Here is a 115,343-nt window from a genome sequence, read left to right as displayed (position 1 = left end):
GTTATTTTAGAGGGCAAAGCCAAGGCAATAATGGTTGCACGCCACGATACATTATTTGAGCTTGAGTTTGATCATAGCCAAAACGTGCTAGATATACTTAATGATATTGGTCATATGCCACTGCCTCCTTATATTGACCGACCTGATACCGAAGCTGATCGCGAGCGTTATCAAACTGTTTATGGAGAAAAGCCAGGTGCAGTTGCTGCGCCAACAGCGGGCTTACATTTTGACGATAAGTTAATGACGGCACTAAAAGATAAAGGTGTAAACATGGCTTTTGTTACTTTGCACGTTGGCGCCGGTACTTTTCAGCCAGTACGAGTGGATAGTGTTGATGAGCATGTAATGCACTCCGAGTATATTGAAGTACCCGATGATGTAGTTGCTGCTGTTGCACAAACCAAAGCAAGTGGCGGGCGCGTAATTGCGGTTGGCACAACATCAGTACGTTCATTAGAGTCGGCAGCTAAAGTTCACGGCGGCAAATTAGATACGTATTTTGGTGATACCGATATATTTATTTTTCCGGGTTACCAATTTAATGTTGTTGATGCCATGGTCACAAATTTTCACTTACCAGAATCAACGCTTATAATGCTAGTCAGCGCTTTTAGCGGACAAGACAATATTATGGGTGCATACAATACGGCAATTGAACAAAAATACCGATTTTTTAGTTACGGTGATGCGATGTTTTTAACACGTAAGTAACCATTTATTATTTAATACTCAGTAAAAAACACTAAAAACCCCAGCAACGAAGCTGGGGTTTTTGTTTAGCATAATAAGCAAAACTGAATTTATCGCAGCTAATAGTATTAATGAGGCAAAAAGGGTAGAATCGAGCGGTTAAATTATAGCTTGTTGGACTGTTTTTCTGACATTGAGGATGATATGAAATTTGAATTAGATTGTACTGACGGAAAAGCGCGCCGCGGCCGCTTAATTTTTGACCGTGGTGTAATAGAAACACCTGCATTTATGCCTGTTGGTACTTACGGTACTGTAAAAGGTATGACGCCAGATGAAGTAAAAGCCACTGGTGCGCAAATATGTTTAGGTAATACCTTTCATTTAATGCTTCGTCCAGGTACTGAAATCATTAAGCAACATGGTGATTTACACGACTTTATGAATTGGGATTTCCCAATTTTAACTGACTCAGGCGGTTTTCAAGTATTTAGCTTAGGCGCAATGCGTAAAATCACTGAAGAAGGCGTGTTGTTTCAATCTCCAGTAAATGGTGATGAAATTATGATGTCGCCTGAAAAGTCGATGGAAGTACAGCGCGACTTAGGCTCAGACATCGTTATGATTTTTGACGAGTGTACGCCATATCCAGCAACTGAAAAAGAAGCTAAAGATTCTATGGAGTTATCTCTTCGTTGGGCTAAGCGCTCAAAAGAAGGGCATGGCGACAATCCATCTGCTTTGTTTGGTATTATTCAAGGTGGTATGTACCCAGAATTACGTGCACAATCGCAAGCAGGCTTAGAAGAAATTGGCTTTGATGGCTATGCATTAGGTGGTCTATCAGTAGGCGAGCCTAAAAACGAAATGATGAATATTCTTGATCATTGTGCGTTTAAAATGCCAGAAGACAAACCACGCTACCTTATGGGTGTAGGCAAGCCAGAGGATTTAGTTGAGTCTGTTCGCCGTGGTATTGATATGTTTGACTGTGTTATGCCAACACGTAATGCGCGTAACGGCCATTTATTCATTACCACGGGTGTAGTAAAAATACGTAACGCAGTACATAAAACAGACACAGGGCCACTTGACCCTGAGTGTGATTGCCATACGTGTGGAAACTATTCACGAGCTTATTTGCATCACCTTGATAAATGTAACGAAATTTTAGGTGCGCGACTAAACACAATTCATAACTTACGTTACTATCAACGTGTTATGGAAGGTTTACGTAATGCAATTAGCGAAGGTAAATTAGAAGAATTTGTACAAGATTTTTATGCTCGCCGAGGCCAAGACGTGCCAGAGCTAGTAGATATAAAAAATTAAACTTTAAAATTAAAGAGGAAGTATCATGAGTTTATTTATTTCAAATGCACACGCAGCAGCTGGTCAACCTGCGGCAAGCGGTGGTTGGGAAATGCTAATAATGTTAGCTATTTTCGGTTTGGTTTTTTACTTTTTAATCTACCGCCCGCAAGCTAAGCGCGTTAAAGAGCACAAAAGCTTAATGAGTATGATGGCTAAAGGCGATGAAGTACTTACCCAAGGCGGTTTAGTGGGTAAAATTGTGAAGATTTCTGAAGAGAAAGATTTCATCGTTATCTCTTTAAACGAGCAGGCAGAAGTAACAGTACAAAAATCTGCAGTATCTGCAGTATTGCCAAAAGGCACAATGAAGTCGCTATAAAAATAATAAGGACGACCCCGTGTTAAACAAGTTTCCAGTTTGGAAGTATTTACTTGTTTTAGCTGTGGTAGCCATTGGCCTTTTATATGCCTCTCCAAACTTGTATGGTCGCGATCCGGCTATACAAGTTTCAGGTGCTAAAGGCGCTGATGTCGATCTCAGTGTTGTAGACAAAGTAAACGCAATCCTTGAAAAAAATAATGTAACCGCTAAATCGACAATACTTGAAGATGGGCAAATTTTAGTTCGTTTAAAAAATGTTGAAGAACAGCTTAAAGCGCATGACTTACTTCGTGATTCGCTGAGCGACGATTACATTTCTGCTATTAATATGGCACCTGCTCAACCAGCTTGGTTAAAAGCAGTTGGTGGTAACCCTATGAAGCTAGGTCTTGATTTAAGTGGTGGCGTACATTTCACCATGGAAATCGACATGGCAACAGCGGTTGATAACCAGCTTGAGCAAATGGAGCAAGATTTTCGTAGCGACCTGCGCGAAGAAAAACTACGTTACCGTAGTGTTCGCCGCGTAGCAGGCTCCGATCGTATGCGTGTAGAAATGCGTACTGAAGAAGACAAAAATGCAGCAGAGAGCTTCTTAGAAACTCGCTACCCGCTAAATGTCTACATTGATGACAGCAGTAACGATAAAGCATTTTTTGCGACAATGAGTGAGCAAAAACTCAAAGAAATTCGTGACTACGCTATCAAGCAAAATGAAACGATTATTCGTAACCGTATCAACCAAATTGGTGTTGCAGAACCTAACGTACAACGCCAAGGCGCTGAGCGTATTATTGTTCAACTACCTGGTATTCAAGACACAGCTCGCGCTAAAGAAATTTTAGGCGCGACAGCAACACTTGAATTTCGTGAAGTAGACGAAAATGCTGATATTAGCGCTGCTGCTCAAGGTCGTATCCCTGCGGGTACTGAAATGATCATGAGTCGCGACGGTTACCCTGTTGTACTTAAAAAGCGTATTATTCTAGAAGGTAGCCATATAACTGGCGCGCAATCTGGCGCTGATGAATACCAACGCCCGCAAGTGAGTATTACGCTAGATAGCAAAGGTGGGGCAAAAATGAATGCCTTTACCAAACGTGCTATTGGTAAGCGTATGGCAACGGTATTTATTGAGTACAAGCCATCAGGTAAAAAAGATGCAGACGGTAAGGCGCTTCCGCCTATTAAGGTTGAAGAAGTTATTAACGTAGCAACAATTCAAGCACGTCTTGATCGCTCGTTCCGTATTACAGGTATCGATAACCCAGCTGAAGCACATAACTTAAGTTTGCTACTTCGTGCAGGTGCGCTTGTAGCACCAATTCAAATTGTTGAAGAGCGCACTGTAGGTCCAAGTTTAGGTCAAGAGAATATTGAAGCGGGTATGACTGCGGTTGCACTTGGTTTTGCGTTTGTACTTGTGTTTATGCTTGTGTACTACAAAGGCTTTGGTATGGTTGCAAACCTTGCGCTTGCGGCTAACTTAGTACTGATTGTTGGTGTTATGTCTTTAATTCCAGGCGCGACACTTACGCTACCTGGTATTGCAGGTATTGTATTAACCGTAGGTATGGCAGTTGATGCTAACGTACTTATTTTTGAACGTATTCGTGAAGAGCTGGCCGATGGCCGCAGCCCTCAACAAGCGATTCATTTCGGTTACGATAGCGCATTTAGCACTATATTTGATGCTAACATCACCACGTTAATCGCTGCCATTATACTGTTTGCAGTAGGCACAGGTCCGATTGCGGGCTTTGCAGTGACACTTGCGATTGGTATTTTAACTTCAATGTTTACAGCCATTGTTGGTACCCGTGCGGTAATCAACTTATTTGTTGGTGGTAAACGTATTGATAAACTTTCGATTTAAGGAGCTGACATGCAAATTTTAAGTTTGGGTAGTAGAACCCTTCGTTTCATGTCTCTTCGTAAAGTGGCTATGGGTTTTTCGACGTTATTAATTTTAGCGTCGTTTGCATCAGTTTTTGTTAAAGGTCTAAATTTTGGTTTAGATTTTACCGGCGGTACTGCGGTAGAAGTTGGTTTTTCACAGCCAGCAGACCTTAAAAAAGTACGTGCTGCGCTAGCTGATAATGGTTTTGCTGATGCATCAGTACAACTATTTGGTTCAAGCCAAGAGATTTTAGTTCGTTTAGCACCGCGCGGTAGTGATGTTAAAGCTGAAGTAATTGGTAACCAAGTAATCGATGCGCTTAAAAAAGCTGATGACAGCGTAGTAATGCGCCGTATTGAGTTTGTGGGCCCAAGTGTAGGTGAAGACTTAAAAGAGCAGGGTGGCCTTGCCATGTTAACTGCACTTATTTGTATCTTAATCTACGTTGCATTTCGTTTTGAATGGCGCTTTGCTGTGGGTGCGGTAGGTGCACTACTACACGATGTTATTATTACTGTGGGTTTATTTTCGATATTAGGTTTAGAGTTTGATTTAACTATATTAGCGGCAATTCTTGCGGTAATAGGTTATTCACTTAACGATACGATTGTTGTATCTGACCGTATTCGTGAAAACTTCCGTAAAGTGCGCATTGACGATACTGTAGAAATTATTGATATTTCACTTACGCAAACACTTAACCGTACACTTGTAACTTCAATCACCACTATTTTAGTATTGATTGCTTTGTTTGCATGGGGCGGACAAACCATTCATGGCTTTGCAACTGCATTGCTGTTTGGTGTGTTTATTGGTACTTATTCTTCGATTTATGTTGCGAGCTCTGTTGCTATAGCAATGGGCGTAAGCAAAGAAGACTTAATACCAGAAGTAATTGAAAAAGAAGGTGCAGACCTAGACGCAATGCCGTAGTAGAGTCTCATTAAATAAAAACCGCTCCTATGAGCGGTTTTTTTATACCTGCAATTTACGAATTTCTCAGGCGTCTAAGTTTTCATTAGCGGATGTAACAGTGCAAGCTTACGAAAACAGTGCTAACTTTGTAGTGTGAATTGGTAGGGCCTTTTTGCAATAATATATAAATCGCCACAGGTTAAGGCACCGGCCACTGAGGCTAAAATAAGCCAAGTGTTATCGCTCTAGTTATCTATTTATTCATGTGCTCAAGGGATGCTTTAGAAGTGTTTAGCCTTTCAGCCAATAATAGGTAATTTAAACAAAGCAGGTAATTATTATGTTACCAATAAAAGTTTCTATCAGTGTATTTAGTTTGTTTGTAAGTTTTTCACTCATGGCGCAAGAGCAAATAATTAATGTTGCTCAAAAGCAAGATACCCAAAACGCACGAGAAGAGTACCTCAATGAGTTATTAGTACGTGCACTTGAAAGTGTTAACTACCCCGGTGTTATCCGAATGGCCCCCATATCAGAACTGCAAAAGCGTAAGTTAATAAACCTAGATGATAACGAATTAGATATGTATTGGAGTATGAGCAGTCCAGAGCGAGAGGCGCTTGCTTTGGCGATAAAAATACCACTATTTAAAGGCTATATAGGTAAGCGAGCTTTATTAACTAATAAGCAAAACTTGGCGCGCTTTAAAAAGGTAAAAAATATTGAGCAGCTAGCTACGTTTTCGGCTGTACAAGGGCACAACTGGCCAGATACAAGAGTAATGTCCTATAACGGATTACATGTAAGGCCGCTTACTAACTACCAAGCCATGTTCACTTTAACGAGCCGTGGTCGAATAGATTACTTTCCTCGCTCGTTTATTGAGGTTAACTCTGAACTTATTGAAAACAAACAAAGTAATTTAGTAATCGTGCCTAATTTATACATAAGTTATCCAACCGGTATTTATTACTTTGTGACTAAGAGTAAACCTGAATTAGCAAAGGCTGTTGAAGAGGGATTAATAATGATGCAGGAAAGCGGTGAGTTTGACGCATTATTTAATGAATACTTCGCAAAGGATTTAAATACACTACCTTATACAAAAGGCAAAACGATAGAGATTAAGCTCGATAACCCTTATTTTTAGGCACAAAAAAAGGAGCCTGAGCTCCTTTTTAGCATACTATTAATAGCATCAAATTAGCGAAGTAACGACTCAGTTAGTACTGGACGAATTTCACGAATAATTGCTTGAGTCAATTTTGGTGAACCACAGATAATATTGCCGCTGTGGTTATAGTTATTACCACCAGCGAAATCTACAACCATACCGCCCGCTTCTTTAACCATAAGTTCGCCTGCAGCAGAGTTCCAAGGTTTTAAACCAATTTCAAAAAATCCATCAACACGGCCAGCTGCAACGTATGCCATATCTAAAGCAGAACAACCTGCGCGGCGAATGTCTGCAGTGTGTACAAACAATGCTTTAAACGCTTCAGTGTATGCATCCATGTGGTTTTTGTTTTTGAAAGGGAAACCAGTAGCAAGTACAGTGCCTGCAAGAACCGTAGTTTTGCTAACACGTAGACGTTTGCTGTTTAACTGAGTGCCTTGACCGCGAGATGCAGTGAAAAGCTCACCACGAATTGGATCATAAATAACAGCTTGGTCTAAACGACCTTTAACTTTAAGTGCGATAGAAACCGCGTAATGAGGGATACCTTTGATGAAGTTAGTTGTTCCATCGATAGGATCTACAATCCATTGGTAATCATCATCCTTGCCTTTATGCTCACCTAATTCTTCACCAACAATAGAGTGAGTAGGGTAAGACTGTAAAATAGTGTCACGAATTACGGCTTCGGCTTCTTTATCAATGTTAGTTACTAAGTCGTTAGCGCCTTTTTGTTGCACTTCAACTTTTGATAAATCTTCACTTGCGCGAAGTAAAATTTTGCCTGCGTTGCGCGCAGCGCGAACCGCAATGTTTAACATTGGATGCATGGTATTACCTTTGGGTTGTAAAAGAACGTTTATATATTTCAGCAGGCGTATTTTAGCGACTTTTGACATAAAGTAAACAATAAACCCCAAATACTTATGTTTGTTTTTTATACAAGATTGAAAAGTGTCTATATTTTTTAAAAAATAATAATGAGCAATTAATAAGTCATTATGTTCCTTTGTGTGTTAATTAAATTGAATTAATTTTAAATAACGCTTTACCTAAAGTTAGCTTGAGGTTTTATCGTGCCCCTAACTTAATTGATAGGACAACATTATGTATTTAGAGCACGTAAACTTAGTCGCGAGTGATATAGATAGTATGCTTAAATTTTATCGCGCTGTATTTCCACATTGGTCGATTAGAAGTGAGGGCAGAGGCGATTGGCATGGAAAACCAAGACGCTGGGTACACTTTGGAGATGACACGCATTACATTGCGATAAGCGATCATGGTGAGGGTGAAAACAGAAACTTATCGGGCCATCAAATTGGTTTTGCACACTTTGCTTATGTAACTAATAATTTAAGCGCAGTAGTAATGCGCTTAAATAAAGTGGGTTTTACTCTAAGCAAGCAAGGTAGCGAGAATCCTTTCAGAAAGAATGTCTACTTTATTGATCCCGCCGGGTTTGAGGTGGAATTTGTAGAGTATTTAAGTGATGTACCAAGCGAGCGAAATAACGATTTATAATAAAATACTAAGCAGCACGCTAAAGTGCTGCTACTCAATTATAGTGAGCGGTTATTATTACCGGTGCCAAACTGGGTTTTTAGCTCATTTGCAAAGCTCATAAATTTTTCTTTAATTGTGCGCTTTATTTTTACTTCAACCGATCCCATAACTGCCTTTCCTTCAATATGAATAGTAGGACCTTGGCGTTTGTTAAGCGACACAGATTTATTTTCAAGACTACTTAAAATACAAAACATTTTAGACACTACATTTACATGCTCTGGTACGTAAATCTCATCGCTACCAAAAATACAGTTAACGTGAATAGTTACATTTTGATGCGCAAAAATGGCATCAGTAAAATCAAGTACCACCGATCCCATAAAGTTACTTAAATATATATTTTTTGGCACGACCCACTGACCGCTTCGTTCGTTAGAGCCTAAAATACTACGTAATGTAAAATCATCATCACTGTTTTGCTGTGCACTATAATGTGGTTTAAATTGCGATTGTTTTTCTGCTTTATATTGCTGATCGGTATTAAGTGTTAAGTCTTCTACTAAGGCTAAAAGAGCGTCGTTATTAGGTGCATCCATCGCGCTATCGAGTCGTCTCTCAAATGCATCAACAGAAATAACCCCATGACTGTAATTATAAATTAATTGGTCAATTACTTGTTCGCGTACTTGCTCTATTGGGCGGTCTTCAACTTTTACAGACATGGGGCATTCCTTATTATATTTACTATTGATACTGCTCTTGATGTTTATATGCAAAGCACGCACCAAATATAATCACCATAATTATCAGTAGGTTAATTTATAATGATGTTTTTTATTTTGTTATATTAACGATAGATTAACCAAAAATGCAATTATCTAGCTATTTTCACTATTTGAGAAAGTTTTACCGAGTAGCCTGTAAATAGTTACACAACTATAGATAATGCCTCACTCCAAAATAAACTCAACCTATTGAAATCTAAGTATAAATAAAGTTGGCCCAAAGCTCGCATTAGTTAAGGTGTCTTTAATCAAAAGGAGAAAGATTATGAAAACATTTAACAAGTCTATTATCGCAGCTCTAGTTCTTGGTACTACGGCTATGGGTGCCCAAGCAAACAGCTGGGAAAACGAAAGTAAAGATGCTTGGATTGATGGTAAGGCAGAAACAGTTCTACTTATGAACACTAATCTAAACAACTTTGACATTAACACTGATGTAAAAAATGGCAAAGTAGTACTTACAGGTAAAGTTAATAGCGAGCTTGATAAAGAGCTAGCAGAAGAACTTGTACTTAGCCTAGATGGTGTATCTGATGTTGATAACAGCCTTACTGTTGTTAAAAGCATGGATACCAAAGATAAAAGCAATGACATGATGGACGATGATGATAACGACCTAACGGACGCTAAAATCACCACTGTAATCACAACTCGCTTCCTGTTTGACTCAGAAGTTGGTGGTACAGACATCGATGTTGATACCGACAATGGTATTGTAACTCTGAACGGTTCAGTAGAGTCTGAAGCTGAAAAACAACTAGCAGTTAAAATTGCTAAAAATGCTGAAGATGTTCGTGACGTAGTTGATAAACTAGCTATTGTTGCTGAATAATACAGTATAGTTAAGGCCCACTAACACTGGGCTTTACGCCTTTTTAATGCTTAATTTAAATGGAGTTTAGTCATGGATATTATTCGTATAATACTTTCGGTTTTATTACCGCCATTAGGTGTGTTTTTGCAAGTTGGCTTAGGTATGCATTTTTGGTTAAATATTTTATTAACACTGCTAGGTTATTTCCCAGGTTTAATACATGCAATCTACATTATTGCGAAAAAATAATGACAGATTATATATTGTGTAAGCCGACTACTGAGGCCTAATGATACAATTGCCACAGTACTGTTCGGCTCACAATATTAGTTTTTAAATTAAATATTTTTATCAAAATCTAATTTTTAATTTACTCAAACTAAGTGATTATTTCTTGTAACTCACTCCCAAAATTCCCTCAGCCAAACCATTGCTTACTTCAATTAAGCTTTCTAACTAACTGCAGTGTTCTGATTCTGTATTGATGCCAGTTAGGAAATCTTTAACATTAGTTTGTTTATATATCTACAATACGCGATTAATTACTCTATTATTTAGTGACAATATTACCATCACTTCTAGTGTTATCATTAAACCAAGCTTTTACGCATATTGAGGTAGCTAATTGAATATTCGACTTATACTGTCAGGCGTTGTGTCATTCGTTTTTTATTTTAGCTGGGCCTACTGGGCGAACAGTTCGGCAGATATTGCTAAATCGGTCACGCTTCAAGCTGCATTAGTACAAGGTTTGTATAGTGGATTTGTAACGCTGTTTTTTACTTTTATTTTAGAAAAGGTCGTCAACAAGTATAAGTCTAGTTATGTAACGCTTGCGTTTGTAACTCCAATTATTTGTATGTTTCATTCTAAAACACCACAAAACGTAGCAATACGACAAAGCTTCAATAATGCAATTAACTCTAGCGCCTCGTATTTAGGTAACAAAAAAATAGCAGGTGTACTTTTTGCGCCTATTATTCCGATTACTATTCAATCGAGCTTAGTGATTATGGTGAATGTAATTAATCAGACACCTAATTTGGCACTTACAGTAGCCCCAAGCATATTTTTTACAGCCTTGTATGCCTACACATATATGTTAGCTTTACTTAAAAAGTAGAGCGTTAAATATAAAAGACTACATGTGGGAGGAGGGTTTTATAATTTAATGCAGAGAATATCATGGGAAATATCTTGTATTTTATGCTTATACCCACCTAAAAGATTACTATTTAAGCAGTTAGCTTACTGATTGTTAAAATAAAGGTGTTTGGTAGTGACAAGCACCTAAAAAGTTTTTATACTGCAACCCGCTTTAGTCGCTCTGTGACTGAACGCTTCAAAAATTAACTGCCTAGCAGTTATATAAAAGTTGGCCCCTTAGCTCAGTTGGTTAGAGCACACGACTCATAATCGTTAGGTCCCCAGTTCGAGTCTGGGAGGGGCCACCACTTTCACAAACTTTCCAAAAAATATCTACTCAAATTATTTAATGCTATATGAATTTAATATCGTGTAATTTATTATTCTTTATCTACCCCTAATAATAAGTATAATTTAAATAAAGTTAATCCATAGATTAAGCTAAGCTTTCTTAAATTTGAAAGAGTGCGAATGCACTATTAAATTCCAGCGTTAGATCGGACGCTATTCATGCTCTGTCTTGTAAATAATAATGAGCTGCATCTGATTTCAGAATACAAAAAAAGCCCCTATTGGGGCTTTTTACTTGCTAGTGTTTACTTCTATTGCTCAAAACTACAAGAGTTAACTAATTTTTACGGTATATCTCATGCTCAATATCGTAAATATTTACGCTTAAACTGTCTGATGCTCTGCAGTATGTTTTTAAGCATGAAAGTAATAGTTCGCTTAACATTTGTTTTTGCTCAATTGAGCGTCCCGCTAAAATATGTACCGCGATATGTATAAACCCTGATTTTCCTGCGCCAAGTTGATATTGCTGATAAGCAATGGCGCGTGTTTTGATGGTTTCTAATTCAAATAAGTTACTTTCGAAAGCGGTAGTATGAATTTTTTCTACCAGTACTTGTGGTAAAACAGGGAGGTCTTCTGAGTGTTCAATAATAATGTGCGGCATTTAGGCGTTTCCTATTATGAGTTACTGCATGAGCGAGAGTTAATTGTATCAAATACAACAGGGTTCGCTAAACCCTGAGCTATCTAAAATCTTTACTTTAAACTAATTTAGTCGTATTTATTTTTGATGTTAGTATAAAAACAAACAGGTGAACCTTCGCTTAGTAACGTAGGTGTTAAGTTACTTATATATTAATTAAGGATAAGTATGAAATTACCACAAAAATTTAGACGTTTAGCTTTACTTACAGGTGCAGTTGTTACATTAAGTGCTTGCTCTGACGATGTTGCATCGGTAAGTCTGGGATTATTTACAACTAAAGATGTTGTGGTTAATTCGCAGCAAGATCCAATCCTTAAAGGTGTTACTTGTCATATTAGTCATATAGAGGCTAATTTGGACTTTTCTGATCCCTCTGATATGTCTATAGCATGTCGTCAAACGGGTCCTATTACAGCGCAGCAGCTACAAAAAATAGACCGCAGTAAATCAGGTGAAGTGATATTCAAATCATCTAAAAGTATATTATTTAAATCACTAAAAGTGCGCCGTATTTACGATGCTGAGAATCGTACTTTATTGTACTTATCGTATTCAACTAAAGAATCCAGTGGTAGCCACCACCATGCACTATCAACAGTGCCGCTATACAATACTCAAGCGTGGGATTGGGCACTTACACAAAAAAACTAAACTAGCACTAAAACTTATAAGAGCACCTTATGTTAGCTTTATTTAAATCGGCACCTTTATTGGAAGATCAAGAGCAGCAATGGCTTATTGATACATTTATTTGGGCTGTAGAAAATTTTGATGCAGAGTTTTTTACAAAGCACACTCAAATAATACTGCCAACGGCCACTTTTTTCCCTGATTCGGTATCGAGCATTGAGGAAATGGCGAGTAATGTTTTTACCCGGGTTACTAATTACGCGGGTATGAATGCATGGCCTATTCAATTAGTCGCACCTCAGCAGTTACAACCGCAAGTTTTTCCGCACTTTGAATTTAGTGATGGAATACGTGGCGAAGGCAGCCATCTAATTGTGCCGCCAAGCCATAAGGTCAGTATCTCTTTTAATCCTAATCAGATTAATCAGCCACAAGATTTAGTGGCAAGTTATGCGGGTACTCTGGCCACCATACTTATTCATCACGTTGGGGTGCTACCGCCAGGAGGTAGGGAGTATTTACCACAAGCTGCCGATGCACTTGCCTGTTTTTTAGGATTTGGTGTGATGATGAGCAACACGGTGTATCAGTTTAAAGGCGGTTGTGGCTCTTGTTATAATCCATACGCTAACCGTGAAGCTAAGTTAAGTGAAACACATACGGTATTTATGCATGCCCTGATTAGCTACTTTAAAAACGATAAAGTGTCTAAAAAGCATTTAAAGCCGCATTTACGTGGTCAGTTTAAAAAAGCGCAAAAAGAAATTAAAGCATTGGTAAATAACTCGGCTAACCCGCTGTTATTAGCTTATTCGCCAAACTAGCAAGGATCTGCGTGGAATACTTAGATGAATTTTTACTGATTGTTATTGCTCATTTTTTTGCAGTAGCAAGCCCAGGGCCCGACTTTGCCGTAGTACTTAAGCAAAGTGTGCAACAAGGAAGGCGCAATGCATTGTGGACAAGCGCCGGTGTTGGCGCTGCTATTTTACTGCACGTTGCCTATTGCGTTTTAGGTGTTGCGCTTATTTTAACGCAATCGCCTAGTTTATTTATGGCGCTTAAGTATCTTGCCGGTGCATATTTAGCTTATTTAGGCGTACAAGCACTCAGAGCTGCAAAACCTCCAGCAAGTAATGAAGGCGAGGCTGCAAAAGATGTTGAAAAAAAAACCGTCCAAGAAGAATCCGTTTGGCTTGCTTTTAGGCGCGGCTTTTTCACAAATGCATTAAACCCAAAAGCCACGTTATTTTTTATGTCATTATTTACACTCGTGATTAGCCCAACAACACCGACTAGCGTACAGGTCGGTTACGGTGTGTACATGGCATTGGCTACTTGGGCGTGGTTTTCAATGCTTTCAATAATACTTTCTAGAAATAATGTAAGGGGTTTTTTCCAACAACGCGGTTATTGGTTTGACCGTGGAATTGGCGTTATTTTAATTGCTCTTGCAGTACGTGTTGTTATTTAACTTATTTAAAAAGTACAGGAGATAAAATGCCGTTATATAATTTTTCGTTTGGCTCCAATATGTCATCTAATCGTTTGTTAGCGCGCTTACCTAATGTAAAGCGTGTAGGAACAGCGGTACTTAAAGGTTACGAGCTAACTTTTGATATGCTATTTAAAGATGGCTCTGGCAAATGCAGTATTTGCCCAAGCGATAAAGAAGGCGCGCTGGTTTACGGCGTTATTTATGAGCTTAATGAAGATGAAAAAGTTATTTTAGATGGTATTGAGGGCGTAGGTTACGACTGCGTAGATATAGCCCCAACGCTTTTAACGGGTGAGACTGTAACTGCACATTGTTATATAGCTAATACCCATGACAGCGATGTACTCCCATACGATTGGTACATAAAACACGTTCATCGCGGATCACTTGAAGCGGGCGTACCAAAAGAATACAGTGATGCGATATTAAATCGCGCACAAAAAAGCGATACCAATCAAGAGCGCGCAGCAATTGAATTTGCAGTTCATCAAAAATAATAAAATAGGATTGATATGAAATTAACCAAACTTGCCGCAATTGCACTACTAGCAGGCACTTCGTTTAGTAGCTGGGCACAAGTTGATACCAACAAAATTGACGACGTTATTAAAGCGTCAATGGCGCGTTTTGACGTACCCGGTATGGCAGTCGCCATTGTTGAAAACGATAAAGTAATATTTGCTAAAGGCTTTGGTGTAACTAATCTCGATACCAACAAAAAAGTAAACAAAGACACCTTGTTTGGTATTGCTTCAAACACGAAAGCGTTTACAACAGCAGCGCTTGCCAAGTTGGTTGATGAGGGGAAGTTAAGCTGGGATGACCGCGTAATTGATCATTTACCAGAGTTTAGATTATACGACTCATACGTAACACGCGAAATGCGTATTCGTGATTTATTAAGTCACCGCAGTGGGCTGGGGCTAGGGCAGGGCGATTTAATGATTTGGCCAAGTACCGATAAGTCAGTTGATGAAATTTTAGCGGGATTACAGTATTTAAAACCAGTGAGCAGTTTTCGTAGTAAATACGCTTATAACAACTTGATGTTTGTTACCGCTGGTGAGGTGGTTGCACGTGTGTCGGGTATCAGCTGGAACGATTACATCGAAAAAAATATATTACAGCCGCTGCACATGGATAACTCACGCGCGGGATTTTCACGTATTCCAAAAAGTAATAAAAACTGGGCGACAGGTCATATTCCTATGGATGGCACGCTTCATCCATTTTTTGTGAATTACTTAGAAGATTTTAGAGGTGCAGGTGCCATTGCTTCAAGTGTAAGCGATATGAGCCAATGGCTTCGTACGCAATTAGCAGGCGGTAAAATGCCAAGTGGCGAGCAGCTGTTTAGCGAAAAGCAACAAGCGCAAATGTGGCACCCACATATTACGTCTATGGCGTCTAAAAGTGCGTTTGAATCGTATCATCAGCAGTTTAGGGGTTATGGGTTAGGTTGGAGTATTGAAGACTACCACGGCTTTAAAAAGCTAGGTCATGGCGGTGGTATTTTAGGGATGGTATCGCAAGTTACTTTATTGCCTGAGAAAAAACTCGGTATTGTTATTTTATCTAATCAACAAGCTTTCGGTGCACTTTCGGCAGTAACCCATGAAGTACTTGAAGATGCGCTTGAGCTTGAAGATAAAGACTGGGTAGAGGATTTAGCTAAAAGTCATTTTGAAGGTAAACAACAGGCGTACGCTAATGCAAAACCAGAAGCCCCCGCTGACTACCAACCACAATTACCAAACATTAATTACACCGGTACATTACACGATGATTGGTATGGCGATGTAATTATTGAACAACTTGATAGTAAATTGCATATTGATTTTACGCATACTAAGCGCTTAAAGGGGACACTTGAGCATTACACTGGAAATACATTTATAGTTAAGTGGGATGAAAAGCTACTTGAGGCGGATGCGTTTATTCGTTTTGAAATGAGCTCACAAAACCGTGTAAACAGCGCTAAAATGCGTGCAGTATCAACACAAGTTACCGACTTTAGCTTTGATTTTAGAAACCTACATTTAAAAGCAAAATAGCTAATAACATTGATATTCAAGGTATCGATATTTAAAGTGTCGATATTTAAAGTGTCGATATACACCAAAGTCGCAAAGCCACCATTAGGTGGCTTTGTTATATTAAACACTCAATTTACTTTGGCTAGGAGCATTTTATGCGTACTGCAGTTATTTCACACCCTCATTGCCGTAAACATAAAATGATAGACGACCATCCTGAGTGCCCAGAGCGCTTAGATGCAATTACCGACAGGTTATTAGCCAGCGGTGTAGATGTTGGCTTAACACACCTGCAGGCACCTAAGGCCGAGCGTGAGCATTATTTACTTGCTCACGATGAGGCTTTAGTTAAACACGTAGAAACTACACTACCAACCGAAGGACTCGCTAATTTAGATGGCGATACGTGGTTGTGCCCCGATTCGTTTAAAGCGATTGAGCGGGCAGTAGGTGCCGGGTTGTTAGCTGTTGATGAAATACTTGCCGATAAACTCGATGCTGCTTTTTGCTCAGTACGCCCGCCAGGGCATCATGCTAATAAAGATTCATCATCTGGGTTTTGTGTGTTTAATAACTTAGCTATTGCCGTTAAGTACGCACAAAGCAAAGGGATTAAGCGGATTGCGATTGCTGACTTTGATGTACACCATGGTAATGGCACACAAGACATTTTTATTGATGACGAAAACGTACTGCTTTGTTCGTTATTTCAGTATCCGTTTTACCCAAATACAGCGGTTAAAAATAATAGCCATATAGTTAATTCTCCTTTGCCAATTGCCAGCAATGGCGATGACCTAAAAGAGGTATTTACTGGGCAATGGTTACCAAAATTAAAAGCGTTTAAGCCTGAATTACTTTTTATAAGCGCAGGGTTTGATGCACACCTAGAAGATGATATGGCGAGCTTAAAGTTTGTAGAGGATGACTACATTTGGCTTACCGAGCAACTATGTGGTGTTGCTAAAGAGGGCGGCTGCAAAGGTGTTATTTCGTATTTAGAAGGTGGCTATGCGCTATCAGCTTTAGGTCGCAGTGCTGTAGCGCATATAAAAGTGCTTACTGATATCTAAATAAAGAGAGTGTTTATAGCCCTAATAAATCAAACGCCTGCGCTGTGCTTAGGGTTTTGATTTTACCAAGGCAGCATTGTCCTTCATTTAATAAGTAAGCTGTAACAAGCTGTGCTAGTTGCTCGCCATTCAATTCAGGGCAAGCAGTGCCTTGTAAATTAAGGTAGTCACCTTGCTTATTAAGTACTCGCACATCGCTTAGTTCACTTTGCATAACGCTGTGTAAGCACTCTTGTTGCTCTTGTTGGTTATGGGCTATCTCAAGCTCATTATAAATAACCAATAACTGTGGGTAGCTGTTTAACATAGCCCGTTAGCCTACGGTTACTTCATAAGACGTAAATTTACGAATATTAATAACGCCTTTTTCAAAAATTAAGTATTGGCCTTTAATACCTTGTAAAACACCACTTACAACAGGGTCTTTATCAAAGTTAAATGAGCTGATTTTTGTTGGGTATTCGGTTACTGGAAAGTTTAAATTAACCACATCTTCATCAAGTTGTTCTATTGCTGTTGCGCCAAATAATTCACTGAGCTCGTTTAGCTTTTCACTAATTTGTGGGATCAGCTCGGCTGCAGCTGCTTTTAAGTCAATTGCTTCGTTTTGACCTTTTAGCATATTGCGCCAATTCGTTTTATCGGCAATAAATTCAGCCAATGCAACTTCCACTAAACCTGATTGCAGGCGAGTTTGCACTTTAAAAATAGGTAATGCCTGAGTCGCGCCTTGATCAACCCAACGAGTCGGTATTTGTGTGTGGCGGGTAATACCTACTTTTAACCCAGAGGTGTTAGCGAGATATACATAGTGCGGGATCATGCAGTTTTCTTCGCCCCACTGTGGCTCTCGGCAAGTACCTTGATCGTAGTGGCAGGTTTCTGGTTTCATAATACACATATCGCAACTAGCGAGCTTGCGCATGCATACAAAACAGTGACCTTGAGAATAGCTTTTTTTGGTTTTTTTACCGCAGTTAGAACATAAAATAGTGCCACTAAAGGTAAGCGTAAGCTCCTTACCTATAAATGCATTTAAGTCTACTAGGTGTTCACCTACAGGTAAGTGATATTGTACTGGTTCGGTTAAGCTCGATTTTAATTTACGCAGTGTGCCTTGCATCTTTACTTGGCCCCTAAAGATGTTAAAAAGAGGAGTCTAACATTTTTAAGCTATATTGGCTTTTTAAGAAGTGTAAATAGTCGGTGTAAGGCAGTGCTTTTGCGTATAAATAACCTTGGGCGTAGTCAGCGTTCATATCTTTGAGTAAGTGATGGATTTCTTGGGTTTCTACCCCCTCAATTGTTATTGATAAATTGAGGTTATGCGCCATATCAATGGCTGTTTGTACAATAACTTGGTGAGTAGGGTTATTAGGTAAATCAAAAACAAATGACTTATCTATTTTAAGTTCACTAAAGTGATAATTGACTAAGTAGCTAAGTGACGCATAGCCTGTCCCAAAGTCATCCAGTACTACTTTAATACCTAATGCGGTTAGCTCATCAACTAACTTTATAAGTGCATCCTGGCTATCTACGAAGGCCGATTCGGTTAGTTCAAATTTAAGTAACTGTGCCGGCACTTGGTATTTAATTAAAATATTTTCTACTTTTTCGGCTAAATTATTTATAGTTAAGTTTTTAGCGCTTAAATTTACGCTAATTGTGTGCTCGTTATAGCCATTTTTTGTAAGCTTGACTATGTCTTTACAGGCTTGCTCTATTACCCACAGTGTTAGCTCGTTAATAATGCCTGTGTGCTCAGCAAGTATTATTAGTTCTTCAATTGATAAGTTGCTGTAAGTTGGGTCGGGCCAACGTAATAAAGCTTCAGCACCACTTACGTGGTTACTTAATAAGTTTATTTGAGGTTGGTAATAAAGTGCCAGTTGATTTGTTTTGATTGCTTGTTGCAGCTTAGCGGCTAGAGCAACGTCCATCATTAGATTATTACCGTTTGACGATGACCCAACTTGATTAACGCTACCTTTTGCTTTTTTAAGCGCTAAATAACCACGCTTTAACCAATATTCAAAGTCGTTACTCTTACCTGCACTACTAATACCTATACTGTAACTAAGCTGCAGGTTTAGCCCTTTAATTTCATATTGTTTTGGTAGGCTGCTAATTATTTTAGTCAGTAGTGCTTCTAGCATTTCTTGGTTTTGTGTTTTAGTAGAAATACAGGCAAATACGCCACTGCTTAAATCGGCTAAGCGTGGGCTGGTGTTTAAATCTGTTTCGAGGTTTGTAAATTCGCGTTCATGGCTGAGTTCTAATTCAAGCTCTTTGGCTACATGCTTTATAAGTGTGTAGCCCTGAGAAGAGGTAATAATTGTATTGAGCGAATTAAAGTGACGTATTTTTATTAAACATAAAGTTGTTGAGCGGTTTTGGCTTTGTAGCGCCATAAATGCTTGTTTTAGCTTGGAGCTATTAAGTAACTTTGTTTGTTGTGTGTGCGTGGCATGGTAAAGCGCACGTTCGCGCTGATACCTTACTCGGTCAGCTAACGCCATTGCCATTAAAATAACTTCGCACAAAATAGCCATTAAAAAGGCATGGCGGGAGGTAAAGCTATAAGCCAAAAAGCCGGTCAGCTCCATAGGCTGTATTACCGCACCAAATATCAGCGGTATCCACGAAAGTACATAAAACTTAGCCCACCTAAAGCCGCTACGTAGCTTGTTATAAATTAAAATAATACAAACAACGTATAAAAGTGCCATTACACAAAAAAACAACGGGGCTGCAATGTACTCAGGAATAAATAGACTAGCTATAGCCATTACTGACATAAACAAAAGCAGTTTTACGCTCATTTTGTATCGCCAGCAATTGTCCTTGTGATAGCGTAAAAACATAGTACAAAAGGCGAGAGTGAAAAATGATATTGCGTAGTTAAAAAATATGACTTTTTCGTGAATATATAACTGCCATTGCACTGGCCATAAATAAAATCCAAAACCAAGCACTGCACCCAATAAGGTTAACGCACTAATGATATAGCCAATATAAATTAAATAAACACGGTCTTTTATGCCAAAATAAAGCACCAAGTTATAAAGCGCAGCCATCAATAGCACGCCTACAAAAATACCCCAGATCCCAGTTTGAGAGCGCACTAAGTCAATAAACTCTTTATCACGATATAAGTTTACAGGTGTTTTACTTATGCCGACTGTGTCTATTTTCATTACTAGGCGCTGTGACGATTTTCTTTCTACTAAAAAACGAATATGCGGTACGCTGTATTCAAACAAAGAGAGGGCTTCTTCTTTATCGCCGAGTTTGTATGTTTCAATTAGTTTGTTGTTTTTATCGAGGCGATAAACCGTAAGGTGATCGACCATAGGGTTGTCAAAATGTGCCACAACATTTTGCTTGTTAAGGCTTTTATTTTCTAAATCAAGAAACAACCAATAGTTTTGCTGGCTAAAACTCCATGGAACATCTGAAAATGGTTGATGAGTAAGTAATTCAGGTTGGTTAATGATGGTATCGAATGTTTTAGTTTTGGTTTCGTCAATATAGTAGGCGTAATCGAGGTACATTGGAGCCGTTTTATCAATTGTATATCGTGTAGGCACGACAAGGTTTGATGCCAATGTACTGATTATAAAAAATATAAATATCAGTATGGCAACAGCAATTGCATGGTAACGTAAAGTTCTTAGTTCCAACGTTAATTTACTTTTAAAAAACCTTTTAATTAGTGTAGCACTAAAAAAGCGCAGATAAACTGCGCTTTTGTAGTTAAATTAACTGGTTATACCAATGAATAGGTATTACAGGCTATTGCTCGCGTGCAATAGCACGGTAAGCTATATCAGTACGATATTCCATACCATCCCAGCTAATTTGTTTAACAAGCTCATAGGCGCGCTGCTGCGCTTGCGTAACGGTGTTACCAAGTGCTGTTGCGCATAATACGCGACCGCCTGCGGTTACAACGTCATTGCCACTTTGCTTAGTACCCGCATGAAACACTTTTTCACCCGCAGGGTAATCAACTTTTAGCCCCGAAATTGCATCATCTTTAGGGTAATCACCAGGGTAACCTTTAGCTGCAAGTACAACACCAACGGCTGCGCGTGGGTCAAACTTAATCGTTGTTTTATCAAGTTCTACACGGTTAGCAGCTTCAATCAATTCAACTAGGTCTGATTGTAAACGTAGCATCATTGGTTGAGTTTCAGGGTCGCCAAAGCGACAGTTGTACTCAATTACTTTAGGAGTACCTGTTTCGTCAATCATCAAACCTGCGTATAAAAAGCCGGTGTACGGATGGCCTTCGCTTGCCATGCCTTCTACCGTAGGGTAGATCACTTCGTTCATAATACGCTGGTGGATTTCATCCGTAACAACTGGCGCAGGGGAGTATGCACCCATGCCACCCGTGTTAGGACCGGCATCGCCATTGTAAGCGCGTTTATGGTCCTGACTGGTAGCAAATGGTAATACGTTTTTGCCATCAACCATTACAATGAAAGACGCTTCTTCACCGTCTAAAAACTCTTCGATAACAACACGACTTCCCGCATCGCCAAAAGCATTACCCGCAAGCATATCGCGAATAGCATCTTCGGCATCGGCTTCCGTCATTGCTACAATTACGCCTTTACCCGCAGCCAAACCATCTGCTTTTACAACAATTGGCGCGCCTTTTTCTTTTAAATAAGCAAGGGCTGGGTCAATTTGTTCAAACGTTTGATAATCGCCTGATGGGATATTGTGGCGCGCTAAAAAATCTTTAGTAAACGATTTAGAGCCTTCAAGCTGGGCTGCGCCTGCCGTTGGGCCAAAAATAGCCATGTTATGTTCACGAAACTTATCAACAACACCCAGTACTAACGGTATTTCTGGACCTACAATAGTAAGCTCTACCTTGTTTTGCTGTGCAAAACTAAGTAAACCCTCTAAGTCGTCAACGTTTATTGCTACGTTTTCAAGTTTTGGTTCAAGTGCAGTACCTGCATTACCAGGGGCTACAAATACAGTATTTACTTTGGTGTTTTGAGCGGCTTTAAACGCAAGTGCGTGTTCGCGGCCGCCGCTGCCAATGACTAAAACATTCATGGCGAAAATTCCTATTTAAAGCGGTTTCTTAAATTTCAGCGTCATGCGGTCGCTTTCACCAATGGCTTTATATTTGTCAGCATCTTGTTCGCCGAGTCTTAAGCTTGGTGGTAGCGTCCATACACCTTTAGGGTGATCGGCCGTATCTTTTGGATTTGCATTTATTTCACTGCTTGCTACTAATTCAAACCCAGCTTGTTTAGCAAGGTCTACTACGTAGCTCTGCTTCATATAACCTGATGTTTTTTGATCTTCGTCAGCACGCTCTTCAGCTAAACGGTGTTCAACTAAACCTAATGTACCACCTGGTTTAAGGGCTTTATAAAAAGCTTGGAATGCACTTAATGCACCGCTTTTATCTTTGCCCATATACCAGTTATGCACATTACGGAAAGTTAAAACCATATCGGCACTGCCAGCTGGCGCAATATCTAAATGTGTTACAGGTGCAAACTCAGTAATTTTAACGCTACTAAAGCGCTCATCTTCAGCTACTTTTTGTTTAAAGCCCGCAAGAGAGCGTTGGTAGTAGCCAACTGATGAATCAGCAGGAAAGTGCGCGGCATAATAAGTACCTTGCTCTTTTAGTGCTGGCGCTAAAATTTCACTATACCAACCACCGCCTGGCGCAATTTCAACAACTGTCATAGTTGGTTTAAAGCCAAAAAATGCAAGTGTTTGAGCCGGGTGACGATATTCGTCACGAACGCTGTTTTTAGCGCTACGTTCGCTTGATTGAAGTGCATGCTCAAGGCTCGATTCGTGGTTATGGCTAAGCGCCATAGTCGATGTCATCGTTAGTGTGGCTACAAGTAGCGATTTTAGCGCAAATTTCATTGTTTGTTCCTTCACATTATAATTTTAAATAGGTTATTGAATAATCAGAATACGTGAATTTATAGCAAACAAAAAGGGTTAAACCAACGTTTAACCCTTTGTGTGATTAGTGGCGGAAATGGCGCATACCAGTAAGTACCATTGCCATGCCAGCTTCATCAGCAGCTGCAATCACTTCTTCATCACGCATTGAGCCACCTGGCTGAATTACCGCAGTAATACCAGCGGCTGCTGCTGCGTCAATTCCATCACGGAATGGGAAGAATGCATCAGACGCCATAACTGAACCTTTAACTTCAAGGTTTTCGTCGGCAGCTTTTATGCCTGCAATTTTAGCTGAGTATACGCGGCTCATTTGGCCTGCGCCTACACCAATGGTCATACCGTCACGGGCATAAACAATTGCGTTTGATTTAACAAACTTAGCTACTTTCCAACAAAATAGTAAATCTTTAAGTTCTTGCTCTGTAGGTTGGCGCTTAGAAACAACTTTTAAGTCGCCTTGCGTTACCATGCCTAAATCGCGGTCTTGAACTAAAATACCGCCGTTAACGCGTTTAATATCTTGGCCAGCTGCTTTACCTGTCCACTGTCCACATTCTAATAAACGAACGTTCTTTTTAGCTTCAACAATTTTTGCAGCGTCGCTCGAAATACTAGGTGCGATAATTACTTCAACAAACTGACGATCAACAATTGCTTGTGCAGTTGCTGCATCTAGCTCTCGGTTAAAGGCAATAATGCCACCAAATGCTGATGTAGGGTCTGTTTTAAAAGCGCGCTCGTATGCTTGTAGAATATTGTCCCCAATTGAAACACCACACGGGTTAGCATGTTTTACAATTACGCACGCAGGTACGTCAAATTCTTTAACACATTCAAGTGCTGCATCGGTATCTGCAATGTTGTTAAACGAAAGGGCCTTACCTTGCAATTGAGTTGCTGTTGCAACTGATGCTTCAGCAATGTCACTTTCAACATAAAAAGCAGCATCTTGATGTGAGTTTTCACCGTAACGCATATCTTGCTTTTTAGTGAACTGCATATTGATAGTACGTGGGAATTTAGTCTCTACAGCAGCTTCCTCGGTGTAATCAGGAACCATTTTACCGAAGTAGTTAGCAATCATGCCATCGTATGCGGCAGTGTGCTCGTAAGCTGCAATCGCTAAGTCAAAACGTGTTTTATATGTAGTAGAGCCATTATTGTTTTGCATTTCACTAATAACACGGTCGTAGTCACTCGCGTTTACCACGATTGTTACGTCTTTGTGGTTTTTAGCGGCTGCACGAACCATTGTAGGGCCGCCAATATCAATATTTTCAATAGCATCTTCAAGGCTGCAGTTTTCTTGAGCGACTGTATTCGCAAAGGGGTATAAGTTAACTACAACTATGTCGATAGCAGAAATGTTGTTATCTGCCATTACGCTTTCATCTTGTCCGCGACGGGCTAATATGCCGCCGTGAATTTTTGGGTGAAGAGTTTTTACGCGACCATCCATGATTTCAGGGTGGCCTGTGTGATCTGATACTTCAGTCACTTTTATGCCGTTATCAGCAAGTAGTTTACATGTACCGCCAGTTGATAATATATCAACGCCTTGCGCTTCTAGTGCGCGGGCAAATTCAACAATACCGGTTTTATCAGACACACTTAATAGTGCGCGACGAATGGGACGATGAGTATCCATTGTAGTTTGATTTCCTCAGTTAATGAGCTAGCTTAGAAGCGGGCATTTTAACTGATTACAACTCAAAAAACGACTTATAAAGCGCCGATGAGGGTGAGCATTTTGCAACACGGCTATTAAACTACGGGCATAAAAAAAGCACCCTAGGGTGCTTTTTTAATAATTAGCTGTGATAAATCACAGCCAGCATATTAGTTCATGCCGTATTTTTTAAGCTTTTTACGTAAAGTACCACGGTTGATACCTAGTAAAATTGCTGCACGAGTTTGGTTACCACGTGTATATGTCATCACTTCTTCAAGTAATGGCGCTTCTAGCTCTGAAAGAACAAGGTCGTAAACGTCTTGCACATCTTGACCGTTAAGCTGCTTTAAATAGTGGTGAACAGCTTTTTTTACTGCATCACGCAATGGCTGCGGTTTCTCGTGTGACTGAACATGAGGGTTAGTGATAAATGGAGAAGTCACGTTTTGTTCGAACATTATTAAGTCTCTTTCTTTCTTAGTTAGCTGCTAGTGTTTTAAAGTATTGCTCTAATGCGACGACCTGTGCTTGTGGGTTGTCGAGCGCATTAAATACTCGCCTAAACTGACCATCACTGTCATGGGTTTGCAAATACCAAGATACATGTTTGCGAGCAATTCGCGCTCCCATTGGCTCACCGTAAAACAGATGGAGGTTTGTTAAATGCTCCATTAAAATACTGCGCACCTCTGCAATAGCAGGCGGCTGTAAGTGTTCCCCAGTTCGCAAATAGTGGTCTATCTCCCTAAATATCCAAGGGCGACCTTGGGCGGCTCGGCCAATCATAATGGCATCTGCACCCGTATAGTCTAAAACCTGTTTTGCTTTTTCTGGTGATGTAATATCACCATTGGCAACAACAGGGATCGACACTGAACGTTTTATATCCCTAATCGTGGCGTACTCAGCATCACCTTTGTACATACATGCGCGCGTACGCCCATGTACAGCAAGTGATGCAATGCCATAACGTTCAGCTATTCTCGCAATCTCTACACCATTACGGTTATCCGGATCCCATCCTGTACGGATTTTAAGTGTCACAGGTATATCAACAGCATTAACGACTGCATCAATAATCTCTTCCACAAGTTCAGGAAACTGTAATAAGGCAGAGCCTGCGAGTTTCTTGTTCACTTTTTTTGCTGGGCACCCCATATTGATATCTATGATCTGTGCACCGTTAGCAACATTGAATTGTGCGGCCTGCGCCATAAGCTCAGGATCTGCTCCTGCAATTTGCACAGCGCGTATACCCGACTCACCGCTGTGATCCATACGGTTCATCGACTTTTCCGTTTTCCAAACCTTAGGATTAGACGATAGCATTTCAGAAACAGCTAGCCCTGCGCCTAAACGACGGCAAAGTTGTCTAAATGGTCTGTCTGTAATGCCAGCCATTGGCGCGACAATTACATTATTCTCAAGTTGGTATTTACCGATACGCACTATATTCAATAGGCCTCTTTTCAAGGGGCGCTAAGTTTACGGTTTTTTTCACAAAAATCAAAGGCTATAAATTGAACAAAAGTAACTTTTTTTTGCCCTTTTCGTATTGACATTTGATAACCACATGACAAGTAGGTTGATTTGTTTGAAATTTATACAAGTTTTATTTTTTACACAATAATCAGAAAACTTTTAATATGTAAAAAAATAGTAAAGCCTGTTAAATACAGGCTTTACATGCAGGTTTTGAGTTAATGCTCTAAATTTGGTTATGCAGTTTATTACGCTTTTTTAGTGCCACTTACTCGAGTCCAATCACCTTCAACGGCAATATCATCTAGTTCAATAAATGGTGCATAAATATCAGCAACTGATTGTGCTTGTTCTTCTAAAATACCCGACATGGCAATTTTGCCGCCAGGCTTTAATAAACCTAAAATTACACTGTGCAATTCGCGAAGTGGCTGGGCTAATATATTTGCCACTACTATGTCGGCGGTAAACTCAGGTTGGTTTTCTGGAAGGTATACTTCAAGTTTGTCTGCAACGCCATTGCGGTTAGCATTATCGAGGCTTGCCTCAAGCGCTTGAGGATCAATATCAATCCCAATCATGCGCTCTGCGCCTAGTTTTATAGCTGCAATACCTAAAATGCCTGAGCCACAACCAAAATCAACAACCGTTTTACCTGTTAGATCTTGGCTTTCTAACCACTTAAGACACAAGGCCGTTGTTGCATGTGTGCCCGTACCAAAAGCAAGGCCAGGGTCAAGCAGTACATTTACTGCATCAGGATCTGGAATGTCGCGCCAGCTTGGACAAATCCATAGTCTTTCACCAAATTGAATAGGGTGGAAGTTATCCATCCATTCACGTTCCCAGTCTTTATCCTCAAGCTGCTCTATTTTGTATACTAAATTGTCTTTTAGTTCATCATGGCGTTTCAATAACGCAACGACTGCATTCATATCGTGATTAGCTTCAAACAAGCCAATTACTGTTGTATCAGCCCAAAATACAACGGTGCCAATTTTGGGTTCGTAAATAGGGGTGTCTTTTGCGTCAATAAAGGTTACTGAAGCACTACCCGCTTCCATTAATAGGTCACTTACTGCATCTGCTGTTGCAGCATTGGCGTTAATACGAATTTGGATCCAAGCCATGATTATTTCCTTCAAATAGAAAAAAGGCCGCTATAGCGGCCTTTTTAGTTTATATAGTAGCGCTAAATTATTTAGCGTCTAAAAAGCTTTTCAGTAAATCTGAGCGAGAAGGGTGGCGTAATTTACGCAGCGCTTTCGCTTCTATTTGACGAATACGTTCACGTGTTACGTCAAACTGTTTACCTACTTCTTCTAAGGTGTGGTCGGTATTCATATCAATACCAAAACGCATACGTAGTACTTTAGCTTCACGGGCTGTTAGGCCTGCAAGTACATCGTTAGTTGCGCCACGAAGAGACTCCATTGTTGCCGAATCAATTGGCGAATCAATAGTTGTATCTTCGATAAAGTCACCTAAGTGAGAATCTTCATCATCACCGATTGGTGTTTCCATTGAAATTGGCTCTTTAGCAATCTTAAGTACCTTACGGATTTTATCCTCAGGCATCATCATGCGTTCTGCTAATTCTTCTGGATTTGGCTCACGACCCATTTCTTGTAACATTTGACGAGAAATACGGTTAAGTTTATTAATCGTTTCAATCATATGTACTGGAATACGGATTGTTCTTGCTTGGTCAGCAATAGAGCGAGTGATTGCTTGACGTATCCACCACGTAGCATAAGTAGAGAACTTATAACCACGGCGGTATTCAAACTTATCAACTGCTTTCATCAGACCAATGTTACCTTCTTGAATTAAATCCAAGAATTGTAAGCCACGGTTTGTATATTTTTTAGCTATTGAGATTACAAGACGTAAGTTAGCTTCAACCATTTCTTTTTTTGCACGGCGTGCTTTCGCTTCACCAATGCTCATTCGACGGTTAATGTCTTTAATACGCTCAATGCTTAAACCTGTTGTTTGTTCAATAACAGATAGTTTATTAATGCTACGAATGATTTCTGGCTTAACTTCTTCAAGTTTAGCTGAATACTTTTCGTTACCTGAAATTTCTAAATCTACCCATGAAGCGTCAGTTTCGTTGTTAGCAAAATGCTTAACGAATGTTTTCTTCGGTAATTTAGCAATTTGTACAGCTTGTTTCATGATTAGACGTTCTTGAACGCGAACACGATCCATCATTTCACGCATGTTATTTACCATGCGGTCAAACTGTTTAGGTATTAATTTAAAGGTTCTGAAAAGCTCACCAATTTCAAAAATGGCGGCTTGTGATTCAGGATGCGAACGACCTTTAGCTTCAAACGTATCACGTGCTTTATTGTATAAATCACGTAAATTTTCAAAATGAATGCGCGCTTCTTCAGGATCTGGCCCTGTGTCTACTTCTTCTTCATCTTCGTCATCGCTATCAGCATCATCTTTGTCATCTTTATCGTCATCAAGTTGCTTAGCACTTAATTCTGAACCGATATTAGTTGCTGAAATTGGCGCTGTATCTTCATTAGGATCGATAAATCCAACGATGATATCGCTTAAACGCATTTCTTCAGCTTCAAACTTATCCCACTGCTCTAGCAGGTAAGTGATTGCTTCAGGGTACTCTGCAACAGAAATCTGTACTTGGTTAATGCCTTCTTCGATACGTTTAGCGATTACAATTTCGCCTTCACGTGTAAGAAGTTCAACAGTACCCATTTCACGCATGTACATGCGAACCGGATCCGTTGTACGGCCGATTTCTTTTTCTACAGTCGCAAGGGCTGCAGCGGCAGCTTCAGCTGCGTCTTCGTCTGTCGTTGTTTCTTGCATCATTAATTCATCAGCATCAGGCGCGTTTTCGCTAACCTTGATACCCATATCATTAATCATGCTTATGATATCTTCTACTTGATCTGAGTCTATAATGTCTTGTGGAAGGTGATCATTTACTTCTGCAAAAGTTAAGTAGCCTTGCTCTTTACCTTTTTGAATCAGAAGTTTTAATTGTGACTGAGGAGTTGGATCCATAGAGATTGTTTCTTCCACTCTGATAAGTTGATACAACAGGCGCCATCATGTAGTTTGCATTAAAGCCAACTAGAATAATGTGACGCAGTGAATAGCACAGTATAACAGTTTAAATCAATTTTGACTAGCTGTTAGTGGCTTTTAACGCTGTCATTAACAAATGACACTCAAGTCTTTCGTCGCTACTAAGGCCTTGAGTCTTGTCCTTTATTAATAGGGTCTCGAGTCGATAATTTAAACACTGATCTTCAATAAACTTGAAAGTATTTTTAAAAACCGTCTCTAAACGCTCTTCATTTATGTCGTGTTGCCACGTTGCAAGCTTGATTAAGGGCTCGTAATCTTCAGTTCCTCTAAAAAATTCGAGTAGTTGCGCTGTGGTAATGCTTTCTTTTTCTAAAGCTTGCTCTTGTAAGCGTAATAATAGCCCTATACCAGCAATATTCATTTGTGCGAGTTCAGGCAAATATGGCACATTTTTAGCCAAATTAGGATGTTGAATTAAAATACCAATCGCTTGACGCATTGGTGTTATTTTAAACTTACGTTCAATCGAATGCTGTTGCTTTGGCGTTTTTAAACGGTTATTTAATTGCTCACGTGTTCTTCCGATTAAACGCCCTAACTGTTCAAGAATGTTTTCTTGATAAAATTCACTTGGGATTTTTTCAATGAGTGGAAGTGCTGCACTGAGTAATTTAGCTTTTCCTGAGTCGAGTGTTAAATCAACTTCTTGGCTTAGTTTATTAAACAATACTTTGGTAAAGTCATCTGCTTGGCTTAGGCGCAATTCGAATTGCTCCTTACCTTCTTTTTGTACAAGAGAGTCAGGGTCTTCGCCATCGGGTAAAAAAGTAAATTGCAGTGCTTTACCGTCATTTAAATAAGGAAGTGCGTTTTCAAGCGCCCTCCAAGCTGCATCACGGCCAGCTCTGTCGCCATCGTAACAACAGATTACTTTATCTGTTGTTCTAAACAGCGTATGCATGTGCTCGCTTGTTGTTGCGGTACCTAGTGATGCAACGGCATATTCAATCCCTTGCTCGGCTAAGGCAACAACATCCATGTAACCTTCCACAACCATTACATGCTCAAGTTTTTTATGGGCTTGCTTTGCTTCATAAAGTCCGTAAAGCTCAAAGCCTTTATGAAAAATTCGGGTCTCTGGCGAGTTTAAATATTTTGGCCCTTGGTCGGCTTGCATTACACGCCCACCAAATGCAATAACGCGTCCGCGTTTATCGCGAATAGGGAACATTAATCGGTCGCGGAAAAAATCAAATTGTCTGCCCGGTGTTTTTTCTGAAGCTAGCTTTAATTCAACTAATTGCTCTTTTTGTTCTTTATTACGGCCAAGCTGAAGACATAATCCATCCCATTCGCTGGGGGCGTAGCCAATCATAAACTTTTTAACTGTCTCACCACTTAAACCACGGCCTTTTACATATTCAATAACGGCGGCAGAATTACTGTGGTGTTTTAATTGGTGCTGATAAAAGCGCGCAGTATGAAGCATTAAATCGTAATCAGAGCGCTTTTGCGCAGCAGTACGTTCTGGTGCTGAGTTTGTGCCTTGTTCTCGAGGTACTTCTAAGTTAAGCATGCTTGCTATTTCTTCAATAGCATCTACAAACTCAAGCTTTTCATACTCCATTACAAACGAAATAGCATTACCATTAGCGCCACAACCAAAGCAATGATAAAACTGTTTGTCTTGCGATACGGTAAATGAGGGCGATTTTTCGTTATGGAATGGGCAACAAGCTTGATAATCCTTACCTGCTTTTTTTAGACCTACTTTTGAGTCTATCAGGTCGACAATATCGGTTCTGGCAAGTAAATCGTCTATAAAGTTACGTGGGATCTTTCCAGCCATTAGTAAAATACAGTCCTGAAATAATAAGAAGAATAACGAATATGAAATTTACTTTTTTATACTTGCTTGATGCAAAGTATAGCGTGCTTTAACTTACCAAAATGATAACAAAATAAATAGGGAAGCTATAAAAAATTTCATTTTAAAGTAACCTAGTAGGTGTATTTTTTATTAAAGTTAAAAACAAAGAAACCGAGCGCAAGGCTCGGTTCACTTCAATCATACTTTAATGTATGTGGGAGTATTAGGCAGTTAATCGTTGCTTAATTAAACCAGAGATTTTGCCCATATCGGCACGACCTTCGGCTTTGCTTTTGATTATACCCATTACTTTACCCATGTCTTGCATACCTGCTGCGTTAGTATCAGCAATAGCCGCATCAATGAGAGCAATGATTTCTTCTTCACTCAATTTTTGAGGTAAGAAAGTTTCAAGTGCCACTATTTCATTGGCTTCAATATCAGCTAAATCATCACGCCCAGCATCTTTGTACTGAGTGTAAGAGTCACGACGTTGTTTAACAAGCTTCACTATAACGGAGGTAATACCTGCGTCGTCTAGTTCTATGCGCTCGTCAATTTCACGTTGCTTGATTGCAGCAAGTACCATACGAATAGGGTTAAGACGTTGTTTGTCTTTAGCTCTCATCGCATCTTTTTGCGCATCTTTTAGCGTTATTAAAAGGCTCATTTATACAAGACCTAATATATTAGTATAATTTAACGCGACGTGCGTTATCACGAGAAAGTTTTTTCATGTGACGTTTTACTGCAGCAGCTTTTTTACGCTTACGCTCAGCTGTTGGCTTTTCATAGTGCTCGCGACGACGAACTTCTGAAAGGATTCCTGCTTTTTCACATGAACGCTTGAAGCGACGAAGTGCTACGTCAAACGGTTCGTTCTCTCTTACTTTAATTACTGGCATTAAAAATTCACCTACCTAAATTATGAGCGTTGCTCAAGTTGATCAAACATTGATCAAGTGGTTCAAAAATGGTGCGGTATTGTAATCCGAAGCAACACCACATGTAAAGGACAATATTAACAGAAACGCATCATGTAAAACAGTATTAATTTGCTTGGCGCTGGTAGAGTTTGCAAAACACTTGGCCTGCCTTTTTTTCTTTAATTAACAACCAGTTGCTCGGGTTATTGAAGGTGGTTAACTCTGTTTCTACTTCAACATAAATTAATGCATCATCGCTTAACCATTGGTTTTTTTCTAATAAATCGCAGGTTGTTTGCGCTAAATCTTTACGAAATGGTGGGTCAACAAATACAAGATTAAACGCTTCGTTTGTGTTTTTTTGCTCTAAAAAGGAGAGTGAATTAGTATGTTTAACGTATGCGTTGTCGAGTTTTAAAGTGCTAATGTTTTGTTCTAATTGCTTGGCAGCTGACGAGTCGAGCTCGATAAATGTGGCGTTTTTAGCAAATCGAGATAGCGCTTCAAATCCTAACCCACCAGAACCTGCAAAACAATCAAGTACATTTGTGTCACGCGTATCTTGCATTAGCCAATTAAATACAGTTTCTTTAATTCGATCGGTAGTAGGTCTTAAGCCTTCTACATTTTTAACAGGGAGTTTTCGGCCTCGAAATTGGCCACTAATCACTCTAATAAAGCCATCACTGGGCTTGTTAGTAGCTTTATTTTGCGTTGTTTTTTTTCTCATTTAGCTCACTAAAAAATGGTATATGGTATCTAGCTCAGATAATATTATGGGTGATTACGTGTAGCTTCATTTTTCAACCGTATTAAAAGTGTTACTATTGAACACTTACGTTTTGAATGGTTGTATTTATTAGCAACTATTGCTGGGCATTGCCAAGCTATTTCAAATTTTAGTTTATCAGATTTTTATAAGTGGTTATTAGCAAGTATGACAAAAAAAAGTAAATTCATGTCGTGGCTCGGTTTTGGCAAGTCAGATAAAAAAGAAGCAGAGCAAAAAGCAGCCGCTGATAAACAACAAGCATTAGCGCAAGAAGAAGCGCAGAAGCTAGAGCAAGAAAAGCTTGCACAGCAAGCTGAAGTTGAACGTTTACGAGCCGAGGCGGAAACAGAGCGTTTAGAGCTAGAGCGTATTGCTGCTGAACAAATTGAAGCCAAACGTTTAGAGCAAGAAAAGCTAGCACAGGAGCAAGCTGAAGCTGAACGTTTAAAAGCAGAAGCCGAAACAGAGCGCTTAGAGCAGGAGCGTATTGCTGCTGAACAAATTGAAGCTAAACGTTTAGAGCAAGAAAAGCTAGCACAGGAGCAAGCTGAAGCTGAACGTTTAAAAGCAGAGGCCGAAACAGAGCGCTTAGAGCAGGAGCGTATTGCTTCTGAACAAATTGAAGCAAAACGTTTAGAGCAAGAGCGTGCTGAAAACGCAGAAAAGATTGCCATTGAGCAGGCCAATGCTGAATTGCTTGCAAAACAACAAGCTGATGCAGAAGCGCAAAGACAAGAATATGCACAACGTTTAGCCGATCAAGAAACGCAGATGCGCTTAGAGCAAGAGCGATTGGCTGCAGAAAAAGTAGAGGCTGAGCGACTAGAGCAAATACGCCTTGAAAAAAAGGATGAAGCTGTAAAAGCTGAAAAGCTTGCAATAGAGCAAGCGAATGCTGAGTTATTAGCAAAAGAACAAGCAGATGCTGAAGCACAAAGACAAGATCAAGCAAAACGTTTAGCAGAACAAGAAGCGCAAATGCGTTTAGAGCAAGAACGCATTGCAGCTGATAAAGCAGAAAGCGAACGTCTAGAGCAAGTACGTACTGCTGCTGAAAAAGTAGAAAGCGAGCGTTTAGAGCAAGAACGCATTACTGCGGAAAAAGCAGAAAATGAACGTTTAGAGCAAAAGCGCATTGCGGCTGAAAAAGCAGAAAATGAACGTTTAGAGCAAGAGCGCATTGCGGCTGAAAAAGCAGAAAACGAACGTTTAGAGCAAGAGCGCATTGCTGCTGAAAAAGCAGAAAATGAACGTTTAGAGCAAGAACGCATTGCAGCTGAAAAAGCAGAAAATGAACGTTTAGAGCAAGAGCGCATTGCGGCTGAGAAAGCAGAAAACGAACGTTTAGAGCAAGAGCGCATTGCAGCGGGAAAAGCAGAAAACGAGCGTTTAGAACAAGAACGTATAACAGCAGAGCTTGCAATTGAAGAAGCTAAAAAAGCAGAAAAGCCGAAAAAAGAAGGGTTTTTCTCTCGTCTTAAAAAGGGCTTGTTAAAAACTCGCGTTAATATAGGTTCTGGTTTTGCATCTATTTTTAGTGGTAAAAAAATAGATGACGAATTATTTGAAGATCTTGAAACACAGCTGCTCACCGCCGATTTAGGCGTTGATACCACCATGAAGTTGATTGATAGCTTAACTGATGCTGCAAACCGTAAGCAGTTAAAAGATGGTGATGCGCTTTATGAGTTAATGAAACAAGAAATGGCGGCGATGCTAAAAACGGCTGAACAGCCTTTAGTAATTACCAAAGATAAAAAGCCATTTGTTATTTTAATGGTGGGCGTAAATGGCGTTGGTAAAACAACGACTATTGGTAAGATGGCTAAGCAATTTCAAAGCGAAGGTAAGTCGGTTATGCTGGCTGCTGGCGATACGTTTAGAGCGGCTGCTGTTGAGCAACTTCAGGTTTGGGGTGAACGTAACAGCATTCCTGTTATTGCACAGCATACGGGTGCAGATAGTGCATCGGTTGTTTTTGATGCATTCCAAGCTGCAAAAGCACGTAATATAGATGTGTTAATTGCAGATACAGCGGGTCGCTTGCAAAATAAAGATAACTTAATGCAAGAGCTTGAAAAAATAGCTCGTGTTATGAAAAAAATTGATCCTGATGCGCCGCACGAAGTGATGTTAACCATTGATGCTGGCACAGGTCAAAATGCAATTAGCCAAGTGAACTTATTTAATCAATGCGTTGGCTTAACTGGTATTACGCTTTCAAAACTTGATGGAACTGCAAAGGGTGGTGTTATTTTTGCGGTTGCAGATAAGTTTAATATTCCAATTCGTTACATTGGTGTTGGTGAAGGTATTGATGATTTACGCGCTTTTAAAAGCGATGACTTTATTGATGCGTTATTTAGCCAAGATGAGGACGACGTTTAATTTACCAAAAGAGGGAGCTTGCTCCCTTTTTAATTGCGAGGAATACCAATTTTATTAGTAAACTAATTGAATTGGCATAATAAAAAGATGATAAATTTTCAGCAAGTAAGTAAGACTTATCCTGGAGGGCACCGCGCCCTCGAAAAAGTTAATTTTCATGTTAAACCGGGTGAACTTGCCTTTTTAACCGGCCACAGTGGTGCGGGTAAAAGTACGTTGCTTAAGTTAATTAGCTTAATGGAACGTCCATCGGCAGGCAGTGTATTTATCAACGGTGTTGATTTAAATAAAGTAAACTCGCGTCAAATTCCTTATGCTCGCCGTGATATAGGTATTATTTTTCAAAACCACCGTTTACTAGAGCGCTATACTATTTTTGATAACGTGGCACTGCCTCTTATTATTGAGGGTACTCACCATAAGCAAATAGCTAAACGTGTTCATGGTGCGCTTGATAAAGTAGGCCTGATAGACAAAATAAAATGTCATCCGTCTATGCTCTCTGGAGGCGAGCAGCAACGTGTTGGTATTGCCAGAGCAATCGTAAATTCCCCGCCAATTCTGTTAGCCGATGAGCCTACAGGTAACCTAGACCCTGAGCTTTCAATGGAAATCCTAAAGCTGTTTGAGGACTTTAATAAACACGGCACCACTGTTCTTATAGCGACGCATGACTTAGGTTTGGTTGCACGTATGAAGTACCGCAGTCTAACCTTAAAAGATGGCCGCATGCTTCAAGATCCGCTCGCTGAGGGAGCACTATGAGTTTACTTTTTAAAAGTCGTCAAAATAGTAACGACAAGCAAAAAAAATCAGTATTAGCTGGCGGTTATTTTTTCATTATTAATATTTTTCGCCAAGGTGTTCATAGCTTAGGTGAAATGTGGCGTACGCCGCTTGCATCTATGATGACTATTGCTGTACTTGGTTTGAGCCTAACGTTACCTGCAACACTTTATCTCGTTGTTAAAAACGTCCAGCAAGTAAGTAGTGGTTTTGAAGAAGCGAGTGAAATATCGTTGTTTGTAAAAGAAAGTATGAACGAGCAAGAAACGCAAACATTAGTAAAGCGTTTAGCACTTTATCCAGAAGTGGAAAGCGTTGAATTTATATCAAAGCAAAAAGCATTAACTGAATTTAAAGACGTATCTGGCTTTGGGCAAGCTTTAGAGTACTTAGATAAAAACCCATTACCTGATGTGGTACTTGTTACTCCTACAAAACGTCACAGACACCCAAATGCAGCTAAAGTACTGCTAACTAAATTAGAAAGTGAACGTGAAGTTGATTTTGGTAAGCTCGATATAGCGTGGCTAGAGCGTTTAAATGCATTACTAGATTTACTGAAAGAAAGTGTAATAACCATCGCATTATTACTGCTTACCTCAGTGACGCTTATTATTGGTAACACCATCCGTTTGTCGATCATGGATAAAAAAGAAGAAATACAAGTAATGAAGCTAGTCGGCGCAACTAACACCTTTATACATGCCCCATTTTTGTGGACCGGTATTTGGTATGGTGTAATAGGTGGTTTATTTGCCTTTATATGCGTAGGACTAATGATGTGGTGGCTTTCAAGCGCTGTGAGCAGTGTAGCGGGGGTGTATCAAACAAGCTTCTCGTTAATTGGATTATCGCTTAATGAGCTCGGCTTTTTAGTGTTACTTGCAACAAGCTTAGGATTTGTAGGCTCGTACCTTTCTGTAAATCGATATATTAAAGAAATAGAACCCGATAAAGTATAAACAATCCTGCAAACTATAAGTGAACCAACCCAGCTTGATATGCGTATCGTACCGAACTGGGTTGTACCTCCTGTTATTAAAACTGTCATATTTATGTACTATCCTCCCATGAAGTAATGAGTTGTAAATAAGGTGATGCAGCGAGGTTAACCTGCTGCTGCCCCTCAATTCATCACTTATTCAGTCGCTTGTAGTAGACTAAACACATACTAAAAACTGCTTGATTTATACTTTAAAAAAGTTTTAAATTGGGGTTAGCACTCTTAAAGAAAGAGTGCTAAGATAGTTTCAAATGTTTATCACCGAGGTGAAAAATGAGTAAAGATTTATACGCAATGGCACTTACAGTCGGACAACAAAGCGCAAGCATGGACGGTTACCTTCAAGCGGTAAGCACTATTCCTATGCTTAAAGTTGAACAAGAGCAAGAACTTGCTAAAAAGCTTCAGGAAGAAGGTGATCTTAGTGCTGCCAAGCAACTCATTATGTCGCATTTACGCTTTGTAGCACATATTGCTAAAGGCTACTCGGGATACGGCTTACCACAAGCTGACCTTATTCAAGAAGGTAATATAGGCCTGATGAAAGCGGTTAAACGTTTTGACCCTACAGTGGGTGTGCGTTTAGTATCGTTTGCAGTGCATTGGATTAAAGCCGAAATTCACGAGTTTGTGCTTAAAAATTGGCGCATAGTTAAAGTTGCAACCACTAAAGCGCAACGTAAATTGTTTTTTAATCTTCGTAAAAACAAAAAGCGTTTAGGTTGGTTTAATCAAGCTGAGGTTAGTACCGTTGCTAGCGAGCTAGGTGTGAGTGAAAAAGAAGTACGTGAAATGGAATCGCGCATGAGCGGCCAAGACATGGGCTTTGACCTAACGGGCGACGATAACGACGACGCACCAACAAGCACGTACTCTCCAGTACAATATTTAACAGATGGCGCAGCTGATTTAGCTGACGACGTTGAACAAGAGCAGTGGAAGGAGCAAGCGCATACTCGTTTATTTAGCGCACTTAAAACACTAGACGAACGTTCACAAGATATTGTTAGCGCACGTTGGTTGTCGGATGATAAGGCGACTCTTCAAGAGCTTGCACAAAAGTACAGTGTATCTGCTGAACGCGTTCGCCAGCTTGAAAAAACAGCGATGAAAAAATTACAAAGTGCTATGAGCTAATATTGCTCAAGCAGCAAATTTAAAAGCCCTGCATTAAAATGCGGGGCTTTTTGCTTTCGCGTAGGTTGGTTTGAGAGAAGCGAAACCCAACGATAAAATATCCAATTAAGTAGTACCAATCCGCAATAATACTTAATCATTTTGCGGGGCTAAGCGTGTCGCTACCTGCGTTAAAAAATTCTCAATTAGAACAACTAAATAGCAGTTTTTTTGCCTGGCTATCAACTCGTTTTTCCGCCCTCAAAATAGATCACTTAATTAAGCAGATTGGTATAATACCGATACTCTGTATTATCGAATGGTTAGTTTATCATTCGGATATAGCCTTATTTAAAGATTATATCACCGAGCACTAATCCCTTTACCCTCAGCCTGCGCCAACTGAATGTATTTACGCTCAACCAGCTGCGAAACCGGCACGAGTTCAAAGCCTTGATCTATTAACTGGGGTAACGCTTCACGCAAGAAATCAATTGTTTCTGGATAGGGGTGAGCAATTGCAATGGCAAAGCTATGAGTAGTGGCTAGTTGTTTTAATTCTTCAAGCCTTAGCTGGAGTTGTTCTGGTGTAGTTATATTGTCTAAGAACACTTGGCGACTAATATTGGCAACACCTAAAAAGTTAGCAGCGTTTTGTGCTTGGCTTAGATCGGTTGTGCGGCTATCTAAAAAATATAAATGGCGCTTTTTGAGCACCTCCATTGTCCACTTCATAGCTTGGCTTTGCTGCGTAAGCGCTGAGCCCATGTGGTTATTAACGCCTTTAACTTGCGGTAAACTAGCGAGAGCGGTTCCTAGAGTTTGCTGAAGCTGCTCTTTATTCATGTTTAAAGTAAGCGCGCCAGGTCCGAGTTCTTTACCGTTAAGTGCCTGCATAGGTACATGAAGTAATAACTCTTTATTTGATTGACTAGCAAGCGTTGCAAAAATTTGCGAATAAGGGGTGTGGGGCAAAATTGAATACGACAATTGCCCTGGTAAGGAAAGGAATTCTAAGTCCCGTTGATGATAGCCTATATCGTCTATCACTATTGCTATTTGTTTAGCGCTAATTCTTGCTGAGCTAAAACAAATAGCTAATATTAGCCATTTTATTATTTTCACGTTTATAGTTTTTATTATCTTTTTAGCTTTGTTTAACAGCTTATACAAGTTACTGCATGCTGAGTAATTGTTTTGCTTTAACTAACTGTAAGTCGGCTAAGTTACCAGTAAGTAATTGCGCGTTACTGTTAGTGTGTTCATTTTTTATTATAACGGCTTTATTACTTTGTGAAAGGTTTGTTTGATTAACCGCCATATCTGGGGTTATTCCTATTCCATCAATCGATTTACCTAGCGGCGTAAAGTATTTAGCTGTGGTGAGTTTTAATGCAGTGTTGCCGTCACCTAGAGGAATGAGCGATTGTACAGAACCCTTCCCAAAAGACTGACTGCCAACAACGGTTGCTCGTTTATTATCTTTAAGTGCTGCTGCAAGTATTTCGGCTGCAGAGGCTGAGTTTTCATTTATAAGCACAACAATGGGGGCATTTTTTAGAATGTCTCCACGCTTTGCATAAAATGCTTGGTTGGCATCGTAAAAACGTCCTTTAGTAGTCACTATAGTGCCACTTTGTAAAAATAGGTCTGATACCGCTACTGCGCTTTGTAATGTACCCCCTGGGTTATCACGTAAATCAATTACTAAGCCTTTAAGTGGGTAACCAAAGTGGCTTTGCAGGGCCGCAACTTGCAGAGCAATCTCATTCAATGTGTGGTTAGAAAAATTATTGATAGCTATATAACCAGTACCAAAATCTAGAAGTTCGCTTGTTACGCTTTCGAGGTTTATTTGGCGGCGTGCTACATGAAACGTGAGTGGGTTTTTATTGTTATCACGACTTATAATTAGCTCTATATTTGAAAATTTACTGTCTCTTATTAGTGTTGCTACTTCATCGATTGTACGGTTTTGGGCTGCTTGGTTGTTTACACTTACAATAATATCGCTTGGCAAAATACCCGCTGCTTTTGCGGGGGAGTTATTAACCACATTAACAATAGTCATATTCTCGTCGATATTTTTAACCTCAATACCAATACCTGTATAGCGCCCGTTTGTGTTATCAAATAATGAGGTTAGTTCGTGCTCATTTAAGTACTTAGAGTAAGAGTCGAGCTTTGAATATAAGCGCTCAAACTGTTGGCTATTATATTTAATGTGGTGGCTATTTTGTAAGGTGAGATCTTCAACGTAGTAGGCATGGATGTTAAAGAGTATTTCGTCTATTTGTTGTCTTTTAAGATCTTTAATCGAGCTTGCTAGTACGTTACTAGAAAAAGCGATTAAGGTTAGTAATACAAGTAAATACAGACTTATATAAAAGCCTGTATTTTTTTGAACAATGGTAATTACTGCAGTTTTTTTAGTTGTCATCAGCTGCTCCAGAGCGGTGCAGCGATTTATTTAATTAAATGCGTTTGCACCATTTTACAGGATTTACTGCGCGTCCTTTGTGGCGTATTTCAAAGTATAGACCAGAACTAGCTTGTCCGCCGCTTTGGCCAACTAAAGCAAGGGTTTCGCCTTCGCGTACCATGTCGCCTACATCTCTTAGCAGTGTTTGGGCATGACCATATAGGCTCATAAAACCTTCACCATGGTCTACAACAATTACCCAACCATAGCCCTTTAGCCAATCGGCAAATACAACTTGGCCGTTATGTACGCTATTAATATTAGTGCCTTCTTTTGCACCAATTAATACGCCTTTCCAATCAATACCACCATGTTTACGTTGGCCGAATGTGTGCTCTAACTTGCCTTTGCTCGGCCAGTCCAATTTACCTTTGTTTTCATTTAGGCCCAGTAATTCAATTTTCTGTGTTTTTTCTTTTTCGAGCTCTTCAATTGTTGCTACCAAAGTTTGTTGGTTTTCTTTTAAATAGTTTATTGAACTTTTGGTGCTGTTGAGCTGAGCTTGTAAATTTTTAAGATTAGCTTGGCGTTCACTTTGTGCATTAAGCAATGCAGTTTGACGTCTTTTTTGCTCATCAAATAAAAGCGCTAGTTTTTCTTGTGTTTTAACAAGCTCTTTTTGGTTTTGTACTATTTGCTTTTGAAGGTCTTTTAGATCTTCAATTTGTTCAATACGGGCTTTATTTAAGTAGTTGTAATAACTAAGTGTGCGCTCAAATTTTGCAGTGTCTTCTTGATTTAACAGCATTTTAGAGTAGTCGTCGCCACCGGCCATATAGGCGCTTTTAAGTTGCGCGGCTAAAATTTTCTGAAATTGAGTGTGCTTTTTATCGAGCTCATCGGCTTTATTTTGTAGCTCTTTTTGCTGTGTTTTAGTTTCTTTTACTGATTGTTCTGCCATGTTAAGTGCTTTAGCATTTTTAGCTATATCGAGTTCATGGCTTTTTAGGTTTTTTTGTAGCGACGCTATTTTTTTTCTTTGGGCGTTATACTCAGCTTGGCTTTGCTCAAGTGCATTTTGAACTTCTGATAAGTCTTTTTTAGTACGATCCTCATTAGCAACTGCAGATGCAGTCACTAATGAAGTTAGTATTAAACCGCACTTAATTAACCGGTTAATACGTCTATTCATGTGTTATTTCAACATCATGATAGGCGTACCAGTCATTTCGCTTGGTTGCTCCATGCCCATTAAGTGAAGCATTGTAGGGGCTACATCGCTTAATGCTTTACCTTGCATAGGCTCTGCATCGCGACCAACATATATAAAATGTACCGGTTCACTAGTGTGGGCAGTATGCGCTTGGCCTGTTTTAAGATCAGCCATCTGCTCAGCATTACCATGATCGGCTGTTATTAGTGCTTCACCACCAAACTCTTCAAGTGCATCAACAACACGTCCGATACAGCTATCTACAGCTTCACAAGCTTTAACAGCAGCTTCAAATACACCAGAGTGACCAACCATATCGCCGTTAGGGTAGTTACAAATAATAGCATCGTATTTACCGCTTTTAATTGCTGCTACTAGTTTGTCGGTTAGCATTTCTGAGTTCATTTCAGGTTGTAAGTCGTAGGTTGCAACTTGCGGCGAAGGAATTAGCTCGCGTGTTTCGCCTTTAAATTCACTTTCGCGCCCGCCACTAAAGAAAAACGTAACGTGTGCGTACTTTTCAGTTTCTGAAATGCGAAGCTGTGTTTTGTTATTTTTTTCAAACCACTCACCAAGTACGTTTACTAACGGTGTTGAACCAAAGGCAATAGGTGCATCTATATCGGCTGCATACTCTGTCATCATTACAAATGCACTAAGCTCTGGCGTTCTTTTTCTTGCGAATCCATCAAAATCAGGCTCAACAAAAGCGCGAGTAATTTCGCGGGCTCTATCTGCTCTAAAGTTGGCAAAAATTAGAGTGTCGCCATCGTTTATTGAAGCAGGAGCGGCGCCTGTTGGTGTAATGGTTGTAGCGGCCACAAATTCGTCGTTTTCGTCGCGCTCGTACGCTGCATTAAGTGCCTCTACGCCGTTATCAAAATTAAAGTCACCTTCAGCTAATGCAATTACGTTGTAAGCTTTTTCTACGCGGTTCCAACGGTTGTCTCTGTCCATTGCGTAGTAGCGGCCAATAAGTGACGCCAAACGACCGCATTTAAGTTCGCTAAATAACGCTTCAATACGTTCGATTGACGCTTTAGCACTACGTGGAGGTGTATCGCGGCCATCTAAAAAGCCATGAAAGTAAACTTCTTTAGCGCCACGTTTTGCAGCAAGTTTTATGCTAGCAACTATGTGGTCTTCATGGCTATGCACACCACCTGGGCTTAAAAGACCCATTATGTGAACTGCTTTTCCTGCACTTACCGCTTTATCTATGTTTTCAACTAAGGCTGGGGTTGAATCAAATTCGCCATCGTTAATTGCTTTAGTGATACGGGTAAAATCTTGATAAACAATGCGACCAGCACCTAAGTTCACATGGCCAACTTCTGAGTTACCCATTTGACCATCAGGAAGACCAACATCTAAACCCGAAGCTGATATTAATGTGTGTGGCCGTGTGGCCCATAAATTGTCTAATACCGGTGTGTTAGCTGCAAGAATAGCATTACTTTGCGTATCTTCGCGGTATCCCCAACCGTCTAAAATCATTAATACCAGTGGTTTTTTATGCTCTGTCATAATAGCTCCTGAAAATTAGTATCTGTTGATGGATACTGTGCACCTAAAAGGTTTATTAGCGTGGTTTTAGCATACCGTGTTTTTAAGCTAGGATCAGCATTGAAAACAAGATATTAAATTTTTTCACTTATACCTCATTGACTAACCTGAACTCTGCTTGAGATAGATTTATTATCCAGAGTTCTTGTTAACTATATATGGGGGGCTTTATCGTTTTTTAAACGTCTCTAAGTGCTCCTAAACTCGCATTTTAGGTTGGTTTGGGTATACTTGCGTGGCTAAAGTACAAAATCCTTAAAATATTAGGGCGTGTTGCACTTTGGTGGTTGAATTTGCAGCAGTATGTTTGGTTTTTAGGCAAGGCAGAGCCTATGAAATGTGGTTACTCCCCATAAATAGGCGATAACGTAGCATAAATACCAAACATACGCTGCCCGTTGGGTTCTTTCTAGGGACTATTACCTCTTTGTTGCTCGGTTTTTACTTAGCCCACTAGGTTACAAATCTCGCGCCGCGATTTAATCGCCCCTAGATTGAACAAATTTCAATCCACAAAGGCCAACACGCCCTAGGTTTAAAACATAATTTCATAGTGGAAGTAGAATGGATCAATATATTGAATTTATTACAAATCATCCCATTTTAAGCCTTGCTTGGGTTGGTATTGTTTTCCTTATTGTTAGTGGCTGGATAAAAAGTAAGCTTTCAGCTGTTCGTCAAATAAATCCTCAGCAGCTTACGTTACTTATTAACCGTGATGACGGTCAAGTAATCGATATACGTGCGCAAAAAGAGTTTAATGCAGGGCGTATTTCTGGTGCTGAGCACTTAAGCCCAGAGAATGCGAAAAAATCTGACTTTTCAAGCCTTGAAAAGTACAAGACTAAACCCATTATAGTTGTATGTACTACAGGTATGACTGCCCAAGGTACTGCAGCCGCTATGAGTAAAGCTGGTTTTGAACGAGTTTACTTATTAGCAGGTGGCATGGGTGCGTGGCAATCTGCCAGCTTACCAACTACAACAGGTCGCTAATCAGTTTAGCTAGGCCGATAGAGGATTTATTATGAGTAATGTTGTTTTATACACCAAGGCGTATTGTCCATTTTGTCAGCGTGCTCTTTCGCTTTTAAACAGCAAAGGCGTTGAATACACAAATTATGATATTGGTGTACAGCCCGAGCTACGCGATGAAATGATTGCCAAAGCAGGTGGTGCAAGCACAGTACCGCAAATTTTTATTAATGATGAACATATCGGTGGCTGCGACGACATGATGGCTATTGAAGCGCAAGGTAAACTTGACGCCAAGCTAAACGCTTAATTTAATTATAATAACGAACAAGTTAGGAATAACAATGAACGAAGAAAATCAAAACGTAGCAGCTGCAGAAGCCGGCGCACAATTTACTATTCAACGTATTTACACTAAAGATGTATCGTTTGAAACGCCAAACTCTCCGGCCATTTTTCAAAAAGAATGGACGCCAGAAGTTAAGCTAGACCTAGATACACGCTCTAATAAACTAGACGAAGGTGTATTTGAAGTTGTTTTAGCGCTAACTGTAACCGCTTCTCTTGGTGAAGAAACTGCGTTCTTATGTGAAATTCAACAAGCAGGTATTTTTACTATTGCTGAAGTTGAAGAAGTGCAACTTGCGCACATGCTAGGTGCATTTTGTCCTAACGTGTTGTTCCCATATGCACGTGAAGCTGTTTCAAACCTTGTTAACCGTGGTACTTTCCCACAGCTTAACCTTGCGCCAGTTAATTTTGATGCGTTATTTGCACAATACATGCAACAACGTACTGCGCAAGCTGACCAGGCTTCAGCAGACGCATAACTTATGAGTACAGCAACTACAGCTGTTACTGTATTAGGGGCGGGGTCTTACGGCACCGCCCTTGCTATTTGTTTAGCCCGAAATGGTCACCACGTGACACTTTGGGGAAGAAATAGCGACGACGTTGCCACGCTTGCAGCTGAGCGGAAAAATCAACGTTACTTACCTGATGCTCCTTTTCCAGATACTCTTACTCTTGAAGCTAACTTACAACATGCCGTTGCTAGCAGCGCTATTGTACTTGTTGTTGTGCCAAGCCATGCTTTTGGCGACACACTTGCGCAGATTAAACCTGCATTGCAAGACGGTGCTAAAGTAGCGTGGGCAACTAAAGGGCTTGAGCCTAATACTGGACGTTTGTTACAAGAAGTGGCTTTGCAAGAATTAGGTGATGATATTCCACTTGCGGTACTGTCGGGTCCTACGTTTGCAAAAGAAATGGCGATGGGGTCACCTACAGCTATTTCAGTGTCTTCTACGTCGCCTGAATTTGCTCAGCAGCTCGCTGATTTACTTCATTGTGGTCGCTCATTCCGTGTGTATAACAATGATGATTTTATTGGTATACAGCTCGGTGGTGCGGTTAAGAATGTAATTGCCATTGGTGCCGGTATTTCGGACGGTGTTGGTTTTGGCGCTAATGCGCGTACCGCACTTATCACCCGAGGTCTTGCAGAGCTTACTCGTTTAGGTTGCGCTCTTGGTGCTAAGCCAGAAACCTTCATGGGAATGGCAGGCCTTGGCGATTTAATACTAACGTGTACAGATAACCAATCACGTAATCGTCGATTTGGTTTAGCGTTAGGTAAAGGCGAAAGCGTTGATGCTGCTATTGAATCAATTGGTCAAGTAGTTGAAGGCTTTAGAAATACCAAAGAGGTGTATTTATTAGCGCAGCGTAGCGGTGTAGAAATGCCGATTACCGAGCAAATTTATAAAGTGCTTTATGAAAATAAAGATATGAAAGAAGCTGCAATGGCGCTATTAGGCCGAGAGCAACGTTCTGAATAATTTTATAAGCGTTTATAAAACTAAAAAAACCGACGTTATGTCGGTTTTTTGTTGTTTAGCTCAAAGCTATTTACTGCGCGTTAGGAAAACCCAACTGGCGCCACGACTCGTAAACAAACACGGCTACTGCGTTTGATAAGTTCATGCTGCGGCTATTGGCTTGCATAGGAATACGTACACGCTGCTCTTTTGGCAGTGCTTGGATCATATCGTCAGGCAGGCCGCGAGTTTCTGGGCCAAATACCAAGCAGTCACCCGCTTCGTAACTTGCTTCATGGTGAAACTGACTACCTTTGGTTGTACATGCATATATTTTTTTTGGTTTACATTTTTCAAGGTAATCTTCAAATGAGGCATGGCGTTGAACATGACTAAATTCATGATAATCAAGTCCTGCACGTTTCACGCGCTTATCGTCCCACTCAAAACCTAGCGGCTCAATTAAATGTAATGCATAGCCGGTATTGGCACATAGGCGAATAATATTACCAGTGTTAGGCGGTATTTCAGGTTGGTATAAAACAATATCCAGCATAATGAGCCTTATAAAATAATCTGTAGTTTGACGAAGGGCAGTATACACGAAACCTTTTAAAAAAATGATATACTCACACTATTGAGTACTCCTAATTATCGGATTAAAACGTGCATAACCGTAGCTACGAATTTTGGGTTAAAACTTCAAGCATTGTTACCATGGTAATGGTTAGTTTAATGATTGGCGCAAAAACATGGGCATGGCTGGCTTCTGGCTCTGCCTCAATGCTTGGCTCGTTAACTGATTCGTTAATGGATATTACTGCCACCGCCATGAGTTTTTTAGTGTTAGGTTACGCACTGCGCCCAGCAGATGATGACCATAGATTTGGACACGGAAAAGCTGAAGCACTTGCTGGACTTGGGCAAGCCGCGTTTATTGCAGGCTCAGGTTGCCTACTTGCTTTTCATGGTATTGAGCGATTATTTAACCCTATACAGTTAAGCCATTCTTTATTAGGTGTGTGGGTAAGTATTTTTGCTATTGCGTGCACGCTCGTCATTGTATTTGTACAAAACAAGGTGGTTAAATACACCGATTCAATTGCTATAAAAGCCGACTCAGTACATTACAAAGGTGATTTAATATTAAATGCTGCTGTGCTATTAGCTATTTTGTTAGCTTATAATGGTGTGTTGTATGCCGATCCTGTTTTTGCGATAGGTGTAGCGGGTTACTTACTTTATAACAGCTGGGATATTGCTCGCGATAGTGCCGATCATTTAATGGATAAAGAACTGCCAGATGATGAAAAGCAAAGCATATTTGATATAGCCAGAGCCCATGCTGATGTACATGGTGTGCATGATATTCGTACGCGCCAAGGCGGAAAAGTTAAGTTTATCCAAATGCACTTAGAGCTTGATGATCATTTAAGTTTGATTCGCGCACATAACGTAGCTGATGAAGTAGAGGCAATGCTTAAAGAACGCTTTGAGTCTGAGGTAGATATACTGATCCACCTCGACCCTTTGTCGGTACTTATTAAGCCGTCACCGACTCACAAAACTGATACAAGCTTTTAAGCAATGGCTGGCGTATTTCATCACGTTCAAAAAACAGCTCGTGTTTAGCGCCTTCAAAGCTTTTAAGTACCGTGTTTACGTGCCTGTTTGCTAATTTATATTGGGCATTGTTATCAACCACTTCGTCGTTTTGCGCACTGGCAATATAAAGTGGAATAGTCACGCTTAAGTTATCCACAGAAGTTATAAATGCAAACGTCGCATTTAGCCAGCCGTAAGTAACACCGCCGAGCTGTAGTAATGGCTCTTCTTGATATGTTTGCCTAAATAGCTCGTAACGCACTGGGCTGCTGGTTAATACATTTGTAGCAAACTCATCGGGTATGTAATCGGTTTGCCCTAGTGCGTAATTGTCTTTTTGACCCAAAAGGGTTGCAGTACTTGCTATTAATTTAGCTAAAGGCTTTGGTGTGTTTTTTGTATAAATATCAAGCATAGGCGCTGATAAAAACGCGCCACTAAAGTTGTGTTCAAAATGCGCAAGATAGTCAAATGCTATGGCGCCGCCCATTGAATGACTCACTAACACCTTTTTACCTTGCCAATGAGTATCCACTATTTGTGTATTAAATAAGTTTAGGTCTGCGCTGTAATCTTTAAATTGATTAACATGGCCTTTGTGCTTATTTAGTAGGTGGCGATAAGAGCGGCCTTGTCCTTGGTGATCGGCTATGAATATGGCAAAATTATTGTTATACAGCTCCCATAACAACTCTTTATATTTATCTAACCCTTCAAGGCGCCCAGAGCTTATTACAATGGCATTTTTGGCTTTATCTGGTATGGCATAAGCATAAAATAATTGCCCGTTAGGTGTATCTAAATAAGCTTTAATTAGCGTGTTTTTATAAAAGTTATTAATTGTTATTTGATTACTCTTAAGCTCACGCTCACTACTATAAAACATGCTTTACTCTTTTATTAATGGCAAGGTTATATTAGCACACAAGCCACCTAGTTCTTTATTTGATAATACTAAACTGCCGCCATGCGCAGTAATAGCATTTTTAGCAATCGCAAGACCTAAACCCGTGCCACCACTTACGCGATCCCGCGCATCTGACTGTCTAAAAAAGGGCTCGCAAAGCTTGCTCAGTTGATCATCTGGCACACCAGAGCCATCGTCACATATTTCTATATAAATGGCATCAGCATGCTTTAGAGTAATGCTAATTGTATTATTTGCGTATTTAATAGCGTTGCGTAATAGGTTTTCAAGCGCACTGGCAATAAGGCCTTCGTCGCAATTAATGTTTACGTCTACAGCGCCCACTATATTTAGCTGCTTATTATTTTGTTTTGCTTCAAACTGCGCATCGTTAATAACGTGATCTACAATTATTTGCAGTGATTGTTTTTGCAGTGAAAGCGCTTGGCTTTTTGCTTCTAAGCGAGAAACTTGCAGCACGTCGGCAATCATTTTATCGAGTTGGTTAGCTTCTTTTTCTATGCGTAATAAATACGATTGGCTAGCGTCGTTAGCTTGCATTTGTGCAAGTCCGGTAGCCATTTTTAAACGTGTAAGAGGCGATCGTAATTCATGTGATATGTCGGCTAATAAGCGTTTTTGTGAACTAATTAAAAGCTCTAACTGATTAGCCATGCTGTTAAAATCTCGCCCTAGTATTCCTAGCTCATCTTTTCGGTTTACAGAAATGTCGGCTCTTGCGCTTAGGTTACCCGCTGATAGTTTAATTGCCGCTTTTTTAAGGCTATTTATAGGGGCTATTAAGTTACGGCTAAATACAAAGCTTAAAATAAGAGAGGCAACAATTGCGATGACTATTTTCATCCAATTAGGCATAAGCTTAAAGCGCATTATTAGCGGTGGTTGATGGTTAATATCTATTTCGTAAAGATAAAAACTGCCTTCAGGCACGTTTATATTAACAGGGCCGAAGGCTTGATATTTCTCAGTGAAAATAATTTGCGGTGACATATTTTGAGTGAAGTTTAATAAACTTAAGTCGATGCTCTCTGGCACCTCTTTACTACTAAGAGAGTCCTCGCTTTGAGCTGCGCTTAAGTATAAAAGTTTACGCTTTGATAGGCGAGGGTGTACTAATACTTCGCTTAGGCTGCGCTTATGTTTAATAGCAGTGCGCTCAATACTTTTGGCGGTGTATATTAGGTTTTTTTTCATCGGGCCATAAAGTGGCTCGTTAGATACCGCATTAATAGCGGTTATATTACTTAAAAATATAAGCGCTGCTACGGTGCCGATTATAGTTAACCAAAACCAAATAAATACTTTAAAAAACAGGTAGTGCCCAGGATGTTTTAACCAAGCAAAGTAAGTGCTTTTATTCGCCTTGGATAAAGACATAACCCGTACCTCGCATTGTTTTAATTCGCTCACCTGGAATATGCTCAGCTATTTTTTTACGGATATTACTTACATGCATATCGATAGAGCGATCAAAAGAAGCTAAGCGCCTGCCTAGCACTTCTTCGCTAATTTGCTCTTTACTAACAACTTCGCCTGCATTTTTACACAATAGCGTGAGTATTTCGTACTCTGTACCGGTAAGGGTTAGTGTAGAGCCGTCGATTGAGGCCTCTCGCGCTGCAAGGTTAACAGTAATACCATTAACGAGTAACTTACTCGTGGTAGCTGCATTTAAGCTATTAATGTGCTCAATACGGCGTGTTATTGCTTTTACGCGGGCTAGTAATTCACGATGATTAAAAGGCTTTGGTATGTAATCGTCAGCGCCTAGCTCTAGACCAAAAATACGGTCAAAGTCTTCACCTTTTGCAGTAAGCATTATTACCGGTGTGAGTTTTGTTTGCCTAAGCTGTTTAAGCACTTCAAAACCATCAAGCGTTGGTAACATTACATCTAGCAATATAAGGGCGTAGTCATTTGCTTGTGCTAGTTTAAGGCCCTGCTCACCGTCGTGTACGCTTTGTATTTCAAACCCTTGGGCAGTTAAATACTCACTTAATAGCTCACAAAGGCCAGTGTCGTCATCAATCATTAATAGTTTCATTTACAAACCCTTAGAGTTGTTTATAGCGTTATTTTACCGGCTAAATAGTGCAAAGGTGAATCTTTACACAACCTTTACACTGCTTTGCGTTACTTTGCATTGAGTTAGGTATAGTTAACTCACTGGCTTAGCAGCCACAACCAACCCAATATTAAGGTAATGATTATGACTAAATTAAACACACTTTCAAAATTAGTACTTATCTGTGGCTTAGCAACAGCAACGCTTGGTGCTGGTAGCGTATTAGCTAAAGGCGACGGACATAAACAAGGCCATTCTCAAGCTCGTTTTTTACTTTCTGAGCGCGGCGTTGAAAAATTAAACCTAACAGATGAGCAGCAAACTAAGCTAAAGGCTATTTTTGAAGCGCAAAAAACACAGATGAAAGCGTTGCGTGGCGACGATAAAGAAGCCCGTAAAGCGATGCGTGAAGCGCATAAAGCTAAAATGGATGCGTTACTTTCGGCGGCAACATTTGACGAAAATGCAGCAAAAGAGCTATTAAATGAACGTCATGAAAAAGGTGATCAATTTGGTTTAATTAAACTAAAAACGCAGCACCAAGTAATGCAAGTTCTTAACGCTGAGCAAAAAGAGAAGTTTGCTAAAATGCAAAAGCGTATGAATAAAAAGCACAGTAAACAAAAAAGTTAATTATACTTTTTGTAAATACTAAAAAACCAGCTTAATGCTGGTTTTCGTATTTAGGGCATGATGAAGATAAATTACTTAAAAAAGTCATCTTCATTTTTAGCCAGCATAGCTTCAATATCTTCAATCATGTCTTGGCTAAACTCTTCTGCGGACGTGATTGGTGCAGAAATTCTGTTATTTTCAAACGACCATTCACCTAAATCAATTAGCTGACAGCGTTTTGAGCAAAAAGGACGAAATGGGCTTTGCTCTGACCATTCAACTTTAGTTTTACAGGTTGGGCAGTTTACAATAGTAGGCATAATTTACTCTTTACAATCTTTTTCTGCATTTTACATTACTTAGATATGAGTCTCTAGGTATAAGTAAGGCTCTGAATTTAGTGTTCAGAACCTTGTAGCTTTTACTATGGATCTTTAAAAATTAGTCACGCGATTAATTTCACCAAGGGATGTAAGACCATCGGCTGCTTTGCGTAAACCCGATAAACGTAAATTATTAAATCCGGCTTTAAGTGAAACGTCAGCTATTTCAAGCGAGTTACCACCGCGCATAATAATTTGGGCAATTTCAGGAGTAATTTGCATTACTTCGTAAATACCCACTCGGCCTTTATAACCATCGGTACAACTATCACACCCTTTAGGCGTATATAACGTCATTTCTTCAATTTGCTTGGCGCTAAATCCTTGGCGAGCCAGTTCTTCACTCGGAAGTTGTTCTGGCGTTTTACATTTAGGGCATAAACGACGTGCTAAACGCTGGGCTATAATTAAGCTGATCGAACTTGCTACGTTATAAGCCGGCACACCCATATTTAATAAACGGGTGATTGTTTCCGGCGCTGAGTTTGTATGCAATGTTGATAAAACCAAGTGACCTGTTTGCGCCGCTTTTATTGATATTTCTGCGGTTTCTAGGTCACGTATTTCACCTACCATAACTACATCAGGATCTTGACGTAAAAATGCACGCAGTGCATTGGCAAAAGTCATATCGGCTTTAATGTTAATTTGTACTTGGTTTACACCTTCAAGGTTAATCTCAACCGGATCTTCCGCAGTACTAATATTGCGCTCTGGCTGATTTAATATATTTAAACCTGTGTATAGCGATACTGTTTTACCAGAACCCGTTGGCCCTGTTACAAGTATCATCCCTTGGGGCTGGGCAAGTGCATCCATATAGAGCTTTTTCTGCTCAGGCTCATAGCCTAATACATCAATGCCTAACATAGCGCTTGATGAATCAAGGATACGCATTACTATTTTTTCGCCCCACAAGGTAGGCATAGTACTTACACGAAAGTCGATACTTTTGCGTTCAGTAATTTTTAGTTTTATACGACCATCTTGTGGTTTGCGTTTTTCGGCAATATCGAGTCGCGACATTACTTTAATACGTGCAGAAAGCTTGGTTGCTAATGTATTAGGTGGGCTTGCCACTTCATGCAAAATGCCATCAATACGAAAGCGGATACGGTATTTGTGCTCATACGGTTCAAAGTGCAAATCAGACGCCCCTTTCTTAATGGCATCCATTAAAATTTTGTTGATGTATACGATGATAGGCGCATCATCTTTATCATCATCTTGTGGTGCTGTATCTCTTTGGCTTTCTGAGTCTAAATCAGCAAATTCCTGAAACTCGTCATCGGTTAGATTTAAACTGCCAGTAGCATCTAGTAATTGCTCAATTTTGGTATCGAGTTGAATATAATCAACAACAACAATTTCGCATGAAAGACCGGTACTAAACTCAAAGTTTTCGAATGCGCCGTAATCTGTTGGGTCTGATGCTGCTATATAAACTTTTCGATCTTTTTGAACAAGCGGCAAAATATGATGTTTACGTATAAGTTTTTCTTTTACGAGATCGGCCGGGATTCTTGTAGGATCAAAGTCTTTTAAATCAAAATAAGGTACGCGAAACAAATCAATACATTGTTCAGCTAAATCTTTACTATCGATTTTTCCACATTTAGAAATAAGCTCAGCTGTTGAGGCAAATTCATTTTGTTTGTTTTTAACCGTGTCGGCATCAATGCGGCCAAGGGTTATAAATTTTCTCAATAACGGTGAGTTAATATTCATTGCGCACCTGTTTTATTCCTTCAATAGTAAGCAATTTATCAGAAAAAAGAAGGTGATTACATCACCTTTCATTCTTTGTTGTGATTTTACTAACTAAAATACGAGTTTGTGTGAGTTAGGACAGTGTTAATGTGAGTTAGTTTTGTTGTGTAATGCATATTGTAGGTACTTTTTATGAAGATCAACAAGTTCTATATGCACTAGGTTTAAACTACGGTCGTTATTTAAAATATCATCTGCTTTTTGTTGTTTATCGGCACGTGACATTTGCGAGGCAATAATACTTTTAACTTGCTCACTACTTGTGTTGTCACGTTTTACTGTACGCGCTATTTGTACTGAGGTTGGTACGTCAATAAGTAAGGTATGGTCGCAATATTTATCAAGGTTGTTTTCAAATAATAAAGGCGCTACTAAAACAACATAAGGGCTGGTTGCATTGTTTAAATCGGTTAGTATTTTTATTCGTATAAGAGGGTGTAGCAACGCATTAAGCCATTCTTTTTCATTGTTGTTAGTAAATATTTTTTCGCGAAGCTTTGCTCTATTTAATGTGCCATCAGGCAATAAAATATCCTCACCAAAGTGTTGGGTAATCGCTTTTAGCCCTTTGCTATTTGGGAGTACTACTTCGCGCGCAATTATATCGGCATCAACTATTGTAATACCAAGCTCTTCAAACATATTGCTTACGGCTGTTTTACCACAGCCAATACCACCTGTTAAACCTAATACCCAGCTATTAACTTTAGTAATTTGTTCACTCATTTTAATAACCAATTAAATTAAAATAAGAGCTTTGAATTTGGTTGCCCCAAAGCATAGTGATCCAGCCAGCTATCGCTAAATAAGGCCCAAAAGGGATAGGGGTCGCTTTGTCTTTACCTTGTATGCTCAATAGTGCAATACCTATAATGGCACCCACTACGCTCGAAAGCAGAATAATAGTGAGTAATGACTGCCAGCCAAGTAATGCCCCAAATACTGCAAGCAATTTAAAATCGCCATAGCCCATGCCTTCTTTACCGGTTAATAACTTAAATAGCCAAAATACGCTCCATAAGCTTAAATAACCGCAAGCCGCGCCAATAATTGCATCGGTTGGTGTAATTGTGTAACCCATTACAGAGGCAATAAGTGCAAGCCATACAAGCGGAAGTGTAAGTTGATCTGGCAGCAGCATGTGGTCAATATCAATAAAGGTTAGTGCTACCAATATCCACGTTACAAAAATATATAAAAGGGCTTGCTCGGTCGCACCAAAGCTATAGGCAACAATTAAACTTAATATGGCAGTAATTAGCTCTACAGCAGGGTATCGGGCCGAAATAGGATTACTGCAACTTGCACATTTACCTTTAAGTATTAACCAACTAATAATAGGAATATTCTGCCAAGGCTTAATGGCAGTTTTACATTTAGGGCAGGTAGAGTTGGGTTTTACTAAGTTAAAAGGCTCGTTGATATTGGCTTGTTTAGGTTTATTCCCTGTAAGTTCATCCTCTAGCAGTAGCCTGCATTCGCTTTGCCACTCACGTTGCATCATTAGCGGTAAGCGATAAATAACCACATTTAAAAAACTACCAATACATAAACTAATTAAGCCAATTGTGGTTAAATAAAACCACAATTGGCTTTGCATTACTTCAATAATACTTTGCATTTGTTTACCTAAAACTAAAATTTTTTAATAATACCAATTAACAGCGCGATGTAGAATCGCGACTACGTGTGTTTTTAAATAGGTGTTTATATTTTTTAAAGGTATTAAATTACAGAACCTAATTGGAAAATAGGTAAATACATTGCGATAATTAAACCACCAACAAGTACACCTAGTACGGCCATAATAAGTGGCTCAAGCAAGCTTGAAAGGCCGTCTACTGCATCATCAACTTCTTGCTCATAAATAGTCGCTACTTTAGCAAGCATGCCATCTAATGAGCCAGATTCTTCACCAATCGCAACCATTTGTATTACCATATCAGGGAAGATTTTAGAGTTACGCATTGCCCAGTTCATCTGATTACCAGAGCTAACCTCTGCTTTTATATCTAAAATAGCGTAACGATAAACAGCATTACCTGAAGCGCCTGCGGCAGAATCAAGTGCATCAACCAGTGGCACACCAGCGGCAAACGTGGTCGAAAGAGTTCGCGCATAGCGAGCAACAGCCGCTTTATTTAAAATCATACCGATCACAGGGAGTTTTAGTATTGCTCTGTCTGTAGCATCTCTGAGTTTTAAGCTTTTTAGTTTAGCTTCTTTAAAAAGCCAACCTGCACCAACAATCGCTATCAGCATCATCCACCAATATTCTTGCATAAATTCAGATATGCTAATTACAAATAAGGTGAATGCAGGAAGCTCTGCACCAAACCCTGCAAAAATATCTTGGAACTGGGGTACTACAAAGATAAGTAAAATTGAGGTAACCATAAGTGCAATAACTAATACTGAAATAGGGTAAAACATCGCTTTTTTAATTTTTGATTTTAGTGCTTCAGACTTTTCTTTATAAATAGCAACACGGTCAAATATTCTATCAAGTGCGCCTGATTGCTCGCCCGATGCTACTAGGTCGCAATATAAATCATCAAAATAGCGGGGATGTTTTCTTAGTGCTGTTGATAATGGCTGGCCTGCTTTTACTTCGTCAGCAATTGTTTCCATTAATTTGGCGACACTTTTATTGGTCGAGCCAGAACCTATCATTTCAATAGACTGTATTAACGGAACGCCCGCCATTAGCATGGTTGCTATTTGTCGAGTAACTAGTGCGATATCTTTTGGCGTTATTTTTTGAACACTTTGAATGCCAAACAAAGGTTTTGCTTTGCGTTTGACTTTTGAGGGTGTAATTCCTTGTTTACGAAGCTGAGCTTTTACTAGGGCAATGCTGGTTCCTGAGAGCTCTCCCTCCAGTCGTTTTCCTCTAGCACTAACACCGACCCATTGAAAAATATCAATTTTTTTTGAATCAGATTGTCTTGCCATCTATAAATCTCACTAATCAATACAAATAAAAAGGTAGCCAAAGATGGCTACCTTAAAGTTGTAATTTTCTAATTATTTCGAAGTAACATTGTGGCATGAGCTCGGTACGTACTTGTTTTTATCCGTTGTATCAATAGAACAAGTCCAATTTATCTCACCGGCTGGTGGAGTACCTTTTACTAAAGCTGCTGAGCCTGTTTTTGGAGTCATTGCTATTGCAACTGCACCAGCTTTTGCTTCAGATGTTACTGTGATAACGCCTGTATCAGCAGCAACTGCAACTATGCCACAGTTTTCAGTTTTAGCATTCGCGTTAAAACCAGAGTTAAAGTCAGCACCTTCAGATGCATTCATTGCAACAGTTGTTTTTGCTGCGCCTGCTAGGCTAATACACTCTGATACACGAGCTTTAACAGTGTAGTCTTGATAAGCCGGCAGTGCTACAGCAGCAAGAATACCGATAATTGCTACTACAATCATTAATTCAATTAGGGTGAAACCCTGTTGTTTTTGAGTCATTGTTTTCATGTTTCCTCTCCTAAAGGATAGATTTTTGTAACTTAAATCACTTAAGCGGCAAAATGCCTCACTTAATTTAACTGATTTACTTTACAGTTTTACTTAAAATTAATTTTATTACACTTTAGCTTTAGGGTATGAAACACAAAAGCCGTATGTGAATTCATTATGTTTAGTACTAACTATAAAAGTTTACTAAGAGCACTACATGTTGTAGCAACAAATAGTATAGGCATAAAGTAAGTAGTTTAGTTGCTTTAGTTTTTAATTATGTTTTTAAAAACTAAAGGTACTAGTTATTTATGACTACCTTTTAAAATAAAATAATACAACAGAATTAGTCTACCATTTTATTTTAGTATTTAGCACGTATCTTCTTATAAAAAAGCGATTTTATTTAACAAAATGTTACAAAGTAAGCCTTTCGGGTTATTTAATGCTTTTTTACTTAACTTGTCAATCGATTAGCGGTATTAATTGGCAGTTGTTGCTTTGAAATTGTTCAAAACGCATCGATAAATCGATTGATTGTAAGTTTTTTGTTAACGCTCCGCTTGATATAAAATCGACGCCGGCTTGTGAATAAGTTTTGAGCGTTTCTAGGGTCATATTGCCTGAAACCTCTAATTTTGCACGCTTGTTGGTCAAAATTACGGCTTGTTTAATTTGTTCTACGCTAAAGTTGTCGAGCATTATTATGTCGGCACCAGCCTCAATCGCTTGCTTAAGTTCAGGGAGTGATTCTACTTCGACTTCGACAGGTTTGTCTGGGTGGTTTTGTTTAGCTTGAACTACTGCTTTGTTTATTGTGCCACAAGCAGCTATGTGATTTTCTTTAATTAAAAAAGCATCAAATAACCCAATGCGATGATTTGCACCCCCACCACATTTTACTGCGTATTTTTGAAGAGCGCGCAGGCCTGGAATTGTTTTACGTGTGTCGAGTAGTTGCGTAGTTGTACCACTTAACTCTTTTACGTAATGCGCTGTAGTAGTTGCTGTACCCGATAAGGTTTGCACAAAGTTAAGGGCAGTTCGTTCGGCAGTTAATATTGAACGAGCCGAGCCAATAGCGGTAAATAATGTACTGTTTGCTTTAACTGCGTCGCCGTCGTTTATTAGTACATTAACTTTAACGCTTGGGTCTACTTGTTTGAATACTTCAAGGATGATGTCTTTTCCACAAAAAATGCAGTCTTCGCGGGTGATTACTTTTGCGTTGGCTTGCTCGCTCTGAGGGATAAGCTGCGCGGTAATATCGCCTGCTTGCGCGGTTTGATAATTTAGATCTTCGTCGAGTGCAAGAGTGACAAGTTGGCTAACTAAAGAGTGCGGGATAGACATAATAAAAGCTCATAAGCGTTAATAAATTAAGCAAATTTTACTATGTTTATAAAAGAAAGAGAAGCGATTGCCTTTTCGCCAATATAAAGATAAGCGCTTGTAGTAAATTCGCACCTACGTGTGGGTTTAAATTATCTGTAGGTGAGGTTTTATACCTCGTTTTTAATTTCAAAGTTACGTTACATGAGCGGATGTAAATTCGCACCTACGTGTGGGTTTGAATTATCTGTAGGTGAGGTTTTATACCTCGCTTTTAATTTCAAAAGTTACGTTACATGAGCGGATGTAAATTAGCACCTACGTGTGGGTTTGAATTATTTGTAGGTGAGGTTTTATACCTCGCTTGTTACTATCATTTTTTTAATAAATCCATTAGCATCAGTGCTATGTATATCTTGATATTTATATAATAAACGTATCATGAAAATAGATTTAAACGGTGTTTTAAGTACGGTAGCGCAGCGGCCTTGTTCGCATTTTGATGAGCGCCCTGATGAGGCTGATATTTCTTTATTGGTGATTCACAATATATCATTGCCAGCAGGGCAGTTTGGTACACCTTTCGTTGATGAGTTATTTATGGGGTGCATTGATTGCAATGCTCATCCGAGTTTTAGTGACTTAAAGAATTTACGTGTATCGGCCCATTGCTTTATAAAGCGCACCGGTGAGGTTACACAATATGTGCCTTTTGAAAAGCGTGCTTGGCATGCAGGGCAATCCGAGTTTGAGGGGGTACCTGCTTGTAATAACTTTAGCATTGGCATTGAGCTTGAAGGTACCGACACCGCTCCATATTCTTTAGCACAGTACAAAACATTAACTATTATTAGTAAATCTATAATGCAACGCTATCCAAAAATTACCCCTTCGCGTATTGTTGGGCATTGCGATATTGCCCCTGGGCGTAAAACAGATCCTGGCAGTAGCTTTAATTGGCCATTGTTTTTTAATATGCTTGAACAACTAAGTTAAGAGAGTTATTCCCATGATTTTAGTTTCTATAATAATTGCATTAATACTAGAGCGCTTAGGTGCTCGGTCTAATTACTGGCAGATAAGTTATTACGCAAATGGTTATTTAAATCGCTCTAATAAATTACTTGGTGATAAGGGCTTATTTAGCTCAGCACCGGGCTTTTTAATTTGGCTTTTACTTCCAGTGATTGCGATGGCACTAATTTATTGTTTATCTGATTTTGTTTTGTGGCAGTTGGGCATTAATATCGCGGTGCTTTTGGTTTGCTTTGGTTGTGCTAAGCAGCGTGCTTTATATAAGTCGTATTTAAATGCGTTAACGCGAGATGACGGTACTGCTGCATCTTTATATGCGTTACAAATAGGTCAAAAGCGTACTGATGATCAAGATGGTGGCGAAACCTTTGGGCAAACATTGGCGTGGGTAAACTTTAGATTTTACTGTGCGGTTATTTTTTGGTTTGTTGTTTTAGGCGCGCCAGGTGCGGTTTTATATGCACTGGTACGTACTTTAGCTGATTTAGTACGAGAAGATCATAAAGTAATATTTGCTAAGCGTTTTAAACTTATACATAAACTATTGTTTTGGCTCGACTGGTTACCTGCACGTATTACCAGCTTTGGTTATTTAGTAATAGGTAACTTTAATAAAGGCACAAGCTGTTGGCTACGTTACGTACTTAACTTTAAATCTCCAAACCGAGAAGTAGTAACATGTACTGCGCTGGCTGCAGAGCAAGTTGAAAAACGTTATTACGGCTGTACCTACGAGGCCACTTGTATGATTAAGCTTGTTAAGCGCAATGTATTATTTTACTTAGTACTTATAGCGCTACTTACATTATTTGGTGGACTGTCTTAAGTTAATACCTTTTTAATAAAGTACCTTATGCAATGTAAGGTGCTTTAATCTCTTCCTGCAATATTTAAACACAATAAAATAGAGCTAACATTCTAATTCCTTCTGGTCAGACCAATTGTTTTCATCCTATTAACGTTATAACAATTTTTGTAAATTGCGCATTGTTTAATCTTCGTTCAAAATGCGTTACGCTACTTTAATTGCTCAAGTTACCTGTAAATTGACAGCTAATAAGGTTTTTGATACCGTATTGAAAATTTTTGGTATGACCAATTTACCTTTTGGGTAAATCATACTACTCAAAGCCCCGCTTTATGGGCTCTTGGTATTTATACAACGCGGACGTTGATTCATGTCTTTAAAGATCAAAGCAGCAAAGTTATCTGATGTTATTTTACAGCAACTCGAGAACATGATTCTTGAAGGCTCGTTAGCACCAGGTGAAAAGTTGCCACCAGAGCGTGAACTAGCAAAGCAATTTGAAGTGTCTCGCCCGTCACTGCGTGAGGCAATTCAAAAATTAGAAGCGAAAGGTTTAGTTACGCGTCGCCAAGGTGGCGGCACGTTTGTAAAAAATCAGCTCGAAGAAGGGCTTACTGATCCACTTTTTGATTTGATTAGTAAACACCCTGAGTCGCAGTTTGATTTACTTGAATTTCGTCATGCATTAGAAGGGATTGCTGCTTACTACGCGGCACTGCGCGGGACCAGCAACGATTTTAGCAAAGTGAAAGAAAGCTTTGATAAAATTGCCCTAGTTAATGATGATTTACAGCAAAAAGCAAAAGCAATTAATGCATTTCACTTTAGCGTAGCAGAAGCTTCGCATAATGTGGTGTTACTGCATTTAGTAAGAGGCATGAAAGCGCTGCTTGAGCAAAATGTATTGCAAAATTTAACTGTTTTATTAAAAAAGTCAGATATTAGCAGTCAATTAGCCCAACACAGGCGTTTATTAATGGATGCCGTTATTGACGGTAATCCAGAACAAGCCCGTTTAGCAAGTAATGCGCACTTAGCATTTATAGAAGAAGCACTACTTGAAGCAGGCAAAGAACATTCGCGAATTGAACGTAGTTTAAGACGCACTAAACAAAATTAAGTTAGTACATAACTACTTTGAACACACAAATTAAGTAGCTGTGATATTAAATTAACAATATTCGTATTTTAAACATAAGGAAACCTCCATATGTCTGAAGTCAATAAAATTGACGTAGACGCGCTAGAAACACAAGAGTGGTTACAAGCTCTTGAATCAGTTGTGCGCGAAGAAGGTGTTGAACGAGCTCAGTTTTTACTTGAGCAAGTATTAGAGCAAGCCCGTTTAGACGGCGTTGATATGCCAACGGGTATTACCACGAACTACGTTAATACTATTCCTGTAGATCAAGAACCGGCTTACCCAGGTGATGTAAACCTTGAGCGCCGTATTCGTTCGATCATACGTTGGAACGCGATTATGATCGTTCTACGTGCATCGAAAAAAGATCTCGACTTAGGCGGTCATATGGCGTCTTACCAATCATCTGCTGCATTTTATGAAGTGTGTTTTAACCACTTCTTTAAAGCGCCAAATGATGTAGACGGTGGTGACTTAGTTTATTACCAAGGTCATATTTCTCCTGGTATTTATGCACGTGCATTTGTTGAAGGTCGTTTATCGGCTGCACAACTAGATAACTTCCGCCAAGAAGTTGATGGCGAAGGTTTACCATCGTACCCACACCCTAAGTTAATGCCTGAATTTTGGCAGTTCCCTACGGTATCAATGGGCTTAGGTCCTATTTCGTCTATTTACCAAGCACGCTTCTTAAAATACTTAGATGGTCGTGGCTTAAAAGATACTAAAAACCAACGTGTATACGCGTTTTTAGGTGACGGTGAAATGGATGAGCCAGAATCACGCGGTGCAATCTCTTTTGCTGCACGTGAAAAACTAGATAACCTTTGTTACTTAGTTAACTGTAACTTACAGCGTTTAGACGGCCCAGTTATGGGTAACGGTAAAATTATTCAAGAGCTAGAAGGCTTGTTTAAAGGCGCTGGCTGGAACGTAATTAAACTAGTGTGGGGCAGCGGTTGGGATATTCTTCTAGCTAAAGACACAACGGGTAAATTACTACAGTTAATGAACGAAACTGTGGATGGCGATTACCAAACATATAAAGCTAAAGATGGCGCGTACGTACGTGAAAACTTCTTTGGTCGTTACCCAGAAACAGCAGCACTTGTTGCTGACATGACAGATGACGAAATTTTCGCGCTTAAGCGTGGTGGTCATGAGTCATCAAAATTATTTGCTGCATTTAAAAAAGCAGAAGACACTAAAGGCCGTCCAACTGTAATTCTTGCTAAAACTGTAAAAGGTTACGGCATGGGTGAAGCAGCTGAAGGTAAAAACATTGCGCACCAAGTGAAAAAAATGGATATGTCGCATGTTGCGCATCTACGTTCACGCCTTGGTCTTGATGATTTAGTATCTGAAGAGCAACTTGCAGAGCTACCTTATTTAGAGCTTGAAGAAGGTTCACCTGAGTATAAATACCTACATGCTCGTCGTGATGAACTTAAAGGTTATACACCTAAGCGTATTCCACGTTTTAGTGAAAAACTTACGTTGCCAGAAGTAGACGCATTTAAGCCGTTACTTGAAGAGCAAAAACGTGATATTTCAACCACTATGGGCTTTGTTCGTGCACTTAATATCTTATTAAAAGATAAAGGCATTGGTAAAAACATCGTACCAATTATTGCCGATGAAGCGCGTACATTTGGTATGGAAGGTTTATTCCGTCAAATCGGTATTTACAATCCGCATGGCCAAAACTATACACCACAGGATCGTGATATTGTTTCTTACTATAAAGAAACTGTATCAGGGCAAGTGCTTCAAGAAGGTATTAATGAGTTAGGTGCAATGTCATCATGGGTTGCTGCTGCAACTTCATACAGCACTAACGATTTACCAATGATCCCGTTCTACATTTACTACTCTATGTTTGGTTTCCAACGCGTTGGTGACATGGCATGGATGGCGGGCGATCAACAAGCACGTGGTTTCTTATTAGGTGCTACTGCGGGTCGTACAACGCTAAATGGTGAAGGCTTGCAACACGAAGATGGTCACAGTCATATTCTTGCTAATACGGTTCCTAACTGTATTTCATATGACCCAACTTACGCGTTTGAAGTAGCTGTTATTGTACAAGACGGTATTCGTCGTATGTACGGTGATGACCAAGAAAATATTTACTACTACCTAACGCTTATGAACGAAAACTACCATCAGCCAGCTATGCCAGAAGGCGCTGAAGAAGGTATTCGTAAGGGTATTTACAAGCTTGAAAGTTACGAAGGTAAAAAAGCCAACGTACAGCTATTAAGCTCAGGTACTATTATGACTGAAGTACGTAAAGCCGCTACGATTCTAAGCGAAGAGTATGGCATTGCGTCTGACGTGTTCTCTGTTACGTCTTTCAATGAATTAACGCGTGAAGGTCAAGATGTTGAACGTTTCAATATGCTTAACCCTGAAGGCGAGCAAAAAACAGCATTCATCACAAGCGTATTAAACGACTCTGTGACTGTTGCAGCAACGGATTACATGAAAAACTACGCAGAACAAGCGCGTTCATTCATTCCAAGCAGCAACTACAAAGTGTTAGGTACAGATGGTTACGGTCGTTCTGATAGCCGTGAAAACCTACGTCGTCACTTTGAAGTTAACGCGGGCTACGTTGTTGTTGCTACGTTATCTGAACTTGCTAAACGCGGTGAAGTTGAGAAGTCAGTAGTTGTTGAAGCACTTAAAAAGTTCAACATCGACACTAACAAACTTAACCCACTGTACGCATAAGAGGTTTGCAATGAGTATTGAAATTAAAGTACCAGATATTGGTGACGATGAAGTAGAAGTAACCGAAATATTAGTAAGCGTTGGCGACAAAGTAGATGTGGACCAATCATTATTAAATGTTGAAGGCGACAAAGCATCAATGGAAATACCTGCTTCGCAAGCGGGTACAGTTAAAGAAATTAAAGTAAACGTTGGCGACACCGTTACAACAGGCTCTTTAGTATTTTTGTTTGAAGGCGAGAGTGAAAGCACTGGTGAAGAAAAAGCATCAGCCGCTGCTCCAGCTAAATCTGAAGAGGCAGCACCTGCTGCTTCTACAGGTTCTTCAACTAAAGAAGTAACCGTACCAGATATTGGCGATGATGAAGTTGAAGTAACTGAAATCATGGTTGCTGTTGGCGACACCGTTGAAGAAGAGCAATCTATCTTAAACGTGGAAGGCGACAAGGCAGCAATGGAAGTTCCAGCTCCATTTGCCGGTATAGTTAAAGAAATTAAAGTCGCCGCTGGCGATACAGTTAAAACAGGCTCATTAGTGTTTGTTTTTGAAGTAGCAGGAAGTGAATCTGCAGCACCGGCTAAAGAGTCGGCTCCTGTAGAAGCGCCAGCAGCTAGCTCAACAGCAAATGCAGCACCAAGTACTAAAGAAGTTAATGTACCTGATATTGGTGGCGATGAAGTTGAAGTCACTGAAATTATGGTTGCAGTTGGCGATACGGTTGAAGAAGATCAATCAATCTTAAACGTTGAAGGCGACAAAGCTGCAATGGAAGTACCAGCTCCATTTGCAGGTACAGTTAAAGAAATTAAAGTAGCCGCTGGCGATAAAGTATCGACTGGCTCATTAATTTTTGTATTTGAAGTTGCAGGCAGCGCGCCAGTAGCAGCACCTGCACCAGCTGAAAAATCAGCACCTGCAGCTGCGGCTAAAACTGAGTCGGCACCGGCTCAAGCAGCACCTGCAAAAGCAAGTAATGAAAGCTTCACAGAAAACAGCGCGTATGCTCATGCATCACCTGTTGTTCGCCGTTTAGCGCGTGAGTTTGGTATTAACCTAGCTAATGTTAAAGGCACTGGTCGCAAAGCCCGTATAGTTAAAGAAGACGTGCAAAACTACGTTAAAAACTTAGTTAAGCAAGTTGAGTCTGGTCAATTGTCAGCAGGTAGTAGCGCTGGTGGTAGCGAGCTTGGTCTTATTCCATGGCCTAAAGTTGATTTTGCTAAGTTTGGCGAAATTGAAGAGCAAAAGCTGTCTCGTATTCAAAAGCTATCAGGCAAAAACTTACACCGTAACTGGGTGCAAATCCCACATGTTACACAGTTTGACGAAGCTGATATCACAAGCCTTGAAGTATTCCGTAAAGAGCAAAATGTGCTTAGCGAGAAGAAAAAGCTGGGTGTTAAAATTACGCCGCTTGTGTTTGTAATGAAAGCAGCTGCAAAAGCACTTGCTGAATTTCCAAAATTCAACTCATCGCTTTCTGCAGACGGCGAAAGCTTAATCCTTAAAAAGTACATTAACATTGGTGTTGCAGTTGATACGCCAAACGGTTTAGTTGTACCAGTGTTTAAAGATGTTGATAAAAAAGGCATTATTGAACTATCACGCGAATTAATGGAAGTATCTGTTAAAGCACGTGACGGGAAGCTTACATCGTCTGATATGCAAGGTGGTTGTTTTACTATTTCTAGCCTTGGCGGTATTGGCGGTACGGCATTTACGCCGATTGTTAATGCACCAGAAGTGGCTATTTTAGGTGTGTCTAAATCTGAAATGAAACCTAAATGGAATGGCAAAGAGTTTGAACCAAAACTAATGGTTCCGCTGTCTATGTCATACGACCATAGGGTTATTGACGGAGCCTTAGCTGCACGCTTTACTGTGACTCTTGCAAGTTACATGAGCGATATTCGCCAATTGGTGATGTAATCGCTGGACAATGAATAGAATCAAATCCCAGCCAGTTGTTTTTAGCTGGGATTTTTACCATTTGCAATGATACAATCTTTGCACAAATTTGTGATCTGCTCTCACTTTCTGCCTTGCAGAAACATGGCAGTTAAACTTTAGGGCAGTGTCCCGTTCAAACAATTAAGGTAATAGCATGAGCAACGAATTAAAAACTCAAGTTGTTGTACTAGGCGGTGGTCCTGGTGGTTACTCTGCGGCATTCCGCGCTGCTGACTTGGGCTTAGAAGTTACATTGGTAGAATCTCGTGAAACATTAGGCGGCGTATGTCTTAATGTTGGTTGTATTCCTTCAAAAGCACTTTTACACGTAGCTAAAGTGATTGATGATGCAGCTGAAATGTCATCTCATGGTGTTACTTTTGGCGCACCAAAGATCGATCTTGACCAAGTTCGTACTTGGAAAGATTCTGTAGTTGGCCAGTTAACTGGTGGACTAGAGGGCATGGCTAAAATGCGTAAAGTGAAAGTTGTATCTGGTTACGGCAAATTCACTGGCAGCAATACTTTAGTAGTTGAAGGCGAGAAAGACTCTACAACTATCACGTTTGATAACGCGATTATTGCAGCAGGTTCTAAACCAGTTAACTTACCTTTCATTCCACAAGATGACCGTGTAATTGATTCAACTGGCGCGCTAGAGCTTAAAGATGTACCAGAAAAACTACTTGTACTTGGTGGTGGTATTATCGGTCTTGAAATGGGTACGGTTTACCGTGCACTAGGTTCTGCAATTGATGTTGTAGAATTTGCTGACCAATTAGTTCCAGCAGCTGATAAAGACATTATCAAAATTTACCAAAAATACGTAAGCAAAAAATTCAACGTAATGCTTTCAACTAAAGTTGTTGGTGTTGAAGCTAAAAAAGATGGCTTATACGTAACGTTTGAAGGTAAAAACGCACCAGCAGAACCTGTACGTTACGACAAAGTGCTTGTTGCAGTTGGCCGTACTCCAAACGGTAACTTACTTGATGCTGAAAAAGCGGGCGTAAACGTTGATGAGCGTGGCTTTATTAATGTTGATAAGCAATTACGTACTAACGTAAGCCATATTTTTGCAATTGGTGACTTAGTTGGCCAGCCTATGCTTGCGCATAAAGCGGTTCATGAAGGTCATGTTGCTGCAGAAGTTATTTCTGGTCAGAAGCATTTCTTCGACCCTAAATGTATTCCTTCGATTGCGTATACTGACCCAGAAATCGCTTGGGTAGGTGTTACTGAGAAAGAAGCAAAAGAGCAAGGCCTAAAAATTGAAACTGCGGTATTCCCGTGGGCAGCTTCTGGTCGTGCTATTGCATCATCTCGTACTGAAGGTTCTACTAAACTTATTTTTGATAAAGAAAGTGGCCGTATAATCGGTGGTGCTATGATCGGTATTAACGCGGGCGAAATGCTTGGCGAAATCGGTTTAGGTATTGAAATGGGTGCTGATGGTGAAGACTTAGCGCTTACTATTCATGCTCACCCTACATTGAATGAATCAATCGGCCTTGCAGCTGAAATTTTTGAAGGTTCGATCACTGACTTACCAAACAAAAAAGCAGTTAAAAAGAAGTAATTTAACTTTTTAGCATTTGTTTGAAAAACCCAACTTCGGTTGGGTTTTTTTATGCCTGGTTTTTAATTTGAGAGATGTTGAATTAATTCAATGATACCAATCTGCTTATATATGGGGTCTATTTAACGTTAAGAAAATTACGCTAGAACTAGGCAAAAGTTTTTGTATCTAGTTGTTCTAAATAAAAAATTTTTAACGAAGTTATAGTGCAATTTAATTCGTTAAATTGATCAAAGATTTATGCAGGTTGGTATGGCTATAAATATAAGATTAAATTGCGATAAGTCGTTACAATGCGCGCTTAATTAATTGAAGGTAAATACAGTGAAAAACTCAGTTTTAGCATTACGCGCTCAACAAATAAGTGAATCCCGTCGAGAGTTTAATGCTCGAGGCGGTAAATTAGATCGCTGTGAGCAATGCTTAATAGCTAAGCACTACTGTATTTGTAAAGGTGTTGAGCATGCAGATTGTAAAGCAGCTGTGTGCTTATTAATGTATCACAATGAAAGTTTTAAACCTTCTAATACTGGGCGCTTAATTGCTGAAATAGTGCCAGATAACCACGCCTTTAGGTGGGACAGAACAGACCCTAATCCAGCGCTTTTGGCTTTAATAAGCGATTCACAATATCAGCCAATGGTAGTATTCCCTGCTGAAGATGTAGAAGAGGGCAGGGCCATTACCGAAATAAGTATTGAAGAGGGTAAAAAACCGCTATTTATATTTTTAGATGGTACCTGGCGTGAAGCTAAAAAAATGATTCGCAAAAGCCCATACTTAGATAACTTGCCTGTACTTTCTGTTACTGCTGATAAACTATCTGATTACCGATTACGTGTTGCCCCTCATGCGCATCAACTAGGCACTGCTGAAGTGGCTATTATGGTATTAGCACTTGCGGGCGAAATGGATGCATCTTCTAAATTAGAACAGCATTTTATTAAGTTTCGTGATGCGTATTTGCTTGGTAAGCGCAACAAAGGCCGACCGCTAGAAGAGTAGTTTTACGCAGTTAAGCGAAAGCTTGCTGCTCTTTTAAGTGAGCAAGTGCTTTATTTTGAATTGCTCTGAAGCCTTCTTCAGATGTTAATTGTAAAACCGTATTATATAATTGGCTTACGCTATTGTGAGCCTGAATAAACGAGGTGCAGTCCTCACCAATCATATCCTTAGCCTCTTCGACTCGCTTTAAAAAGTAACAGCTAATATCGGTTTTTCCCTTAAAGTGAGTAGTCGCAATAGCGTTTGCTATTCTATTAAGCTGATAACTAAATTCATCAGGTCGAGAACCCTCACCCCATTTACTAATAGAAATATCGCTTTCTAACTGGATAATTACGTTAAGTATGTTTTTAAACTCACTCATTGGCATATTTAAAAAGTTATAACCTTTAGGGCTAAATAAAGCTTTATACGGATTTTCGTTGGGAGTTTGGGCACTAAAAACACCAATTGGTTTTACTGTACTTGCGTCTGATACTTTACATAAAAAGGTATTGCTTTGCGGCATTTTAAAATTCATATCCATTGAGTATTTATGATCCTTGCGTTACTTAGTTATCGGCGCAATTAATGAAAAACTTAGCGAAATTTAAAATATTAATAAAGTATTTGAAGGTATTAATATTGATTAGCTGGGATGCAGTATTACCCTGCAAAAGTTAGTGGTAGTTGCTTAGAGCTTTACTAAACCCAAATTTTAGGCAAAGAAAAGCGCGCTCTATCTCTAGGCGCGCTTGCGGAATCTTCTAATTTTCTGCATCCTGCAATTGAACTTAATCAACTCCAATTTTTACTAATCCATGTTTATTACTATATTACTTTTTAGTTCTATGTAATGTAGACCATCCGGGCCTGTATCCTTAAATTCCTAAACATCCTGTAGGGTAAATACTATTACCAAATCCTTAATTACACTTCCTAGTGTATCCCTATTTTAACCAATCCATTGTGTTGCCTTAAAGGCCTGTCCATTTATTCCCTCAACATCCTGTTAAACAACTTAGCCGTGTTGTTATCCTTTTCGCATCTTCCTGACGCTGTCCTTTTTACAACATTGCGTTGTGATACTCATCCTGAGCCTGTCCTAAAATCCGTGTTGTCCTGGTAACCTAATCATTGGTTGGTTGAGTAAGCAGTCCATTTCCTTTTACTCAATAAGCGTCATTGCTTGGTTGATGCGTAAATTATAGGTCAATAGAGCAACTAAAATAGGGATAAAACTACATTCAATTAGTATTTATGCAATAGTAACAATGTAAAAGTTCAATAAATACAGGTTGTTAGGTTGTTTTTGTGTGTTTTTTATCTTGATTTTTACTCATTAGCTGTCACATCCGTGAGACATCTCTTACACTGCATTTCCTTTTTGGGCGTTATTTACATATTTACATTTATTTAAAGTGTGCACTTTTTGAATGAGCGCGGTAGAATTCGATGATAATAAAAATTATTTAGGTGAAATAATGAAGACAGTATTTACACTTGTTTTAGGATTAGCAGCATCGGCACCAGCCTTTGCAAGTGACGTTGTTAATATATATTCTTTTCGTCAGCCGTTTTTGATTCAGCCAATTTTAGAAGATTTTACAAAACAAACGGGAATAAAAACCAATGTTGTTTTTGCTAAAAAAGGGTTAATTGAGCGTGTTAAACGTGAAGGTAAACATAGTAAAGCCGATTTAGTATTAACCTCTAATTTTAGTGCGCTTATTCAATTAGAAGATTTAAAATTAACACAAACTATAAAAAGTGACAGTGTAAATAATAACGTGCCTGCAGCTTTTCGTGACGGTGATGGCCAATGGGTCGCGCTTACTAAGCGAGTGCGTAATGTGTATTCATCAAAAGAGCGAATTGGTGCGTTACCTAAGCTCACTTATGAAGATTTAGCAGATCCTAAATACAAAGGACAAATTTGTACGCGTTCTGGCAAGCATCCATATAACTTAGGTTTAGTGGCTTCTATGATTGCACACCATGGTGAAGCGCAAACCAAAGAGTGGCTTGAAGGTGTTAAGGCTAATTTAGCACGTAAACCTCAAGGTAACGATCGTGCTCAAGTTAAAGCCGTTAAAGAAGGTTTATGTAACTTGGCATTAGGTAATAGTTACTACCTTGGTAAAATGCTAGAAGATAAAGAACAAAAAGGTTGGGCTGAAGCCGTAAATATTAACTTTCCGAATCAAACTAATCGTGGCTCACACATAAATGTATCGGGTGCGGTTATTACCAAATATGCTAAAAACCCTGAAAATGCATTAAAGCTCATAGAATATATGACCGACAGCAAAGCACAAAACATGTATGCCTCATTAAATATGGAGTATCCAGTTAAGTCGGGTGTTGAACTATCAAGTTTGGTTGCCTCTTGGGGTAGCTTTAAAGAAGACAGCTTGCCACTTGATGAGATTAGTAAATATCGTCCGTTAGCACTTAAGCTAATTGATGAGGTGAAGTTCGATCTTTAATGACTAATAAATTTAAGCTGTCTAAATGGCAGCTCTTTGCATGGTCAACTGGCTTAATACTATCGGCCCCGTTGTTTTTTCTTCTTTTTGAATCTCTACAAGGTAGCTCTGAGGTGTTTTCTCACCTGTGGGATACTGTGCTTTGGGATTACATAACCAATACCGTATTGCTTGTTTTAGGTGTTTGTGTCCTTAGCTGCGCCATAGCTTTGCCACTTGGGTGGCTAACCGCTTACTGTAGTTTCCCGGGTAAAAAACAGTTTGAATGGGCACTTATGCTGCCCCTTGCTATGCCCACCTATATTATTGCCTATGTATACACTGATTTATTAGATTATGCGGGCCCGGTGCAAATAGCATTGAGAAAATGGTTTGGCTGGCAATCGCCTAATGACTATTGGTTTTTTGATATACGTACATTACCCGGCGCCATCGTTATGATTGCCTTGGTGCTTTATCCGTATTTATTTTTGATTTTTAAAACGGCTCTTCGCGAGCAGTCGTTCAAATTAGTACAAGCTAGCCAGTTAATGGGGTTATCCCCTTGGCAAAGTTTCTTTAAAGTAAGCTTAGTGCTCTCTCGTGGGGCTATTGTGGCGGCTCTTGCGCTTATAAGTATGGAAACCATGGCTGACTTTGCAACAGTGAGTTATTTTGCCGTAAGTACATTAACAACCGCCGTATACGATACGTGGTTTGGTTATTACTCACTTACAGCGGCAGCTAAAATATCGGGTGTGATGTTATTACTGTTATTTTTAGCATTAATGGCGGAGCGCTTTAGTCGTCGTAACCAAGCGGTATTTGAGCGCCAATCAAGTGTAAATAGTGAATCTCTCTATGTATTAAAAGGAAAGTCAGCTTGGCTCGCAACGGCATTTTGCAGCTTTATTTTATTTATCGCGTTTGTAATCCCTATTGCAGTACTTATAAATTACGCCATTACCTACTTTGATAAAGCATGGAATGTAGAGTTTTTTAGTTACGCTTGGCAAAGTTTAAAAGTGGCAGGGGTTGTGAGCCTAATAACGATTACGTTGAGTGTTTTTGTGGTGTTTTATCAGCGTGTGGCAAAGCAAGCGTATCCGCTTATTCCTGGGCGTTTAGCAAGCACAGGCTATGCATTACCTGGTACAGTACTCGCTATTGCGGTTTTGTTACCCCTTACGTTATTAGAGAACACCATTAACACAGCGCTCGAGCCGTATAATTTAGATATTGGCTTGCTGCTTACAGGTAGCATTCTTACTATTATTATTGCTTATATTGTTCGATTTTACGCCATTGCACACGGAGCAATTGAGTCGAGTTTTTTACGTATTAGCCCATCACTTGATATGGCAAGCCAATCAATGGGTAAAAGCCAAGGGCAAACGCTGCGTTTAGTGCATCTACCTTTACTGCGAAGAGGATTGCTTACTGCAGCCTTATTGGTATTTATTGAGTGTATGAAAGAACTGCCGGCTGCGCTATTGCTCAGGCCATTTAATTTTGAAAGCTTAGCTACTCATGTATTTCAGTATGTGAGTGACGAGCAATTAGAGCTTGCTTCAATATCGGCATTATTTATTGTTATTGTTGGGTTTATTCCTTTGTATTTTATTAATCGTTCTATGGAGCAGCGTAGTTAAATGAGTAGTTTAATTTTACAAGGAGTGAGCTATCACTATAACGGCACAAAGGTTATTCACGATTTAGATTTAACGGTGGGTAAAGATGAAATTGTTTGCCTACTCGGAGCGAGTGGGTGCGGCAAAACGACCACGTTAAAAGCGATTGCAGGTTTAATTGAAGCTAAGCAAGGGGCTATTTTTATAGACGGTAAATTAGTGAGTGATGAGCAATCGTTTGTCTCGCCTGAGCACCGTAACATCGGCATGATGTTCCAAGACTATGCGTTGTTTCCGCATTTAACGGTAGCAAATAATATTGCATTTGGGCTTAGTAAAATGAGTAAAGCTCAAAAGCAGCAACGCGTTGATGAAATGCTTAAGCTGGTACATTTAATTGGCTGTGCCGACAGGTTCCCGCATCAGTTATCGGGTGGTCAACAGCAACGCGTAGCTATTGCTCGTGCATTAGCTTATAAGCCTAGTTTATTGCTACTTGATGAGCCCTTTTCAAATATCGACACACAAGTACGCTTTGAATTAATTGCCGATATACGTCGAATTATTAAGGCAACTCAAGTGTCTGCTGTGTTTGTTACACACTCAAAAGAGGAGGCGTTTGCGTTTTCAGATACACTTGCCATTATGCATCGCGGTAAAATTGAGCAACAAGGCACGCCTGAGCAGCTTTTTGCAGCTCCATGTTCAAAGGAGGTTGCAGAGTTTCTGGGTCAAGGCATATACTTGAGTGCAGAAGTATTAACAGCAACTGAATACAAAACACCATTTGGTTTAGTCGAGTCCTATGTTGAGAGTAAGCAAAACGTAAGCGTAGGGCTTATATATGTGCGCCCTCATCAAATAGAATTAGTGGCAGATAACCAAAGTGACAAACTCAGCAAGCGAGCTACAATCATAAGTCGTCGCTTTATTGGTTCGGCGTATGTTTATTCACTTGTTATTGATGAACAAGAAATTGAAGTTGCTGCACAATATGGCCAGTCATTTGAAAATAATGAGCAGGTTATAATAAAAATAAAACCTCACACGGTGAATTTTTTCGAATCGTAATTAATTTGTTATTCGCTGTGTTTTTATCTGTAAAACTAAGGAATAACAATGGCGCAAGCGCAATCAGGGATTTGTGCTGAAGCAAACTTACACGGTTTGCACTTATTTTTTAATGTGTTTGATGGTCAAGATGAATCACTTCGCGCAAAGTTAAAACAAGTAAGCGCTATTGAAGAAGAATTTAGCGATCAGTTCTCAGAATCAATGCTCTCTTGTATGGTTGCTATTGGTGCGCAATATTGGCCGCATATCCTCCCTGAATACATCCCAAGCGAACTACAGAGCTTTCCTAATATAAACCATAGCGATCATCAAATGAGCGTACAACCGTGCGATTTATTTGTGCAAATTCGCTCTGACCGTGAAGACGTTAACCATTTATTTGCGCTGCAAATTTTAAAATTATTTGCCCCCGATGTTGAGCTGGTGGAGCAAATTCGTAATTTTCGCTTTTTAGATGGTCGTGATTTTAATGGTTTTATTTATGGTGGCGATACAGCTCATGGAAGAAAAAAGCGCGCTACGGCTTTAATTAGTAACCCTGGCAATTTTGAAGATCAGGGGAGTTATATTCATGTACAGCGTTATAAGCATGACTTAACTATGTGGCAGCACTTATCATTGAGCGAGCAAGAGCAAATAATGGGACGTACGCGCCTTGATAACACGCTAATTACCCCAGCGATCGAAACCAGCCATGCTTCACGTAGCGAGCTAAAAGACGAGGACGGACAACCGCTATTATTAAATCAGAGCATGCCTTATGGCGATGTGTATGAGCAGGGAATGTTATCAATTACATGCGCTTGTAAGGGCACCGCATTTGAAAAAGTACTTAATAGTCGTTTAGGAGAAGGGGATTGCTACGACCACTGGCTTGATTTTACTCAAGCCGATATGGGTTCTGCTTTCTTTGCGCCTTCAGTCGGGTTTTTAAAACAAATTTAGTTTGCTATTAAACCGTATCAAATAAAATGCGAACACGTTCAAGTGTTACATCTATTTCAGATATTTTAGCAGGAGCGATAAAAATAGTATCGTCGCCTGCAATTGTTCCTAGTACGCCATCTGCTTTACCTAATGAATCTAATAAACGAGCAATAAGCTGAGCGGCGCCTGGACTGGTACGAATAATGATCATCATTTCGTTGTGCATAATATCGATTACCAATTGGCGTAATGGGCTTTTAGCCGTAGGTACGCCCATTTCAGCTGGTAAGCAGTAAACCATTTCTTGTTTGGCGTTACGTGTGCGTACAGCACCAAATTTACTTAGCATGCGCGATACTTTACTTTGGCTTATATTGTCAAAGCCTTGATCTTTTAATGCATCAACTATTTCGCCTTGAGAGCCAAAGTTTTCTTCTTTTAATAGTGATTTAAATGCTTTTACCAGTGCTTCTTGTTTATCTTGTGGTTGCATAGCCTTTATTCGTTTTTGTTATTTATGCCGCAAATTCTACACAAAAATGAATAATTATGCAGCAGTTGTTTAGTTAACTTGCCAGTTTGATGCGTTAAATCACAAAAGTTTACGACTATGGTCGAAAATATACTTGAAATAGACAGGATAAATTTGTTTTTAGTCGCTAATTTCATTATCTTAAGAGCCACAAATGTTTCCTACCTCAAATTACGGAGAATTCCAATGAAAGTTGCTGTATTAGGTGCTGCAGGCGGTATCGGCCAAGCGTTGTCTTTATTATTAAAAACAGGCTTACCAGCTGGCTCTGAATTATCACTTTATGATGTTGCACCAGTAGTACCAGGTGTTGCGGTTGACCTTTCTCACATCCCAACAGATGTTAAAGTAGCAGGCTTTGGCGCAGACGAATTAAACAAAGCGCTTGAAGGCTCTGACATCGTTCTTATCCCAGCGGGTATGCCACGTAAACCAGGTATGGATCGTGCTGATTTATTTAATGTAAATGCTGGTATCATCAAAACTTTAGCAGAAGGCATTGTTGCCAGCTGTCCTAAAGCGTTAGTAGGTATTATTACTAACCCAGTAAATGGCACAGTTCCAATCGTTGCTGAAGTATTCAAAAAAGCAGGTACTTACGACGCTAAACGTGTATTCGGTATTACTACGCTTGACGTTATTCGTTCAGAAGCATTTGTTGCTGAACTTAAAGGCGTAGACGTAGCAACTGTTAAAGTACCAGTAATTGGTGGTCACTCAGGCACAACTATTCTTCCTCTACTTTCTCAAGTTGAAGGTGTTTCTTTCACTGATGAAGAAGTTGCTGCACTTACTCCACGTATCCAAAATGCGGGTACTGAAGTTGTAAATGCTAAAGCAGGCGGTGGTTCAGCTACGCTATCTATGGGTGCTGCTGCAGCTCGTTTTTGTATGTCTTTAGTTAAAGGCCTACAAGGTGAAGAAGTTGTAGATTACGCTTACGTTGCTGTTGAAAATGGCGATGCAGAGTACTTTGCACATCCAGTACGTTTAGGTAAAAACGGCGTAGAAGAAATTCTTTCTTACGGCGAACTAAGCGCATTTGAAACAAAAGCAAAAAATGACATGCTTGAAACACTGAAAAAAGACATCAAAGAAGGTGTTGATTTCATGGCGTAATAGCCAAAGTAGAATAACAAAAAAGCCTGCATTTGCAGGCTTTTTTATTGCTCAGAATTAATTTCACACTGTGTAACTAGTTAAAACTAGTGGTCGCGGTCAACCGCAATACGAGCAAGGCTTATGAGTGCTTGCTTATAGTCAGACTCAGCTAAAAAGTCTAAACACGCAATAGCTTTGTCAGCTTCAAGCTCTGCTTTTTGCATTGTAAATTCAAGCGCATTAGTTTGCTTTAGTGCCGATAGAATGTCTTCTAAATGCTCCATACCATTACTGTGCTCTATCGCATCACGAATAAGCTGCGTTTGCTGCTCACTACCATGTTGCATAGCATAAATAAGTGGAAGCGTTGGTTTGCCTTCAGCTAAATCATCACCAATGTTTTTACCCAACTGCTCAGCATCTGCATTGTAATCGAGTACATCATCTACTAGCTGAAACGCAGTACCTAAATGCATACCATATAGGTTTAGTGCATCGAGAGTAGTTTGGTCTTGCTCAGTAATAATGGCAGCAAGCCCTGTCGCTGCTTCAAACAACTTAGCTGTTTTAGAGTAAATAACCTGCATATAACTGGCTTCGGTTGTATCTGGGTCGTTGCAGTTCATTAACTGCAATACTTCACCTTCAGCAATAATGTTTGTTGCATCGGCAAGTACTTGCATAACCTGCATTTTTCCAAGGCCAACCATAAGCTGAAATGAACGAGTGTAAATAAAGTCACCAACCAATACGCTAGCAGCATTACCAAATTCAGCATTTGCTGTAGGTGTGCCACGTCGTAAGTTTGATTCATCTACAACATCATCATGCAATAGCGTTGCTGTATGAATAAACTCAACAATTGTTGCAAGTGTTATGTGATCTTTACCCTGATAACCGAGCGCTTTGGCTGCTAAAATCGCCAGCATTGGACGAACGCGTTTGCCGCCACTGCTAACTATATATAAACCAAGCTGATTAACTAACGCCACATCTGAGCGCATTTGCGCATGTATAAGTTGATTGACGTCATTCATATCGCTTTCGATTAACGCCTGGATAGCTTTTATATCCATTGATCTCCGAGCCAATTTTTATGTGTGAACGGCGCAGATTGTACAACAAAAAATGCACTAGCTCGATATTTTGTGACGATTGATTGAAAAAACACTATTAAAGTACTTAATTTAGACTGAATTAGCCAAGATAACTGATTAATTGATAATCAATATACAGTTTGTGGTGTGCTTAGATATTAAGCTGTGAGGGTCATATTTGAGTACATTAATTTATTTCGACTAAGAGTTAAAAAGCGCTTGGCAAAAGGGCTAATTAATATAAAATGGGGTAAATATTGAATTGCTCTCAAAGCAGCTACTTTTTATTCATTTTAATTACAAAATAGGCTTGCTAGTTATTTCGCGTTAGCGTAAACTTCGCGCCCTATCGAAGAATATTTTAGTTGCGCCGATTTGAGGGTGCACAGACGGAGTTAATTATGTACGCGGTTTTCCAAAGTGGTGGTAAACAGCATCGTGTGACTGAAGGTCAAACGATTCGTCTTGAAAAATTAGACGTTGAAACTGGTGCGGCAGTAGAATTTGATTCAGTACTTTTAGTTGCTGATGGTGAGAAAATCGAGATCGGTGTACCGTTCGTAAACGGTGGCAAGATAACAGCTGAGGTTGTTTCACATGGTCGCGGTGAGAAGATTAAGGTTGTTAAATTTAGACGCCGTAAGCATTCTCGTAAGCAAATGGGCCATCGTCAATGGTTCACTGAAGTTAAAATCACTAGCATTAGCGCTTAATTAGAGGTACTTAGAAATGGCACATAAAAAAGCAGCTGGTAGTACTCGTAACGGTCGCGATTCAGAAAGCAAACGCCTAGGTGTTAAGCGTTTTGGTGGCGAATCAGTTCTAGCGGGTAGCATCATTGTTCGTCAGCGTGGAACTCGTTTCCACCCTGGTACTAACGTAGGTATCGGTAAAGACCACACTATCTTCGCAAAAGCAGATGGTAAAGTTCAGTTTGAACAAAAAGGTCCTTTAAACCGTAAATACGTAACTATCGTAACTGAGTAATCAGTAAGGTAGTTAAAAACCCCGCCTTTGCGGGGTTTTTTGTTTTGTAGTCAGTCAAAATATATACCCAAGCCTGCATTTGTGTTGGCTTGGGTATATAATAGAGTTATTAAACAAGCCAATCCCTAAAGTGAGTAATCATGAAGTTTGTAGATGAAGTAGAAATTCGCGCAGAAGCTGGAGACGGTGGCAGCGGCATCGTGTCTTTCCGTCGTGAAAAATATGTTCCAGATGGTGGACCAGACGGCGGTGACGGTGGAGACGGTGGTAGTGTTTATCTACAAGCTGATGAAAACTTAAATACCCTAATTGATTATCAGTTTGAGCGCTTTCATAGAGCTGAACGTGGTACTAACGGTCGTAGCCGTAACTGTACAGGCCGAAAAGCCGATGACTTATTTGTTATGGTGCCTGTAGGCACGCGCATCATGGATGTTGATACCCAAGAGGGACTTGGTGACTTAACTCAAGATGGTCAACGAATTTTGGTTGCAAAAGGTGGTTTCCACGGCTTGGGGAATGCACGTTTTAAATCAAGTACTAACCGAGCACCTCGTCAAAAAACATTGGGCACACCCGGTGAAGTACGTAACTTAAAGTTAGAGTTACTATTATTAGCTGATGTAGGCTTACTAGGATTACCAAATGCAGGTAAATCTACGTTTATCCGCAGTGTATCTGCAGCAAGACCAAAAGTAGCTGATTACCCATTCACGACGCTTATTCCTAATTTAGGTGTGGTACGTCCTGAAGCAAATAAATCATTTGTTATAGCCGATATTCCGGGTCTAATTGAAGGTGCATCTGATGGTGCAGGCCTAGGTATTCGCTTCTTGAAGCATTTAGAGCGTTGTCGTGTGTTATTGCACATTATTGATGTAATGCCGGTAGATGGTTCAAACCCTGTTGATAATGCATTCTCGATTATTAACGAGCTACACCAATACAGTCCTAAATTAGCTGAAAAACCACGCTGGTTAGTGTTTAATAAAATAGATTTATTACCAGAAGATGAAGCAAAAGCGCTATGCGAAGCGATTGCAGAAGAGCTGGGCGAAACTGAAAATATTTATCACATTTCAGCAATTAATAAACTTAATACTCAACCTTTAATCCACAACATAATGACACTACTTGATAGCATGCCTAAAGAGAAGTTTGTACAAGTTGAAGATGAAGAAGTTGAATTCAAGTGGGATACCTATCATGAAAAAGCCACTAAAGGTAAAGGCAATGATGATGATTGGGACGACTGGGATGAAGATGATTACGACGTAGAAGTTGTCTACGAGCGTTAATTAAATAGAATTTATTAAAAAGGAGCTTATGCTCCTTTTTCTTTGTTTAAGAATAAAGTACTAGGTGTTTATTATGATAATTTCAATGATTGCAGCAATGGCAAATAACCGTGTAATTGGCCTAGATAATAAAATGCCATGGCATTTACCTGCGGATCTTCAGCATTTTAAAAAAGTAACTACGGGTAAACCTGTGATCATGGGTCGTAAAACTTTTGAGTCAATAGGCCGTCCTTTACCTGGGCGTCGTAATATTATTATTACTCGAAACAGCGAATATACTGCACAGGGTATTGAAGTGGTAACTACACCAGAGGCCGCATTAGAACTAGTTTGTGCTGTTGAAGAAGTAATGATTATTGGTGGCGGTAATATTTATGAGCAATTTTTACCAAAAGCAGAACGCTTGTATTTAACCTTTATTGATTTAGATATTAAAGGCGATACACAGTTTCCTGATTACAATAAAGTTGCTAATTGGGACGTGAAAGAAGAGCAAGAAAACCTCCCTGATGAAAAAAACAAATCTAGTTATAAATTCGTAACTTTGTATAAAGAACATTAACATTATTGCGTAATTTTTGATAGATTGATATAATATTTGATAGTCTATATAAGAACAAAGTATTATAAAGGGTTTGTCATGTTTAAATTACCAAAGCTAGTTGCACTTACTGCTGTTGTCGCTGTAAGTTCTTTTTCGTATACAGCACCTGCAAATGCTGAAGATCAATTAGCAGTATCTATTTGTGAATATATTGCGGCAGACGATAAAAACCGATTACGCAGCAAGCTTAAAAGCTCTCGTGTAAAAATTCGTAATATTTATGATGCAGTACAATGTAATGGTAATAACTTATTACGCCATGCTGTTGCTAGTAATGCAGTGGATACTGGTGAGTATATAGTTAAAAACTTATCAAAAAGTGCGTTAACAGATGGTGCTGATATTGCTTGGGCTGAAGGCAACTTTGCTAGCTCACCACTTATTGCAGTGATTAAAGATCGCGCTGGTCTTTAATTATAAAAAGGTTTTATAACTCTACCTTCAGTAAGGTATTGTTAAATATTGATTAGTCTGAAGTTGTTATTAATAACAACTTCAGACTTTTTTATTTAGCTAATGTAATCTCACCCCCCCCCCAACAAAATCATTAATAAGTTCACTATTTACCTATCTATTTTATATTCCCAAAGTGTAGAGTCTTCACTTTAAAAGCAGCTTCAAATTTACTCCTTCAAAAGAAGTAACTTTATTCAGCTGGTATCTATTTTGTATCTGCTAGTTTATTTACAAACTTAATCACTAAGGATAGATATGAAAGCTGTAATTCCAGTAGCAGGCTTAGGGACGAGAATGCTCCCTATGACAAAAGCTATTCCAAAAGAAATGCTCCCTATAGTTGATAAACCTCTAATTCAATATATTGTCAGCGAATGTGTATCTGCCGGTATTAAAGATATTGTATTAGTTACACACAGCTCTAAAAATGCAATCGAAAACCATTTTGATACAAGTTACGAGCTAGAAGCTACTCTTGAAAAACGTGTTAAACGTGCTTTATTAGATGAGATTCGCTCTATTTGTCCGCCTGATGTCACCATTATGAGTGTACGCCAAGGTGAAGCTAAAGGGCTAGGGCATGCTATTTTGTGTGCTAAGCCAATAGTTGGTGACGATAACTTTGTAGTGCTCCTGCCAGATGTGATACTTGATGCTTATACAGCGGACCAAAAAACTGAAAACTTAGCGGCCATGATTAAACGCTTTAAAGAAACTCAAGCAAGTCAAATAATGCTTGAGCCAGTAGCTAAAGAAGACGTTAGTAAATATGGTATTGCTGATATAAACGGTGTTGAGTTAATGCCAGGTAAAAGTGCTGCAATTAAAGCAATGGTTGAAAAACCTGATGCAGATTTAGCACCTTCAAATCTTGCTGTTGTAGGGCGATATGTACTGAGTAAGAATATTTGGCCTCTACTCGCAAAAACGTCTGTAGGTGCTGGCGGTGAAATACAACTTACAGATTCTATTGACGCATTAATGGCACAAGAAACCGTTGAAGCATTCCATATGAGTGGTCGCTCTCACGATTGCGGAGATAAGTTAGGCTATTTAAAAGCAATTGTAGAGTACAGCATGCGGGATAAAAAGTTAGGTAATGACTTTTCTCGCTTTATAAATGATTTGAATTTACCTTAACTACAGAGCAATAAATTTTATGAAAACTATAGAAGCTAAAATAGTTTTCATAAAATGTAGTGAACTCGGTCTATAAACCTCTGCTAGACTACTCTGGGTTACTAAGTTAGTTACACTTTACCTACACTGTAATAGGTTACGTAGTATGATTGTTACTTATTCTGTATTGATCTTTTAAAGGAACCACCATGATTGAGCAAGGCCAAGAATTACCATCGGTTACGTTAACGCAATTAACTGACGACGGTATGCAATCTCTTACAAATAAAGAGTTGTTTGAAGGTAAAAAAGTCGTGTTATTTGCAGTGCCAGGTGCATTTACACCAACGTGTTCAAATGCACATCTACCTGAATTTATTACTCTTGCTGATAAAATTAATGCAAAAGGTGTTGATGCTATTTACTGTGTATCTGTTAATGACGCATTTGTTATGAAAGCATGGGGCGACTCGCAAAACGCGCAAGAAATTACCATGCTTGCCGATGGCGATGGAAGTTTCACTAAATCGTTAGGGCTTGATAAAGATACCGCTAGTTTTGGTGGTTTACGTTCAACGCGTTACGCTATGATTGTTGAAAATGCAGTAGTAACTGGTTTATTTGTAGAGCAAGACAAAGAGTTTGTTGTAAGCCGCGCAGAATCAGTACTAGAGAAGCTATAACAGTAATAAAGTGTAGGTTCTAGCTTTAATTAATCAGCTACTTACTATTTAAAAACCGATGTTGGAAACAACATCGGTTTTTTATTTACGGCTCAAACTTTAAGTTACGGTTGGTATTGTCCGCTAAGTGTTAAACCAGAGAAAGTGCTATAAGCGTTAACACTCAAGTGCCAAGTACCTGCTTGTGGATTGGTAAATGTACATGTTTCTGCGTTGCCATTTTTATAAGGGCGACAATCGTACGTAGTGGTTGTTGGTTGGCTGCCATATTTTACAAATAAGTCTGCATCGCCACTTCCACCCGACGTTGTTACTGTAAACGTACTCATTCCTGCAGGTACATCTAACGTGTAATGTTTCCACTGACCAGTATTGGCTGTCACATCGCTTATAGTGCCGCCGCCAGCTTGTGGAGTGCCTGTACCGCCACCAGACGATGAACCACCAGTAATATTACCTACCAAGCTCACAGCTGAATACGCAGAGTAGCCGTTAAGCATTACGTGGTAAGTGCCTGCTGTAGGGTTATCAATAGAGCACTCTTCGCTATTACCGCCTTTATAAGGGCGACAGTCATAGGTAGTAGTTGTAGGTTTACTGCCCGCACGTACGTATAAATCAGCATCACCAGTACCACCACTCATAGTGAATGTTACGTTAGTTGCACCGCTTGGTACTGTCATCATGTAAAATGCTTGTGCATTTGCAGCCCCACTTAAACCTGTTTTAGCTTCACCATTAATAAGCTCGCTATCACCGCCTGTAGGCGGAGTGGTGCCGCCACTTGCTGCTGCAACAGCTGCGGCTGCATCAACAATACCCGTACCACAGCTAGTACATGTCGCAGGGAACGAACGGGTTGTTGATTTTAAAATACTTTCTATTTCGTCAGGCGTTGCATCTGGTTTTGCTTGCTTAATAAGTGCCGCAACACCTGCTACGTGAGGCGCAGCCATTGATGTACCTTGCGAATAACCGTAACTGTCGCTTGAAGGTGTAGACGAACCTGAGTTATAAGTTGATAGAACACCTTCTGAGTCGTTTGCAAAGCTTTGCGCGCCACCCGGTGCTGCAACATCAATATTGCTACCGTAGTTTGAGTAATAAGCTCGACCGCCATTACGACCTACTGATGCTACGTTTACTACACCATTACAGTTACCTGGATTGTAGTTTGCTGAGTTATCGTTATCGTTACCTGCAGCAATAACTACCACAGTGCCGTTACTACGCGCGGTGTTAATTGCATTTTGAGTTGTCGAGCTACATGAACCGCTGCCGCCTAAACTCATATTTATTACATCTGCAGGGTTTGAGTTAGCAGGAATGCCTGAAACACTTCCGCCAGATGCCCAAATAATACCATCTGCAATATCAGAGGTTAAACCACCACACTTACCTAGTACACGAACAGGCACTACTTTTGCGTTATAAGCTACGCCTGCAACACCTTCACCGTTATTGGTTACCGCAGCAACTGTGCCGGCTACGTGCGTGCCGTGCCAGCTAGAGTTTTGTGCACCGTTAGTGCCACATTCATTCGCAGCAACTGCATCACCAGGATCACGTGCATCGCTATCGCGACCACCGCCATCGTTAGCTACCGATAGGTTAGAGATCATATCGTAACCCGGTAAAATGTTAGCATTTAAATCGGCATGTGGGCGGTAACCCGTATCTAGTACAGCTACAACTACACCGCTACCCGTTGCGGTATCCCATGCAGTAGGTAAGTTTAAACCACCGGCTTGCTCGTAGTAATGCCATTGGTCATCAAAGCGTGGATCGTTAGGAGTTGAAAACGGCTTTAACATTTGATCCACTTCAATGTATTCAACATTGCCTGAATCAACCATTTCTTGCATAAACTCTTGGGCCTCTGCCGCACTTAATTTTTTATCAGCACGCATTACGTGGTGGTTATTAAGTGCCATTGCACGAATATATTTTGCTTTTACTTTGCCTTTTTTAGAAGCGAAGTTTTTAACAAAGCTTTGTGCGCGCTTTTTCATGCTAGACGGGCTTGCGTCAGCAGTTGAAAAGCTCGCCATTTCGTTATTATTTTTATATTTAATAATGAACTGAGTTTCGAAACTGCCTTGGCTTTGTAGTTTAGCCGATGTTTCAGCCATTGAACTTGAAACTGATTGAGCCATGCCAGATGTTGCTGCAAAAAGCGTACTAACTGTAATTGCAATTGCGCATCTTTTAAAAGTTTTACTAGTTGTCATAATTATCCCTAGATTTTTATTTATTATTTCGTGATATAAGATCACGATGCGGGAACAAAAGTAAACGATATGTTAACTAGGTTAAAATATCAATTTATTAGGTACCTCTTTCATTTAGTTATAACCCAGGTTTTTAGCGGTTTACTCGTTGTTTAGTATTTGTCATATAAATTAAAAATAAGCATAAAGGGTTGTTTTATTGTGAGGGTAATTATTCCCTACTTATTACTGATGCGTTTTTGTTGTGTTATTGCTAATAATTCAAATGCTGCGTTGTTAGCTATTAAACTTTGCTATAATCGAGCAAATTTTTTAATGAGATAAATAAATGACCCAAGTAGATGTAATTGTAATAGGTGCGGGAGCAGCAGGATTAATGTGTGCAGCGCAAGCTGGATACCGTGGCCGAAGCGTTACAGTACTTGATATGGGGAAAAAACCAGGTCGTAAAATTTTAATAAGTGGTGGTGGGCGTTGCAATTTTACAAATGAAAATGCAACCCCGGATAACTACTTATGCACAAACTCTCATTTTGTTAAATCATGCTTAAGCCGTTATACACAGCATGACTTTATTGAGCTGGTGGACAGACATGGCTTGGCGTATCACCATAAAACACTAGGCCAGCTTTTTTGCGATAACAATGCACAAGACATTGTTGATATTTTACTAACCGAATGTGAGTGGGCCGGAGTAAATATAAAGCTACGCAGTGAAGTGATCAGCGTATCAAAAACCGAAACCGGCTATAGCGTTACCACAGAGCAAGAAACCTTAAGCTGTGAGTCGTTAGTTATAGCATCAGGTGGCTTAACCATGCCAAAACTAGGGGCTACACCAATAGGCTATAAAATTGCAGAGCAGTATGGCTTAAGCGTGTTACCAACCATGGCAGCACTTGTACCATTTACTTTGCATCAGCACGATAAAGAGCGTTTTGAAGGGCTCTCGGGAATTAGTATCCCTTGTGAAGTTTCAAGCGAAGACGGCACCGTATTTAAAGAAAATATCCTCTTTACTCACCGAGGGTTATCGGGCCCTGCAATATTGCAAATAAGCTCATTTTGGCGAGCAGGGCAGGCTGTAACTATAAACCTATTACCTGAAATTAATTTAAGGCAACAACTTGCTGATTGGCGAGAAACGCAAGCCCAAAAGTCGTTAAAAAACAGCCTTTCGACTATTTTACCTAAACGCTTTATAGAAATACTGCATGAAAGCAAAGCGATACCAGATTGTAATATTAATCAGCTTACACATGCCCAAATAGATGAGTTAGTAAATTACATTCATGCGTGGCAAATTAAACCCAATGGCACAGAAGGTTATAGAACAGCAGAAGTAACATTGGGCGGTGTAGATACCGACGAGTTGAGCTCAAAAACCTTTGAAGCTAAAAAAGCTAAAGGCCTATACTTTATAGGCGAAGTAACTGACGTAACGGGCTGGCTTGGGGGCTACAATTTCCAGTATGCTTGGAGCTGTGGATTTGCTTGTGGGCAGTACGCTTAGGTTGTGTAGAGACAATAAAGTTTGTAACCCTGGGGTGATCGCTTCACCCCTTAACCTTGGTAAAAAATATTATTTAAAATATGATTAAAAGTTAACCACTTGAATTTAATGTATTTTATTCCTTAAAAATAAAGTCATAATTTAAGTCATAAAAGCAATAAAATAGCGATTGAAAAACAAGCAAATAAGTCATATTTTTATTCTTTTTTTGACCTCATTTCTTTAATGAATTGTTCATGTTTAGCTAATTCTTCAGGTATTCGATCATAACAGGTTATATCCTGACTTTTTTTCTTGTTTTTAACTTTGCAAAATGACAACCATCTATCAAAAATATAAGATTTACGCCAGAGGGTGATTTTACTTTTAGCTTCCCTTCCAATAATTGTGGGAGCTATGGCTTTTACTGTATTACTATAAATGCTATTCGCTGGAAACTTATCGCTCATTTTTTTAACATAGTTTGAGTCATCTGTAGACCTAAAAACAATAAATGAGCCTCGACTCCTAAATTGAAGTTCATTTAGCAGATGTATATCTGGTAAGTTTTCAATTATGGTACAGGAACTATTTTTAGCTCCCATTTTATAGATCTTACTATCATATAAACATAAGGTAATAGTGCTTGATATTGGTAAGAAAACTTGCAATCCACATTTAGACAAACCACTGATATCTATTGAGTGTAAGTTACGAAGATACCAGTTGTAATGAACCACAGGATGATCTGATATCACAAACTCAGTGGCTGTTTCATTAATTAGTATGTGCCACTCTAAATCTAAGAGAAGAGGTACTTTGAGCGTAGCTTCCAGTGTTTGCAGTTGAAGAAAATATTTTGGGTTATCAAAAGAAACTTTTATACCGTCTAGAGCTTCTTTATCAAAACCATTTAATTGACCTAATTGATTTATTAATTCATTAAAATAATTGTCAATATTATCTAGCGAGGAAGAATATGCATTTGGTGTACGGCTTAATTGAACTAAAATAAACCGAAGAAGGTCTACTCGCCCTTCAAAATCCAATTGTCCATCAACTTCCCTTGTAATTATTTTTAAAGCCTGAGCGCCTGGCCCTTCAATATAATCACGCAAAAAATTTTCGATCGTGTTGTCTTTATCATAGAAGTTATTCTCGAATAGTTCAGCTCCAACATTAGATGGCCGTAACTTATTCCTAGTTGAATCGAATATATTAATAGCACCATCGTTATAGCTAAAGTTTTTAAGTAAACACCAGGGTACGAAGTGCTGCTTCCTTGTTATCTTTTTCATTTATATTTTCCCTACAATGTAGCGGCAATTATTAATAACCTCTAGCTATTTAATGCTAACGATCTTAGGTTTTGATTCTCGTAATAATCTAATTCTATCTTCTATATCTAGAAAATTCATCATCGCAGTTAACAGCATTGTTTGCTCTGCATATGCTTCATCTAGCCTTTGATTAGCAACATCTAACTCATGTCGGTATTTATCTTTTAGCCTTTTTTCTTTTGATTTATCTTCTTTAATTCTCTCCAAGTCAGTGCTAACAGAGCGTTTACGAGCCTTACCAGTTTTTTTAGCCTGAGTTTGTTTCTCTGATGAGATTGCATCCAAAACCTCAAGATACAAGTGGTACAGTGATTTTGGCCACCCATTAAGAAAAAAACCGCCAAACTGGCGGTTAAAAGGTCTACACAATACTGTAAAAGTTATAACTACATAGTTACTTTAATAGTTCGAGCACATCAAAACAGGCACCCATTGTATGGTAATCAGTTTTACCTATTGGGCTTTTCATCGTGTCTATTTTTTTATTGTCAGCGGTTAAAATTCTAAACCAAGCGCCGTATTTATGATCGACTAAATGCTGCCACGAATACTGCCAAATTTTGTCATACCATTGCTGATATTTTTCATCCCCTGTTGCTTGATAAAGATACGCGGCACAACACAGAGTTTCGGCTTGAACCCAAAAGTATTTATCGTCATCGCAAATAGTTTTATCAGGAGCAAAGCCGTAGCAAATACCGCCGTACTTTTTATCCCACGCTACATTTATCGAGTTATCAAATAAGGCTTGAGCGCGTTCAATAAGCCATTTTTGTGGCTTATGCTTATTTAAAAACATAAGCAGTTTTGACCACTCTGTTTGATGGCCAGGTTGAAAGCCCCACGGACGAAATAAATTTTTAGGATCGTCTTTGTTGTACTCTAAATCGACCTGCCAATTTATATCGTAATGCTCCCAAATTAGCCCACCCATTAAATTAGCTTGGCGATTAACCATGTTGTCGGCAAGTGTGAGCGCACGGTTTAAAAATATTTCGTCTTTTGTGGCTTCATAGGCGGCAATAAGTGCTTCGCAGGTGTGCATGTTGGCGTTTTGGCCGCGGTATGAATCACACTTTGTGAAGTCGCTGTTGTGCTGATCTTTATATAAACCGGCTTTTGCATCCCAAAAATGTGTTTCCATTGTTTGAAATGTATCGTTTAGGTATTCGCGCGCCTCTGTAACGCCCACACGGTATGCCCAGCTGTACGCTAAAATAACAAATGCAAAGCCATAGCAATGATTGGTGTTATCAAGCACGGTAGCTTGACCGTTTTGAACTTTTAATAACCAGTTGTAGCCACCTGTTTGCTCAACAAGGTGATGCTTACGAATAAACTCAATCCCCGATTTAACACGATTAAGATACTTTTCGTCATTAAAGATTTGATACGCGCGTGCATAGTTAAATACAAAACGAGTAGAGCTTACTAAGTGGCGCGTGTGTTTATCAAATACCTCACCGTTATCAGAAAAGTTTTGGTAAAAACCACCGTGTTCATCGTCAATATTTGGCTCATAAAACGCTAACGTGTCGCTAATGTGCTGTGTTAAAAATTCACGGCTTTTAAAGTTATCAGGTGTGCTTTTCATAGTTCGCTCCTAAAATCGTGTAGAGACTTTTGGTTAGGTAGGGAGTTAAATGCCCCTTTGTAAGATGCGGCATGGGCACCACATAACGAAGCAAATTCAAAAATAGTTGTTAGTGTTTCGGGCGTATTGCAAAGCTCGCTAAAAGAGCTGGGTGTCAGGTTGTGTAAGCCTAGTTGATACAGCAATCCACCTACAAACGCATCTCCTGCAGCGGTGGCATCAACCATAGTAACCTTTTTAGGGTGAAGCGTTTGCTTGGCATTTTTTGTATACCAATGCATAGGGTTGCCTGCATCGGTAACTACAAATAGCTCACAACCGTTATTAAGTGTTTGGGCAATAAACTCATCGCTCGATTGCTCACCCGCTAAGTATTCAAGCTCTTCTTTTGAGGCTTTAATAATTGAGCAGTCTTTTAATAACGGTAAAATATGCTCGCGAGGGTTGGCATCGCTTGGCCATAAATTGAGGCGCAAGTTAATATCAAAGCTCACAATTGAGTTATTTTGTTTTGCAAATTTAACACCGTAAGCGGTGGTGTTTCTGATGTTTTTGTCGGTTAATGTGTTTGAGCAAATATGAAAAATATCGCATTGCTCAAACCATTCGCTACTAAAGTCATCGTTACTAAAGTGCAAATCGGCGGTGTTATCACGGTAAAACTCAAACGTGCGATCGCCATCGTTATCGAGTGATACAAACGCGAGGGCGGTTTTGGCTTGGTTGGTAAAACGCATAAAGTCGGTTTTTACACCTTGCTCTTTTAATGCATTATGTAAAAAGTCGCCAAAGCTATCAGTGCTTAGCATTCCTGCAAAGTAGGCATTACCGCCTAGCTTTGCAATGGCAACGCTTACGTTTGCAGGCGCACCGCCTGCAAACTTTGTAAACGCTTCGTGTTCGTTGCTGTTTTGGCTCAATTTATTTGAAAGTAAATCAACCAGTACTTCACCAAAGCATATTGTGTGTTTCATGATCTTGCCTTAGTTGTTAGTCAAGTAGCCAATGTAATGCTATTGCAGCCGTCCACGAGAAATCTTTACCACCACAGCCTGCACCTGTTTCTGGGTTAAAATATTCGTAGTAGCCTGACTTAACAACTAGGTTGCGCGTATCATCTTGAATTTTGTCAGCCGTTGTTGCAAAGCCGGCTTCTTTAAGGCCTATGGCTATCATCCAGTTGATGTGTAGCCAAATAGGGCCGCGCCAGTAGCGTTGTGGCTCGTATTTTTCTTCTTTAGGGTGAGTAGATGCCACACTAAATTGGCTCGACTCAATAAAATCTTCGGTGGCTGTATTAATTATTTTAGTTTGCTCATCGCTTGTTAAACCTGCATATACAGTTAATAGTGCAGCTGATGTTTTAACTTTAGCCAAGCTGTTAGTTAATACATCTCTGCAATAAAAGTACTGGCTTTGTTCACACCATAAAGTGTTTATGGCTTGCTCTGTTATTTGTAAGCGCTGTGCTAAGTAATCAGTGCGAGCATCGTTTAAGCCAAGTTGTTCACCCATTTTGAGTAAATCTTTGGTTGCACGGTGTAAAATAGCAATAATACCTAGGTCATTCATTTTGTACGGGCTGGTTTCGTAAATTACTTTGCTGTCAAAGTTGTTACGTTTAAAAAAGTCTACAAGGTATAAAAAGCAGTCGTACTCACTTTTATGTGGGCGCTGAGAAGAATCTACATGACTTGTATCACGGCGCGTATATTCCCAATCCACACATGGCACAGCATGAAGAGCGTCATCCCACGATGGGCTGTTATCCATGCCCGATTCCCACGGGTGGTAGGTCACAACTAAACCTGTTTTTTCAGGATCTCGGTCGTTGTACCACCATAAATGATAATCAACTACTTGTGAAAATAACGCTTTAACTTTTTGTTCTGCAAGTGCTTTATCTTTAGCGCTGGCAAGCATTTCTTTCATTACGGTGGCAACTACTGGCGGCTGTGAAATAGACGTACTTTTAATTTTTTTATCTGATCCCCATACGTCAGGGCCAGGAAAATAAGTATCAGAATCTTTATGAAACAAGATGTGCGGCACCATGCCATCATCCCATTGGCCTGAAAATAACACATCAATTTCTTGCCATGCGCGGCTTTCGTCTGATTTCATCCAGCCTAGCGCTGTAATGGCTGAATCCCAGTTCCACTGAAACGGGTATAGGCCATGTGTTGGTACTGTATAGCCACCTAAGTCGTTTGCTATAAGTGTTTTAGTAGCAAGGTCTGCAAGCGATGAAGCCGTTGCTGAGTCAATTTTACCGCTGTTTATAGTAGTCATATTGGGTGCTCTTTGTGTGTTATTTCCGATTTGGATAATATTAAAGCACTCATTATGGGTTGTAAATGTTTTTTTTCTGTGCTTAAATCCTGTTCGAAGTAACAAAAAACTAACATGTTTACTTGATTATTTCGGCTTTGCTTAGCCACACTCTAAGTAAATACACACAGACAACTAGCACAATTGGAGAATACCCGTGAATAAAACAACGATCGCCTCTATTGTATCTTTATGCCTCGCACAGGGCGCTTATGCAGCAGAAGAAGCTGCACCAGATACAGTAAAAAAAGCTAACAACGTTGAGCGTATTATCGTCTCTGGTACCAGTAAAGGGCGTGTTATTTCAGACACTCCACAATCAGTAACATCTATTAGTGAAGACGAGCTGGTAAAGCTGTCTTCAAGTAGCCAAGCGGATGTGCTTCGCTATATTCCGGGTATTAAAGTAGAAGGCGGTGGCGGTGAAGTCGCTACTAACCTACAAGTAAGAGGCTTACCTTCATCGGGTCAGTTTCAATTTACGCCGCTATCTTATGATGGTTCACCTACACTGAGTGTTTTTGGTTTGAACTCATCGGCGTTTGATGTGTATTACCGTAATGATTTGGGTATTGAACGCGTAGAGTTTGTGCGTGGTGGTGTATCTAATTTATTTGGCCAAGGCTCTGTGGCCGGCATTATTAACTATATTTCTAAAACGGGCAGTGACGATCCGCAAAGCACCGTACAAATGGAGCTTTCTGATCAAGGGCGTACTCGCTTAGATTTTGCAACGAGCGGCCCACTTAACGAAGACGGCTTATATTATGCGCTTTCTGGTTTTTACCGTTACGACGAGGGCCCTTTAGATACAGGCCTTGAGACTAAAGGTACACAGTTGCGTGGTAATATTCGTAAAGAATTTGATGATGGCTCTGGCTCATTTACTGTTTACGGACAGTACATTGACGACCAAGCGCAGTTTTACTTACCTATTCCACTTGATGGCGACAGCCGCGAGCGCTTAATTGGTAACGATGGTCGTGAAGTCGAATCACTGCAAACGGCGCAAGTATCTAACTTAACGTACGATACAGCAAATGGTCGTTATGAATCGCCAATCAGCGATGGTGTAGTTACTAAAGGTGGCTCTATTTCAGTGGTGTTTGAAAAAGAACTCGCTAACGATTTTGCCATTAATATGCGCAGTAAATACGCTAAATACCAACACGAATTTAATCTATTTTTAGACGGCGACGGTATTATTAATGTACCTGAAAGCCAAGACGACTTTTTAGCTAATAGAGGGCTAGGTGATGCAAGCGGTGCTGAGTTTTCTTATGTTAATTCAGGTGTCGCACTTGCAAGTGATGACTTACTATTTGCTAACCGTATTTTAGACCGCGATCGCCCAGCTGAAGATTTTTCTGCAGAGTTTAATATCATCAAAAGTATTTTTGTAGGTGATTTTAGCCACGATATTACAGTCGGTACATTTTTCTCGCACAGTGAAGCCGACGACGATAACGTTATTACAACTTACTTAGGTGAGTTTAATAACAACCCTCGCTTAATCGACTTAACGTATACCGATGTCAATGGCGATGAGGTTCAGTACACTCAAAATGGTATTAGTGGCCCAGGTATTTCTTATACTAACCAAACCATTAGCGCTACCCGCCGGGCATTATACGTAGCAGATCAAATGGAAAGTGACGATTGGATTTTTGACTTTGGTGTTCGCTACGAAGAAATTGAAGGCAAAATTAGTCGCGAAGGCAGCCAAGTAGTTCAGATTTCTGATGATCCAACGCTTGCACCTAACTTACAAGTTAACACTACGGGCAGTGGTGTAATGACTTACGGCGAAGTCGACACGTCTGAATTTGCTGTATCAGGGGCGGCGTTATATCGCCTAACCGATAACTTAAATATATATGCCAATGCATCGCGCGGGTTTTTCTTCCCAGAAATTAGAGGTATTCAGTTTAACGATTTAGGCGAGCCTGCCAGCTACGAAGCCGAAATTGTTGAGCAAGGCGAGCTAGGTGTTAAGTTTTTTGATAACGACTTTAGCGGTAGCATTGCGTTATTTAGAACTGACTTAAAAGACAGACGCAGCGTAGACTTTGTAAATGATGGTAATGGGGGCGTATTAGAGCTGCCAGTTATGCAATCAACTAAAGCAACGGGCGTTGAGCTTACTGGTCGTTACGATATTACCGATGAGTGGGCTGTTGATGCCAACATGACCTACACTGATCACGAGTTTACTGAATTTGACTCAGACCCTTCTATTATTGGTAACGAATTACGTCGCAAACCAAAAATATTATTTAACTCATCTATTAGCTACACCGCAGATAACTGGGATGCTTCTATTTATCATAACTTTACAGGTAAAAACTTTGCTAACGATGCAAACTCTGTAGAACTTGATTCATTCCACTTATTTAGATTTGATGCAGGCTATAACTGGCAAGTTGCACCAGAGCAAACAGTACGCTTAAGCGTTGGGGTATTTAACCTGTTTGATTCTGACGGTGTTACTGAAGGTTCACCTCGTCTAGGTAATAGCCAAACGGCAGATAACCCATACTTTGTCGGTCGCCCAATTCTCCCACGACGCGTTACTTTAAGAGTTAAATACGACTTTTAAATAAATGCTTTATGCCTATTAACTCACTTTGGGGTTAATAGGTTTTTTGCATTGTGATGCATTTTTCAGCTAAGTTAGCTACAGGTTTATCTTTTTGACTAGGCTCGTTTATTAAAAAGATAAGGGCAGGTAGCCATTTGGTATTTTATTTTTGAAAAGGCGCAGTGTTTTCATATTGTGAATACGCGAATTAATTATGAATATATTAGATTTTTCAATAGTTGCTCTTTATCTTGGTGCCTTATTGGTAATGGGATTTATGCTACGCGAACAAACCAATAAAAATGATTATTTTTTAGGAGGTAAAAGCTTAGGTTGGAAACCTTTGGCTTTGTCGGTAATGGCCACTCAGCTTTCGGCTATTAGCTTTATTTCGGCTCCTGCATTTGTTGGTTTGCGTGAAGGTGGAGGTATGCAATGGCTCTCGTATGAGCTGGGTGTTCCGCTGGCGATGATTTTAATTTTAGCGACTATTTTGCCCAAGCTTTATAAAAGCGGCATTGTCAGTATTTACGATTATTTAGAAATGCGCTTTGGGCGCTCAACCCGTGTACTTATTAGTGTGGTTTTTCAATTTAGCCGTGCGTTTGCGACCGGCATTATGATTTACGCGGTATCGCTTATTTTACAAGGCACCATGGGAATAGAAGCATGGCAAGCTATTGTACTAACGGGCGTTATAACCGTTTTATATTCACTGCAAGGCGGGATGAAAGCCGTAGTGTACGGTGATGCGATTCAAATGATCATCATTGTATTGGGTACTATTGCTTGTATTGGGTTTGGACTATATCACTTGGGTGGGGTTGATACCTTTATTGCCAATGTTGATTCGAGCCGATTAGAAGCGATTAAGTTTGATTCATTTGGTTTTAGTGGAGATGGCTTTGGCTTTTTACCGATGATTTTTGGTGGTGTGGTACTTTACGCTTCTTACTATGGGTGTGACCAAACGCAGGCGCAACGTGCGCTCAGTGCAAAAGATCCTAAAAACCTACGCTACATGATTTTAGCAAATGGTGTAGTGCGCTTTCCAATTACTATTTTATATTGCGTGTCGGGTTTAATTGTTGGCACTCTGGCAATGAGTAACCCTGAATTTTTAGCAAAAATTCCAGCAGATAACCCTGATTGGATGATGCCTATATTTATTTTAGATTACCTACCGCATGGCTTAATTGGTTTATTGGTTGTCGCTATTTTGTCGGCAGCGATGTCGTCACTTAGCTCTGCAATTAATTCACTTTCGGCGGTAAGTATTGAAGATTACAGCCGTATATCTAATAAAGAGCTAGACCAACCATCTTACTTAAAGTTAGCTAAATACTTAGGTTTAGCATGGGGCGCAATTACCTTAGTACTATCACTTTTTGCCGGTGACATAGCGCCGACCATTATTGAAGCTATTAACAAAGTCGGCTCGTTATTTTATGGCCCAATACTGGCAGTATTTTTAGTTGCTGTACTAAGTAAACGCAGTGCTGCATTGCATGCCAATATTGGCTTAATTAGTGGTGTATTAATTAACTTGTTGGTGTCGGTATTTGCGCCTGATATTTTCTGGTTTTGGTGGAATTTTATCGGTTTTGTAAGCGCTGCTGTGATTATTTATGTTACGAGTCGTTTAATTCCAAGAGAGGTAAACGAAGTAACAAAAGTACAAAATGCCGAGACAGTGTCAAACTCAATTTTAACTGGCAAAGATATCGTTATGCTACTTAGCATGTTTATTGTGATGATATTAATTTGTTTAGCTATTCCTTCAATTTTTTCGTGAGCTGTGACTAATGGATTCTAAAAAGTCGTTTTTAATTGATTTATTTACCACTGCGGTAAATGCCTGTAAACCGAGTGCTTGCATGAGTAAGTATTTAGAAAATATAGATGCAAGCAAAGGTTTATGTGTAGTGGGGGCGGGTAAAGCCGCCGCTGAAATGGCCGCCGAAGTTAATCGCTTTTATGGTGATAAATGTTTTGGCGCAGTGGTAACGCGTTATGGCTACGAAAGTAGCGGCGATACTGGGCGAATTAAAGTGCTTAGTGCAAACCACCCAACACCAGACGATAACAGCTTAGCTGCTGGCAAAGAGTTATTGGAGCTTGTAAGAAATAATCCAGCTGATATTCCTATTTTGTTTATTATTTCAGGGGGCGGTTCGTCGTTGATGTGCCTACCTGTTGATGATGTGCCTTTTTCACAAAAGCAAAAGCTTAATCAGTTTTTACTTAGAAGTGGTGCAAGCGTTGATGAAATAAATGTAGTACGTAAGCAGTTGTCACTTGTTAAAGGCGGTAAGTTAGCGCAGGCCGCTAAGTCGGATTACGTTACGCTCATTATTTCAGATGTAGTAGGGGACAAACCAAGTGATATAGCATCGGGCCCTACCATTAGCGATGGCAGTACTAAAGCCGATGCACTGGCTATTTTACAAAAGTACAATTGGCCGGTAATTGCAGAGGTTGAAGCGCATTTATTAAAACCAGAGCAAGAACGAGTTGCTGATACCGTGGGTGAGTACTTTATTGTTGCAAATGCACAGCATGCTATTGATAGCGCTATAAGTGTTGCACAACATCAAGGTTGGGAAACCCAGGTACTAGGGTATGATATTCAAGGCGAGGCTAAAGAAGTTGCAAAGCAACATGCGGCTATCGCTCTTGAGCAAAAAGCCCAAGGCAAGCGCGTTATGTTGTTCTCAGGTGGCGAGCTTACAGTAACCGTTGCTGATGTTTATGGCGATGGCGGGCCCAATCAGGAATACTTAATGGCGTTGGCTGAGGCACTTAATGGCGAAGCGGGTATTTACGCACTTGCTTGTGATACAGATGGTGTAGATGGTAGTAAAGATGTAGCGGGTGCTTACATAAATAGCACAACGGTTACACGGGCACAGAGCGCAGGAGAGAGCCTTCAAGCGCAATTAGAAGGACATAATAGCCATCAGTTTTTTAAAGCAATTGATGATTTAATTATTACTGGGCCAACTAACACAAATGTGAACGATTTTAGAGTGATAGTGATTGAGTAGGCGCAGTTTGCCCACTTGTTCTTTATAATGGTTTCACGTAATCTTGTGCTCCAATTTTGTTAGGGTTAATACCTATGTTTTCGTTAAACAACAGTAACTTATTACGCTCTGGTTTTGAGCTTGGAAAAGGCGAAAAGCTATTTCAAGATATTGAGCGCGATATTATAAAAGTGGTGTTTTGGGAAAAGTGCGTAACTCAAAGTCATATTGTGAGCGCAACTCGTATTCCACAGCAAACTGTGTCGCGTTTACTTAAGTCGTTAACCCAGCACGGTGTAATTGTACAAAGCGATACGCTTATTCCCAATAAAAAAGGTAAGCCGGGGTTTGGCATTGCCCTTAACCCCGATTACGGATTTACCTTTGGCTTAGCTATTTTACTTGATGCTATTTCGCTTGCTGTAATGGATTTTACGGGAAAGGTGGTTTACACCCATATGCAGCTAATGTCGGATATGAGCATTAATAATGTGCTTAAATGTGCACAAAAGCTGGTAGAAGAAATAAGCGCTGAGCGTGACATTCCAAGTGAAAAAGTACTGGGAATGGGCGTGGGTATCTCTGGCTTTTTTAGCTCAATGGATGGGAAAATGAATACCCACCATATGCTAGAAGAGTGGTCGCAGGTTGATATTATCGATATTGTGTCGCAGCATTTTCAGCTCCCAACTTGGGTTGTTAACGATGCTACAGGCGCAGCCGCAGGTGAAGGTGTTGCTGGTATTGGTCGTGAATATAAAAACTTTGTTTATATGTTTGTGTCGGCTGCATTTGGTGGTGGTATTGTAAATAATGGCGAGGTACTGCGCGGTACATACGGAAACGCAGGTGAGCTTGGCGACATGCTACCGCCTAAATTATATGCCCACCCTAATCTTGAATTACTAAAACGTATTTTGAAAAAAAATGGCGTAGCGGTTACTTCAATTTACGACCTGCATGACAACTTTGACCCCGATTGGCCTGGCGTTGAAGAGTGGCTGTTTAAAGTTCAAGACTCATTTGATTTAGTGGCAACCTGTTGCTCTGCATTATTAGATGCTGAAGCGATTATTATTGGTGGCCATATTCCAAAAGAGTTGGCTGAAAAAGTTATTGCACGAACTGAGGTTTATGCACAATTTAGACGTGGCGCTAAACGCCCTATGCCAAAGCTGGTGGTTTCTAATATTGATAATTTTCCGGTATCAATTGGCGCAGCCACATTGCCATTTAGAGAATTGTGTTTGTAGCTTAATACCAATCCGCAATAATACTTAATCATTTTGCGGGGCTAAACGTGTCGCTACCTGCGTTAAAAAACTCTCATTTAGAACAACTAAATAGCAAATTTTTTGCCTAGCTATCAACACGTTTTTCCAGCCTCAAAATAGCTTATTTAATTAAGCGAATTGGTATAAGAAATACAAATTTTAAAAACAAAAAAGCCGATATTGTTTTATGTAATATCGGCTTTTTTGTGTGGGTTATTTACTCTTCAACGAATGCTTCGCCTTGTGTCATCCACTTTGCAGCTGGTTTGCCTTTTAAGTAATGATCAAAGTACTGCATCATACGTACTGAAAAATCGACCTGATTAGGAAACTTTTTCAAGTGGTGTGGTTCACCTTCGTATTGTAAAAATGTAGCATCTTTTCCTGCACGGCGCAGAGCTAAGTAGTACTGCACGCTCTCATGCCAAGGTACTGCATCGTCTTTGTCGCCAGACATTATTAAGATAGGCGTATTAACTTTGTCTGCAAAAAATACTGGTGAGTTTTCTATATAAAGTTCTGGTGCTTCAAATAAGTTTTTGCCAATACGGCTTTGTCCTGTTTCGTATTGAAATTGACGAGCAAGGCCCGATTTTAAACGTATGCCACTGTAAGCACTTGTCATGTTTGATACTGGAGCGCCAGATACAACCGCTTTAAACATATCTGTTTGGGTTATCATAAACGCACTTTGATAACCTGCCCAAGAGTGACCTTGTAAGCCTATTTTATCTGGGTCGGCTATGCCTAAATCTATTAATTTTTGGGTGGCGTTTATCATGGTTTGCGTTGACGATTTACCAGGGTGACCTATTTCAAAACGAATATCAGGTAAAAATACCGCATAACCGTTTGAGGTAAACATAGGGAAGTTAGGGCGATGGTTTAATTCCATTTTTGGAAAATCAAACATGCGCTGACTCATGTAACGATAAAAATACACAACCACAGGTACTTTATCGCCTTTTTTATATCCCGCTGGTTTTATTAGGACGCCTTGTAAATCTTCGCCATCAAAACCTTTATAGCTTATCAGTTCTGGCTTTTCTCCCCACGCAAAATTACTAATTTGTGGGTTTAGCGTGGTCACTTGTTTTGGTGCGCTAAAGCTAAAATCAGTTTGGTAGTAATCAGGAAATTGGCTATAAGTTTGCGAGGTAAATAAGTACTTGTCAGCCTTTTTGGCTTTTTTAACCATATCAAAGCGTTTATTACCGCTAAGCACCTTAGTTAGTGTGTTAGTGGTTAAGTCGAGCTTTGCAACTTCGCTTTGTTTAGTTTGTAAGTTAATAGCAGAGACAAGTAATGTATCGCCTTTTTTAAAGCCCACTTGGGTTTTATCAAGCTTAATAACACGGTACTGCGTATTGCTTTGCTTACCATTAGTTAGGCGTTTAGCTTGCTGCGTTTTTACGTCAAATGCCCAAATATCGTATTTACTATAAGCAAGCACTTGGCTGCTATCGGTCATCCAACCAGCAAAACCATAACCAGGTTGAGTCGAAGGGTAGTCGTGTTTATCATCAGCAAAGGTTGCCTGAATCGCTTTTGTAAGCGGTGTTACTTTATTATTTTTTAAATCTTTTAACTGTATTTGGCTGTCGTTAAAATAAGCTGCAAATTCACCATTTGGTGCAAGGCTTGGTCTAAACGGATAGTTACTAATAATTGGAGTTTGTTTACCGGTGTTTATATTTACTGCAAAGTAATCAGCAAAAAAACCGCCGTACATTATTTTTTCTAGGTAGGGGATGTTAGATGAGCCAAGTAAAGATACATCTCGCTGAGGGTTTAGTGCAACCTCAGGCATATTAGTGGTACTTAGCTGTACCACTTTTTGCGAGTTAACGTGATATACCGCGCTGTAATGGCGGTTTTTATTAACTTCGTTCCATTGCTGTTCTTCACGCGGTTTTATTTGCGCATCGTTGTTGTGCCATACATCTAAACCTTTATGTTCACGTATGGTATCAAAGTCGTACAATGAGGCTTCGTCGGTATATTCTTTGGCTTTTACTTTAGCTGCTAATTTTGGATGGTTTTCAAAATATAAGCGCTCGCCATTTTCTGACCATTCAAGGGTGGCTGTTTTACCTAAAACCCAGGTTTTATCAGGTGAGGCTATTGTTGAAAGTTTATCGTTTTTATATAGCTGTAAACTGTAGCTTCGACGGCGCGTGTCATCATTTACATAATTACCTAATGTAAACGCTGCAATATTGTCAGTTGGGTGCCACGCTATTTTATTTGCGATTACGCCCGGTTCATCAATTAATACGCTGCTATTAAAGTCACTTAGCTCAATTAACGCTATTTGGTTGTTATTACCATCGCTGTAACTTTGACTCACTAATAGCTGGCTGTTAGCTGAGTTAACAGCGTAGCTAAATACGTTTTCTATTGTATGGGTGCGTTTATCAGATAAATTTACGATAACAAGCGCATAGCTCTTATCTTTTTTATCGGGCGTGATAGCGTTGTCTTCTTCGTTTTTAGTGCTATCGGTTTTATCTTCTACTTTTGCGTCATCGTCTTTTTTATTTAAACGATAAGCCAGCCACATACCGTCATCAGATAACGTGTAATTTTTTACATCAGCAAAGCTTTGTTGGGCACCTGATTGTGTGTTTACGAGTACCAGATTGTTTTTAAGTGTGTCTTTTTTTTTGGTTGTTTCTTTTTCAAGTAAGGTAGGTACTTGTGTAAAAGCGACCCAGTTAGCGGCTTTATTAATATGAGGTTTAGTGCCGCGCTCTACTTCTGCGATGAGAGTATTGCTTTGTAGTGAGTAAACTTGGCCAGTTGCATTTCCACGATACGGCGTTGCACTAAAAGTGAGTACTTGACCATTGTCAGATAGTTGCGTGCTTTTAGCTGATTTAAAACTAAAAACGTCTTTAAATTGTAGCGATTCTTTGGCGTGTATGCCGGTGCTAGTTAAGCTGGCAACGAGTGCCGTGCTTAATAAGGTGAGTTTTGTTTTCATTATTGATTCTCGTATTATGACATTGTTTCATTGTAACGAGTTTGGTTCATAATTCGAGCGGATCAGTTAAATGGCAGCTACATACGACAAAACGACCCGCAGGTCGTTTTTTGGTATTTAATTTATTAATTTAGCAGTAATTACAGCCAAATTTTTTGTAGCTCAAGCCATTGTTTTTCAAATTGAACACTTGGCTTTGCTTTAAAGTCGCTACGTACAAACTGATTCATTTTGCCTTCAACGTAGGCAAGTAAAAAGTTTGCAAGTGTAAGCTCATCACTTTGAAAGTTTTTACCTTCACGTAATTTACGCTCACGAAGTACTTGTTTAAACTGAGTTTCTAATTTTTCAAACAAGCTTTGTACCCGCTCGCGTAAACGTTCCTGCTCACCTTGCAGAGCATCGCCAGTTAAAATACGAGTAATGCCTGGATTTTTTTCAGCAAAGGTTAGAAGTAATAATAGAATGTTATAAATGCGCGTTTGGCTTTCTTTTTCGTTTTCAATAATAATATTTATACGAGATAAAAGGGTATCTTCAATAAACTCAATTAAGCCCTCAAACATACGCGCTTTGCTCGGAAAGTGACGGTATAGCGCGGCTTCAGACACACCCACCTCAGCAGCTAGTTTTGCTGTGGTGATACGTTGTCCTAAATTAGTTTCTAACATTTGTGCGAGTGCTTGCAGTATTTGCTCTTTGCGATTACTTCTTTTTGTCGCAGGCATGAACATTCCTTTTTATTAGTTATTCTTAGTGGCGCAGTTAAGAACCCTAGTCATTTTTTGTTCAAATGATTGGCGTATGTTAATGTTTTATTCAGTTTGTTTCCAGCCTTTTATAGATGTTTGGCCAGCTGTTCGATCACCTTGCGAGCTATTTCTATTTTACTTGTAGTTGGTAATTCTAGTTGTTCGTTATGCCAGTATAGTGTTAAAGCATTATGATCGGAATTAAACCCTAAGCCACTTTTTGATACGTCATTAGCGCAAATCATATCTAGATTTTTATTCTTTAGTTTACCTTTAGCATAGCTTTCTACATTTTGAGTTTCGGCAGCAAATCCAACCGTATAGGGGCGGTTTTGTGTAAGGTTGGCAATAGCTGCAATTACGTCAGGGTTTTTAGTTAAAGTAAGAGTGAGTTCGTCGCCTTGCTTTTTCATTTTTTGAGTCGCAATGTTTGCAGCTCGATAATCCGCAACAGCAGCGCAACCTATAAAAGCATCTGATTGTGGTGCATAGGTAAGTGACTCAGTTAATAGCTCCTCAGCGCTTTCTATATTGATAAGGTTTACGCCAGTAGGGGCTTTTATAGTGACCGGACCCGAAATTAAATTAACCTTAGCACCGAGTTGCAACGCGGCTTCTGCCAGTGCATAGCCCATTTTTCCAGAGCTGTGATTTGATATAAAACGTACCGGGTCGAGAGGCTCACGCGTTGGGCCTGCTGTTATTGTAATTGTTTTTCCTGCAAGTAATTGCGGTTGCTCTTTTGCTATACATAGCGCAACTAGCTCATGAGGCTCTAACATGCGTCCAGCGCCTATATCACCACACGCTTGCTCACCTTTACCCGGGCCCCAAATAAGTACGTTACGTGCTTTTAATGTGGCTAAATTAGCTTGTGTTGCTGCGTGTGCATACATTTGCTGGTTCATGGCTGGTGCAACTGCGACTTTTGCAGGCGTTGCTAGCAGTAACGTCGTTAGTAGGTCGTCAGCAATGCCGGCTGCCATTTTAGCAATAATATTACACGTCGCTGGAGCAACTAAAATTAAGTCAGCCCATTTTGCAAATTCAATATGCCCCATTGAAGCTTCAGCAGAAGGGTCTAGTAATGAGTCAGAGACTGTTTCCCCACTAACGGCTTGCATGGTCAGTGGTGTAATAAAGTGTTTAGCTGATTCAGTCATAACTACTTTTACTTCACAACCAGAGTCTTTTAATCGCCTAACGAGTTCTGCACATTTATAAGCTGCAATACCGCCGGTAATACCTAGTACAATTTTTTTGTTTGTTAAGTTAGTCATGGATGTTCATCAGTTTTTATTAAATATTGGGCTTAAAATAACAAATCTTTACCCATACAGCGAAGTTTTTTAATTCGAAATAACAGGCTAAATTTCAAATTTGCATTACATTTATAAGACACTTTCGCCTCTCAAGGATGAATAATGCAACTTACTTCACTACCAAACTCACTTCGACCTCGTGAAAAGCTCATAGCAAAGGGGGCTAAGGCGCTGACTGACGCAGAGCTTCTTGCCATATTTTTACGAACAGGGTTACCGGGAATGAATGTAATTGAGTTGGCTCAGCATTTATTAAACGAGAATAAAACACTTCATAATTTGTTTAATGCCAGCATTGAGGAGTTTTGCTCCCAAAAGGGGTTAGGGACCGCTAAGTATGTTCAGCTACAAGCTGTGTTAGAGCTAAGCCAACGTTATATGCAGGAGCGTTGCCAACGAGACGCCGTGTTTAATTCGCCAAACTCAGTTTACGATTACCTAACAATTCAAATGCGAGGCTTGCAACAAGAAGTATTTATGGTGTTATACCTAGATAGCCAAAATAGATTAGTAAAAGATGAAATACTTTTTTATGGCACAATTAATTCTGCCAGCGTTTATCCGCGTGAAGTGGTAAAGGCTGCCCTTAAAAATAATGCAGCCGCTGTTATTTTTGCGCATAATCATCCAAGTGGTATTGCAGAACCGAGCCAAGCAGACAAACTTATTACTAATAAATTGCAGCAAGCACTGCAATTGGTCGACATAAGTGTGCTCGATCACATCATTGTTGGTGGAGAAACGTGTGTTTCGTTTGCCGAGCGAGGCCTGATTTAGCTTTGTTAGATACAGAAGTGTGTTAAAAATGAGCTGTTTAACGTGTTTTGGCAAATTAGTTTAATTTAAATGCAGTTTTTACTTTCCCTAAGGGCATTCGATCTTTATAATTAGCCGCTATCAAATTTACATATATGAGCTGATTGGATAGATCAGTGTTTGATCTTTGCCTGTAAAAGCTGTATAAAGAGCGCCCTTCGATTTATCTCTAGGGCGGAAATACACGGCCTTAGATTAAATTAAGCTCGAGCGAAGTTATTGGAGATATATAGACATGTCTAAAGTATGTCAAGTTACAGGTAAGCGTCCTGCGGTTGGTAATCACCGTTCACACGCGAGAAACGCGACTAGACGTCGTTTCCTACCTAACCTACAAACACACCGTTTTTGGGTTGAAAGTGAAAAACGTTTTGTAACATTACGCACTACTACTAAAGGTATGCGTATTATCGATAAAAAAGGCATCGACACGGTTCTTACAGAAATCCGTGCTCGCGGCGTTAAAGTTTAAGGATCTGAATCATGCGCGATAAAATCCGTTTAGTTTCAACTGCCGGTACTGGTTTTTTCTACACTACTGACAAAAACAAACGTAACATGCCTGAGAAGATGGAAATCAAAAAGTTTGATCCAAAGATTCGTAAACATGTTCTTTTTAAAGAAGCTAAAATTAAGTAATTTTAGTTCTTTTAGAATTTAAAAACCCAGCTTAGGCTGGGTTTTTTGTTTTTAAAAATATGATTAGTGAATTGATATAAAAAAAACCTCGTTGGCATAACCAACAAGGTTTTTAAATCAATAAATGAAAACACAATTAGATTTTTGTGAATGCATCTTGTAGTGGTGGTACTACTTGCTTTTTACGGCTTAGTACGCCATCTAACCATACTTTATCATTCTCTGGTTTTACACCGTAAGCCTGCTCAACTAAGTTTGCATCGTCAGATACAATTAGCATTTCTGAGCCTTCTTTCATTATATCGGTAAGCAGTAAAAATACAGAGTGGCGATTACCCTCAACTTTTAGCTTAGCAATATCGGCTGCAAGGTCTGCTTTAATGTCGTCAAAAACAGCAAGGTCGATTACTTCTAGTTGGCCAATGCCTACTAGGTTACCGTTCATGTTGAAATCTTTAAAGTCACGCATTACTAAATCACGTGCTGGTGTGTCTTCTACCGCAGATTTAACACGGAACATATCCATACCCAGTTCTTTAAAATCTTCTACGCCTGCAATTTCAGCTAGCGCTTCAACACATTTAATATCGGCAGTGGTACATGTTGGTGATTTAAATATGACTGTGTCGCTTAAAATTGCACACATCATAATACCCGCGATGTCTTTAGGGATTTCTACGCTGTAGAAGTCGTACATCATTTTAATAATGGTGTTTGAACAACCAACAGGACGAATCCAGCATTCAAGCGGAGTAGATGATGTTAAGTCACCTAATTTGTGGTGATCTACCACGCCAACAACGCGAGCTTGGTCGATATCATCGGGTGCTTGTGTTTTTTCTGTGTGATCTACAATATACACATCTTCACCCGCGTAGCTTAATTTAAGCTCTGGTGCTTCGAAGCCAAATTTATCAAGGATAAATTGAGTTTCAGGTGAAATTTCACCAAGACGAGTTGGAATTGCAGGCTCATCGATTTGGTTTTTTAAATAAGCCAGTGCAATTGCACCACAAATAGAATCTGAATCTGGGATTTTATGGCCCACTACATACATAGACATTGACGGAACTCCTTTAAATTTGCCGATATTCTAACAAAGTCTGCGGCCTTTAACATATAGACAGCGCAATTAAGTTTTAGTTACACTTTAAAATCTTGAATTTACTAGGTGTATTAATATGCGACTGGGCCGTAAAGGTTGGAACAACGTTATAATATTTTCGATGTTGATTATGATCTTCTTCTTAAATGGCTGGCATAAGCAACTTTTGGGAGGGGAGGATAAACCAACATTACAAGCCGTACTCCCCCAGCAAAGTTTTGTACTGACACTGCAATTTGTTGATCAAAAAATTGAGCGAATAGGAACAAGCTGGCGTACAACCCCACTACAAAAAGACATACCGCTTGTGTGGCAAGCATCTGAGCAGCAACTTAGTGATTTAATTAACCAATGGCAAAGCGCGCAGTTAATGGGCGTTAACGAATCTGTTGTTTTTAATCCTAATGCGCCTTTATATGTTGCTACATTTGAGTTGGCTGGCGAGAGTTTACCTTGGGTTTATTTGCTTTATAAAGGCGATGGGCAATATTACTTACTCGAAAAGAGTAGCCAACGAATACTCGCACTCGATTTAAAAACTGCTCAGCAGTTATTTCCTAGTTTTGATTTTTCACAAAGTGAGTCTAATTAATGCCTGAATTACCAGAGGTAGAAGTGAGCCGAATGGGCATCACTCCCCACGTACAAAACCAAGTTGTTACAAAGGTAAATATTTATAATGCCAGTATGCGCTGGCCAGTGCCAGATGACGTGTATCAACTTGAAGGGCTAATTGTTACTAGTATTGAACGACGAGCTAAATACTTACTTTTACACTGTGAGCTTGGGAGCACTATTTTACATTTGGGTATGTCAGGTAATTTACGTGTTGTAGATAAAAGTGAGCCGCTTAAAAAGCATGACCACGTAGAGTTTATTTTTGGCAACGGTAAAGCACTGCGCTTAAACGATCCTCGTCGCTTTGGTTGCTGCTTATGGCAAGAGCCAGGTGAAGTGCATAAGCTACTCTCTAAGCTAGGCCCTGAGCCGCTTACCGATGATTTTTTTGCTAAACGCGTGTACGAACAGTCGCGCAATAAAAAAGTACCCGTAAAGCAATTTATTATGGATAACGCAGTGGTGGTTGGTGTTGGTAATATTTACGCGAATGAATCGTTATTTAAAGCGGGTATACATCCAAAGCGAGAAGCGGGAAAAGTATCGCTCAAACGTTATCAAGCACTTATCCCTATTATAAAAGACACGCTTGCTGCGGCCATTATGCAAGGTGGTACAACGCTTAAAGACTTTGCACAAAGTGATGGTAAGCCTGGGTATTTTGCTCAAGAGTTATTAGTATATGGGCGCAAAGGCAAGCCATGTATGACGTGTGAAAACGAATTGGAAGAAATTAGATTGGGGCAGCGCAGTACTATTTTTTGCTCAAATTGCCAAAAGTAGTTATCTAGTTATTTGAATTTTATCGATTCTAAATTTAATGATATTTAAGGGCCAGCTTTAAAAACTGGCCCTTTATTTTAAAGCTCGAACGGTGCTACACCGACCGCTTTCATTTTATATCCTACCTGCGCTATTTCGCCCGACCATGTTTCAGTACTTATTATTCCAGTTACAACAATTGCGTCGTATAGGCTATCTATTGGTACTCCACCTTTAATTGTTACATGGACTATTTGATTTGGCGGTGGTGGTGGTACGTGTATACAGGCGCCAAAATAAGGCACGAGTAAAAACTCAGTAATGACTTCGCTATCGCCCTCAAGTGGCACAACAAAACCTGGCAAACTTACCGATTGACCATCAAGCGCTTTTACCACTGGAGCATCTAAATCGGGTTGCACCCAGTTTTGATCGCTGCCTTCGTGATTAGCTTGTGCTTGAGTGTCTATTTGCATATGACCTTTGGGAATTAAGTCTTCCCAAAAAATTTCTTTTGGTGGATTAGCATAACTCGCTACGCTTATAAATAATAAGCTAATAGCAGCAATGTATTGAAAAGCTGTTTTAAAAAATGTCATAAAATACCTAAAAATTATGCTTTTATACTCATGCCATCGCTGAGTGAATAAAAATAAGCGCGAGTAGCGGGTATTAAGCCAATAATAAAACCTGCGGCCATAATAACCCCGATTAAGCCCAGTTCATAGTAAGAGAGCATTGTGATATTTACGCTTATACCGGCATGGCTTTGTAAGTAACCGCCGGCTGAAAAAATAACTAAGTAATAAAGCGCACTACCTACTAGGCAACCAAGTAAAGTTGTCAGTAGTGACTCAATACTTATAAGTGTAAATAAATGCCAAGGGCGAGCGCCTACCGAGCGCAATATAGCAAGTTCGCGACGTCGCTGACTCAGGTTTGCGAGCAATGTCGTTAACATGCCAAGTAGGCTTACTAACACGACAACAGCTGAGAATAGCAACAGTATTTTTTCTACTATGGCGAGCATTTCCCATAACTCTTTAAGTGTTACGGTTGGCATAATACCAAGCAGGGCTTCTGGCTTATATTGATTTATATTGCGCCTAATTTGTAATGTGTACAAAGGCGAGTTAAATCCCATTAAAAATGCTGTAATTTGCTTTGGGTGACCGACTAGGTTGTTATGTTCGTCATGCTCATGCTCAAGGCTCGCTTTACCGCCGTGAATTAAATCGATTGCAGCCAAAGGAATATGCAGCGTTTTATCAACTGGCGTGCCTGTTGGGTTTAAAATGCCGACGACTTTAAATGGGTTATCGTCATGATGATGAAAACTGGTGTTCCCCATGCCGTGCGATATAACAATAGAGTCGTTAAGTTTGTAGCCTAGTTTATTTGCAACTTCACTACCTAGCACCACTTCGTTAATTGCAACAAAAGGGTAGCCTTTGTTAAAGGTTAAATTTTGTTTTTTTGCAAAGCGATAATGGCTAAAGTAATCAAGTGTTGTGCCTAGTACCGCTTGGCCTTTATGGCTGTCGCCTAGGCTTATAGGTATGCTCCATTTTACGCCTCGCTGACTTGTTATGTATTCATAACTTTTCCAGCTTACGCCGTTATTAGTATGGCCAATTCTAAATACTGACGAAAGCAGCAACTGTATGTCGCCGGTACGCGCACCAACAATTAAATCAGTGCCCGAAATAGTATTACTAAAACTACTTTTAGCATCAATTCGTACTCGCTCAATACTTAAAAGTAACATTACACTAATTGCGATAGTAAATAATGTAAGCAGTACACTTGCGCGGCGGTTTAATAAGCTTTTGTAAGCAAGTTTAGCGAGAATCATACTTGTTCCTGCAAGCTTATAAGGTCAATGGAGCGGTCAAATAAAGGCTTTAGTGTTTCATCGTGGCTCACAAATACCAATGTACTATTAGATAACTTTGCTTGTTCAAACAGTAGCTTTATAAAGCTCTCACGGTTATTTGTATCGAGTGCAGATGTGGGCTCATCAGCAATTATTAATTCAGGGCTGCCTATAAATGCGCGAGCTGCAGCAACGCGCTGTTGCTGTCCAATACTCAATGTCGCTACATCTTTATGGTGATACTGCGCAGTAAGGCCTAAAGCATTTAATAACCGCATCGCTTCTTTTTGTAAGGCAGAGTTTTTATTTGATGATTGTTTTAATATTTTTTGTTTTCGGCTTTTTGAAAACTCACACCCAAGCGTTATATTTTCAATAGGAGTTAAATAAGGAAGCAGGTTAAAGTTTTGAAAAATGTAGCCAATGTGATCCGCTCTAAAAACATCACGGGTAGTATTGCTTAATGTAGTTAGGTTTTGGTCTAAAATTGATACCTCCCCGCTGGTGGCTGTATTAATGCCAGCAAGAATCGCTAACAATGTCGATTTACCTGAGCCACTAGGACCGTGTAAAAAAATATGCTCACCTTTTTCTATAACTAACTCTTTTATGTTGAGCGTGGGTGAGCTATCGCTTTTATGCCACTTAAAAGTTACGTTTTTTAGGTTGATCATTATCTTGTTACCAACCCCAGTAGTTTAGATCTTTGCGCATTTTTAGCTGTCTTATTATATTTAGTGGCTTGGGTTTTAGTTTATCGTTACTTTGTAAAAATTCATTAGCTGCATTTAATACGCGCTGGCTAGATTGGCCATCGGTGTATGGATGAAGTTCCTGGCAATAGCTTTCAATATTTTGCATTAAATCACTAGGTTTAGTAAGCGCATGTTCAATAGCGGCTTCTACTTCATCAGCGTCGGTAATATCAAGTAAATGAGGAAGTGGCTTTTGATTACAAAACGTGACTACCGGTTTACGCAGTAGTAAAAACATTAAAAGAACTGACGATGTATCGCACAGCATAACATCAGCAGCTTGCAATAACGGCAAGACGTTATCTGTTTCAATAAATGTTAGGTTTTCGTTACTCAGCGCTTTGTATTTATTAACCCATTCAGCAGGCATTTTAGGATGAAATTGCATCAAAATACGCCACTTACCTTGTTCACTAAAATGTTTTATTTGCTCATATAATTTAGGAGCAAGTGATAGCTTTCGTGAGAAGGTAGAGCATATAAGTAAAGTAGGGCGAGAGTCGTCACTTACATAAGGATTATTTGAAGTATTACTAAAAAGTGGATCGAGCGTTGGCCAGCCAGTTTCAGTTACTTTAAAGAAACCATGCTGCTTAGCTAGCTCTTTAAATCGGGTTGTTGTATTTGGACCTTGCGTACAATATAAATCGTAACAACCACGAATGTTAAAGTGATCCTCTTGCCCTTTCCGATTTAATTTTCCTGAATTGAACCCGTGAAATACAGCCACTTTTTTACCAGGAATAAAATTAGGAATTATATTGCCCGGTATAAATGTAATGTTTGGAGCCCAGCTTTTAACATCTTTTATGGTATGTAAACGCTGCTCGTTTGTGGTTAAAAAATCGGGGTTTACTTCGTTACCCGCTAAAAACCAGCGCACTTCGCCACCATTAGCTAGTACTGCAGCCTGAATAGGCCTCAAGATAGCGTACGAATAATTTTGAGAGATATACATCAAGTATTTTTTATTTTTAGTGGCAGTTAAGTAGTTCAAGCTATCTCCTCAGGCTGGTTGGCACATTAAGTTTACCCCATTGCGACTCGCTTATAAATATATGCCTTTATTTGTTTTAAGCATCCGATTGAGCTTTGAGGTCGGCTAGATTATTATACAATCCATATAACCCCATACCATACTTTGCTCAAAGAGCATCCCTAACCCCGGAGATAGCATGACTAGCTATAAAGTTTTAGACGTAAACGATGATTTACCCATTCGTACCAAAGGTGAAGTACACAGCGGTAAAGTTCGTTCGGTTTATTGGTTAACTGATGAAGACAGCGCACGATTAATTAAAGACAAAGGCTACCAAGTACCGACAGGTACTGAGCTTGCGATTATGGTTATTTCAGACCGAATTTCTGCATTTGATTGCATTTGGCAAGGTGAAAATGGCTTAAATGGCGTACCAGGTAAAGGTATAGCGTTAAACTCAGTGGCAGCCCATTGGTTTAAGTTATTTGATAAAGCAGGTCTTGCGGGTAATCATATTGTTGATATTCCGCATCCGTATGTGTGGATTGTACGCAAAGCCAGTACCGTAAAAGTAGAGGCAATTGCTCGCCAATATATTACGGGTAGCATGTGGCGTGACTACGCTAAAGGCATACGTAACTTTTGTGGTATTGACTTGCCAGAAGGTTTAAAAGCGAACCAAAAGCTTGATAACGTTTTAATTACGCCATCAACAAAAGGTATTATTGAAGGCGTTGCTGATATTCCGCCAGTTGATGATGTAAATATTACTCGCGCTAACATTACTAATAACTTAGATGTATTTAACTTTAAATCGGCAGATGACGTAACCAAATACGAAAAACTGTTAGTTGAAGGTTTTAAATTAATTAGTGATGAGCTAGCGAAGCTTAACCAAATTTTTGTAGATACAAAATTTGAGTTTGGTTATGTAGAGGATTTAAATGGCGCGCAACAGCTTATATATATTGATGAAGTAGGCACGCCTGATTCGTCACGTATTTGGGATGAAGCTGCATACAAAAATGGTAAAATTGTTGAAAATTCTAAAGAAGGTTTTCGCCAATTACTTATTAATAATGTGCCAGAGAGCGACGTATTATTAAATAAAGATCGCATGAGTGAGCGTGAGCAATTAGCAAAAGATTATATTTTACCAGAATCAGTAATGCTTGAAGTGTCAAATACCTATGTTGGCATAGCGAGCAAAATTGTAGGTAAAGATATTGTGATCCCAGAGAATCCTCGCCAAGAAGTAATTACTATTTTAGATAACGATTACGGATTAATTGTTAAATAGCAGCACTTAAGTGCTAACAAAGCCAGTAACTAAGTCTTTATTTTTAGTTACTGGGCTATAATTCTTGCAATTAGTGCTCGTCTCTAATTAACTTAACCTAACATTAATATTTAGGTGTTGTTATGTTTGAGCGGGCATTGCAAAAGTTTGCTAAAAGTCATTACTTTTTAGCTATAGGTTTGTTTTTTAGTCAGTTTGCTTTAAGTGCGAATATTGAATTAGTAATAGAAGATCAACACGGCCAAAAGTTATCAGGTGCAGTGGTTGAGCTTAACATTGCTGACAAACAAGCCTCACCATCAAATTTGCCCATTGCTATAATGGATCAAGTCCATAAGCAGTTTTTACCCGAATTATTAGTTGTACAACAGGGTCAAAAAGTTAACTTTCCTAACAGCGATAATATTCGCCATCATGTTTATTCTTTTTCACAAGCTAAGCCTTTTCAACTAAGATTATATTCAGGGCAACCAAAAGAGCCCATTACGTTTGAGCAACAGGGGGTTGTTGTTTTAGGGTGTAATATTCATGACTCTATGGTTGGCTATATCTATGTAGCGAGTAGTGAATCCGTATATAAAACAGATAAAAAAGGCTATGTAAGTTTGCCTATTAATATACTGCCTGCACAAGTGAGTGTGTGGCACCCTTTACAAACAGCGCCATTGGAGAATAAAAAAATGATAACAATTAATTCTCAAAAACAGTTACAGATAACAGTAAACACATCGACCCCAGCACCTAGAAATACCTTTGGTAGTAAGTTTAAGGCTGGTAATGACTAATAGTTTACGAAATCGCATAACCATTTTATGTGTTGGCTTAGTGTTATTAACCACTATGGTCAGCTTGTTTAGTTTTTGGTGGTCTACGAGTAAGTTTCAAGAAGAAAAAGTAAATCAAGACATTACCGTAGCGCAAAATGTTTATAAGCAATATTTAAAATCAAAAGAAAGCCTACTACTAACCGCAGCAAAAGTACTCACCTCCGACTTTGGTTTTAAGCAAGCTGTAGCAACGCGGGATGCCGGGACAATAAGCAGTGTGTTGTTTAATCATAGCCAACGTATTGATGCCGAATTAATGCTGCTACTTGATTTATCGGGTAGGCTAATTTCCGCCAATACTGACGAAGACGCTTTTGCACATAACTTAAAGCCGTTAATGGAAGAGCTTTTAAGTGCGCCAGAAGAGTCTAGTTTTGTGGTGCTAAATAACGAGCTTTACCAAATTATTTTATTACCCGTAAGAGCGCCACGTACAGTGGCCTATAGTTTGGTGGGTTTTAAAATTGATGACAATGTAGCCCATGAACTAAAAAGCTTAACAGGCATGGATGTGAGCTTTATAGGTAGCGCTGACGATATTGTTATTAGTTCATTAGCTAATCGCCCTGAGCAATTTGAACCTGTTAGTTATTTTAGTACCGTAACCACATCGCGTTTTTTTGGTGAGTATTTGGTGTATCGTAACCGAGATATAGATTTACCATCGTTGTTGACCCATCCTATAATTATTTTACTGAGCGCCGATTTAACACAAAGTTATAGTGACTTCGAAAAACTTCTTTTTACACTTATTATTTTAGCTATTTTAACTATGTTTGTAGGTGTTATTACGAGCAGCATATTTGCAAATAACTTAACTACGCCACTTACTCAACTAGCTGTAATAGCAAGGCAATTTGCACAAGGTAATTATGCTTTTGAATTTAAAGGGCGAAGGCAAAGTACCGAAATAGACACGCTAGTCGCAGCGTTTGATAGCATGGGTAATGATATTAATCAGCGCGAGCAACAAATTAGCTTTCAAGCCAGACACGACTCCCTAACAGGCTTTTATAACCGCTCAGCCATGCTTGAGGTGCTTGATGATGAGTTAGATTCATCAGCCGAGTATACGCTCGTTGCAATAGACATAAAAGGTCTTCGCCATATAAACGATAAGCTCGGTCCGCGTATTGGTGATGACTGCCTAAAGGCGGTTGCTTGCAGAATAAGTGAGTTTTCGGATGAGTTAGGGGGCTTTCATGCTCGTATTGGCGGCGATGAGTTTTTAACTGTGTTTCCGACTGCGGCAGCGCGCGAACACAAAAGCGGTATTGTTGGCTTAATGGCACAATTACAAGCGTGCTACACCATTCAAAAACTAAAAATTAACTTACGCTTTAGTGCGGGCATTGTGCAGTATCCTACGCAAGGAATTGCAAGTGATGACTTAATGCGCCGCGTGCTAATTGCTGTTGAAAGTGCTGCAAACACACAAGAGAGTATACATTATTATCAAAATGGTGAAGACGAGGCGCACTTAGAGCGCTTAATAATGCTTGATGAATTAAAGCAGGCTATTAGTGATGATGATGGTCAGCTATTTATGACCTATCAGCCAAAATTACACATGAAAACGCAAAAAATAGATAAAGTTGAGTCGCTTATTCGCTGGCAGCGAAAAGATGGTAGCTGGGTTAATCCTGAACTGTTTATTGACTTGGCTGAGCAGTCGGGCCTTATTGTTGAACTTACAGGGTGGGTTGTTAATACGGTTGTAGCGCAAGTAGCTGATTGGCAGTTTAAAAATATAAACTTACAGGCTGCAATAAATGTATCTGCGCAAGACATAGCATTTCCGGGCTTTCATGCTGCATTAGTTCGTACGCTTAAAAAGTACAAAGTAGATCCTAAGCTGATCACTATTGAGCTTACTGAGCGCGATATGATCGAAAACGAAGAAAAAGGTATTAAAGCGCTCGAAAACCTAAAGGCAATTGGCGTTAAAATATCATTAGATGATTATGGTGTAGGGCAAACATCACTTGGTCGATTAAAAATGTTACCGATTGATGAGCTTAAGCTAGATAAGTGCTTTATCCTAAAACTTGATGAATCGCAAAAAGATCAATTTATAGTGCAATCATCAATTACGTTGGGGCATCAGCTAGGTTTCTCGGTTGTAGCTGAGGGGGTTGAAACACTTGGCTCATTAAATTTACTTAGAGGTATGCAGTGTGACCATGCACAAGGCTATTACTTAAGTAGGCCTTTAAAAGCAGAACTATTAGAAGAATGGCTGGAGGAATACTATGAAAAAAATTAAATACTTATTAGCAAGTTTGTTTTTAATAATTAGTGTACCGAGCATTGCAAGCAATGGAAAACTGCTAGCTACGCCGGGAGTTTCTCAAATTGAAGGCAGTGGCGGCGGTGGTATTGTACCGTGGGCACAACTTGCTGGGTACGCAAGTGATGACGAATTTTCGGTAAATGGCTTT

At 39.6% G+C, this 115,343-nt stretch carries 108 protein-coding genes and 1 tRNA gene (2 of these 109 cut by a window edge); 60 read left to right on the top strand and 49 right to left on the bottom strand.

The window, feature by feature from the left end; translation table 11 throughout:
• The 6 genes from queA to I6E70_RS03385 all read left to right on the top strand — a co-directional run.
• Nucleotides 1-714, top strand: the 3' portion of a protein-coding gene (queA, locus tag I6E70_RS03410) for a tRNA preQ1(34) S-adenosylmethionine ribosyltransferase-isomerase QueA (protein WP_010554380.1). 318 nt of this gene lie to the left of the window's left edge; only the last 714 of its 1,032 coding nucleotides appear in the window; the start codon falls outside the window, past its left edge; the stop codon is at nucleotides 712-714.
• A 183-nt stretch (nucleotides 715-897) separates the two neighbouring features.
• A complete protein-coding gene (gene tgt, locus I6E70_RS03405) occupies nucleotides 898-2,025 on the top strand; it encodes a tRNA guanosine(34) transglycosylase Tgt (protein WP_007586471.1) in 1,128 nt (375 codons plus the stop codon).
• 25 nt (nucleotides 2,026-2,050) lie between these two features.
• Complete coding sequence (yajC, locus tag I6E70_RS03400; protein ID WP_007586472.1) at nucleotides 2,051-2,386, top strand: preprotein translocase subunit YajC; 336 nt, start codon at nucleotides 2,051-2,053, stop codon at nucleotides 2,384-2,386.
• A gap of 19 nt (nucleotides 2,387-2,405) precedes the next feature.
• Complete coding sequence (gene secD, locus I6E70_RS03395; RefSeq protein ID WP_007586473.1) at nucleotides 2,406-4,265, top strand: protein translocase subunit SecD; 1,860 nt, start codon at nucleotides 2,406-2,408, stop codon at nucleotides 4,263-4,265.
• 9 nt (nucleotides 4,266-4,274) lie between these two features.
• The gene (gene secF, locus I6E70_RS03390; RefSeq protein ID WP_007586474.1) at nucleotides 4,275-5,222 is read left to right on the top strand and encodes a protein translocase subunit SecF; all 948 of its coding nucleotides are present in this window, start codon (nucleotides 4,275-4,277) and stop codon (nucleotides 5,220-5,222) included.
• A gap of 322 nt (nucleotides 5,223-5,544) precedes the next feature.
• Complete coding sequence (locus I6E70_RS03385) at nucleotides 5,545-6,354, top strand: substrate-binding periplasmic protein (protein ID WP_197188021.1); 810 nt, start codon at nucleotides 5,545-5,547, stop codon at nucleotides 6,352-6,354.
• Nucleotides 6,355-6,407: 53 nt separating this feature from the next.
• On the opposite strand, the gene suhB is transcribed toward I6E70_RS03385, so the two are convergent.
• A complete protein-coding gene (suhB, locus tag I6E70_RS03380; protein ID WP_002957826.1) occupies nucleotides 6,408-7,211 on the bottom strand; it encodes an inositol-1-monophosphatase in 804 nt (267 codons plus the stop codon).
• A gap of 277 nt (nucleotides 7,212-7,488) precedes the next feature.
• Between suhB and I6E70_RS03375 the strand changes: the two genes are divergently transcribed.
• Nucleotides 7,489-7,905, top strand: a complete 417-nt coding sequence (locus I6E70_RS03375) for a VOC family protein (protein ID WP_197188020.1) — start codon at nucleotides 7,489-7,491, stop codon at nucleotides 7,903-7,905.
• 38 nt (nucleotides 7,906-7,943) lie between these two features.
• Here the strand turns inward: I6E70_RS03375 and I6E70_RS03370 are convergent, their stop codons facing one another.
• Nucleotides 7,944-8,612, bottom strand: a complete 669-nt coding sequence (locus I6E70_RS03370; protein ID WP_007586484.1) for a LiaF domain-containing protein — start codon at nucleotides 8,610-8,612, stop codon at nucleotides 7,944-7,946.
• Nucleotides 8,613-8,940: 328 nt separating this feature from the next.
• Here I6E70_RS03370 and I6E70_RS03365 point away from each other — a divergent pair, with 328 nt between their 5' ends.
• The 4 genes from I6E70_RS03365 (at nucleotide 8,941) to I6E70_RS03350 (ending at nucleotide 10,943) form a co-directional block, all read left to right on the top strand.
• The gene (locus I6E70_RS03365; protein WP_007586486.1) at nucleotides 8,941-9,507 is read left to right on the top strand and encodes a BON domain-containing protein; all 567 of its coding nucleotides are present in this window, start codon (nucleotides 8,941-8,943) and stop codon (nucleotides 9,505-9,507) included.
• A 72-nt stretch (nucleotides 9,508-9,579) separates the two neighbouring features.
• A complete protein-coding gene (locus tag I6E70_RS03360; RefSeq protein WP_002957822.1) occupies nucleotides 9,580-9,738 on the top strand; it encodes a YqaE/Pmp3 family membrane protein in 159 nt (52 codons plus the stop codon).
• A 376-nt stretch (nucleotides 9,739-10,114) separates the two neighbouring features.
• Entirely contained in the window at nucleotides 10,115-10,612 is a 498-nt protein-coding gene (locus tag I6E70_RS03355) for a hypothetical protein (protein WP_197118255.1), read from the top strand.
• 254 nt (nucleotides 10,613-10,866) lie between these two features.
• A tRNA-Ile gene (locus I6E70_RS03350) sits at nucleotides 10,867-10,943 on the top strand.
• A 320-nt stretch (nucleotides 10,944-11,263) separates the two neighbouring features.
• On the opposite strand, the gene I6E70_RS03345 is transcribed toward I6E70_RS03350, so the two are convergent.
• Nucleotides 11,264-11,593: a 5-carboxymethyl-2-hydroxymuconate Delta-isomerase gene (locus I6E70_RS03345; RefSeq protein ID WP_002957818.1), complete on the bottom strand. Its 330-nt coding sequence runs from the start codon at nucleotides 11,591-11,593 to the stop codon at nucleotides 11,264-11,266.
• Between the two features lie 207 nt (nucleotides 11,594-11,800).
• Between I6E70_RS03345 and I6E70_RS03340 the strand changes: the two genes are divergently transcribed.
• From I6E70_RS03340 to I6E70_RS03315, 6 genes are all read left to right on the top strand, one after another.
• Nucleotides 11,801-12,286 (top strand): CreA family protein, encoded by a 486-nt coding sequence (locus tag I6E70_RS03340; protein WP_165725124.1) that lies wholly within the window; start codon nucleotides 11,801-11,803, stop codon nucleotides 12,284-12,286.
• 29 nt (nucleotides 12,287-12,315) lie between these two features.
• A complete protein-coding gene (locus tag I6E70_RS03335; RefSeq protein WP_165725125.1) occupies nucleotides 12,316-13,089 on the top strand; it encodes a hypothetical protein in 774 nt (257 codons plus the stop codon).
• Between the two features lie 11 nt (nucleotides 13,090-13,100).
• The gene (locus I6E70_RS03330) at nucleotides 13,101-13,739 is read left to right on the top strand and encodes a LysE family translocator (RefSeq protein WP_165727125.1); all 639 of its coding nucleotides are present in this window, start codon (nucleotides 13,101-13,103) and stop codon (nucleotides 13,737-13,739) included.
• A 26-nt stretch (nucleotides 13,740-13,765) separates the two neighbouring features.
• Nucleotides 13,766-14,260 (top strand): gamma-glutamylcyclotransferase family protein, encoded by a 495-nt coding sequence (locus I6E70_RS03325; protein ID WP_007586500.1) that lies wholly within the window; start codon nucleotides 13,766-13,768, stop codon nucleotides 14,258-14,260.
• A gap of 15 nt (nucleotides 14,261-14,275) precedes the next feature.
• Nucleotides 14,276-15,817: a serine hydrolase gene (locus I6E70_RS03320; RefSeq protein ID WP_197188019.1), complete on the top strand. Its 1,542-nt coding sequence runs from the start codon at nucleotides 14,276-14,278 to the stop codon at nucleotides 15,815-15,817.
• 137 nt (nucleotides 15,818-15,954) lie between these two features.
• The gene (locus I6E70_RS03315) at nucleotides 15,955-16,872 is read left to right on the top strand and encodes a histone deacetylase family protein (RefSeq protein WP_010553374.1); all 918 of its coding nucleotides are present in this window, start codon (nucleotides 15,955-15,957) and stop codon (nucleotides 16,870-16,872) included.
• A gap of 13 nt (nucleotides 16,873-16,885) precedes the next feature.
• Here the strand turns inward: I6E70_RS03315 and I6E70_RS03310 are convergent, their stop codons facing one another.
• From I6E70_RS03310 to rsmD, 14 genes are all read right to left on the bottom strand, one after another.
• The gene (locus tag I6E70_RS03310) at nucleotides 16,886-17,179 is read right to left on the bottom strand and encodes a hypothetical protein (protein WP_010553373.1); all 294 of its coding nucleotides are present in this window, start codon (nucleotides 17,177-17,179) and stop codon (nucleotides 16,886-16,888) included.
• A gap of 6 nt (nucleotides 17,180-17,185) precedes the next feature.
• Nucleotides 17,186-17,995 carry a DUF2797 domain-containing protein gene (locus tag I6E70_RS03305; protein ID WP_197188018.1) on the bottom strand — a complete coding sequence of 270 codons (810 nt, stop codon included), beginning with the start codon at nucleotides 17,993-17,995 and terminating at the stop codon, nucleotides 17,186-17,188.
• Between the two features lie 22 nt (nucleotides 17,996-18,017).
• Nucleotides 18,018-20,558 (bottom strand): EAL domain-containing protein, encoded by a 2,541-nt coding sequence (locus tag I6E70_RS03300; protein ID WP_010553371.1) that lies wholly within the window; start codon nucleotides 20,556-20,558, stop codon nucleotides 18,018-18,020.
• A 112-nt stretch (nucleotides 20,559-20,670) separates the two neighbouring features.
• On the bottom strand, nucleotides 20,671-21,954 hold the full coding sequence (gene purD / locus I6E70_RS03295) for a phosphoribosylamine--glycine ligase (protein WP_197188017.1): 1,284 nt from the start codon (nucleotides 21,952-21,954) through the stop codon (nucleotides 20,671-20,673).
• Nucleotides 21,955-21,969: 15 nt separating this feature from the next.
• Nucleotides 21,970-22,791: a class I SAM-dependent methyltransferase gene (locus I6E70_RS03290; protein WP_007586523.1), complete on the bottom strand. Its 822-nt coding sequence runs from the start codon at nucleotides 22,789-22,791 to the stop codon at nucleotides 21,970-21,972.
• A gap of 106 nt (nucleotides 22,792-22,897) precedes the next feature.
• Entirely contained in the window at nucleotides 22,898-24,484 is a 1,587-nt protein-coding gene (purH, locus tag I6E70_RS03285) for a bifunctional phosphoribosylaminoimidazolecarboxamide formyltransferase/IMP cyclohydrolase (RefSeq protein ID WP_007586526.1), read from the bottom strand.
• A gap of 191 nt (nucleotides 24,485-24,675) precedes the next feature.
• The gene (fis, locus tag I6E70_RS03280; RefSeq protein WP_002957804.1) at nucleotides 24,676-24,966 is read right to left on the bottom strand and encodes a DNA-binding transcriptional regulator Fis; all 291 of its coding nucleotides are present in this window, start codon (nucleotides 24,964-24,966) and stop codon (nucleotides 24,676-24,678) included.
• A gap of 19 nt (nucleotides 24,967-24,985) precedes the next feature.
• The gene (dusB, locus tag I6E70_RS03275) at nucleotides 24,986-25,957 is read right to left on the bottom strand and encodes a tRNA dihydrouridine synthase DusB (RefSeq protein ID WP_010553368.1); all 972 of its coding nucleotides are present in this window, start codon (nucleotides 25,955-25,957) and stop codon (nucleotides 24,986-24,988) included.
• 281 nt (nucleotides 25,958-26,238) lie between these two features.
• The gene (gene prmA, locus I6E70_RS03270) at nucleotides 26,239-27,120 is read right to left on the bottom strand and encodes a 50S ribosomal protein L11 methyltransferase (RefSeq protein WP_024590609.1); all 882 of its coding nucleotides are present in this window, start codon (nucleotides 27,118-27,120) and stop codon (nucleotides 26,239-26,241) included.
• A gap of 67 nt (nucleotides 27,121-27,187) precedes the next feature.
• Entirely contained in the window at nucleotides 27,188-29,035 is a 1,848-nt protein-coding gene (gene rpoD, locus I6E70_RS03265) for an RNA polymerase sigma factor RpoD (RefSeq protein WP_007586533.1), read from the bottom strand.
• Nucleotides 29,036-29,159: 124 nt separating this feature from the next.
• Nucleotides 29,160-30,911, bottom strand: a complete 1,752-nt coding sequence (dnaG, locus tag I6E70_RS03260) for a DNA primase (RefSeq protein WP_007586534.1) — start codon at nucleotides 30,909-30,911, stop codon at nucleotides 29,160-29,162.
• 244 nt (nucleotides 30,912-31,155) lie between these two features.
• The gene (locus I6E70_RS03255; RefSeq protein WP_007586535.1) at nucleotides 31,156-31,602 is read right to left on the bottom strand and encodes a GatB/YqeY domain-containing protein; all 447 of its coding nucleotides are present in this window, start codon (nucleotides 31,600-31,602) and stop codon (nucleotides 31,156-31,158) included.
• A gap of 19 nt (nucleotides 31,603-31,621) precedes the next feature.
• Nucleotides 31,622-31,837, bottom strand: a complete 216-nt coding sequence (rpsU, locus tag I6E70_RS03250; protein WP_002957797.1) for a 30S ribosomal protein S21 — start codon at nucleotides 31,835-31,837, stop codon at nucleotides 31,622-31,624.
• Nucleotides 31,838-31,982: 145 nt separating this feature from the next.
• On the bottom strand, nucleotides 31,983-32,588 hold the full coding sequence (rsmD, locus tag I6E70_RS03245) for a 16S rRNA (guanine(966)-N(2))-methyltransferase RsmD (protein WP_165725129.1): 606 nt from the start codon (nucleotides 32,586-32,588) through the stop codon (nucleotides 31,983-31,985).
• A 228-nt stretch (nucleotides 32,589-32,816) separates the two neighbouring features.
• On the opposite strand from rsmD, the gene ftsY reads away from it, so the two are divergent.
• From ftsY to rpoH, 4 genes are all read left to right on the top strand, one after another.
• Complete coding sequence (gene ftsY, locus I6E70_RS03240; RefSeq protein ID WP_442960292.1) at nucleotides 32,817-35,018, top strand: signal recognition particle-docking protein FtsY; 2,202 nt, start codon at nucleotides 32,817-32,819, stop codon at nucleotides 35,016-35,018.
• An 87-nt stretch (nucleotides 35,019-35,105) separates the two neighbouring features.
• Nucleotides 35,106-35,783 carry a cell division ATP-binding protein FtsE gene (gene ftsE / locus I6E70_RS03235; protein ID WP_007582842.1) on the top strand — a complete coding sequence of 226 codons (678 nt, stop codon included), beginning with the start codon at nucleotides 35,106-35,108 and terminating at the stop codon, nucleotides 35,781-35,783.
• A complete protein-coding gene (ftsX, locus tag I6E70_RS03230; RefSeq protein WP_007582840.1) occupies nucleotides 35,780-36,766 on the top strand; it encodes a permease-like cell division protein FtsX in 987 nt (328 codons plus the stop codon). The genes ftsE and ftsX overlap by 4 nt, the downstream gene beginning before the upstream one ends.
• 314 nt (nucleotides 36,767-37,080) lie before the next feature.
• Nucleotides 37,081-37,944 (top strand): RNA polymerase sigma factor RpoH, encoded by an 864-nt coding sequence (rpoH, locus tag I6E70_RS03225; RefSeq protein WP_007582838.1) that lies wholly within the window; start codon nucleotides 37,081-37,083, stop codon nucleotides 37,942-37,944.
• Between the two features lie 342 nt (nucleotides 37,945-38,286).
• On the opposite strand, the gene I6E70_RS03220 is transcribed toward rpoH, so the two are convergent.
• Genes I6E70_RS03220 through gpmM form a run of 4 tightly spaced genes read right to left on the bottom strand, consistent with a single transcriptional unit; the run spans nucleotide 38,287 to nucleotide 43,085 of the window.
• Complete coding sequence (locus I6E70_RS03220) at nucleotides 38,287-39,048, bottom strand: divergent polysaccharide deacetylase family protein (RefSeq protein WP_197188015.1); 762 nt, start codon at nucleotides 39,046-39,048, stop codon at nucleotides 38,287-38,289.
• A gap of 49 nt (nucleotides 39,049-39,097) precedes the next feature.
• The gene (locus I6E70_RS03215; protein ID WP_197188014.1) at nucleotides 39,098-40,363 is read right to left on the bottom strand and encodes a S41 family peptidase; all 1,266 of its coding nucleotides are present in this window, start codon (nucleotides 40,361-40,363) and stop codon (nucleotides 39,098-39,100) included.
• Nucleotides 40,364-40,397: 34 nt separating this feature from the next.
• Complete coding sequence (locus I6E70_RS03210; protein ID WP_007582832.1) at nucleotides 40,398-41,537, bottom strand: murein hydrolase activator EnvC family protein; 1,140 nt, start codon at nucleotides 41,535-41,537, stop codon at nucleotides 40,398-40,400.
• A 3-nt stretch (nucleotides 41,538-41,540) separates the two neighbouring features.
• Complete coding sequence (gpmM, locus tag I6E70_RS03205; protein WP_007582830.1) at nucleotides 41,541-43,085, bottom strand: 2,3-bisphosphoglycerate-independent phosphoglycerate mutase; 1,545 nt, start codon at nucleotides 43,083-43,085, stop codon at nucleotides 41,541-41,543.
• A gap of 603 nt (nucleotides 43,086-43,688) precedes the next feature.
• On the opposite strand from gpmM, the gene I6E70_RS03200 reads away from it, so the two are divergent.
• From I6E70_RS03200 to gpsA, 4 genes are read left to right on the top strand one after another with little or no spacing between them, the layout of a single operon-like run.
• Nucleotides 43,689-44,120 (top strand): rhodanese-like domain-containing protein, encoded by a 432-nt coding sequence (locus I6E70_RS03200; RefSeq protein ID WP_002957784.1) that lies wholly within the window; start codon nucleotides 43,689-43,691, stop codon nucleotides 44,118-44,120.
• A 31-nt stretch (nucleotides 44,121-44,151) separates the two neighbouring features.
• Complete coding sequence (gene grxC, locus I6E70_RS03195; RefSeq protein WP_002957783.1) at nucleotides 44,152-44,409, top strand: glutaredoxin 3; 258 nt, start codon at nucleotides 44,152-44,154, stop codon at nucleotides 44,407-44,409.
• 34 nt (nucleotides 44,410-44,443) lie between these two features.
• Nucleotides 44,444-44,929 carry a protein-export chaperone SecB gene (secB, locus tag I6E70_RS03190; protein ID WP_010553360.1) on the top strand — a complete coding sequence of 162 codons (486 nt, stop codon included), beginning with the start codon at nucleotides 44,444-44,446 and terminating at the stop codon, nucleotides 44,927-44,929.
• A gap of 3 nt (nucleotides 44,930-44,932) precedes the next feature.
• Nucleotides 44,933-45,940 carry an NAD(P)H-dependent glycerol-3-phosphate dehydrogenase gene (gene gpsA / locus I6E70_RS03185; RefSeq protein WP_007582822.1) on the top strand — a complete coding sequence of 336 codons (1,008 nt, stop codon included), beginning with the start codon at nucleotides 44,933-44,935 and terminating at the stop codon, nucleotides 45,938-45,940.
• A gap of 70 nt (nucleotides 45,941-46,010) precedes the next feature.
• Here the strand turns inward: gpsA and trmL are convergent, their stop codons facing one another.
• Complete coding sequence (trmL, locus tag I6E70_RS03180; RefSeq protein ID WP_007582820.1) at nucleotides 46,011-46,475, bottom strand: tRNA (uridine(34)/cytosine(34)/5-carboxymethylaminomethyluridine(34)-2'-O)-methyltransferase TrmL; 465 nt, start codon at nucleotides 46,473-46,475, stop codon at nucleotides 46,011-46,013.
• Between the two features lie 161 nt (nucleotides 46,476-46,636).
• Here trmL and I6E70_RS03175 point away from each other — a divergent pair, with 161 nt between their 5' ends.
• Nucleotides 46,637-47,503, top strand: coding sequence for a cation diffusion facilitator family transporter (locus I6E70_RS03175; RefSeq protein WP_165725209.1), 867 nt, complete (start codon nucleotides 46,637-46,639; stop codon nucleotides 47,501-47,503).
• Here I6E70_RS03175 and I6E70_RS03170 read toward each other — a convergent pair.
• The 3 genes from I6E70_RS03170 to I6E70_RS03160 are packed head-to-tail and all read right to left on the bottom strand — an operon-like array spanning nucleotide 47,463 to nucleotide 50,496.
• Nucleotides 47,463-48,410: an alpha/beta fold hydrolase gene (locus I6E70_RS03170; protein WP_007586153.1), complete on the bottom strand. Its 948-nt coding sequence runs from the start codon at nucleotides 48,408-48,410 to the stop codon at nucleotides 47,463-47,465. The two genes, I6E70_RS03175 and I6E70_RS03170, sit on opposite strands and share 41 nt — an antisense overlap.
• 3 nt (nucleotides 48,411-48,413) lie before the next feature.
• Nucleotides 48,414-49,829 (bottom strand): ATP-binding protein, encoded by a 1,416-nt coding sequence (locus tag I6E70_RS03165; RefSeq protein ID WP_024590618.1) that lies wholly within the window; start codon nucleotides 49,827-49,829, stop codon nucleotides 48,414-48,416.
• Nucleotides 49,807-50,496 (bottom strand): response regulator, encoded by a 690-nt coding sequence (locus tag I6E70_RS03160; RefSeq protein WP_007586150.1) that lies wholly within the window; start codon nucleotides 50,494-50,496, stop codon nucleotides 49,807-49,809. Before I6E70_RS03160 ends, I6E70_RS03165 begins: the two co-directional genes overlap by 23 nt.
• A gap of 165 nt (nucleotides 50,497-50,661) precedes the next feature.
• On the opposite strand from I6E70_RS03160, the gene I6E70_RS03155 reads away from it, so the two are divergent.
• Nucleotides 50,662-51,150, top strand: coding sequence for a periplasmic heavy metal sensor (locus I6E70_RS03155; protein WP_165725133.1), 489 nt, complete (start codon nucleotides 50,662-50,664; stop codon nucleotides 51,148-51,150).
• 71 nt (nucleotides 51,151-51,221) lie between these two features.
• Here the strand turns inward: I6E70_RS03155 and yacG are convergent, their stop codons facing one another.
• The 7 genes from yacG to nadC all read right to left on the bottom strand — a co-directional run bounded on the left by yacG (nucleotide 51,222) and on the right by nadC (nucleotide 58,103).
• The gene (gene yacG / locus I6E70_RS03150) at nucleotides 51,222-51,452 is read right to left on the bottom strand and encodes a DNA gyrase inhibitor YacG (protein ID WP_007586146.1); all 231 of its coding nucleotides are present in this window, start codon (nucleotides 51,450-51,452) and stop codon (nucleotides 51,222-51,224) included.
• Nucleotides 51,453-51,566: 114 nt separating this feature from the next.
• A complete protein-coding gene (pilB, locus tag I6E70_RS03145) occupies nucleotides 51,567-53,243 on the bottom strand; it encodes a type IV-A pilus assembly ATPase PilB (protein ID WP_024608869.1) in 1,677 nt (558 codons plus the stop codon).
• A gap of 126 nt (nucleotides 53,244-53,369) precedes the next feature.
• The gene (coaE, locus tag I6E70_RS03140; protein ID WP_197188013.1) at nucleotides 53,370-54,011 is read right to left on the bottom strand and encodes a dephospho-CoA kinase; all 642 of its coding nucleotides are present in this window, start codon (nucleotides 54,009-54,011) and stop codon (nucleotides 53,370-53,372) included.
• 1 nt (nucleotide 54,012) lies between these two features.
• A complete protein-coding gene (locus tag I6E70_RS03135; RefSeq protein WP_197188012.1) occupies nucleotides 54,013-54,906 on the bottom strand; it encodes a prepilin peptidase in 894 nt (297 codons plus the stop codon).
• A 104-nt stretch (nucleotides 54,907-55,010) separates the two neighbouring features.
• The gene (locus I6E70_RS03130; RefSeq protein WP_197188011.1) at nucleotides 55,011-56,240 is read right to left on the bottom strand and encodes a type II secretion system F family protein; all 1,230 of its coding nucleotides are present in this window, start codon (nucleotides 56,238-56,240) and stop codon (nucleotides 55,011-55,013) included.
• A gap of 72 nt (nucleotides 56,241-56,312) precedes the next feature.
• Complete coding sequence (locus I6E70_RS20785) at nucleotides 56,313-56,768, bottom strand: pilin (protein ID WP_269435106.1); 456 nt, start codon at nucleotides 56,766-56,768, stop codon at nucleotides 56,313-56,315.
• 447 nt (nucleotides 56,769-57,215) lie between these two features.
• On the bottom strand, nucleotides 57,216-58,103 hold the full coding sequence (gene nadC, locus I6E70_RS03120) for a carboxylating nicotinate-nucleotide diphosphorylase (protein ID WP_197188010.1): 888 nt from the start codon (nucleotides 58,101-58,103) through the stop codon (nucleotides 57,216-57,218).
• Between the two features lie 420 nt (nucleotides 58,104-58,523).
• On the opposite strand from nadC, the gene ampD reads away from it, so the two are divergent.
• The 7 genes from ampD (at nucleotide 58,524) to I6E70_RS03085 (ending at nucleotide 68,337) form a co-directional block, all read left to right on the top strand.
• Nucleotides 58,524-59,078, top strand: coding sequence for a 1,6-anhydro-N-acetylmuramyl-L-alanine amidase AmpD (ampD, locus tag I6E70_RS03115; protein WP_197188009.1), 555 nt, complete (start codon nucleotides 58,524-58,526; stop codon nucleotides 59,076-59,078).
• A 13-nt stretch (nucleotides 59,079-59,091) separates the two neighbouring features.
• Nucleotides 59,092-59,943: a beta-lactamase regulator AmpE gene (gene ampE, locus I6E70_RS03110; RefSeq protein WP_007586130.1), complete on the top strand. Its 852-nt coding sequence runs from the start codon at nucleotides 59,092-59,094 to the stop codon at nucleotides 59,941-59,943.
• Between the two features lie 352 nt (nucleotides 59,944-60,295).
• Nucleotides 60,296-61,045, top strand: coding sequence for a pyruvate dehydrogenase complex transcriptional repressor PdhR (pdhR, locus tag I6E70_RS03105; RefSeq protein ID WP_007586129.1), 750 nt, complete (start codon nucleotides 60,296-60,298; stop codon nucleotides 61,043-61,045).
• 90 nt (nucleotides 61,046-61,135) lie between these two features.
• The gene (gene aceE, locus I6E70_RS03100) at nucleotides 61,136-63,802 is read left to right on the top strand and encodes a pyruvate dehydrogenase (acetyl-transferring), homodimeric type (protein ID WP_010553346.1); all 2,667 of its coding nucleotides are present in this window, start codon (nucleotides 61,136-61,138) and stop codon (nucleotides 63,800-63,802) included.
• A 10-nt stretch (nucleotides 63,803-63,812) separates the two neighbouring features.
• Complete coding sequence (aceF, locus tag I6E70_RS03095) at nucleotides 63,813-65,732, top strand: pyruvate dehydrogenase complex dihydrolipoyllysine-residue acetyltransferase (protein ID WP_197188008.1); 1,920 nt, start codon at nucleotides 63,813-63,815, stop codon at nucleotides 65,730-65,732.
• A gap of 175 nt (nucleotides 65,733-65,907) precedes the next feature.
• Nucleotides 65,908-67,332 (top strand): dihydrolipoyl dehydrogenase, encoded by a 1,425-nt coding sequence (lpdA, locus tag I6E70_RS03090; RefSeq protein ID WP_007586124.1) that lies wholly within the window; start codon nucleotides 65,908-65,910, stop codon nucleotides 67,330-67,332.
• Nucleotides 67,333-67,656: 324 nt separating this feature from the next.
• Entirely contained in the window at nucleotides 67,657-68,337 is a 681-nt protein-coding gene (locus I6E70_RS03085) for a tRNA-uridine aminocarboxypropyltransferase (RefSeq protein ID WP_024590630.1), read from the top strand.
• Between the two features lie 10 nt (nucleotides 68,338-68,347).
• On the opposite strand, the gene I6E70_RS03080 is transcribed toward I6E70_RS03085, so the two are convergent.
• On the bottom strand, nucleotides 68,348-68,863 hold the full coding sequence (locus I6E70_RS03080) for a hypothetical protein (protein WP_197188007.1): 516 nt from the start codon (nucleotides 68,861-68,863) through the stop codon (nucleotides 68,348-68,350).
• Nucleotides 68,864-69,800: 937 nt separating this feature from the next.
• Here I6E70_RS03080 and I6E70_RS03075 point away from each other — a divergent pair.
• The 4 genes from I6E70_RS03075 to I6E70_RS03060 are packed head-to-tail and all read left to right on the top strand — an operon-like array spanning nucleotide 69,801 to nucleotide 74,434.
• Complete coding sequence (locus I6E70_RS03075; protein ID WP_024590632.1) at nucleotides 69,801-70,805, top strand: Fe(3+) ABC transporter substrate-binding protein; 1,005 nt, start codon at nucleotides 69,801-69,803, stop codon at nucleotides 70,803-70,805.
• The gene (locus I6E70_RS03070) at nucleotides 70,805-72,436 is read left to right on the top strand and encodes an ABC transporter permease (protein ID WP_197188006.1); all 1,632 of its coding nucleotides are present in this window, start codon (nucleotides 70,805-70,807) and stop codon (nucleotides 72,434-72,436) included. Before I6E70_RS03075 ends, I6E70_RS03070 begins: the two co-directional genes overlap by 1 nt.
• On the top strand, nucleotides 72,437-73,486 hold the full coding sequence (locus I6E70_RS03065) for an ABC transporter ATP-binding protein (RefSeq protein WP_197188005.1): 1,050 nt from the start codon (nucleotides 72,437-72,439) through the stop codon (nucleotides 73,484-73,486). It abuts the gene before it with no gap.
• A gap of 48 nt (nucleotides 73,487-73,534) precedes the next feature.
• Entirely contained in the window at nucleotides 73,535-74,434 is a 900-nt protein-coding gene (locus I6E70_RS03060; protein WP_197188004.1) for a Dyp-type peroxidase, read from the top strand.
• A 7-nt stretch (nucleotides 74,435-74,441) separates the two neighbouring features.
• Here I6E70_RS03060 and argR read toward each other — a convergent pair whose 3' ends face one another.
• On the bottom strand, nucleotides 74,442-74,909 hold the full coding sequence (gene argR, locus I6E70_RS03055) for a transcriptional regulator ArgR (RefSeq protein ID WP_002957753.1): 468 nt from the start codon (nucleotides 74,907-74,909) through the stop codon (nucleotides 74,442-74,444).
• Between the two features lie 225 nt (nucleotides 74,910-75,134).
• Between argR and mdh the strand changes: the two genes are divergently transcribed.
• Complete coding sequence (gene mdh, locus I6E70_RS03050; protein ID WP_007586102.1) at nucleotides 75,135-76,067, top strand: malate dehydrogenase; 933 nt, start codon at nucleotides 75,135-75,137, stop codon at nucleotides 76,065-76,067.
• A gap of 86 nt (nucleotides 76,068-76,153) precedes the next feature.
• Here the strand turns inward: mdh and ispB are convergent, their stop codons facing one another.
• Nucleotides 76,154-77,125 (bottom strand): octaprenyl diphosphate synthase, encoded by a 972-nt coding sequence (ispB, locus tag I6E70_RS03045; protein WP_007586099.1) that lies wholly within the window; start codon nucleotides 77,123-77,125, stop codon nucleotides 76,154-76,156.
• A 422-nt stretch (nucleotides 77,126-77,547) separates the two neighbouring features.
• On the opposite strand from ispB, the gene rplU reads away from it, so the two are divergent.
• The 7 genes from rplU (at nucleotide 77,548) to I6E70_RS03010 (ending at nucleotide 82,296) form a co-directional block, all read left to right on the top strand.
• Nucleotides 77,548-77,859 carry a 50S ribosomal protein L21 gene (gene rplU, locus I6E70_RS03040; protein ID WP_002957748.1) on the top strand — a complete coding sequence of 104 codons (312 nt, stop codon included), beginning with the start codon at nucleotides 77,548-77,550 and terminating at the stop codon, nucleotides 77,857-77,859.
• A 16-nt stretch (nucleotides 77,860-77,875) separates the two neighbouring features.
• Nucleotides 77,876-78,133, top strand: a complete 258-nt coding sequence (gene rpmA / locus I6E70_RS03035; RefSeq protein ID WP_002957747.1) for a 50S ribosomal protein L27 — start codon at nucleotides 77,876-77,878, stop codon at nucleotides 78,131-78,133.
• 140 nt (nucleotides 78,134-78,273) lie between these two features.
• Nucleotides 78,274-79,431, top strand: coding sequence for an Obg family GTPase CgtA (gene cgtA, locus I6E70_RS03030; protein ID WP_007586086.1), 1,158 nt, complete (start codon nucleotides 78,274-78,276; stop codon nucleotides 79,429-79,431).
• Nucleotides 79,432-79,504: 73 nt separating this feature from the next.
• Nucleotides 79,505-79,996 carry a type 3 dihydrofolate reductase gene (gene folA, locus I6E70_RS03025; protein WP_024593608.1) on the top strand — a complete coding sequence of 164 codons (492 nt, stop codon included), beginning with the start codon at nucleotides 79,505-79,507 and terminating at the stop codon, nucleotides 79,994-79,996.
• A gap of 78 nt (nucleotides 79,997-80,074) precedes the next feature.
• Nucleotides 80,075-80,452: a DUF3718 domain-containing protein gene (locus I6E70_RS03020; RefSeq protein ID WP_007586082.1), complete on the top strand. Its 378-nt coding sequence runs from the start codon at nucleotides 80,075-80,077 to the stop codon at nucleotides 80,450-80,452.
• A 297-nt stretch (nucleotides 80,453-80,749) separates the two neighbouring features.
• Complete coding sequence (galU, locus tag I6E70_RS03015; RefSeq protein WP_007586080.1) at nucleotides 80,750-81,634, top strand: UTP--glucose-1-phosphate uridylyltransferase GalU; 885 nt, start codon at nucleotides 80,750-80,752, stop codon at nucleotides 81,632-81,634.
• 188 nt (nucleotides 81,635-81,822) lie between these two features.
• Nucleotides 81,823-82,296 (top strand): peroxiredoxin, encoded by a 474-nt coding sequence (locus tag I6E70_RS03010; RefSeq protein ID WP_197188003.1) that lies wholly within the window; start codon nucleotides 81,823-81,825, stop codon nucleotides 82,294-82,296.
• Nucleotides 82,297-82,400: 104 nt separating this feature from the next.
• Here the strand turns inward: I6E70_RS03010 and I6E70_RS03005 are convergent, their stop codons facing one another.
• On the bottom strand, nucleotides 82,401-84,527 hold the full coding sequence (locus I6E70_RS03005; protein ID WP_197188002.1) for a S8 family peptidase: 2,127 nt from the start codon (nucleotides 84,525-84,527) through the stop codon (nucleotides 82,401-82,403).
• A 328-nt stretch (nucleotides 84,528-84,855) separates the two neighbouring features.
• Here I6E70_RS03005 and I6E70_RS03000 point away from each other — a divergent pair, with 328 nt between their 5' ends.
• Nucleotides 84,856-86,040, top strand: coding sequence for an NAD(P)/FAD-dependent oxidoreductase (locus I6E70_RS03000; protein ID WP_197188001.1), 1,185 nt, complete (start codon nucleotides 84,856-84,858; stop codon nucleotides 86,038-86,040).
• A 197-nt stretch (nucleotides 86,041-86,237) separates the two neighbouring features.
• Here the strand turns inward: I6E70_RS03000 and I6E70_RS02995 are convergent, their stop codons facing one another.
• The 5 genes from I6E70_RS02995 to I6E70_RS02975 all read right to left on the bottom strand — a co-directional run bounded on the left by I6E70_RS02995 (nucleotide 86,238) and on the right by I6E70_RS02975 (nucleotide 91,245).
• Nucleotides 86,238-87,317 (bottom strand): DUF4238 domain-containing protein, encoded by a 1,080-nt coding sequence (locus tag I6E70_RS02995; protein WP_197188000.1) that lies wholly within the window; start codon nucleotides 87,315-87,317, stop codon nucleotides 86,238-86,240.
• A gap of 45 nt (nucleotides 87,318-87,362) precedes the next feature.
• Complete coding sequence (locus tag I6E70_RS02990) at nucleotides 87,363-87,644, bottom strand: hypothetical protein (protein ID WP_133120271.1); 282 nt, start codon at nucleotides 87,642-87,644, stop codon at nucleotides 87,363-87,365.
• A gap of 109 nt (nucleotides 87,645-87,753) precedes the next feature.
• Nucleotides 87,754-88,953 (bottom strand): AGE family epimerase/isomerase, encoded by a 1,200-nt coding sequence (locus I6E70_RS02985; RefSeq protein WP_197187999.1) that lies wholly within the window; start codon nucleotides 88,951-88,953, stop codon nucleotides 87,754-87,756.
• Nucleotides 88,950-89,927, bottom strand: a complete 978-nt coding sequence (locus I6E70_RS02980) for a carbohydrate kinase family protein (RefSeq protein ID WP_197187998.1) — start codon at nucleotides 89,925-89,927, stop codon at nucleotides 88,950-88,952. Before I6E70_RS02980 ends, I6E70_RS02985 begins: the two co-directional genes overlap by 4 nt.
• A gap of 16 nt (nucleotides 89,928-89,943) precedes the next feature.
• On the bottom strand, nucleotides 89,944-91,245 hold the full coding sequence (locus I6E70_RS02975; protein WP_197187997.1) for an MGH1-like glycoside hydrolase domain-containing protein: 1,302 nt from the start codon (nucleotides 91,243-91,245) through the stop codon (nucleotides 89,944-89,946).
• Between the two features lie 196 nt (nucleotides 91,246-91,441).
• Here I6E70_RS02975 and I6E70_RS20845 point away from each other — a divergent pair, with 196 nt between their 5' ends.
• The 4 genes from I6E70_RS20845 to I6E70_RS02955 all read left to right on the top strand — a co-directional run bounded on the left by I6E70_RS20845 (nucleotide 91,442) and on the right by I6E70_RS02955 (nucleotide 98,144).
• Nucleotides 91,442-93,883 (top strand): TonB-dependent receptor, encoded by a 2,442-nt coding sequence (locus tag I6E70_RS20845; RefSeq protein WP_197187996.1) that lies wholly within the window; start codon nucleotides 91,442-91,444, stop codon nucleotides 93,881-93,883.
• 196 nt (nucleotides 93,884-94,079) lie between these two features.
• Nucleotides 94,080-95,660, top strand: a complete 1,581-nt coding sequence (locus I6E70_RS02965; RefSeq protein ID WP_010553326.1) for a sodium:solute symporter — start codon at nucleotides 94,080-94,082, stop codon at nucleotides 95,658-95,660.
• Between the two features lie 10 nt (nucleotides 95,661-95,670).
• A complete protein-coding gene (locus I6E70_RS02960; RefSeq protein ID WP_197160348.1) occupies nucleotides 95,671-96,912 on the top strand; it encodes a glycerate kinase type-2 family protein in 1,242 nt (413 codons plus the stop codon).
• A 74-nt stretch (nucleotides 96,913-96,986) separates the two neighbouring features.
• Nucleotides 96,987-98,144, top strand: coding sequence for an ROK family transcriptional regulator (locus I6E70_RS02955; RefSeq protein ID WP_197187995.1), 1,158 nt, complete (start codon nucleotides 96,987-96,989; stop codon nucleotides 98,142-98,144).
• A gap of 238 nt (nucleotides 98,145-98,382) precedes the next feature.
• Here the strand turns inward: I6E70_RS02955 and I6E70_RS02950 are convergent, their stop codons facing one another.
• The 3 genes from I6E70_RS02950 to coaBC all read right to left on the bottom strand — a co-directional run bounded on the left by I6E70_RS02950 (nucleotide 98,383) and on the right by coaBC (nucleotide 103,183).
• Nucleotides 98,383-101,151, bottom strand: coding sequence for a S9 family peptidase (locus I6E70_RS02950; RefSeq protein ID WP_197187994.1), 2,769 nt, complete (start codon nucleotides 101,149-101,151; stop codon nucleotides 98,383-98,385).
• A 140-nt stretch (nucleotides 101,152-101,291) separates the two neighbouring features.
• Complete coding sequence (gene slmA, locus I6E70_RS02945; RefSeq protein WP_007581932.1) at nucleotides 101,292-101,879, bottom strand: nucleoid occlusion factor SlmA; 588 nt, start codon at nucleotides 101,877-101,879, stop codon at nucleotides 101,292-101,294.
• Nucleotides 101,880-101,989: 110 nt separating this feature from the next.
• On the bottom strand, nucleotides 101,990-103,183 hold the full coding sequence (gene coaBC / locus I6E70_RS02940; protein WP_197187993.1) for a bifunctional phosphopantothenoylcysteine decarboxylase/phosphopantothenate--cysteine ligase CoaBC: 1,194 nt from the start codon (nucleotides 103,181-103,183) through the stop codon (nucleotides 101,990-101,992).
• A 144-nt stretch (nucleotides 103,184-103,327) separates the two neighbouring features.
• On the opposite strand from coaBC, the gene radC reads away from it, so the two are divergent.
• From radC to rpmG, 3 genes are all read left to right on the top strand, one after another.
• On the top strand, nucleotides 103,328-104,002 hold the full coding sequence (gene radC / locus I6E70_RS02935; protein ID WP_007581936.1) for a RadC family protein: 675 nt from the start codon (nucleotides 103,328-103,330) through the stop codon (nucleotides 104,000-104,002).
• 274 nt (nucleotides 104,003-104,276) lie between these two features.
• The gene (gene rpmB / locus I6E70_RS02930; protein ID WP_004335549.1) at nucleotides 104,277-104,513 is read left to right on the top strand and encodes a 50S ribosomal protein L28; all 237 of its coding nucleotides are present in this window, start codon (nucleotides 104,277-104,279) and stop codon (nucleotides 104,511-104,513) included.
• Nucleotides 104,514-104,524: 11 nt separating this feature from the next.
• On the top strand, nucleotides 104,525-104,680 hold the full coding sequence (gene rpmG / locus I6E70_RS02925; RefSeq protein WP_004335545.1) for a 50S ribosomal protein L33: 156 nt from the start codon (nucleotides 104,525-104,527) through the stop codon (nucleotides 104,678-104,680).
• 136 nt (nucleotides 104,681-104,816) lie between these two features.
• Here rpmG and I6E70_RS02920 read toward each other — a convergent pair whose 3' ends face one another.
• The gene (locus tag I6E70_RS02920) at nucleotides 104,817-105,743 is read right to left on the bottom strand and encodes a manganese-dependent inorganic pyrophosphatase (protein WP_007581938.1); all 927 of its coding nucleotides are present in this window, start codon (nucleotides 105,741-105,743) and stop codon (nucleotides 104,817-104,819) included.
• Nucleotides 105,744-105,861: 118 nt separating this feature from the next.
• On the opposite strand from I6E70_RS02920, the gene I6E70_RS02915 reads away from it, so the two are divergent.
• The gene (locus I6E70_RS02915; protein ID WP_007581940.1) at nucleotides 105,862-106,377 is read left to right on the top strand and encodes a hypothetical protein; all 516 of its coding nucleotides are present in this window, start codon (nucleotides 105,862-105,864) and stop codon (nucleotides 106,375-106,377) included.
• On the top strand, nucleotides 106,377-107,186 hold the full coding sequence (gene mutM, locus I6E70_RS02910; RefSeq protein WP_007581941.1) for a bifunctional DNA-formamidopyrimidine glycosylase/DNA-(apurinic or apyrimidinic site) lyase: 810 nt from the start codon (nucleotides 106,377-106,379) through the stop codon (nucleotides 107,184-107,186). Before I6E70_RS02915 ends, mutM begins: the two co-directional genes overlap by 1 nt.
• Nucleotides 107,187-107,263: 77 nt before the next feature.
• Here the strand turns inward: mutM and I6E70_RS02905 are convergent, their stop codons facing one another.
• From I6E70_RS02905 to I6E70_RS02890, 4 genes are read right to left on the bottom strand one after another with little or no spacing between them, the layout of a single operon-like run.
• Nucleotides 107,264-107,764, bottom strand: a complete 501-nt coding sequence (locus tag I6E70_RS02905; protein ID WP_004335523.1) for a DUF3299 domain-containing protein — start codon at nucleotides 107,762-107,764, stop codon at nucleotides 107,264-107,266.
• A 14-nt stretch (nucleotides 107,765-107,778) separates the two neighbouring features.
• Nucleotides 107,779-109,020 (bottom strand): ABC transporter permease, encoded by a 1,242-nt coding sequence (locus I6E70_RS02900; RefSeq protein WP_197187992.1) that lies wholly within the window; start codon nucleotides 109,018-109,020, stop codon nucleotides 107,779-107,781.
• Entirely contained in the window at nucleotides 109,017-109,715 is a 699-nt protein-coding gene (locus I6E70_RS02895) for an ABC transporter ATP-binding protein (protein ID WP_024590649.1), read from the bottom strand. Before I6E70_RS02895 ends, I6E70_RS02900 begins: the two co-directional genes overlap by 4 nt.
• Nucleotides 109,716-109,722: 7 nt before the next feature.
• On the bottom strand, nucleotides 109,723-110,793 hold the full coding sequence (locus tag I6E70_RS02890) for a CDP-glycerol glycerophosphotransferase family protein (RefSeq protein WP_197187991.1): 1,071 nt from the start codon (nucleotides 110,791-110,793) through the stop codon (nucleotides 109,723-109,725).
• Between the two features lie 178 nt (nucleotides 110,794-110,971).
• Here I6E70_RS02890 and I6E70_RS02885 point away from each other — a divergent pair, with 178 nt between their 5' ends.
• From I6E70_RS02885 to I6E70_RS02870, 4 genes are all read left to right on the top strand, one after another.
• On the top strand, nucleotides 110,972-112,075 hold the full coding sequence (locus tag I6E70_RS02885; protein ID WP_010553317.1) for a phosphoribosylaminoimidazolesuccinocarboxamide synthase: 1,104 nt from the start codon (nucleotides 110,972-110,974) through the stop codon (nucleotides 112,073-112,075).
• A 122-nt stretch (nucleotides 112,076-112,197) separates the two neighbouring features.
• Entirely contained in the window at nucleotides 112,198-112,860 is a 663-nt protein-coding gene (locus I6E70_RS02880) for a methylamine utilization protein (protein ID WP_197187990.1), read from the top strand.
• Nucleotides 112,853-115,168 (top strand): bifunctional diguanylate cyclase/phosphodiesterase, encoded by a 2,316-nt coding sequence (locus I6E70_RS02875; RefSeq protein WP_007581956.1) that lies wholly within the window; start codon nucleotides 112,853-112,855, stop codon nucleotides 115,166-115,168. The genes I6E70_RS02880 and I6E70_RS02875 overlap by 8 nt, the downstream gene beginning before the upstream one ends.
• Nucleotides 115,155-115,343: the 5' portion of a DUF3034 family protein gene (locus I6E70_RS02870; RefSeq protein ID WP_007581959.1), read on the top strand. It continues 645 nt past the right edge of the window; the window shows 189 of its 834 coding nt (coding positions 1-189); its start codon is at nucleotides 115,155-115,157; its stop codon lies off the right edge, out of view. Before I6E70_RS02875 ends, I6E70_RS02870 begins: the two co-directional genes overlap by 14 nt.

It is taken from the genome of Pseudoalteromonas sp. NGC95, from assembly GCF_015864705.1.
In the GTDB taxonomy this organism is placed as follows: Bacteria; Pseudomonadota; Gammaproteobacteria; order Enterobacterales; family Alteromonadaceae; genus Pseudoalteromonas; species Pseudoalteromonas arctica.
This window is presented reverse-complemented; position numbering and strand designations above follow the sequence as displayed.

Coding starts and splice junctions, on each gene's coding strand:
- pdhR (WP_007586129.1), top strand. CDS start 60,296: ATGTCTTTAAAGATCAAAGCAGCAAAGTTATCTGATGTTATTTTACAG.
- I6E70_RS03005 (WP_197188002.1), bottom strand. CDS start 84,527: ATGACAACTAGTAAAACTTTTAAAAGATGCGCAATTGCAATTACAGTT.
- rsmD (WP_165725129.1), bottom strand. CDS start 32,588: ATGAGAAAAAAAACAACGCAAAATAAAGCTACTAACAAGCCCAGTGAT.
- pilB (WP_024608869.1), bottom strand. CDS start 53,243: ATGAATATTAACTCACCGTTATTGAGAAAATTTATAACCCTTGGCCGC.
- I6E70_RS02975 (WP_197187997.1), bottom strand. CDS start 91,245: ATGACTACTATAAACAGCGGTAAAATTGACTCAGCAACGGCTTCATCG.
- I6E70_RS03170 (WP_007586153.1), bottom strand. CDS start 48,410: ATGTTTTATAGTAGTGAGCGTGAGCTTAAGAGTAATCAAATAACAATT.
- I6E70_RS03010 (WP_197188003.1), top strand. CDS start 81,823: ATGATTGAGCAAGGCCAAGAATTACCATCGGTTACGTTAACGCAATTA.
- I6E70_RS03325 (WP_007586500.1), top strand. CDS start 13,766: ATGCCGTTATATAATTTTTCGTTTGGCTCCAATATGTCATCTAATCGT.
- I6E70_RS02965 (WP_010553326.1), top strand. CDS start 94,080: ATGAATATATTAGATTTTTCAATAGTTGCTCTTTATCTTGGTGCCTTA.
- radC (WP_007581936.1), top strand. CDS start 103,328: ATGCAACTTACTTCACTACCAAACTCACTTCGACCTCGTGAAAAGCTC.
- I6E70_RS02875 (WP_007581956.1), top strand. CDS start 112,853: ATGACTAATAGTTTACGAAATCGCATAACCATTTTATGTGTTGGCTTA.
- lpdA (WP_007586124.1), top strand. CDS start 65,908: ATGAGCAACGAATTAAAAACTCAAGTTGTTGTACTAGGCGGTGGTCCT.
- I6E70_RS03335 (WP_165725125.1), top strand. CDS start 12,316: ATGTTAGCTTTATTTAAATCGGCACCTTTATTGGAAGATCAAGAGCAG.
- I6E70_RS03360 (WP_002957822.1), top strand. CDS start 9,580: ATGGATATTATTCGTATAATACTTTCGGTTTTATTACCGCCATTAGGT.
- coaE (WP_197188013.1), bottom strand. CDS start 54,011: ATGAGTGAACAAATTACTAAAGTTAATAGCTGGGTATTAGGTTTAACA.
- grxC (WP_002957783.1), top strand. CDS start 44,152: ATGAGTAATGTTGTTTTATACACCAAGGCGTATTGTCCATTTTGTCAG.
- I6E70_RS03020 (WP_007586082.1), top strand. CDS start 80,075: ATGTTTAAATTACCAAAGCTAGTTGCACTTACTGCTGTTGTCGCTGTA.
- ftsE (WP_007582842.1), top strand. CDS start 35,106: ATGATAAATTTTCAGCAAGTAAGTAAGACTTATCCTGGAGGGCACCGC.
- I6E70_RS02905 (WP_004335523.1), bottom strand. CDS start 107,764: ATGACATTTTTTAAAACAGCTTTTCAATACATTGCTGCTATTAGCTTA.
- rpsU (WP_002957797.1), bottom strand. CDS start 31,837: ATGCCAGTAATTAAAGTAAGAGAGAACGAACCGTTTGACGTAGCACTT.
- I6E70_RS20785 (WP_269435106.1), bottom strand. CDS start 56,768: ATGAAAACAATGACTCAAAAACAACAGGGTTTCACCCTAATTGAATTA.
- I6E70_RS03135 (WP_197188012.1), bottom strand. CDS start 54,906: ATGCAAAGTATTATTGAAGTAATGCAAAGCCAATTGTGGTTTTATTTA.
- I6E70_RS03210 (WP_007582832.1), bottom strand. CDS start 41,537: ATGAATAGACGTATTAACCGGTTAATTAAGTGCGGTTTAATACTAACT.
- secB (WP_010553360.1), top strand. CDS start 44,444: ATGAACGAAGAAAATCAAAACGTAGCAGCTGCAGAAGCCGGCGCACAA.
- purD (WP_197188017.1), bottom strand. CDS start 21,954: ATGAATGTTTTAGTCATTGGCAGCGGCGGCCGCGAACACGCACTTGCG.
- I6E70_RS02985 (WP_197187999.1), bottom strand. CDS start 88,953: ATGAAAAGCACACCTGATAACTTTAAAAGCCGTGAATTTTTAACACAG.
- rpoH (WP_007582838.1), top strand. CDS start 37,081: ATGAGTAAAGATTTATACGCAATGGCACTTACAGTCGGACAACAAAGC.
- I6E70_RS03305 (WP_197188018.1), bottom strand. CDS start 17,995: ATGCAAGGCACACTGCGTAAATTAAAATCGAGCTTAACCGAACCAGTA.
- prmA (WP_024590609.1), bottom strand. CDS start 27,120: ATGGCTTGGATCCAAATTCGTATTAACGCCAATGCTGCAACAGCAGAT.
- mdh (WP_007586102.1), top strand. CDS start 75,135: ATGAAAGTTGCTGTATTAGGTGCTGCAGGCGGTATCGGCCAAGCGTTG.
- ampD (WP_197188009.1), top strand. CDS start 58,524: ATGAAAATAGATTTAAACGGTGTTTTAAGTACGGTAGCGCAGCGGCCT.
- aceF (WP_197188008.1), top strand. CDS start 63,813: ATGAGTATTGAAATTAAAGTACCAGATATTGGTGACGATGAAGTAGAA.
- I6E70_RS03155 (WP_165725133.1), top strand. CDS start 50,662: ATGACTAAATTAAACACACTTTCAAAATTAGTACTTATCTGTGGCTTA.
- suhB (WP_002957826.1), bottom strand. CDS start 7,211: ATGCATCCAATGTTAAACATTGCGGTTCGCGCTGCGCGCAACGCAGGC.
- I6E70_RS03385 (WP_197188021.1), top strand. CDS start 5,545: ATGTTACCAATAAAAGTTTCTATCAGTGTATTTAGTTTGTTTGTAAGT.
- I6E70_RS03060 (WP_197188004.1), top strand. CDS start 73,535: ATGGCGCAAGCGCAATCAGGGATTTGTGCTGAAGCAAACTTACACGGT.
- cgtA (WP_007586086.1), top strand. CDS start 78,274: ATGAAGTTTGTAGATGAAGTAGAAATTCGCGCAGAAGCTGGAGACGGT.
- gpsA (WP_007582822.1), top strand. CDS start 44,933: ATGAGTACAGCAACTACAGCTGTTACTGTATTAGGGGCGGGGTCTTAC.
- I6E70_RS02955 (WP_197187995.1), top strand. CDS start 96,987: ATGTTTTCGTTAAACAACAGTAACTTATTACGCTCTGGTTTTGAGCTT.
- mutM (WP_007581941.1), top strand. CDS start 106,377: ATGCCTGAATTACCAGAGGTAGAAGTGAGCCGAATGGGCATCACTCCC.
- secF (WP_007586474.1), top strand. CDS start 4,275: ATGCAAATTTTAAGTTTGGGTAGTAGAACCCTTCGTTTCATGTCTCTT.
- I6E70_RS03175 (WP_165725209.1), top strand. CDS start 46,637: ATGGTAATGGTTAGTTTAATGATTGGCGCAAAAACATGGGCATGGCTG.
- I6E70_RS02960 (WP_197160348.1), top strand. CDS start 95,671: ATGGATTCTAAAAAGTCGTTTTTAATTGATTTATTTACCACTGCGGTA.
- I6E70_RS03215 (WP_197188014.1), bottom strand. CDS start 40,363: ATGACAACTAAAAAAACTGCAGTAATTACCATTGTTCAAAAAAATACA.
- rplU (WP_002957748.1), top strand. CDS start 77,548: ATGTACGCGGTTTTCCAAAGTGGTGGTAAACAGCATCGTGTGACTGAA.
- I6E70_RS03320 (WP_197188019.1), top strand. CDS start 14,276: ATGAAATTAACCAAACTTGCCGCAATTGCACTACTAGCAGGCACTTCG.
- galU (WP_007586080.1), top strand. CDS start 80,750: ATGAAAGCTGTAATTCCAGTAGCAGGCTTAGGGACGAGAATGCTCCCT.
- ispB (WP_007586099.1), bottom strand. CDS start 77,125: ATGGATATAAAAGCTATCCAGGCGTTAATCGAAAGCGATATGAATGAC.
- I6E70_RS03255 (WP_007586535.1), bottom strand. CDS start 31,602: ATGAGCCTTTTAATAACGCTAAAAGATGCGCAAAAAGATGCGATGAGA.
- I6E70_RS03315 (WP_010553374.1), top strand. CDS start 15,955: ATGCGTACTGCAGTTATTTCACACCCTCATTGCCGTAAACATAAAATG.
- I6E70_RS02950 (WP_197187994.1), bottom strand. CDS start 101,151: ATGAAAACAAAACTCACCTTATTAAGCACGGCACTCGTTGCCAGCTTA.
- yajC (WP_007586472.1), top strand. CDS start 2,051: ATGAGTTTATTTATTTCAAATGCACACGCAGCAGCTGGTCAACCTGCG.
- ftsX (WP_007582840.1), top strand. CDS start 35,780: ATGAGTTTACTTTTTAAAAGTCGTCAAAATAGTAACGACAAGCAAAAA.
- argR (WP_002957753.1), bottom strand. CDS start 74,909: ATGCAACCACAAGATAAACAAGAAGCACTGGTAAAAGCATTTAAATCA.
- I6E70_RS03200 (WP_002957784.1), top strand. CDS start 43,689: ATGGATCAATATATTGAATTTATTACAAATCATCCCATTTTAAGCCTT.
- I6E70_RS02880 (WP_197187990.1), top strand. CDS start 112,198: ATGTTTGAGCGGGCATTGCAAAAGTTTGCTAAAAGTCATTACTTTTTA.
- nadC (WP_197188010.1), bottom strand. CDS start 58,103: ATGTCTATCCCGCACTCTTTAGTTAGCCAACTTGTCACTCTTGCACTC.
- purH (WP_007586526.1), bottom strand. CDS start 24,484: ATGGATACTCATCGTCCCATTCGTCGCGCACTATTAAGTGTGTCTGAT.
- dnaG (WP_007586534.1), bottom strand. CDS start 30,911: ATGGCTGGAAAGATCCCACGTAACTTTATAGACGATTTACTTGCCAGA.
- ampE (WP_007586130.1), top strand. CDS start 59,092: ATGATTTTAGTTTCTATAATAATTGCATTAATACTAGAGCGCTTAGGT.
- I6E70_RS03340 (WP_165725124.1), top strand. CDS start 11,801: ATGAAATTACCACAAAAATTTAGACGTTTAGCTTTACTTACAGGTGCA.
- I6E70_RS03000 (WP_197188001.1), top strand. CDS start 84,856: ATGACCCAAGTAGATGTAATTGTAATAGGTGCGGGAGCAGCAGGATTA.
- coaBC (WP_197187993.1), bottom strand. CDS start 103,183: ATGACTAACTTAACAAACAAAAAAATTGTACTAGGTATTACCGGCGGT.
- gpmM (WP_007582830.1), bottom strand. CDS start 43,085: ATGACAGAGCATAAAAAACCACTGGTATTAATGATTTTAGACGGTTGG.
- aceE (WP_010553346.1), top strand. CDS start 61,136: ATGTCTGAAGTCAATAAAATTGACGTAGACGCGCTAGAAACACAAGAG.
- I6E70_RS03065 (WP_197188005.1), top strand. CDS start 72,437: ATGAGTAGTTTAATTTTACAAGGAGTGAGCTATCACTATAACGGCACA.
- I6E70_RS03345 (WP_002957818.1), bottom strand. CDS start 11,593: ATGCCGCACATTATTATTGAACACTCAGAAGACCTCCCTGTTTTACCA.
- yacG (WP_007586146.1), bottom strand. CDS start 51,452: ATGCCTACTATTGTAAACTGCCCAACCTGTAAAACTAAAGTTGAATGG.
- slmA (WP_007581932.1), bottom strand. CDS start 101,879: ATGCCTGCGACAAAAAGAAGTAATCGCAAAGAGCAAATACTGCAAGCA.
- I6E70_RS03365 (WP_007586486.1), top strand. CDS start 8,941: ATGAAAACATTTAACAAGTCTATTATCGCAGCTCTAGTTCTTGGTACT.
- I6E70_RS03165 (WP_024590618.1), bottom strand. CDS start 49,829: ATGTCTTTATCCAAGGCGAATAAAAGCACTTACTTTGCTTGGTTAAAA.
- I6E70_RS03370 (WP_007586484.1), bottom strand. CDS start 8,612: ATGTCTGTAAAAGTTGAAGACCGCCCAATAGAGCAAGTACGCGAACAA.
- I6E70_RS03310 (WP_010553373.1), bottom strand. CDS start 17,179: ATGTTAAACAGCTACCCACAGTTATTGGTTATTTATAATGAGCTTGAG.
- I6E70_RS03130 (WP_197188011.1), bottom strand. CDS start 56,240: ATGGCAAGACAATCTGATTCAAAAAAAATTGATATTTTTCAATGGGTC.
- I6E70_RS03160 (WP_007586150.1), bottom strand. CDS start 50,496: ATGAAACTATTAATGATTGATGACGACACTGGCCTTTGTGAGCTATTA.
- I6E70_RS02980 (WP_197187998.1), bottom strand. CDS start 89,927: ATGAAACACACAATATGCTTTGGTGAAGTACTGGTTGATTTACTTTCA.
- I6E70_RS03075 (WP_024590632.1), top strand. CDS start 69,801: ATGAAGACAGTATTTACACTTGTTTTAGGATTAGCAGCATCGGCACCA.
- I6E70_RS02885 (WP_010553317.1), top strand. CDS start 110,972: ATGACTAGCTATAAAGTTTTAGACGTAAACGATGATTTACCCATTCGT.
- I6E70_RS02900 (WP_197187992.1), bottom strand. CDS start 109,020: ATGATTCTCGCTAAACTTGCTTACAAAAGCTTATTAAACCGCCGCGCA.
- I6E70_RS03375 (WP_197188020.1), top strand. CDS start 7,489: ATGTATTTAGAGCACGTAAACTTAGTCGCGAGTGATATAGATAGTATG.
- I6E70_RS03080 (WP_197188007.1), bottom strand. CDS start 68,863: ATGGATATGAATTTTAAAATGCCGCAAAGCAATACCTTTTTATGTAAA.
- tgt (WP_007586471.1), top strand. CDS start 898: ATGAAATTTGAATTAGATTGTACTGACGGAAAAGCGCGCCGCGGCCGC.
- I6E70_RS02995 (WP_197188000.1), bottom strand. CDS start 87,317: ATGAAAAAGATAACAAGGAAGCAGCACTTCGTACCCTGGTGTTTACTT.
- I6E70_RS03290 (WP_007586523.1), bottom strand. CDS start 22,791: ATGAAATTTGCGCTAAAATCGCTACTTGTAGCCACACTAACGATGACA.
- I6E70_RS02915 (WP_007581940.1), top strand. CDS start 105,862: ATGCGACTGGGCCGTAAAGGTTGGAACAACGTTATAATATTTTCGATG.
- I6E70_RS02895 (WP_024590649.1), bottom strand. CDS start 109,715: ATGATCAACCTAAAAAACGTAACTTTTAAGTGGCATAAAAGCGATAGC.
- ftsY (WP_442960292.1), top strand. CDS start 32,817: ATGTCGTGGCTCGGTTTTGGCAAGTCAGATAAAAAAGAAGCAGAGCAA.
- rpoD (WP_007586533.1), bottom strand. CDS start 29,035: ATGGATCCAACTCCTCAGTCACAATTAAAACTTCTGATTCAAAAAGGT.
- rpmA (WP_002957747.1), top strand. CDS start 77,876: ATGGCACATAAAAAAGCAGCTGGTAGTACTCGTAACGGTCGCGATTCA.
- rpmB (WP_004335549.1), top strand. CDS start 104,277: ATGTCTAAAGTATGTCAAGTTACAGGTAAGCGTCCTGCGGTTGGTAAT.
- I6E70_RS02920 (WP_007581938.1), bottom strand. CDS start 105,743: ATGTCTATGTATGTAGTGGGCCATAAAATCCCAGATTCAGATTCTATT.
- rpmG (WP_004335545.1), top strand. CDS start 104,525: ATGCGCGATAAAATCCGTTTAGTTTCAACTGCCGGTACTGGTTTTTTC.
- folA (WP_024593608.1), top strand. CDS start 79,505: ATGATAATTTCAATGATTGCAGCAATGGCAAATAACCGTGTAATTGGC.
- trmL (WP_007582820.1), bottom strand. CDS start 46,475: ATGCTGGATATTGTTTTATACCAACCTGAAATACCGCCTAACACTGGT.
- fis (WP_002957804.1), bottom strand. CDS start 24,966: ATGTTCGAACAAAACGTGACTTCTCCATTTATCACTAACCCTCATGTT.
- I6E70_RS03070 (WP_197188006.1), top strand. CDS start 70,805: ATGACTAATAAATTTAAGCTGTCTAAATGGCAGCTCTTTGCATGGTCA.